Consider the following 89,320-nt stretch of genomic DNA (forward strand, 5'->3'; position numbering starts at 1 on the left):
CCCCGTCGTGCTGCTCAACGATCGTGGCGAGCAGCGCATCGTGGCGTGCCATGGCCTGGCGCATGGCCGCGGGATGTTCCTCCCACGGCCGCGACGAGCCTTCAACATCGGTGAACAGAAACGTGATCGTGCCGGTCGGCAGCTCAGGCATCGCGTCCGCCTCGCTGAACTCCCCTGTCCCCTGTCACCAGTAACCTGTCACCTCACGCGATCGAGTAGCCGCCATCCACCACCAGGTTCTGGCCCGTGACGAAGTTCGAGGCGCGCGAGGCGAGGAAGACGGCGGCGCCTGCTAGTTCTTCGGGTTCGGCGAAACGGCGCGCCGGCGTACGGCCGACGATGCGCTCGTAACTCTCCTTGTCGGCCATCAGCGGCGCGGTCAGGTCGGTGCGCACCCAGCCGGGGATGATGCAGTTGACCCGGATGTTGTCCTTCGCCCAGGCTACGGCCAACGACTTCGTGAGCTGCACCACGCCGCCCTTGCTGGCCGAGTACGACGACACCGTGGGGCTGCCGAACAGCGAGAACTCCGAGCCGATCGTGATCACCCTGCCGCCGCCGTTCGCCAGCAGCGCCGGGTAGGCCGCCTGCGCCGCGTAGAAGACGCCGTTCAGGTTCGTGCCCAGCACGCGCAGCCAGTCGGCTTCCGCCAGCGCCTGCGGCGCCCCGCGCACGGCGATGCCCGCATTGGCCACGACGATGCTCAGCTTGCCGAAGGATTCGAGCGCCGCCCGCACCGCGGCCTGCACGTCCTCACGCCGGCTCACGTCGCAACGCACGCCCAGGCAGCGCCGGCCCAGCGCCTCGATCTCGGCGCGGGCCTCCGCCGTCTTCGCCTCGTTGCGCGCCGCGATCACGATCTCGGCACCGGCCCGCGCCAGCCCTACGGCGATGCCGCGGCCGATGCCGCCGTTGCCGCCCGTCACCAGCGCGACCTCGCCCTTCAGATCGAACTCATCCATCGGTACCGTCCCGGCCAGGGCATCGTGCCGCCGCTCACCACGGCAAACGCCTGCATTCTACGCCCCCCGCCCCTCGCTTGACGTCCTCGATCACGGCTTGACAGCGCTGTGACGCGGGGCGATACTTCGGCGGCCGGTAAACCTTTTCGCGCAAGACGCCTGGCGCGAGGGTGTTCGTGGCTACTATCCGCGACGTCGGCCGCGCGGCGCACGTTTCGATCGCCACGGTCTCGCGCGTGGTCAACGGCGACCGTTCGGTCCACCCCGGCCTGCGCCGGCTGGTCGAGGAAGCGATCGAGCAGCTCGGCTACCGGCCGAACGCCGCCGCGCGCAGCCTGCGCCTCGCCCGCACCGGCACGATCGGCGTCGTCGTGCCCGATCTCACCAATCCCACCTTCACCGACATCCTGCACGGCGTCGAGCAGGTCGCCGCGGCGCGCGGGCGCAACCTCTTCATCTGCGACGCCGCCGGCTCGTTCAGCGCCCAGAGCGCCCACCTCGACCGGCTCTACGGCCAGCGCGTGGACGGCATCCTCATCCACCCACTCGGCCCGTTTCAGGCGCAGATCGCCGCCACGCGGGCGCTGGGCATCCCCGTCGTCGTCATGGGCCAGCGCGCCCCCAGCGGCATGGAGCCCGAGATCGTGGTCGACGAGGCGGACGCTGCGCGTGCCGGCTTCCGCTTGCTCTTCGAGCTGGGCCACCGCCGCATCGGCATGATCATCCGCTCCTACGGCAGCGAGCCCTCGCAGCCGATGGCGAGCATGCCCGTGCGCCTGCGCGACTACCGCGCCGCCCACGACGAAGCGGGCATCCCCGTCGATGAGTCGCTGCTGTTCAGCGCTCAGACGCTGGAAGAGGCGCGGCGGCAGGCGAGCGAGATGCTGGCGCGGCCCGACCGCCCGACCGCCCTGATCGCGGGCATGCACCGCTTCACACCGGGCATGCTGCTCGCCATCCGTGAGGCCGGCCTGCGCATGCCGCGCGACGTCTCGCTGCTGGCGCACGGCGATTCGCTCTGGGCCAACGCCTTCGAGCCGCCGATCAGCGTGATCCGGCTCGACTACAGCGCTTTCGGCCGGCGCGCCGCCGAGCTGTTCTTCGCCGTGGAGGCGGGCGAGGCGCAGGAACAGACCCTGACCCAGCGCTCGGAGCTGGTGGTGCGCCGCACCTGCGTCCCGGCGCGGCTGGTTGCGGCAGCGGCCCATTAGTGCGCAGAATGCCGCACGCGGGGCGCTGCCGCGCCGCCGGCAGCCGCCCACAGTACGCAGGAGCACGATGGTGGAGATCCGCGAATATCTACGCTACTTCATCGACCAACTGCACGGCAACTACGAGAAGGCGCTGGCCGATCTGACGGCGGACGAGTGGCGCCACCGGCCCGGACCGGAGACGAATCACATCGGCTTCACCGCCTGGCACTGGGTGCGCACCGAAGACAACGTGGTCAACTTCGTATTGCAGCGCAAGAACACCGTCTGGCTCGACCAGGGGCTGGACCAGAACTGGCAGTTGCCGAAGGCCGCGCAGGGTACCGGCATGCCGCGCGAGGAAGCGCATGCCATGACCGTGCCACCGCCCGCCGAGTTCTTGCCCTACGCCCGCGCCGTCTGGCAGAGCACCGCGCCCTACTACGCCGCGCTCACGCCGGACGAGCTGGACCGCGTAGTGCGCGTCATGCCCTTCGGCGAAATCCCCGTCTTGCAGGCGCTCGGCCAGATCCTGATCGCGCACGGCAACCAGCACCTGGGCGAGATCTGGCTGACACGCGAGCTGCAGGGCAAGAGCGGCCAGGGCTTCTGACGGACGACCGCCGCGCCCGGGCGTCAATGCGGCAGACCGTCAGCCCGGCCGCACCGCCTTGCCGCCACGGGCCGAGTCGTAGGCCGCCAGCACGACCGCCAGGCTGGCACGCGCTTCGGCGCCGTCCGAGATCGGATGCACGCCCTCGCGCACGGCACGCACGAAGTGGGCGTAGAGGCTGTCCGCCGAATCAGACGGCGGCGCCGCCGCGCTGCGCTGGCCGGCCCCGTCCGAATACAGCAGCAGGAGCGGCTGCGCTGCCGCCGGATCGAGCACCAGCCGGCCGCGCTCGCCCTGCACGGTGACCAGCCTGTCGACGCCGGGCCGCGCCGTCCACGAGGCCTGCATGGTCGCCAGGGCGCCGCCGGCGAAGCACAGCAACACCAGCGCATTGTCGTCGGCGAAGGTGGGTTTCTGCACCCGCGCCGTCATCGCCATGACGTCCACCACCGGCTCGCCCACGAACCAGCGCAGAATATCGACCATGTGAATGCCGAGGTCGAGCAGGGCGCCGCCTCCGGCCGCGTCCTCCCGCCAGAACCAGTCGCTCGTCGCGCCCCGGGCCCCGTCCGGGCCGGCGTGGCCGAAGACGCCGCGGGCGGAGAAGATGCGGCCGATCGCGTCCGCCGCCAACTCCCGCCGTGCCGCCGCGAAGAGCGGCTGAAAGCGCAGATTGTGCGCCACCATCAGCACCGTGCCGGCGGCGCGAGCCGCCTCGATCATCGCGTCGGCCTCGGCCAGCGAGACGGCCATCGGCTTCTCGACCAGCACGTGCTTGCCGGCGCGAGCCGCGGCGATCGCGATCTGGGCGTGCAGCGCGTTCGGCGTGCAGATCGACACGGCGTCGATCTCCGGGTCGGCCACGAGCTCCTGCCAGTGTGCGTAGACGCGCAGCACGGAGAACTGCGCCGCGGCCGCCTGGGCGGTCCCGACATGGCCGCTGGCGACGGCGACAAGCCGCGCGTGCGGATCGGCGGCGAAGGCGGGCAGATGCGCGCGGCGGGCGATCAGGCCGCAGCCGACCAGGCCGATGCCGGTGGCTGCGCACATCGCTACGCCAGGTCCGCCGGGCGCGGCGCGGCGCCCTGCCGGCGCACGACGATGCGCAGGGCGTCCGCCTCGACGTGCAGCGCGATCTGCGCCCCGGCGGCCGCGGCCAGCGGCGCAAACACGTCGAACAGCGCCCGCATCGCCGCGGGCGTCGCGCCGAACGGTGCCAGCACCGAAGCCCAGTCGGCGTCGCTCAGCCCCAGCGGCACCAGGCCCAGCGTCGCCGTGGCCTCGTCGGCGCCCGGCTGCACCTCGCGCACGGCGTAGCCGGTGGAGGCGAGGTTCTCCAGCACCAGGTGCAGCACCGCGTCGGCGCCGTGGCCGTGCAGCCCTGCCCAGGTCGGCGCCAGCCGCTCGGCCACGCGCTCGATCAGGCGCTGCGGCTCGACGCCGGCCTCCGGCAGCAGGCCGAGCGCCGCGGCGAGGAAGACGTGGAAGTTGAAGCCGGCGCGCAGCAGCAGGCTCTCGAGATCGGGCCCAGCGTCGGCATCCGGCGGCGGCGCCTCAGCCACCGGCCGCGTCCGCGCCGGCGATCGGCAGCCGCACCGTGAACAGCGAGCCGTCGCCCGGCGTGCTGGCGACGGCGATCGTGCCGCCGTGCCGCTCCACGATCTCCCGGCAGATGTAGAGACCGAGCCCGAGGCCGCCGGCGTACTGCGCCGCGTTCTCCGCCCGGTAGAAGCGTTCGAACAGGTGCTGCTGCGCCTCGGCCGGGATGCCGATGCCCCGGTCGCGCACGGCGACCGTCGCCCAGCCGTCGTGCCGCAGCAGGGTCACGTCGATGGGGGCGCGGGCATCGCTGTACTTGGCCGCGTTGTCGAGCAGGTTGTTGAACACCTGCTGCAGCCGGGCGCCGTCGCCGTTGGTCTGCAGGCTCTCCGGCAGGTGCAGGCGGATCTCGCCCTCGCGCTGCGGCGCCAGGAGGGCAACCGCGCCGCGCAGCAGGACGCTGAGGTCGCAGGGCTGCATGGTGAGCGAAAGGCGCCCGCTGCGGATGCGCGAGACGTCGAGCAGATCGTCCACCAGCAGCGCCATCTGCGCCGTCTGCTCGGTGATGCCGGCCAGCGCGGCGGCGATGTGCTCCGGCTCGAGCTGCGCGTAACGGCGTTCCAGCAGTTGCGCCAGGCCGCGGATGCTGGTGATCGGCGTGCGCAGCTCATGGCCGGCGATCGAGAGAAACTCGTCGCGCAGGCGATCCATCTCGCGCAGGCTGGTGATGTCCTGGAAGACCATGATCACCGCCGCGAGCTGGCCGCCGGCGTCGCGGATAGGCGCCACGTTGGAGACGATCGGCAGCTCCTTGCCGTCGGCGTGGCGCACGATCTGCTCCTCGCCCAGCACCGGCCGGCCCGTGCTGAAGGTGCGCACGATCGGCTCGTCGCCGGGCTGATAGAGCCGGCCGTCCGCCTGCAGGAAGCCGTAGTGGGCGCCGAAGCTGACCAGCGGCATCTCCGGGTCGACGCTGCGGCCCAGGATCTGCTCGGCGCTGCGGTTGCTCATCTCCAGGCGCGCGGCCGCATCAAACAGCAGCACGCCCTCCGGCAACTGGTCGAGCACGGCCTGCAGACGTGAGCGCTCCGTCTCCGCCTGCTCGCGCTTCTGCACGCCGTCGAGGTCCGCGCCGATCTGGGCGGCCAGCGCCTCCAGCAAGGCAAGCTCGTCGCGGTTGGGCACGTGGCGTTCCTTGCCCGCCAGCGTCAGCAGGCCGAAGCGCCGGGCGCCGGCGGCCAGCGGCAGGTTGACGAAGGTGGCGGCGCCGCTGGCGGCCACCACGCGGCGCGCGGCCTCGTTGCCCGGCCGGTCGCGCTCGGTATCGAAGATCGTGGGGCGATCGCCCAGCAGCGCCTGTGTGGCGCGGAGCGCCGGTCCCAGCGGCGTGGCCGAGAGCAGCGCCGCCGCTCGGCTGGGAAAGCCCGCGTGCGCGAGGAAGACCAGCGCATCGCCCTCCTCGGCGAAGACGGCGGCCATGTTCACCCAGGGCAGGTGAGAAACCACACGGCGGCAGACGGCGCGGGCGGCGTGCCGCAGCTCGCCGGCGTGGCTGACACCGCGCCGCACCTCGTCCATCAGGCGCAGCGCCTGCTCGCGCGCCACCGCGTCCGACGTGTCACGCCAGACCGTCACCGCGCCGACGATGGCGCCGCCGGGGTCACGCAGCGGGTTGCCGGTGATCTCGAAGTGGCGGTCGTGCCCGTCGGCCATGCGGAAGACGCGCTGCGCCTGCGAGCTGCGCCCGGCCAGCGCCCGCGAGAGCACGGAGTCGCCGGGGCGCAGGCGCCGCCCCAGGCGGTCGCGCGGCAGCACGATCTCGGGCGCGGCCACCAGCGGCCCATCGCTGAGCCCGGCGGCCGCCAGCAGGGCATGATAGGCCGCGTTGCCGCTGCGCACGCGGCCGGCGGCATCGTAGAGCGCGACGGGATCGCTCATGCTCTCCAGCAGCGTGTCCACGCTCGCCCGGTCGATCGCCGCGGGCATGAGCATGGTGGCCGGCGGCTCATGGACGCCGTCGCGCAGCAGGTCGGCGCAGGCGGCAAGAAAGGCGCGGTCGATCGCCTCGCCCGCCGCGAACGGCCCCACCAGCAGGAGATAGTCAACGCCGCCGCGGACGAACGACGCCAGCGCCCAGCAGCAGCCGTCGCCGTCGACGAAGTCCGCCACGTCACCGTCAAGCGCGTCGCCGGCATGCTCGTGCGCCGCAGCCGCGACTGCCGCCGGCAGCTCCGAGCCGTCGAGGTCATCCGGCAGCGCGGCACCGTCGCGCCGCAGCACAGCGCCATGTGCGGCTCCGAGCGCGCCGGCCGCCAGCGCCCCGGCCTCGCGCAGCGCCGCCGACGGCTCGCCGGCGACGCGCGGTTGGGCCAGCGCGTAGAGCGCCTGCAACCGCGCCTGCTCGGCAAGGGCGGCGGGCGAGGCAGGTTGGGAGGCGGCGGGATGCGGCGTAGCCCTCTCGCTGGTCGTCATCGCTCCTCGCGGGCCGGCGGCGCCGCTGTCCGTGCCGCCGGCTGCGCCATCCATGATAGCGGATCGGGCCGGGCGGCCCTCACCCCCGGCCCCTCTCCCAACCCTGGGAGAGCGGAGTTCTTGACTACGCCGCCCGCTCTCTGTTCCCTCTTCCCTATTCCCTGCCGCATAGCCCGCATAGCTGTCGGCGGGGGCTTGCAGCGCTAGGCGCTTCGCTGCCAGAATATCGCACAGATGTTCTGATTAGCCGCGGCCGGCAGCGGCGTGGAAGCAGGAGCGGAGCGGTGCCCTTCATCGTGCGGCGAGGAGCGGCGCGCGGCGCCTGGCGGCTGGAGGCCGAAGTGCCTTCCGCGGGCACGGCGTTGCGCATCCTCGAACGCTGGGCGCGCGAGTTCCCGTACGAGTACGCCGAGGTCGAGGGGATCGCCGGCGTCTTCGCCACGCACGACCCGGCCACGCACGCGATCGCCCGGCGGCCCCGTCCGGGGCGCGGAACGAGGGAACGAGGAACGAGGAAATAGGAAAGAGGAGCGGGCCACGGAACCCCTATTTCCTTCATCCTATTTCCTGTCCCCTGCTCCCTGTTCCCTGTAACCTGTCACCTGTCACCTGTCACCTACCCCCGGGAGGGAGTCCGATGCAGTACCAGACGCTGCTCGTGGAGCGCGAGGGCCACATCCTGATCGTCACGCTGAACCGGCCGGAGCGGCTCAACGCCCTCTCCGCCGAGCTGACGGCCGAGCTGGGCAGCCTGCTCGCCGAGCTGGCGCAGGGCGAGGAGGACGTGCGCTGCCTCGTGCTCACCGGCGCGGGCCGCGCCTTTTGCGCCGGCGGCGATACGGGCGGCATGCCCGGCGGCGCCAGCGAACGGCCGCGGCGCAGCGCCGAGGCGGTACGACGCAGCTTCCGCGGCGCCCAGGCCGTCGTGCTCGGCCTGCAGCGGCTGGAGATTCCCACGATCGCCATGGTCAACGGCGACGCGGTGGGCGCCGGCTTCGACCTCGCCTGCGCCTGCGACCTGCGCACGGCGGCGCAGAACGCCCGCTTCATGGTGGCCTACCGGCGCATCGGCCTGATTCCCGGCTGGGGCGGCGCCTGGCTCTACGCACGGCGGCTGGGGCTGAGCAAAGCAGCAGAGCTGATGTTCACCGGCGACTTCATGCCCGCCGAGGAGGGCTACCGCCTGGGCATGATCAGCCGCGTGACGCCGCCCGAAGAGCTGCGCGCGGAGACGCTGGCGCTGGCCGGGCGCATCGCCAGCGGCCCGCCGATCTCGCTGCGGCTGATGAAGCAACTGCTCTACCGCGGCCAGCAGACGGACCTGGAAACGGCGATGCTGATGGCCGCCACCGGCTCCTCGATCACCCTGCTTTCGGAAGACCACGTCGAGGGCATCGGCGCCTTCCGCGAGAAGCGCGCCCCGAACTTCGCCGGCCGCTGATGGCAGGGAATAGGGAACAGGGAATAGAGGGCGTGGGGCGTAGGGACGCACGGCGTGCGCCCTTCGCGGCGCCGGGAACGCGAATCGGGCTGGCCGTACACGGCCCTCCTGTCACCGGCCAGCGGCAACCACCCCGCGCCCTGCGCCCTCGTTATGCTAAGCGGCGCTTGACAGATGAGAACCAAAGTTCTGTACAGAGCGCATGAACGAACCGCCCGACGCCGCCGCGAACCGCTCCGCCGCGGCCCGCGCCCGCGCGATCGAGCAACTCCGCAAATGGACCTGGAACCCGGCCTCTACTGCCCGCGGTTCATCTGCGACGCCTGCGAGCGGCCGATCACGCACCACAAGGATGGTCTCTACCTCTGGTTGCGACGCGCCCGGCTCGAACAGCCTGCGGCCGCGACAGCACCGGTGATCGCCTCCGTCCACAATGACGGCTGCGATCGCGACTTCGAGCGGCGGCAACAGCTCGGCCGCCGGGTCTGGGGGCCGATTGGCGCCCTGCTCGCCTTCCTCGCCAGCGACCCGGAGCTGCAGCCGCGCGATTTCGTGAAGGTCCGACGGCGCTCGGCGCTGCGGAACAAGATCGCCCGCTCGCGCTACGACTGACGCTCCGGCCGGCCGGGCGCCTCGTAGCGCGGCAGCAGCCCGGAAGGCGGTTCCAGCAGCGATTTCACCAGCCACCAGCTCGTGCTGCCGGCGCGCAGCCGGTGCAGCTCCGGCGGCGCCGCCTCAACCTCGTCCACGTCGTCACCGGCCTGCAGGACGCCGCCGGTGGCGCGGGCATGAAAGGCGATCACGATCTGGTCGGGGCGCTGCGCGTAAACGTGTGTGCCCATGTAGCGCACCAGCTCGGCGTCGAGGCCGGTTTCCTCCTTGACCTCGCGCAGGGCCGCGTCCTCGGCCCGCTCGCCGCGGGGAATGAAGCCGGAGACGACGGACCAGCGCCCCGGCTCGAAGCTGTTTTTGCGCGTATAGACGACGCGGCCGTCGTCCAGCGTCACCAACACGAGCGTGACCGGCGTGGGCGGGTCGTACCAGGTCCAGCCGCAGGCCGTGCAGAACTGCCGGTCGTAGCCGCTCTCGTCGGGACCGAAGCCGAGCGCTGTGCCACAATCGCCGCAGTGCTTCACGAGGAAATAGGATACAGGAAATAGGAAATAGCTGGGGATGCTCGTTCCTATTTCCTATTTCCTCGTTCCTATTTCCTGGAGCGAGCGAAGGGAGCGACCAGTGGCACGCATCGCCTATGTCACGGACGAGAGCGGCTCTGAAGAAGTGAAACAGGAGTTTGCGCGGCTGCGCGCGGCGCGGGGCAGCAGCCCCGGCCACCTCTACCAACTGCTGGCGCACAGTCCAAAGCTGATGCAGCGCTGGGGCGCCTTCGCCGAGACGCTGCGCGGCTTCGACCAGGACGGCTCGGTCAGCCTGGACGCGCGCAGCCGCGAGCTGGCGATCATCCAGGTAGCCCGCGTCAGCGGCGCCGACTACGAGTGGGCGGCGCACCTGCCGCTCGCCCGCCGCGAAGGCGTGACGGAGGAGCAGGTGCAGGCGCTGCTGCGCGAAGATCCGGGCCCCTTCTCGCCCGCCGAGCGCGCCCTGCTGGCCTATGCCGCCGAGTCCACGCGCCGCGTGCAGGTCTCGAACGCCACCTTCGCCGGCCTGCGCGCCCACTTCGACGACCGCCACATCCTCGAGCTGGCGATCACCGTCGGCTTCTACAACTGCGTGGCGCGCGTGCTCGAAGGGCTGGCCATCGACCTGGAGCCGGGCATGCAGCGGATCGAGGAAATAGGAGTCAGGAAATAGAAAATAGGAACGAGAAACGAGGAGCGCGGAATTCGTTCCTATTTTCTATTTTCTCGTTCCTATTTCCTCCCGGCGGAGCCGCTCGCATGCCGCCGCTCACTGACTGGCTGCAGGTGCTCGCCTCGGTCGGCTCCTTGCTCAGCGGGCTGGGGCTTGTGGGCACAATGTGCTCGCTGCTGATCTTCGCGCGGCAGGCGCGGGCCAGCGAGCAGGCGAGCATCGCCACCGCCTATCAGGCGATCGTCACCGCCGGCTCCAACAACAATATGCTCTATCTGGACCACCCGGAGTTGCTCGAAGCGCTCAACGACCCGAAGTACGCGGAGGGCGAGTGGGACTTCGCGCGGCTGCGCGGTGAAGATCCGCGGCTGATCCTCGTCTGTGCACAGGTGCTCGACTACTACGAGCTGGTGCTGGTGACCATGGGCGCCTTCCCCCGCCACCTGCGCCAGGAATGGCAGGACTATATCCGTAGTATGTTGCAGCGCCAGTCCGTGGTGCGGCAGGTGCTGCTGACCACCGACTGGTACACCGAGGAGCTGCGATCGTTAGGGCGTCGGGAAGGGGTGTAGGCTGTGGGAGCGCCCCGCGGCCAATCATCCTTACGTCCTACGCCCCACGCCCCACCCCCTATGGAGACGCCCATGAACCCGCATCCGGCCTTCGTCATCACGAGCGCCAACATCTTTGACGCCGAGGCCGGTTCGCTGAGGCCGGGCCTCGACGTACGCGTCGAAGACGGGCGCATCGCCGCCATCGGCCGCGCGCTGCCGCGCGCCGCCGCCGAAGTGGTGGACGCCGCGGGGCTGACGCTGCTGCCCGGCCTGATCGATTGCCACGTGCACCTCGCCTACGACGGCCGCCCCGGCGAGCCGCTCGACCCGGTGGACCCGGTCGCCGTCTACGCCTGGCGCATGGCAAACAACGCCCGGGCCACGCTGCGCGCCGGCTTCACCACCGTGCGCGACCTCGGCGCCCCGCACGCGATCAACTGCGAGCTGATGCGCGCCGTCGAGCAGGGCATGGTCGTGGGGCCGCGCATCGTGTCCGCCGGGCGCATGGTGACGATGACCGGCGGCCACGGCTGGCCGATCGGCCGCGAGGCGGACGGCGCCGATGAGGTGCGCAAGGCCGTGCGCGAGCAGCTCAAGGCCGGCGCCCGCGCGATCAAGCTGATGGCCAGCGGCGGCGTGATGACACCGGGCGTGGACCCGCGCTCGCCGCAGCTCGGCCTGGAGGAGCTGCGCGCCGGTGTGGAGGAGGCGCACAAGGCGGGGGTGAGGACGGCCTCGCACGCGCAGGCGGCAGCGGGCATCCGCAACGCTGTCTTCGCCGGCATCGACTCGATCGAGCACGGCATCTACCTCGAAGACGACGTGATCGCGGAGATGAAGCGGCGCGGCACGGTGCTGGTGGCCACGATCGCGGCGCCGCACAACATCAACCTGCTGGGCGAGGGCGCCGGCATGCCGCCGCACGTGCTGGAGAAGTCGCGCATGGTGGCCGAGGCGCACCTCGACTCGTTCCGCCGCGCCCGCCGCGCCGGCCTGCTGCTTGCCTCCGGCACCGACGCGGGCACACCGGGCAACTATCACGGCCAGAACGCGCAGGAGCTGCGGCTGATGGTCGAGCACGGCCTCTCCGCGCCCGAGGCGATCGCTGCCGCCACGGTCACCGCCGCCGCGCTGCTGGGGCTGGGCGAGCGCACAGGCCGCCTCGCGCCGGGCTTCGCCGCCGACCTGCTGCTTCTGGCCGGCGACCCGCTTCAAGAGATCGGCCTGCTGGAGCGGCCCGAGGCGATCCGCGGCGTCTGGCTGGAGGGCAAGCGGGCCGTGTAGGCGGGGCGGCCCGTTCAATCGCCCGCGGCCGGCTGTGCCAGCGCCGGCGCCGAGGCTTCCCCTGGCCGCGACGGGGACGCGGGGAAGGACAGGCGCCCCATCCTCCGTGCCGCGAGCAGCCCAAGCAGCAGGCCGGCGAGCCCGATGGCGTAGGCCGCGGCGATGCCGTGCGCCTCGCCCCAGCCGGCGCCGCGTGCGAGGGCGATGGCGCCGCCGCCCAGCCCCGCCGCGACCGCGACGGAGAGCGATTCGGCCAGCGTGAGCGCCGCGGAGGCCATGCCCTCTTCGCCCGCGCCGGCGAGACCGAGCACGATCACGCTGAGCGTCGGATAGGCGATGCCCATGCCCAGCCCGCCGACCGCCCAGCCGGCCACCGTCGCCCAGGGCGACAGCGCCGTGTCGAGCACCGGCACGGCCGCCAGCACGCCGCCGACCAGTACCAGCAGCAGACCAAGCGAGGCGCGGGGCGAGCGTCCGGCGCCGTCGTCGCGCTGATCCAGCCGCGCCTGCAGCCAGGAGCCGGCGGTCCAGCTCAGGCCGGCGGCGGTAAGAATCGTGCCGGCCTCGGTCGCCGTGAGGCCGCGCAGCCGGGTCAAGCCCAACGGCAGGAACGCCTCGACGCCGAAGTAGCCGAAAGTAAGCAGCCCGCGCACCGCCAGCGCCGCCGGCAGCCCCGGCCGCGCCGTCAGCGTGCCGGCGGGGAACAGCCGTCGCAGCGCGGGCACGCCGAGCCAGAGCCCGGCCACCGCCAGCGGCCAGACGAGCACGGCGGCGCCTGTATCGAGCGCGGCGAGGAACAGGACCGCCCCCGCCGCCAGCCGCACGGCCAGCCAGCCGCGACCCGCGGCGGAGCGCTCGGCCGCAGGGTCGCTGCCGAGGCCGCGTAGTCCAGGCAGCATCATCGCGGCGGCCAGCGCCAGCAGCGGCAGCAGGGCGACGAAGACCAGCCGCCAGCTGGCGCGGTCGGCGGCTAGCCCGGCAAGCGCCGGCCCGATCAGCGCGGGCAGCACCCAGGCGCTGGAGAGCAGGGCGAGCAGGCGCGGCCGCTGGCTGTCCGGGTAGCCGCGGCTGATGCAGAGGTAGGCGAGCGCTGCGATCGTGCCGGAGCCGCTGCCCTGCACCGCCCGCCCGGCGATGAACACCGGCATGGTCGGCGCCGCGCCGGAGATGACGAGGCCGGCGGCGAACAGCGCGATGCTGGCGAGGAAGGGACGCAGCGGCCCCTCGTGGTCGGCGATGTCGCTGCCGACGACGATGGAGACGAGGCCGGCAAGCAGGAAGGCGCTGAAGGCCCAGCCGTAGAGATTCGGCCAACCCAGCTCGCGCGAGGCGGCCGGCAGCACCGTCGCCACGGCCACCTCCTCGAAGGCGACGGCAGAGACGATCGTGATCAGCCCAATCGTCAGGGTCGTGTTCGCGTGCGGGGCGTCGCGGCTGGCCACCGTGTCCTCCCGTGGCCAGTCGCAGTGAGGCCACGGACACAGGCTAGCGAAGGCGGCGAGCCGCTCCCACGGCTGCGGGACCGCACGTGGCCCCGGCCATTTGGACAGGCCGCGCCCTCGGGCGTGACAGGCGGCACAGAAGGAGCGAGGAAATAGGACAAAGAAGATAGGAAATAGGAACTGAGGGAGGGGTCCTCCTCGTTCCTATTTCCTATTTTCTCGTTTCTATTTCCTGGTCCCTACCGGTAGCCGGCGAGGATCTTCTGGAACTCGCCGTCCGGCACGGTCCAGTCCTGGTTGACGATGCCCTGCTCGCGGAAGCCCGGCAGCATCTGGTCGAACGACTCGGAGACGGTGTCCTCGTAGACCAGGCCGGTCACGGCCTCGTCGTTCTCGGCCAGCAGCTTCATCGCCGTCACGCGGTCGTGCGGGTCATAGCCGTCGAGCGTGGTGACGTCCACCAGCTTCTGCTTCCACCAGGCGTAGGTGTTGATCTTGTTGAAGGTGACGCAGGGGCTCTGCGTGTTGACCAGCGAGAAGCCCTTGTGGCGGATGGCGCCCTTGATGAGATCGACGAGCTGGCGCTGGTTGGAGCTGAAGCCCTGCGCCACGTAGGTCGCGCCGCCCGCGATCGCGAGCTGCAGCGGCCGCACGTTGTGCTCCTTGTTGCCGGAGGGCGTGGACTTCGTCTCGAAGCCCATGGCCGAGGTGGGCGAGGTCTGGCCCTTGGTCAGGCCGTAGATCTGGTTGTCCATCACGATGTAGGTGATGTCGGCGTTGCGGCGCAGGGCGTGCATGAAGTGGCCCATGCCGATCGCGTAGCCGTCGCCGTCGCCGCCGGCGGCGATCACCGTCAGCTCGCGGTTGGCCAGCTTCAGGCCGAGCGCGGCGGGCATGGTGCGGCCGTGGGTGACGTGGATGTTGTAGCTGTTGACGTAGTTGCCGATTTTGCCCGAGCAGCCGATGCCGGCGACCAGCGCGATCTCTTCCGGCTTAATCTGCAGGTCGAGCAGCGCCTTTTGCAGCGCGGCGAGCACGCCGAAGTCGCCGCAGCCGGGGCACCACCAGGACTCTTCCGGCGTCTTGTAGTCTTGCAGGGTCAGCGCTTCTGCCACCATTATGCTCGCACCTCGTGCGCCGCCCGCGCGGCGGCCTGGGGAACGGCGGTCATCTCCTTCACCCGGGCGGTGACTTCGTCGCCGCGGAAGAGGGTGCCGTCATACTTCAACATGGACTGGACGTTGCCGTAGGGCACGCGGTTCGCCCGCATCAGGTAGGCGAGCTGGCCCTCGGAGTTGTTCTCGATCACGATGACGCTGCGGGCGCCGTTCACCAGCGCCGTCAGCTCCTCTGCCGGCAGCGGGTTGAGCAGGCGCACCTGGCAGACGCCGACACTCAAGCCCTCGGCGGCAAGATTGCCGGCCGCCTCGCGCACGGCGCCGATCGTCGAGCCGTAGGAGATCAGCAGCACGTCGGGCTTCTCCGGCCCTTCGACCTCCACGCCGGGGACGGGCTTGCCGCCGATCTCCAGCTTCGCCAGCTTGCGCTTGCGGCGCTCGATCATGCGCACGCGGTTGGTCGGGCTCTCGGTGACCTTGCCCGTGCGGCCGTGCTCGGCGCCCGTGGCCAAATACTGGCCGTTCTTCATGCCGGGGAAGGAGCGGGCGGAGACGCCCGTCTCGCTGTCGGCGTAGCGCTCGAAGCCGTCGCCGCCGATGCTGTCCAAATAGGACTGCTCGACGATCGGGCCGCGGTCGATCACAACCTTTGAAGCATCGAACGGATCGACCGTTTGCTGCCAGAGGGCGAGGCCGAGGTCGGAGGCGATGATCACGGGACAGTGGTAGTTGTCGGCCAGGTTGAAGGCGAGCGCGGCGTCGTAGAAGGCCTGCTCGCCCGTGCCGGGCGCCAGCACGATGCGCGGCGCCTCGCCGTGGCCGCCGTGGATCAGGGCGAAAAGGTCGGACTGCTCGTGCTTGGTGGGCATGCCGGTGCTGGGGCCGCCGCGCTGCGTGTCGATGATCACGCAGGGGACTTCCGTCATGCCGGCGAGGCCCATCAGCTCCTGCATCAGCGAGATGCCGGGGCCGGCGGTGCAGGTGAGCGCCCGGGCGCCGGCGAAGCCCGCGCCGATCACCGCGCCGAGGGCGCCCAGCTCGTCCTCCATTTGCACGGCGACGCCGCCGTAGCGCGGGAAGAGCTTGGCCGCGACCTCCAGCACTTCGGAGGCCGGCGTAATCGGGTAGGCGAAGACGGCGCGGCAGCCGGCGGCCAGCGCGCCGAGCGTCATCGCGTCGTTGCCGGTGACGATCAGGCGGTCGTTCTTGCCGTCGGGCACGCCGAGGCTGAAGACCTCGTGGCCGAGCTGCTCGATCGCGATCTGGGCGCCCATGTCGAGCGCCCGCCAGTTCTCCTGGACGACGGCCTCGCCCTTGCGGCCGAACTTCTCCTGCACGTACTCGCGGAAGGGCTCCAGCGGAATGCCGAGCACCTGCGCGGAGCAGCCGACGGCGATCATGTTGCGGTAGACCGGATTGCCCAGCTCGCGCGCCATCTTGGTGAGGTCGGCGGTGATCAGCTTCACGCCGTCCGGCGCCTGCGGGTGGAAGCCGCTGTCGGCGAGCAGGATACCGTCCTCGGCCAGGTCTTCGACCAGCAGGTCGATCGACTCCTGGTCGATGGCGACGAGCATGTTCAGCTTCGGCGCGGGCGAGAGCTTGCGTTCTTGACTGACGCGCACGGTGAAGTCGGTGTGGCCGCCCTTGATGCGCGACGAGAAGGTCTTGTAGGCGTAGACCCAGTAGCCCATGCGGTTGCAGACGGTGGCGAAGACGTCGCTGGTGGGATCGAGCCCCTGTCCTTGCTCGCCGCCGATCTTCCAGACGATCTCCTGGAGCATGCACTCCTCCTTGCGTGTTTGCCCGCGGGACGGGCTGCCGGGGCTTCGGTCTCGGCACTGCAAGACGGGCCGGGCACACCCCTTGCCAGTCTCATCCCTGGCGATCATACGTGTGTAACATTCATACGTCCAATGCATCGTTGCTATACTCGGAATGCGCGACTTGAATCGTGACGCGCCTAAAGGAGCCGCAACGAGATGATTCTGCAACATTTAGAGACGTTCGTGCGCGTCGTGGACGAGGGCAACTTCACCCGTGCGGGCGAGCTGCTGAATTTGAGCCAGCCCGCGGTCACGCGCCAGGTGGCGGCGCTGGAGCGCGAGCTGGGCGCCACGCTGGTCGAGCGCGGCGGCCGCGGCCTGCACCTCACGGCGATGGGCCAAAGCGTCTACCAGCACGCGCACCACATCCTGGCGCAGGTGGAGAATCTGAAGACGGACGTGACCTCGCTGGCCGACCCGGAGCGGGGCGAGGTCTCGATCGCCTGCGTCACCACGGTCGGGCTGTTCACCCTGCCGCGGCTGCTGGCCGAGTTTCGCGCCGCCTATCCCAACGTGCGGCTCCGCGTCTGGTCGGCCCGCGCCGACGGCGTGCTCGACCGCCTGCTCGAAGGTAACGCCGACCTCGGCCTGACCAGCACGCCCGTGGCCCACCCGCGGCTGGAGTCGACGGCGCTGTTCGAGGACCAGATCATCGCCGTCGCCGCGCCGGCCTACGCGGCCGGGCTGCTGGACCCCATCCCGCTGGCGGAGTTCTCGCAGCTCGACATGATCCTCTTCCAGGCGCCGTCGCGCTTCCGCACGCACGTCGATGCGGAGCTGGAGCAGGCGGGCGTCTATCCGCGCATCACGATGGAGTTCGACAGCCACGAGGCGGTGCGCACGGCGGCGCAGATGGGCTACGGCGTGGGTATGGTGCCACGCCAGGCGGTGGCCGCGGAGCTGGCGGCGGGGGCGCTGGTCGAGCTGCGCGTTGCCGGCCTGCCGCGGATCACGCGGACCACCTGCCTGGTGGTGCCGCGCCGCGGCGCCCCGCCGCCGCCGGCAGTGGCGAACTTCATCCGCTTGCTGCTCGCCCGCTACGGCCACGGGGTGCGAGGGAACAGGGCGGCGCTGCAGCCGGCGGCGACGGTGTAGGCCGCCTCAGCACGGCGGCGGGCTGCGACTTTTGGCGACGTGCTGCGTCCTTTTCTGTGCCGGGGCACGCCTCTCGCGTGCGGCCGCCGCGGATGGCTTCAATGCGCAGTCATAGGACTCGCCTGCTGCTCTGCTTCGCGACGGCTTGTGCCGCGCTGATCGTGGCGCTCGCGCTTGCCGGCGGGAGCGGCCCGCCACGGGCGGCCGGCCAGCCGCAACCGTCGCTCACGCCGGAGAACCAGATCACGATTCCGGGCGGCCGCACGCTGGCGCCGGGCGAAGACGTGACCTTCGTGCCGCCGCCGCCCGCGCCCCTGCCAACGCCGGCGCCGGGTGCTCCGCCGATCCGAGCGCACTTTTCGGCCGTGACCGTGCACGTCATCAATGGATCGCCAGGCCGCGTGTTCGTTTCGCTCGGGGCGCCCGACTTCACCGTGACCGCCTTTGAGGATGCGCTGGTCCAGCTGCAGACTTCGTATCCCTCCGAGTTCGTTCCCGGCGGCGTGCCCGGCCTCGGCTTCTGCGGCGCCGACGACGCGCGCGGCAACGTCGTGCGCTGCCGCGCCCGGCTCGCGACGATGTTCCCGTCAGGCGCCCTTGAGGTAGCCGTCACCACGGTCCCGGAAGACGCCGCGATACAGGAGTCCGCGCTGGCCCCTGGCGACACGGTGCATTGGATCTATCCAGCGGCGGACGGGGCGGCCGAAAGGCTGTCGCCCGCGCTTTCCGTGGCCAACGACGCCAAACAGCCGCTGACTGCCGCCTGGGACGGCGCGAAGCTGACGGCCGCGACCGACGCGGACGTGGCGCTCACCGCCGGCCTGCAGGCGCCTGGCCTGCCCGTCGACCAGTGGCCGCCATCGAGTCTCTGCGCGGAGGCGCCGGAAGCGCCGAATGCGCTGAGTTGCGACCTGAGCGGTTACCTGCAGGTCGACGCAACTATCCGCTCGCTGCCCCGGGCGCCTCGGAGCGTGCCGCAACTCGCCTATCGTGACCGCTTCGGCGATGGCGTGCTCTCGATCACGCCCGTCGGTCCGGACGTGGCGCCGGGCGGCGAGGCCGTCAACGTGACGGTCGACGCCGGCGGCCGCTCCTTCGCCGGGCAGGGCGCGCTGCGTCCGGGTGGGCCGGGCGGGCAGTTTGCGCTGAGCTTCAGCGCAAATGACGATGCCGGCGCCGCCTACCTGTTCACCGGCGAGTTGAAGCCGTTCGGCGACACGTTCGCGGCCCGCGGCTCCTGGCTCGGCCTCGCCACGCCTCACACCGTCGGCAGCTGGCAGGCAGGAGATGCGGACGCGGCGCAGGTGTCCGCCTTCGCCGTGCCGATCAGCTATACGACGCGCACTCCGGACGATCCGAACTTCAGCTTCCCCGGCATGGGACTGCCGTTCCTGAGCGACGAGCTTGTCGGATTCGACCCGCCGGGAAGCGGGGCGCATCCGGTCGCACCGCCAACCATCGCCGTGGCCGGCCAAACTATCGGCCTTCAGGCGATCACCACGGCGCCGCTGGTCGGCAGCCGCTACACCTATGACTTCGACTTCGGCGACGGCAGCGTCGACACGGGCGACACACGCCAAACCGTACCCCACGTCTACCAGGCCGCCGGCGTCTACACGATCGTCGCCGTCCTGACCGACGAGAGCGGTGTCCAGGCCTTCGGCGCGACGCGGATCCGCATCGCGCCGGTGCCGTAGCCGCACGCAGGCGAGGACGACGCTCCCGCGGTCAGTTGCCCTTCCGCAAATGGGATACGCTGGAGGTGAGCCACGCGACCGCGCGTGGCCGCAGCGCCCGGAAAGGCCAGCGACGTGGTTGCCGGAACCAATCCCCTGATGTCGCCCGAGAATTTGGACAATCCCTACCCGCTCTACGCCCTGGCACGGCAGTTTGAGCCGTTCTCCTTTCAGCCGGAGATGCAGGCGTGGAACGCGTTCCTGTACGAAGACTGCCGCGCGATCCTGCGTGACCCGCGGCGGTTCTCCAGCGACTTTCAGCGCAACCTGCCGCCCGCCGAACGCGCCACCACCAGCATCCTCAACCTCGACCCGCCGCGCCACACGCAGCTGCGCGAGCTGGTCAACCGCGCCTTCACGCCGCGCATGGTGCAGCAACTGGCGCCACGCATCCGCGCGATTACGGACGAGCTGCTGGCGGCCGTGGAACCGAGCGGCCGCACCGACCTGATTCACGACCTCGCCTATCCGCTGCCGGTGATCGTGATCGCCGAGATCCTGGGCGTGCCGCCGGAGGACCGCGCGGACTTCAAGCGCTGGTCGGATGTGATCGCGGCGAGCCTCGGCACCGGCCTTGGAGCCGAAGGCGAGGACGAGGCGATGGGCGCGCGCGAAGTGCCCGAACAGACGATCACGGAGATGAGCGCCTACTTCGGCGCCGTGGTCGACGCGCGCGAGCGGGAGCCGCGGCAGGACCTGATCAGCGCCCTGATCGCGGCGGAGATCGAAGGCCAGAAGCTGACGCGCGACGAAATCCTGACCTTTTGCATCCTCTTGCTCGTCGCCGGCAACGAGACGACGACCAACCTGATCGGCAATGCCGTGCGCACGCTGCTGGAGCAGCCCGCGGCCCTTGCGCGGCTGCGCGCCGGCGCGACGCTCTGGCCCTCGGCGGTGGAAGAGGTGCTGCGCTACCGCCCGCCCGTGCAGGCCACCGTGCGCCTGACGACCGAGGATACGGAGCTGCGCCGCCAGGCGATGAAGGCCGGGCAGGTGGTGATCGTCTGGCTGGCCTCCGCCAACCGCGACGCCGACGAGTTCCCCAACCCGGACACGTTTGACATCGCCCGCTCGCCCAACCGGCACCTGAGCTTCGGCCAGGGCATCCACTTCTGCCTCGGTGCGCCGCTGGCGCGGCTCGAGGCCGCGATCGCGCTGGACGAGATCGGCCGGCGTCTGCCCAACCTGCGCCGGGCGGACGCCGCGCCGCTGGAGCAGGTGCCCGGCTTTATCATGCACGGCGTCAAGCACCTGCCGCTGGCGTTCGATCGGCGAAACGGTCGAGACTGAGCGCGCTCGCGCCGGCCCCGCTCCGCGGCCGTCCATCTTTCCGTGCCGACGCCCGCGGGCTTACGATGATCGCAGGGTGTTGGCTCGGTGGAGGAGGGAATCCGTCATGGCCGTCATCATTTACATCGCCTGCCTCGCGGCGCTCGTCTGGGGCGGCTGGCGCGTGGCCCAGTACCGCCGGGGCCAGCTCGACTACCCGCACGGCAACGAACGCCGTCGCCGGCAACTGGTCGTGCAAACGCACTCGTATCTCGCCCTCGCCGGCGGCGCCAGCGCCGTGGTCGCGCTGATCTTCCTCTTCGGCCACAAGCTCTCCGGCGGCGCGGGCGTGCTGCTGCTGGTGCTCGGCGCGCTGGCCCTAATCGGCGCCGGCGCAAGCATCGTCAGCTCGCCCACGGCGTCCGATTGGGAGTAACCGCAAAGCGCGGCCGGCTGGCCTGCACCCGTAGCCGTGTGCCATGCTCAGCGGGGCGGCCTGCCGCCCGAGGTGCAGTGTGACCGCTGATCAGGGCACGGGCGCGAACAGCGCCATCCCGGGTGACGCCGTCGTGCTGGCGCACAGCTCCGATCTGCACCTCGCTTCGGAGACGCGGCACGAGGACGACCTCGCGCGGCTGCAGGGCGTGCTCGAGGCAGCGCTGGCGGCGGGGGCCGACGCGCTGCTGTTGGCGGGCGACATCTTCGACCACAACCGCGTCAAGCTGCCGCTGATCGACGCCGTTGGCCGCCGCCTGCAGGATGCGGCGCTGCCGGTGATTATTCTGCCCGGCAACCACGACTGCCTTGCCGCCGGCTCCGTCTACCGCCGCGGCGGGCTGGGCGAGCTGCCCAACGTCGAGGTGCTCGGCATCACCGTGGACGAGCTGCTGCCGCTGGCCGGCCTTGACCTCGAAGTCTGGGGGAGGCCGCACCCCGATCACGTGGACATGGCGCCGCTGCGCGAGCCTGCGCCGCGTGGCTCGGCGCGCTGGCGCGTGGCGATCGCGCACGGGCACTGGGTCAGCGGCCCGCAGGACCTGCACCGCTCCTGGCTGATTCACCAGGAGGAGCTGGACGCGCTGCAAGCCGACTACCTTGCCCTTGGCCACTGGGACCTGGCGACGAAGATCGGCGCCGGCGCACTGCCCGCCTACTACTCCGGCTCGCCCGACCTCGCGAAGACGATCAACCTGGTGCGGCTGAGCGCGGGCGGCGTCGAGGTGACGCGCATGCCGCTGCCGGCCAGCACGAACGGCGGGGCGGACGATGGGCGACGCGGCGCCTGAGGTTCTGCGTCCGGATCTCTTCGCCGGGCGAGCGGCGATCGTCACCGGCGGCGGCAGCGGCATCGGCCGGGTGATCGCGCGGCGCTTCGCGGCGCTGGGCGCCGGCGTCGCCGTGGCGGGCCGGCACATCGAGACGCTGGGCGAGACGCGAGCGCAGATCGAAGCCGCGGGCGGGCTCTGCCAGGCGCTGGCGACGGACATCCGCGACGTGGCGCAGGTCGAGGCGCTGGTCGCAGGCGCGATCGAGCGCTTTGGCCGCGTCGACTTCCTGATCAACAACGCCGGTGGCCAGTTCCCGGCGCGGCCTTCGCAGATCTCGGACCGCGGCTGGCGCTCGGTGATCGACCTGAACCTCAACGGCACCTGGAACATGTGCAGCCGCGTCGGGCCGCGCCTGGTGGCGCAGGAGTTCGGCGCGATCGTCAACGTCGTGCACGTGTACGCGCTGGAACGCGGCGCCTACTTCTTCGCCCACTCCGGCGCGGCGCGAGCCGGCGTCATCAACCTGACTCGCACGCTGGCGAACTACTGGGGCCGCCACAACGTCACCGTCAACGCGCTGGCGCCGGGCAACGTGGACACGACCGGGATGCGCGAGAAGGAACTGGCGCAGGCGGGCTTCGACGCGGCGTCGGAAGCCGCAAACCTCGCCTCGGTGCCCGCGCACCGCTACGCCTCACCGGAGGAAGTGGCGGAGCTGTGCGCCTTCCTCTGCTCGCCGGCGGCGCGCTTCGTCAACGGCGCCGTGCTGGTCGCGGACGGCGGGCAACTGCTGCACAACTGGCCGGAGCCGGCCGGCTGGGAGATGGAGCGGCCCTGAACGCGGCCCCGGCGATCAGCGCCGGCCCGCGGCCGTGCGATCGCTGATGCGGTGCAGGGAACGCGCCGGTGCCGCGGGCGCAGCCGCCGTCGGTCCCGCCGACTCACCGGCCGAGCCTGCAGACGGAACCACGCCCGCTTCCGGCGCGGTGGCGCGCGGTTGGCTGCCGCTGCGCAGGAAGCCGGCGAAGATGATGGAGATGCCGAGGATCTCGCCGGCGTAGAGAAACTCGCCGTGCCCGAAGGCCTCGAGCGAGCCGGCGCTGGCGATGACGATAGCGCCACCGGCAATGAGGAGGTTGGCGATCACGCGGTTGCCGGCGCGCCGGCGCCGGTCCAGCCGCACGTCGAGATAGAGGATCGCGCTCCAGATCGCGCCGCCCACCAGCAGGAGCGTGCCGTAGATGTTGAGCAACGCGGCGTCGGCGCGCAGATCGGCCGGCAGGCTCGTGGCGCGTGGTGTAACCTTGCCGGCCGGCGGCAGGATCTCGCCCAGGTGCAGCGGCACGGTGAAGATGCGCAGCGTGGCCACGGCCGACACGAGCAACAAGACGGCGAAGATGATCCGGGCGGCGCGGCGCGGCAGCAGCAGGAAGGCCGTGCCCTGGCCGAGGTAGGCCGCGGTGAGCAGGCCGCCGGAGAGATACCAGATGCGGAAGGCCGGCGTGCTCCAGCCCCAGCCCTCAGCCACGAACTGGGCGCTGGTGGCGGCGCCGTAACAGAGCAGAGCGACCGCCCAGACGAGCCGATGCAGCCTTCGCCGCCGCCGGTACTGCCAGAGCACGGCGCCAGCGAAGGCGAAGGTGATCAGGCTTGCCAGGAGCGAGATCGCGACTGACATGGCTCCGGCCTGGCGCGGGCGGGCCAGACTCCCGCCGTGCGCGTTGAGCATGCTCCGTCTTCGCATTTTACCGCGCCCGCGGGAGCCGGCGCGAGGTGGAGGGTCCGACGCGTCGGCGTTCGCTGGCGGCAGCGCGAACGCCGATGCTACGATCGCGGCGCTGGCGAGCGGCGGAACGGGGAAGAGATGAGGCGGCGGGGATTCGGCGGACTGCTCCTCGGCGGAGGGCTGGCGGTGGCGGCCATGGCCGCGGGGTGCGCCGTGAATCCGCAGGCGCCGCGCAACGAGCCCGGCGGCACGCCGGCGCCGGCCGGCAGCCTGCCCTGCCTCGGCGGGCTGCGCGCCTACCGCTTCAGCGGAGAATTGAAGTTCAACGCCGGCCAGGGCCAGGCGCGCAACCAGGTCGGCTCCCTGGCCAACCTCTTGCAGGACGTGCAGTTTGAGGGCGCCCACCGCGCCCCGGCGGCGACGCAACTGCAGGTCAGCTTCCCGCAGGGCGCCAGCCAGGACGTGGAGACGATCCGCATCGGCGGCACGCAGTACCAACGCGTGGGCGGCGGCGCCTGGGAGACGGCGAACGGCAGCGCCGGGCCGTTTGTGGCGGCCCTCGCCGGCCTCGATCCGCAAACGCTCTGCGAGCAGACGCTCGGCACGGTCAGCACCGCCGGCAAGGCGCCCGTGGCCGAGACGCTGAACGGCGTGCCGGCCCAGCACTACAGCTTCGCCCCCGGCGAGCTGGCGCGCACGCCGGGGCTCTTCGGCCAGGGCCGCGAGGGCGTCAACAATCAGCAGTCGTCCACGTCGCTCGACGTCTGGACCGCGGGCGGCAACCGCTATCCGCTGCGCATCGACGTGCAGAACCGCGACCCCGCCGACGGCAGCTCCTTCCAGCTCTCGCTCGACGTGCGCGACCCGAACGGCGGCGACATCGCCATCAAGGCGCCGCGCTGATGGCGGGCGTGATCGTCGTTGCGATCCTGCTGGCGATCGTCGTCGTCGGCGGACTGATCAGCTACCGCCAAACCCTGGGCCGCGGACCGTACGGCGGCTCGATGCACGGGGCGGTGAGCGTCGGTTCGCTGCTGGGCGTCTTCCTGGGCCTGACGGCAGGCCTGGCGACGCTGCTGATCGTGTTGCTGGTCCGCGCGCTGCGCTGAGGTGCATGGCGGTCCCAGCCCGTGGCCGCGGCTAGAGCAGGCGGCGGATCGGCTTGCGGCCGGGGCGCGGGTCGTAGTTGGACTTGAACATCTCGATCTTGTCGCGCTCGATCAGGTATTTGCCGGCGAAGAGCACCGCCGGGACTTTGCCCTGCTTGATCAGGCGCCGCAGGCTCTGCGGGTGGATGGCCAGCACGCGGGCGGCCTCGACCAGGTCGAGGTAGTTCTCGAACGGTGTCGCCATGGGGGGCTTCCTCGTTGCGAATCTGCTCAAGCGCGTGCGCCATAGTAACACCGGTGTCAAGTACAAACAACGCCGTCAGATGCGTTGCCGGCGCCGCTTCTTCAACGCTTCGGCTCGCTTCAGCACCGCATTGCGGTAGATTTGCGCAAGGTTGGCGCCGTGCGTCTGCATCTCGCGGCGCTTGCGGGCGCGCCGCTCCGGGCGCGTCTCATCAGCTCGATCATCGCTCACGGCAGCGTCCCTTCCACCGGTGATGCGCTCATCGTACGCGGCAGCAGTTGCCATGCGGGCCGTCATCCCAGACGCAGTGAGCGGTACGCCGCGGCGCGCCCTGACGATGACTGCCGGCCCGACACGCATGCGGAACGTGCTGCCGATGATCGCCCCTCCCTCCCGATCATTTATATCGCGTGGAAGGCGAAGCTTAATCCCCAGAGGGAGAGGGGCAGGGGGTCGGGGGCACTCGTCGTTACGTCGCCTCGGTCCGGCCGTGCGGCGGATTGCGTGCTATCCTCGTGCCACCATGTATGTCATCGGTACCGCCGGCCACGTCGATCACGGCAAATCGACGCTTGTGCAGGCGCTCACCGGCATCGACCCCGACCGGCTCCGCGAGGAGAAGGAGCGGGGCATGACGATCGACCTCGGCTTCGCCTGGCTGAAGCTGCCGGGCGGCGAAGAGGTCAGCATCGTCGACGTGCCGGGCCACGAGCGCTTCATCAAGAACATGCTGGCCGGCGTCGGCGGCATCGACATCGCCCTGCTCGTCGTGGCGGCGGACGAGGGCGTGATGCCGCAGACACGCGAGCACCTGGCGATCCTCGATCTGCTTCAGGTGAAAACGGGCGTTGTCGCCGTGACCAAGGCCGACCTGGTCGAGGCCGACTGGCTGGAGCTGGTGCAGGCGGACATCGCCGACACGCTGGCGGGCACGAGCCTGGCCGGCGCGCCGCTCGTGGCCTGCTCCGCGGTCACGCGCGAGGGGCTGCCGGAGCTGCTGGCGGCGCTGGAAGCCGCGCTGGCGAGGACGGAGCCGAAGCGCGACATCGGCCGGCCGCGCCTGGCGATCGATCGGGTGTTCAGCGTCGCCGGCTTCGGCACGGTCGTCACCGGCACACTGATCGACGGCATGCTGCGCGCCGGGCAAGAGGTCGTGGTCGAGCCGGGCGGCCTGCGCTCGCGCGTGCGCGGCCTGCAGTCGCACAAGCACAAGGTGGAGCGATCGGAACCCGGCAGCCGCACGGCCGTCAACCTCGGCAACGTCGGCACCGATGAGCTGCACCGCGGCCTGGTGCTGACCACGCCCGGCTGGCTCATGCCCACCACGGCCGTGGACGTGCGCCTGCGCATGACCGCCGACGCCACCCACCCGCTGCGACACAACGCGCAGACGACGTTCCACAGCGGCTCGGCCGAGGCGCCGGCGCGCGTGCGCCTGCTCGACGCCGACGAGCTGCCTCCCGGCGGCGAAGGCTGGGCGCAGGTACGGCTGTTCGAGCCGGTGGCCGTGGCGCGCGGGGACGGCTTCGTGCTGCGCTCTCCCAACGAGACGCTGGGCGGCGGCACGGTCGTGGACGTGCACGCCCGCCGGCATCGCCGCCGGCACGAGGCGACATTGGCCTCGCTCGCCTCTTTAGAACGTGGCTCGCCCGAAGAGAGCCTCTATGAGGTGCTGGCGCGCCACGAGCCGGCGGCGCTGGACCTGTTGGTGCGCGAGACGAGCCTTGGCGCTGCGGGCGTGCGTGCGGCGCTGGCGAAGCTGCTTGAAGCGGGCCGCGCCGTACGCATCGGCGGCGACGGCGATGAAACGCCCGGCCCGAACGCGGCGCTGTACACGCTGGCGGGCTATCAACGGCTGACGGAGCGGGCGCTGGCCGCGGTGGCCGCCTTCCTCAAAGAGCACAGCCTGCGCGCGGGTATGCCGCGCGAGGAACTGAAGAGCCGGCTCGGCCTCAATCCGCGCCTGTTCAACGGCCTGCTGGAGCACTGGCTCGCCCGCGGCGACCTGGCCGAGCGCGGCGCCACGGTCGCCCCGCCCGAGCACGCCGTCGCGCTCAACGCGGCACAGAAGGCGGAGTCCGATCGCTTCCTCGCGGCGCTGCGGGCGCATCCGTACGCGCCGGCGCCGGACCACCTGCCCGAGCGCGAGTTGATCGCCTATCTGGCGGAGAGCGGCGCCGTTGTGCCGGTGGCCGAAGGCATCGTCTTCGACGCCGCGGCCTACCGGCTGATGGTGGATGGCATCGTCGCCCACCTGAAGCGGCATCCGGCGATCACCCTGGCGCAGGTGCGCGACCTGTTCGGCACCAGCCGCCGCTACGCGCAGGCGCTGCTCGAACACCTGGACGACAAGCGTGTCACGCGGCGCCTGGGCGACGAGCGCGTGCTGCGCAGCCCGGAAGGGGCCGTGCATTGACGCTGGACCTGGTCAAAGTCGCCGCCAGCCTGCCGGAACTGGTCGAACGCGCGCGGCTCGAACAGGCGCAGAACGCGGCGCGCATGGAGCGGGCGCTAGCGCTGCTGCGCGCGGCCGCCGAGGCGCCGGCCGCCTTCGCCGAGCGCGTCGAGCGGGCGGAGACCTCGTGGTCGCTGGCGCTGCCGCACACAGAGCGCCTCGACGCGGCGATCGCGCCGCCCGCCGCGCCCGCGGACTACGCCGTGCTGGCTGTGGACGGCTCCAGCATCGACGTCGATCGCAACCTGCCCGTCGAGTGCTACGTGCTCAACTTCGGCTGGATGTCGCTGCAGTACGGCGGCAGCCCCTTCGCCGATTTCAACACCCGCGCCGAGCTGCAGCCGACGGGCGACGAGCTGTTCCTGCGCGACGCCAGCGACCCGAGCCGCGAGGCCGCGATCCGCGGCGCGGTGCTGGACGTGGTGCGCGGCGTGCGCGAGCTGGCGCTGCTGGCCGAACTGGCCGAGACCGTTTGCCCCAGCGACCGGCCGCTGCTGGCGCTGCTCGATGGCAACCTGGCGCTGTGGAACCTGGAGAAGCGCTACGTGCCGCCCCTGATCGCGGAAGACCTGAAGCACGGCGAGCGCGGCACCTTGCAGGCGCTCAGGCGGCTGGAACGGCTGGTGCAGGACGGCCGCGCCGTGTTCAGCGGCTACGTCAGCCGCAGCGGCGCAAGCAACGTGGTCAACAGCCTGCGCCTGCTGGAATGCCCGATGCGCCCGGCGGTGCAGTGCCGCGCCTGTCCCGGCCGCGAGACGGGCGAGCGGCCCTGCGACGCGGCCGGCCTGCCGGACGACGCGGCGCTGATGCTGCGCCTGCTGCAGCCCTGGCAGCGCAGCGCCGTCTTCCTGCCGCATCGCTCGACCGGCGACCAGACGGCGGAGCGCTGGTACGAGCAGGAAGGCCACCGCATCGCCTTCTTTTACCTGCGCGCCGGCGACGAGATCGCGCGTGTCGAACTGCCGTTGTGGATGGCGGAAGAGCATTCGCGGCTGGAGCTGCTGCACGCGCTGCTGGTGCGGCAGGCGCAAAGCGGCGCGAACTACCCGGTGGCCCTACAGGAGGCCCACGAGCAAGCCGTGATCTCGACAACGGACCGCATGGCCTTCTCCGCCCTGATCGCGCGCGAGTGCGAGCTGCACGGCATCCCCTGGCTGACTTCGTCCAAGGCGCTGAGCAAGCGGGTGCGTGGGATATGACGAGGGCAGGCACGGCGCGGCCGCGTCGGACCAGCGGGGCGCCCAACCAGGATTGGGCGCCCCGGCAGCACTGCGATAGGCGGCGAGCGAGATGAAGCGTGACGTGAATCCCGAGCGCGAGCGGCAGTCCGGCTGGGCCGTGCAACCGCACCGGCAGGAGCCGGAGCCGGACGAGCGCGATGACGACTACGACGACGAAGACGGCGGCGAGCCGATCGCCTGGGAGTACGTGCTGCTCACGGGCATCACGGGCGACACGGCGGGCGCCTTCGGCACAGTCTCGCCGCGCTGCGTCTGGCTGACGAAGGACGGACCGGAGCTGATCTCCGACTTCAGCGACCGCGACCGCAACACGGCCGAGACCGACGCGGTGCTCGCAGCCATCGCCGACCTGGGCGAGCAGGGCTGGGAGATGGTCGGAGCGCCGTGGAACGGCCTGCTCTTCTTCAAGCGGCCGAAAGAATAGCGCTCGCAGGGAACGCCGATGACCGCCTTCGCCCCAAGCGCCCGCTACGGCCGCGTGATCCGTGCCTCGATCGACCGCTTCTGGGCCGAGTGCTTCGCGCGCGACGCGGCGCCGCCGCTGGGGCTGCTCGTGGCCGTCGAGGATATCGACGAGCCGGTCTTCGGCATCGTCGCCGGTGTGCTGACTGAAGGCATCGACCCCTCACGCCGCATCACCGCCCGCGGCGAGCCGGAGCACGACCTGCGGCGCGTGCTGGACGAAAATCCGCACGTGCCCGCGCTGCTGGCCACGACGTTCGAGACGGTGGTGGTCGGCCACGCGCGCGACGGCCTGATGCGCCAGTACCTGCCGGCGGCGCCGCCGCCGATCCTCGCCCGCGTGCGCGGCTGCAGCGAAGACGAGTGCAGCGAGTTCATGCGCTCGTTCGACTTCCTGCGCCTGCTGCTGGCCGCCGGTCTCTTCGCCGACGATGTGATCGCCGCCGCGCTGCGCCTGGCGGCCGCAGCGCAGCCCGACCGCCGCGGCTTTCTCGTGCGCGCGGGCAAGGCGCTGACGCCGCTGCTCGCCGACGACGCCACCCGCCTGCAGGCCATTTTGCGGAGGATGCAGCCATGAACGGGCACGGCAGCGACGGCCGCCCCGCACTTTCGCTCGTGGCGCTGGACCGGCCGACGATCTTCTCGCCGCTCGGCTCCGTGGTCGGCGGCTCGCTCACCGCCGGACTCGAGGTGCGGCTCGACGCCGAGGTCGACGTGGAGGAGATGGCTGCCGGCCGGTATGTCACGGTGGAGGCGCAGGACCAGCTCTTCTTCGGCATGATCACGGACGTCGAACTGCGCACCACGCTCTCGGCGCTGACCGAGACGCCGCCCGGCGAGGACGATGACTTCCTGCGCGAGGTTTACCGCGGCACCGCCGCCTTTGCCGTGCTGCACATCACGCCGATGCTGCGCGTCTCCGCCGTCGAGAACAACGCGCCGGAGCCGGTCAAGACCGTGCCGGGCCACTTCTCCCGTGTGCGCGAGGCGACGCAGGGCGAGGTCGAACGCATCTTCGGCGCCGAAGACGCCGAGCACTTCGTGATCGGTACGCCGCTCGACATGGACGTGAAGGTCCGGCTCGACTACGAGCGCTTCGTCGAGCGCAGCAACGGCATCTTCGGCAAGAGCGGCACGGGCAAGACGTTTCTGACGCGGCTGGTGCTGCTCAACGTGATCCAAAAGAGTAATGCGCAGCGCGAGGCGAAGAAGAAGGCGGTGCACCTCGTCTTCGACATGCACAACGAGTACGGCTGGGAGGGCACGTACGAGGGCGCGGGCGGCACGGTGAAGGGGCTGAAGCAGCTCGCAGGCTCCTCCGTGGTGGTGTACACGCTGGACGAGGACAGCTCTCGCCGGCGCCGCGTACCGTACGACTCGGCGATCACAATCGGGCACAACGAGATCGACGCCGAGGACATCGCGCTGCTGGCCGAGACCTTGAACCTGACGCAGAACTCGGTGGACGCCTGCCACGCCCTGCAGGCCCGCTTCCGCGAGGGCTGGTTGAAGCAGGCGCTGGCCCTGAGCATGGACGAGGACAGCGCCGACACCGGGTTGCTCAACCAGCTCGCGATCCACGTCGCCACGGTGCGCAACCTGCAGCGCGGCCTCAACAAGCTGCTGCGCAACAAGCCGTTTCTCGTAGAACGGGCGCCGGCCGCCTCGCTCAACGCCATCCTGGGCTCGCTGCTCTCCGGCAAGAGCGTGGTGATCGAGTTCGGCCGCTTCGGCAACGACCTGGACGGCTACATGCTCGTGGCCAACGTGCTTACCCGGCGCATCCACGAGCGCTACCGCGACCTGGTGGAGAAGGCGCTGGGCGAGAAGGGCGAGAAGCCGATCCGGCTGATGATCACGATCGAGGAGGCGCACAAGTTCCTCGACCCGCGCGTGGCCGGGCAGACGATCTTCGGCCAGATCGCGCGCGAGATGCGCAAGTACAATGTCACGCTGCTGATCATCGACCAGCGGCCAAGCGCGATCGAGGGCGAGGTGATGTCGCAACTCGGCACACGCGTGAGCTGCCTGCTGGACAACGAGCGGGACGTGGACGCGGTGCTGGCGGGCGTCTCCGGCAAGAGCGGCCTGCGCGAGGTGCTGGCGCGGCTCGATTCCAAGCAGCAGGCGCTGATCCTGGGCCACGCCGTGCCGATGCCGATCGTGGTCAAGCCCGAGGACTACACCAGCACCTACGAGCGCTGGCTGGAAGACCTCGGCGCCCGCCCGCGCTCCCGCGCATCAGACCTGTATCCGGAAGAGTAGCGTCCGTAGCGTCAGCAGTAGCGTCAGATGAGGTGGCGCCGCGTGGCGATCGCCACGGCTTCAGTGCGGTTGCCGGCGCCGAGCTTGCGCAGCACCGTCTCCACGTGGAACTTGGCCGTGCGCTGCGCCACGCCCAGCGCCACGGCGATCTCCTTGTTCTGCAAACCCTGCGCCAGCAGGGCAAGCACCTGCTGCTGCCGCGGCGAGAGTGGCTCGAACGGCGCCTCGTCTTCGCCGCGCACGTGGCGCAGCAGCCGCGACGCGACCAGCGGCGGCAGCAGCGAGCCGCCTGCCGCCACCGTGCGCAGCGCCGTGAATACCTCTTCGCGCGGAGCGCCCTTCAGCAGATAGCCGCGCGCCCCCGCCTGCAGGGCTGCGAGGATACGTTCATCGGTGTCGAACACGGTGAAGACGACGATGCCGATCCCCGGGCGTGTCTCGCGCAGGCGGTGGATCACCTCAACGCCGTCCAGCCGCGGCATGCCGAGGTCGAGCAGCAGCACGGCAGGCCGCAGCTCCTCGGCCAGGCGCAGCGCCTCCACGCCGTCAGCGGCAAGGCCCACGACGTCGAAATCCGGCTCGGTTTGCAGGATCAGCGCCAGGCCGTCGCGCACCACCGGATGGTCATCCGCGATCAGCACGCGGATCGGGGCAGGCGCGACCGCCCCCGGTTCATCCCAACTGCCGGCGGTTTGCTCGCTACCATCCGAACCCAGATCGCCCCTTCCCCTGGTATTGGGGGCCAGGGGATATTCCGGGGGATCGGGGCCCGCGCCGGCGGCAGTCATGCTACGCCTCCGCCGGCAGATCGAGCGTGATGCGCGTGCCGCCGCCGGGTGCGCTGGCGATCTCCAGCCGGCCGCCCAGCAGCCGCGCCCGCTCGCGCATGCCGAGCAGGCCGAAGTGACCCTCCGGCGGCTCGGCGGGATTGAAGCCGCGGCCGTCGTCCTCGATCGCCAGCCGCAGCGGCTCGTGCGGCGCCAGCCCTTCGCCGGGGTCGAGCGCAACCGTGACGCGGCGCGCGTGGGCGTGCTTGACGGTGTTGGTCAGCGCCTCCTGGGCGATGCGGAAGACCCCCATCTCCACCCGCGGCGAGAGTGGCCGGTCGGCCCCGCGCAGCTCGAAGCGGGCATCGAGGCGCTGCTCGCGGCCGGTCTGCTCCACCAGCCGGCGCAGCGCCTCGGCCAGCGTCAGCCCCTCCAGCGGCGCGGCGCGCAGGTCGGTGACGGAGCGGCGCACCTCGTCCAGGGCGCCCTTGGTCAGGCCGATCGCGTTGCGCACCGCCTCGCGGCCGCGTGCGGGGTCGCGCTCGGAGAGGGCGTCGGCCACTTCCAGGCGCAGCGCCAGGCCCGCCAGCGTCTGCGCTACGGTATCGTGGATCTCACGGGCCAGGCGGTTGCGCTCCTCCACCTGCGCCAGCCGTGTCTGCGCGTCCAGCAGCCGCGCGTGCTCGACCGCGAGGCCGACCTGGTAGCCGACGGTATAGAGAAACTGCAGCTCCTCGGCGTCCAGCTCGCGCCACTCGGGCATCGCCACGTTCATCACGCCGATGCGCCGGCCGCCCAGGTAGATGGGAATGCTGGCGTGGAAGCGGATGCCGTCCGTGCCGTCCACTACATCGTCCAGGCGGCTGCACTCGAGCACGTTGACGTTGGCGGCGCCGCGCAGGTCGCCGGCGACGAAGGTGCGCAGGCAGAGGCAGTGCCAGCCGGTCATGTGCTGCGGGTCTTGCAGATACGGCGGGAGATGATAGGTCGCGGCGGGCACGAACTCGCCACGCTCGTCGCGCAGCCAGACCCAGCCGGAGCGCATGCCGATCGCCCCGGCGACCACGGCCAGCGTACGTTCCAGCGCCTCGGCGATGCTGCCGGAACGGTTGAGCACCTCGGCCACGGCGTTCAGCGCGGCCAGCTCGCGCGCTCGGCGGCTGCGCCCCGTGGCGCCCTCGCGCGCTGCGCCGGCATGGGCGCCGCGCGCCCTGGGTGGCCGCGCTTGTGCGTCGTTCATGGCTCCAGTATAGGCATGCTCGCGAACGAACCTCGGCCGGCACTTGCCGGCGGTTCTACAATTGAGCCGGGGCCCCGCGGCGCGCCGGCCCGTGAGCCGTGCCGAGCCGGGACGTGGAGACGGGCGCGAGCAACTCGTTCGCTTGCAGTATCGCCTCGGCGTGGTTCGCGCGGGATGATCGTAGGTGGGGGACCGTTCCGCCAGGAGTCGATCCCGCGGTCATCCCGCAGGGAGGCGATCATGTCCGAGCTGAGTACGAGGCAGCGCGAGCGGATGCCGCGTGAGCGCTTTGCCTTCCCGAAGGAGCGCAAGGAACCGCTGAACGACGCGGCGCACGTGCGCAACGCCGTGGCACGCTTCGATCAGGTTGAAGGCGTGAGCAACACGGAGCGCGACGCGGCCTGGCGGCGCATCCGCGAGGCGGCGCGGCGCTTCGGCGTGCAGATCGAAGAGCGCGGCTGGCGGCAGCTCTTCAGGAAGAACGGGCACCGCGTGCCCTCGCACTGAGCGGCGCGGCGATCGGCCGGCCGCACGGCCGGCGGCAGAAAGGCGGTGGGCGATGGACGAGCAGGCGAACGCGGGGGAGAGCCGCCGCCGCGGCGCTCCGGGCATCGGCCCGCTTGTGCTGGCCGGCCTGGGCGGCGCCCTGATCGTGTACCTGTGTGAGCCGGGCGTGGGTCACCGGCGCCGCGCACGGCTGATCTCCAGGGGCGGCGCCCTGCTGCGGCGCGGCCGCCGGCGCGCCCGTCGCCTGGGCCGGCGCGGCACGCGGACACTGACGGGGCAGTGGGGGCGCTTCACCCGGCCGGGTCACAGCGAGGAGCCGGCGGACGCGGTGACGCTGACCCAGCGCGTCGAGAGCGAGCTGTTCCGCGATCCGTCGGTGCCGAAGGGCCGCATCAACGTCAACGCCGAGAACGGCGTGATCGTGTTGCGCGGCCAGCTCGACTCGGCGGAGCAAATCGAGCGCATCGTGGCGAGGGCACGACGCGTGCCCGGCGTCTACAACGTCGCCAACCTCATGCACCTGCCCGGCACGCCGGCGCCAAACAAGGCGGCGGCGCTGCACGCCAGCCACGAGAGCGAGACGATGCCGCACGGGCGGCCGCCCGCCGGGTAGCCGGCCGGCAGCAGCGGCGCGATCGCACCGCAGTTATAATGACCGCACTCCGCGTTCCCTGCTATGGCGCGGAATGAGGTTGGCATGGCCGCGCCGCCCCGGCGCGCGCGCACGCCGCGCGCTGCTGCCCAGCACGATTCCGCACTGCATGCCGCACTGGAAGCCGCGGGAATCGGCATCTGGGAGTGGGATCTGCGCGGCGGGGCCGTGCGCTGGTCGCCGGCCGCGGAGACGCTGCTCGGCCCGTCGCGGGCGTGCTTCGACGATCTCGATTCATACCTCGCGCTGGTGTGTGCAGACGATCGCCAGCGCCTGCGTGAAGCGCTCGCCGGCGCAGCGCAGGGCCATGACTTCGCCCTGGAGGTCCGGTTTCAGCCGCCGGGCGGCGCGGAGCGCTGGATCAGCCATCGCGGCCAGATCGAGCGAGATGGACGCGGCCGGCCGCGGCGTGTGATCTGTTTCGTCCAGGACCTGACCGCAGAGAAACAGGCGGAGGCTGCCCAGCGCTGGCGCGAGCGGCACTACCGAGAGCTGTTCGAGAACTCCAACGACATCCTCTACACGCTTGACCTGGAAGGCAACGTCACCGAGCTCAATCGCGAACACGAGCGTGTGACCGGCTACACTGCGGCGGAGTTGCTCGGCCGGCCGATCAGCGACATTGTGCTGCCCGAGTACCGCCAGCGCATGCAGCAGATGCGGGCGCGCAAGCTCGACGGCGAGCCGGTCACAACGTACGAGCTGGGCGTACGGGCCAGAGACGGCCGCAGCGTGATCCTGGAAGTATCGAGCCGGCTGCTGTACGACGGCGACCGGCTGGTGGGCTTGCAGGGCTCGGCTCGTGACATCACCGCGCGCAAGCAGGCGGCCGAAGCGCTGCGCCGCAGCGAAGAGCGCCTGCAGCGCATCGTCGAGAACGCCGCCGTCGGCATCCACATCTTCGACCGCGGCGGGGGCTCGCTGCTGCTCAACGCCGCCGTGGAGGAGATCTTCGGCGTTTCGCGCGAACAGTGGGAGGGTGGGTCGGCCGTCCCGCCCTTCCGGCTGCTGCGGCCGGACGGTGCGCCGCTGCCGACGCGGGCGCATCCGTTCGCGCTCGTGCGACGAACCGGCGGGCCGCTGCACGGCATGGAATTCGTCGTGGTGCGGCCCACCGGGCAGCGGGTGGTCGTCTCCGCCAGCGGGGCGGCGCTGCACGACGCGGCGGGCCGCTTCGACGGCGTGGTGCTCGTGTACCACGACGTGACGGAGCGCGAGCGCGCCGAGCGGCAGTTGCGCGATGCCGTCGCCGTGCGCGACCAGTTCCTCTCGATCGCCTCGCACGAACTGCGCACGCCGTTGACCTCGCTCAAGGGCCAGATTCAGCTTGGCCAGCGCCGGCTGCAGCGCGGCGCCCAGCCCGAAGAGATCGCCGCCTCGTTGACGATCGCCGAGCAGCAGGTGAACCGGCTGGCGCGGCTGGTGGGCGAGCTGCTGGACGTCTCGCGCCTGGCCAGTGGCCGCTTCGGCATCGTGCCCGTGCCGCTGGCGCTCGATCCGCTGGTGCGGCGCGTGGTGGAGACCGAGCGCGCCGCCGAGCCGCCGCACCCGATCGACTTCGGCGGCGCCGGCGGCGCGCCGGAGGTTCGCGCCGATCCGGACCGGCTGGAGCAGGTGCTGGTCAATCTGTTGCAGAATGCGCGCAAGTACTCGCCGCCGGGCAGCCCGATCCGCGTGCGGGTGTGGAAGGAGCCGGAGGCGGTGGCGATCGCCGTGCAGGACCGCGGCATCGGCGTGCCGCCGGCAGACCAGGAGCGCATCTTCCAGCCGTTTCAGCGTGCCAGCAACGTCGACCGCGGCGTCGCCGGCCTCGGCCTCGGCCTCTACATCGCCGCGGAGATCGCCCGTGCCCACGGCGGCGCCATCGACCTCGACTCCCTCCCCGGCGAAGGCAGCACCTTCACCCTGCGTTTGCCGCTGGGTGAGGGGGGAGAGTCTGGGGATTAGGGTTTCGCAAGAGGGGCCCGGCGGTCCCGTGCCGGGTCGAGCACGCGTGCAGGAGCGCTGGACGCTATCCGCTACACCCGCTCCACGCGGCAGACGATCTCCACTTCGTTGCCATCCGGGTCGTCGACATAGAACGCTTCAACGGGCAGGAAGGGGTGCTGGCCGCCGCGCGGCGCAAAGCCGAGGCCGGCCAGGCGCTCGCGCTCGGCGGCGAAGTCGCTGGCCGCCACTTCGAGGCCGATGTGATGCAACGATTGCCCGGCCTTGCCGGCGGCGGGGCCAGCCCGGGCAGGCCGCGGCACGAGCACGATCTGCTGGGGCACGCCCGCACCCTCTGCTCCTACGCGCAGGAACGTCGCCGGCGCGCCCGCGGGCGAGATTACGCTCAGCCCGAGGATGTCGCGGTAGAAGGCGAGCGACCGCTCCAGATCCTGCACCAGCAGCACGACCTCGGCCAGGGCGCGGATGTTCGACATTGCAGTGTTCTCCGACGGCTATCATGAATCGGCGCAGCGAATCGCCTACCTCGCCACGCCGGCAGTATACGGCGTGATCGCGCGCCGGCAGGCGCCGGGCGTACCCACGCCGCGGAGCGGTCTGAACCATCGCCGATCCGGATGCGCGCCGTGCGGCAGTCCGGCCTACGGCTCGCCGAGGTTGGTGAGCACACAGCCGCGGGCTTCCAGCGTCTGCACGACCTGCGGCACGGCGAACTGGTCCCGCGGGAAGGCCTGCGTGTGCATCAGCACGATCTCGCCCGTGCAGTTCACCGAGAGCGCCGTGTTGGCCACGAGTGCGGGAGCGCGGCCCGACCAGTCCAGCGTGTCGCGATCCCACATCACCATGCGGCAGCCGAAATCGGCGGCGGCCTGGCGCACGGTGGCGTTGATCGCACCGTAGGGCGGGCGGCAGTACGGCCTGGTAGAGACGCCGGCCACGGCCTGCGCCGCGTCCTCCGTGCGCTGCAGGGTGCTGATGATGCCGCCGTAACTCAGGCGAGTCAGGTTTTCGTGCGCGAAGGTGTGGTTGCCGAGCTGGTTGCCCGCGGCCACCAACCGCTGCACGCACGCCGGGTTCGCGAGGATCGCCTGCCCGGTCAAGAAGAAGGTGGCGTGAATGCCGAGGCCGATCACCATGTCCACCGTCTGGCAGAGGTCGATGTAGCCGTCGTCGAAGGTGAGATGCACCGGCCGGCGCGGCGGGGGCGGCGGCGGGGGCGGCGGCGGCGCGAACAGATACTCGCGGCAGGCGCCCTGACCGGCGAGCAACGGCAGCTTCGGCTCGAACAGCGCGACGCGCTCCCCGATCTGCTGCGTGTCGGGCGCCTCGTTCCAGTCCGCGTCGCCGCAGGCCAGGCTGGCGATGCCATTCAGCGTCTCGCTCTGCACCACCAGCGCGTAGAGCCCCTGCGGCGCTTCCAGGTGGGCGCGGCCGTCGGCGCCGGTTTGCCCCTGTGTGACCTGCAGACCCAGCAGGCTCTCCAGCGAGACCGTCGCGCCGGCGAGCGGCGGCGTGCTGCCGTCCGCCTGCTGCTGAAAGACGGCCACGTCGAGCCAGCCGTTGACGCCGGCCTGCGCCTCGGCGCGCCGGGCGCCGGTCGCAAGCGCCACCAGCAGCGCCACCAGCAGCGCCGGCAGCAGCGCTCGCCCTGTGGTCGATGCCTGCTTCATCTCGAGTACCGCTTACCGGTTTCCGCGCTCGACGGCGCACACGCACGCTGCCTCGCGGCCAGGGCGGACGCCGGCATGCAATAAGAGTGTCGAATGCGTTGCGCAACAGCGTAGTGCATTCGGCTCGTGTTCCGATAGATGGTCGTGGCGGCGCTTGAGCCCGTTGCTGTGGTTTGCCACGATCGGTGCATGGACGGCGTGCTGCTGCTGCTTGGCCTCGCGATGGCCAGCGCCCTGCTGGTCCAATACGTGCGCGTGCCCTACACGGTCGTGCTCGTCGTGCTGGGGCTGGCGCTGGGCGTGGCGGACGTGAAGCCCGGCTTCGCGCTGGACCGCGACCTGATCCTGCACGTCTTTCTGCCACTGTTGCTGTTCGAGGCGGCGCTGCTCGTCGATCTGCGCCTGCTGCGCGACGCGCTGACGCCGATCGCCGTGCTCGCCGTGCCGGGCGTGATCGTCTCCACCCTGATCATCGGCCTGCTGCTCTGGCGGCTCACGGGCCTGAACCTCGCCCTGGCAGCGCTGTTCGGCGCCATGGTCTCCGCGACCGACCCGGTGGCGGTGCTCGCCACCTTCAAGCGGCTGAAGATCTCCGAGAAGCTGGCGCTGGTGGTCGAGGGCGAGAGCGTGCTCAACGACGGCACGGCGCTGGTGCTGTTCACGCTGTTGCTGCCGGCGGCGCGGGGCGGCGTCTTCCGGCCGCTCAACGTCGGGCTACAGTTCGTCGGCGTGCTGGCCGGCGGGCTGCTGGTCGGTGCGGTAATGGGTTGGCTTGGGGCGCGCTGCGCCGCGCTGCTGGAGGACCACCTGGCGCAGCTCGCCGTCTCGGCGCTGGTGGCCTACGGCGCCTTTCTGCTGGCCGAGCGTCTGCAGGTTTCCGGCGTGATCGCCACCGTGACGGCGGGGCTCGTCTTCGCCGCCGACGGCGCCGAACGGCTGCAGCCCGCCGCGCGGGAGTTGCTGCACGAGGTCTGGGAGTTCGCGGCCTTCCTGGCCAACTCGCTGCTGTTCCTGCTAATCGGCCTCAAAGTCGGTCCGACCAATCTGCGCGGCGTGACCGGCGACCTCGCCTGGGCGGTAGCGGCGACGCTGCTGGCCCGGCTGCTCGTGGTCTACGGCAGCGGCGTGCTGTTGCGCTGGTGCGGGCGTCCGTTCCTCTGGCGGCACGGGGCGCTGGTCTTCTGGAGCGGCCTGCGCGGGGCACTGGCGATCGCCCTGGCGCTGAGCCTGCCGCTGGACCTGCCGCAGCACGACCTGCTGCTGCGCCTCACCGCCGGTGTAGTGCTGTTTACGCTGCTGGCGCAGGGACTGACGATCGCACCACTGCTGCGCCGCCTCGAAGCGTCGTCCGGCGCAGCATGAGGTTGCCTTCGCCCGCCGTTTGCTCCGCGCTTCGCCGCTGCCGTATTATCGCCGGGCAAGCGGGCAGTGACGTGGGCCGGCACACCGGCCATGCAACAGCGCTAACGCCGCGGCCGCACCCGGTGTCGTTACGGCCTGAAAGGGGCTCGCCCCTGAGACCAACGGAGTTGCCGCTGAAGCGCGGGAAGCCCCGCGGTGAAATCACCGTCCGCGCAGCGGACCTCACTGCTGGGGTGCTTAGCATGGGCGGGCAAGCGCCCACCGTAGATCAACGCTTGCCCCCATCGCGTTCGGAGATGTCCATCAACGTGCGGGAAGCCCCGCGGTGAAATCACCACGGCCGCAGGCCGTCTCACTGCTGGGGGTGAAAGGGGGCGTGCCCCCTATGACCATCGGAGATGTGCAATGAAAGCCGCCGTTCTGCACGAGGCGAAGGAGCCACTGACCGTCGAGACGCTGGACGTGCGCGACCCCGCACACGGCGAAGTGCTGGTGCGCACGGCCACCACCGGCGTCTGCCATTCCGACCTGCACTTCGTGGACGGCCTCTGGCCGATCCGCTTCCCCGTCGTGCTCGGCCATGAAGCTTCCGGCGTGGTCGAGAAGATCGGCGACGGCGTGACCTACGTGAAGCCGGGCGACAAGGTGATCCTCTCCTTCAGCCCCTTCTGCGGCCGCTGCCAGATGTGCACCACCGGCAATCCCCACCTCTGCCAGGAGCCGTCGGGCCGTGACCCGTCGCCAGAGGCCGGGCCACGCATCACCTGGGACGGCCGGCCGGTGACGCAGTTTGCCAGTATGGGCTCGTTCGGGGAGATGATGGTCGTGCCCGAGGGCGGCCTCGTGCGCATCGACGACCCGGACACCTCGCTGGACACGGCCGCGCTGGTCGGCTGCGGCGTGATGACCGGGGTGGGCGCGGTGCTGAACACGGCTAAGGTCAAAGAGGGCGAGACCGTCGTCGTCGTGGGCTGCGGCGGCGTCGGGCTGAACGTGATCCAGGGCGCCGTGCTGGCCAACGCCGGCCGCATCATCGCCGTGGACTTGCTGGACAACAAGCTGCAGATGGCGAAACAGTTCGGCGCCACGGACACGGTCAACGGCAAGGAGACGGACGCCGTTGCCGCCGTCAAAGAGCTGACGAAGGACAACGTGGACTTCGCCTTCGAGGCGATCGGCAACACCACGGCGGCGCGGCAGTGCTTCGACATGGTGCGCCGCGGCGGCACCGCCGTGATCGTCGGCATGATGCCCTGGGGCTCGGAGATCAGCGTGCCCGGCCCGGCGCTGCTCTCCGAGAAGAAGTTGATCGGCTGCTTCTACGGCAGCACGCGCCAGCGCGTAGACATGCCGCGCCTGCTCAACTTCCACAAGCAGGGCAAGCTCAAGCTGGACGAGCTGGTGACCAAGCGCTGGGAGCTGGGCCAGGTGAACGAGGCCTTCGCCGCGCTGAAGAACGGCGAAGTCGCCCGCTCGATCATCCCGATGACGAAGTAGGGAACAGGAAACAGGGGATAGGTCATAGAGGCGCGGCCCCGCATCCACGGATGCGGGGCCGCGGCGCGCATTCGACCTAACGGCACGGGGCTTGCCACGTCTCCCGACATATCATCGATGCAACATCGTGCCGACGATGGGAGAGAGGCGCGCCCCACTTCGCCGCGCGCCGCGAACAAGCGTTGAGGCTAAGGCAACGAAGGGAGTGCGGAATGAGCCTGCGCAGAGCGCAACAGACGGCCATGCACCCGGCGCTGGTGCAACACGCGGAGGAGCGCGCCAACAGCATCCAGAACCGCATCGCCGACGTGATCACCGCCTTCGCCGGCTCGATGATCTTCGTCTACCTGCACGCGGTCTGGTTCATCATCTGGGTCGTCACCAAGCCCTTCGGCGACAAGTTCCCCTTCGGCCTGCTGACGATGATCGTCTCGCTGGAAGCGATCTTCCTCAGCACCTTCGTGATGATCAGTCAGAACCGCGCCGACGAGCGGCGACAGATCCTGGCGGACAACGAGTGGAAGCTGGTGCAGGACGAGGGCAAGCAGAACCAGGAGCTGATCGACATCTCCAACCAGTTGCTCGGCCTCACCCAGCAGGTGCACATGATCACGACGCAGGTGCACGGCCTCACCACCCAGCTCTGCCAGCAGGTATTGCCCGCGCCGCCGGCCGGCGGCGATAGCTGACGCGGCCGGCGAACCCGCACGACGGTGCCTGACCAAGCCCGCGCGGCCCAGGGTGTTGACATCCGAACGAGCGTTCTGATATATCAAGAACGAACGTTCTGATGCCGCCCGCGCAGGAGGCCGCGCCATGATGCGCACGTCCAGCTACCGCCAGGCGAGGGGCGCCGCGGCGCCGTTTGCGGTCCGGCGCGAACCCGCTGCGGGCTACGCGGGCTACCAGTTCTCCCTGTTTGCGCCGCCGCCGCTGCGCGATGACCGGCGGCCGGCGCTCGAGTCGCTGCCCTACACGGTGCGGGCGGTGGCGCCCTCGTTGCGCCGGTTGATGGCCAGCACGGGCAACCGCTGCCCGGACTGCGGCGGCCCGCTGGTGAACGGCGAAGGCTGCGTGGCCTGCCCGGTGTGCGGCTTCCGCCGCCAGGGCTGGTAGCGGTGGCCGCCACTGTGCCGCTCACCTGGGCCGAGTTCGCGGCGCAGGCGCCCGAGCTGGCCGAGCACGGACGCCGGCTGCTCTACCAGCACGGTCCCGGCCTCGCCTTTCTGGCGACCGTGCGCCGCGACGGCGCCCCGCGCCTGCATCCCATCTGCCCCACGATCGTTGACGGCGGCCTTTACGCCCTGATCGGCGCCTCACCCAAGCGGGGCGATCTTGTGCGCGACGGCCGCTACGCGCTGCACGCCCACCAGGGCGATCAGAGCGACGACGAGTTCTTCCTGGCCGGCCGCGCCCGCCGTCTTGACGACGCGGCGCTGCGCGAAGCCGTGTTCGCCGCGCTCACCAGCACCGGAGTGCAGCCCGGCGCCGAGGACTCGCTCTTCGAGTTCCGCATCGAGCGCGCCCTGCACGCCGCCTACGCCTCCCGCGGTCAGTGGCCACCCGCCCGTACGATCTGGCCGCCTCCGTCTCGCTGAGCCGGCGTGCTGTGCGCGTGCAGCTCGTCGGCTTTGCAGCTGGAGGGAAGGCGCCGCGCCGAAGATTCGCGGCGGTGCCGTGCGGGGCAACCGGTGCGCGAACCCTCGTTCGCGAACGTGCCGGGGCGCCGGCGTCGCGCTGCTAAGCATGCAGCCATGAGCTCGGCACAGCGTCCCACGCGTGAACGGGACTCAGAACCATGCCCTTCGAATGGTTATGTGCTTAGAACGGTCGTCCGGCGCCCAGCGGGCAGTCCGCGCCGTCCCAGCCGCCGGGCAGCCGCAGGAGATCGCCGGCCTTCGGGTTGAGCGGATCGAAGCCGCGCGGGTTGAGCGGGTCAAAGCCGGGCGGGTTGAGCGCGGCGACGATCGTCGTGAACGTGTCGAAGCTGCTGATCTCGTGCGTGTAACAGCTCTGCCAGAGGCCGTCCAGCGTGTCGCCGGTGCGGATTTGGAACACGACCGGAGGCATGGCGCTCGGCACCCCGCCCGCCGTGCCCGCTCCGGCGCGGCCGCCGCTGAGACCACCACCCGTCGCCCCGCTGCTCGCGCCACCCCCGCTCGGTGCGGCCGGGCGCAATGCCGGCGCCGCCACCGGGCTGCCGCGGCCACCAGCGTTGCCGGCCACCGCGACACTGGCGGGGGTGGGGCTGCGGCTGGGCGCGGCGGGAAGCGGCGCATCGCCCGGGCTGGCGGGCCCGGCAGCCGGCGGCGCCGTGGCCGACGGCGCCGGCGAGACGGTCTGTGCGGCCACGGCAAGCAACGGCGCCGCGGTCGGGGCTGGCGTCGGCGCGCTCGTCGCGGCGGGCGAGCTCGTCGACGCGGGCGTGGGGCTCGCGGGCGCAGCGGTCGCTGGTGGCGGCGATGCGGCGCCGCGCGCGGTTGCCAAGACGGCGGCGGTCTTGCGGCTGCTGCTGCCCCGCCCGGCAACGGCAACAGCACCGGCCGTCAGTACGGCGACGGCGACAACGGCGGCCACCGCCCCGAGCACGAGCTGCGGCCACCGGCGGCGCGACCCGGCGGCGAGGGGTCGCGGAACCGCCTGCACTGCCGCCGGCTCTGGCTCCCACGACGGCGGATGTAGCGCCGCCAGCGTGCCCGCGGGCGGGCGCACGCGCTTCGCGGACGGAGCCACTACGATCAGGCCGATATTGTCCGGCCCGCCGGCCTCGTTCGCCGCGGCGACCAGCGCTATCGCCGCCTGCTCCGCGCTGCCTGCGCCAAGCAAGCCGGCCATCTGCTCCTCGGCCACGGGGCCGCTGAGACCGTCGCTGCAGAGCAGGAGGCGGTCGCCGGCTTGCAGCGGGACTTCGGCCACGCTCGGCTCGGTCTGCGGCGTGAAGCCAAGGTTGCGCGTAAGCACGTTCCGGCCCGGATGGGCGGCCGCCTCTTCGGGCGTGAGCAGGCCAACCGCAACCCGCTCGGCGATCCAGCTATGGTCCATGCTGACCTGCCGCAACTGGCCGTCGTGCAGCAGATAGGCGCGGCTGTCACCAACGTTGGCGACGATCGCGCGGCCGGGCAGGAGCGCCGCCGCGACGACCGTGCTGCCCATGCCCTGGTGCTCGCCGGGCGTGGAACCCTCGGCGTGGATGGCGGCGTTCGCCGCGGCGATCGCCGTGCACAGCGTCGGCTCCGGACCCTGCCAGGGGAGCGTGAAATAGTCGCGCAGGATCGAGGCGACCGCGTAATTGGAGGCGACCTCGCCCGCGGCATGCCCTCCCATGCCGTCCGCGACGACGTAGAGGCAGCCGCGCTCGGCGCGCAGGGCGCGATCGGCCGGCTCGAACCCGCCCACCGCGTCCTCGTTGTTCGTGCGGACGCGGCCGGGATCGCTGCGCAGGGCGCTGTCCGGCGCCGGCGGGTCGCTCACATCCCCTCCCCGCGGCGCTTGCAGCAACCGCTAATTGCCCGATTCTCGCCAGACTTTAACAGTACGAATGGTACTTCGGCCGATCAAGGAACGGCTTCACAGAGAGCACTTGCCGGCAGCGCATTGCTTGTGCGAACACAACCGGCTCCCGGCGGCGCGGCCACGCCGGCGAGCATCTCGCCGTCGTCTGCATCTGGATTGCAACTGCAACTCGTCGCAGTTAGAGTAGCCGTGTCGAGCTTCGATCGCCACTGCGCCTGCGCGGGCAGCGCCGACAGCGGCCGTGCGGCTGCATACTGGACGCACAGCGCAAGCGGGGAATGCCGTCATGTACTTTGACCGTCGCCTGTTCGCGATGAGCGCCGGCATGCGCGGGCGCATCGCGCTCGCCGCGCTGATCGGCATCGTCGCGGTGCCCGTCGCGATCTGGCGGCTGGCCCTCACCGGCGACACGATCGCCCAGGTGTTCAAGGGCCGCTCGCTCGCCGGTCTGGCCGGCGCCTTCATGCTGATCGCCGCGCTGATCGTGCTACGTGCGGCCATGCAGCTCTGGCGCGAAGAGATCGCGAATCGGACGGCGGGTGTGCTCAAGGTGCGGCTGCGCCGGCAGCTCTACGAGAAGGTGCTGGCGCTCGGTCCCGGCTATTTCGATCAGCAGCGCACCGGCAACGTGCTGCTGGCGCTGGTCGAGGGCGTCGAGAGCCTGGATACGTTCTTCGGCCAATATCTGCCGCAACTGATCGTCGCCGCGCTCACGCCGGTGATCCTGTTTGCCGTGCTCGCCTTCCTCGACCTGAAGACGGCCGCGGTTTTCCTGTTCTTCGCCCTGTTCACGCTGATTGCGCCCGCGGCCTTTCACCGCTGGAACGCGGCGAGCGCCCTCGCCCGCCGCGACGCCTATGCCGGCTTCGCCTCCGACCTGCTGGACACGATTCAGGGCCTGCCCACGCTCAAGGCCTTCGGCCAGAGCGGGCGGCGCGGGGTGCAGATCGCCGAGCGGGCGCACCGGCTCTTCCGCAGCACGATGTACGTGCTGGCCGTGAACATTCTCACCGGCGGCATCACCATGCTCGGCGTCTCGGCGGGCGCGGCGGTGGCGCTGGCCTGGGGCGCCGTGCGTGTGCACGAGGGCGACCTGCAACTGCGCACACTGCTGATCGTGCTGATGCTCGGTGTCGAGGTCTTCCGCCCGCTGCGCGACCTGACCGTGCTTTATCATCGCGGCATGCTGGCGACGGCGGCCGCGCGCGGCATCTTTGCCCTGCTCGACACGCCGATCGAGGTGGGCGAGCCGGCGCAGCCGGCCCCGCCTTCGGCGCCGCTGGCGCCGACGCTGCGCTTCGAGGGCGTGACCTTCGGCTACGAGGGCGGGCGGCGGGCGGCGCTGGAGGATCTCTCGTTTGAGCTGCGCGCCGGTGAGACGCTGGGCGTGGTCGGCCCGAGCGGAGCCGGCAAGTCCACGATCGTCAATCTGTTGCTGCGCTTCGTCGATCCACAGCAGGGGCGCGTGCTGCTCGGCGGGCGCGCCGTGCGCGAGCTGCCGTTCGCGGCGATCCGCCGGCAGGTCGCGCTGGTGGCGCAGGATACGTATCTCTTTCACGGCACGGTAGCGGAGAACCTGCGCCTGGGCAAGCCGGCGGCCGTGCAAATCGAGCTCGAAGCAGCCGCCCGCGCCGCCAATGCCCACGAGTTCATCGCCGCGCTGCCGCGGGGCTACGACACCGTCGTGGGTGAGCGCGGCACGCGGCTCTCCGGCGGGCAGCGGCAGCGGATCGCCATCGCGCGGGCGCTGCTGAAGGATGCGCCGATCCTGGTGCTGGACGAGGCGCTCTCCAGCGTGGACGCCGAGAACGAGGCGCTGATCCAGCAGGCGCTGGAGCGGCTGCAGCGAGGCCGCACCACGCTCACGATCGCGCACCGGCTCTCCAGCGTGGTCAACGCCGACCGCATCCTGGTGCTGGAGCGGGGGCGGCTGGTGGAGACCGGCCGGCACACGGACCTGATCGCGGCGGGCGGCACCTACGCCCGGCTGATGGCGGCGCAGCACGAGGTCGAGGAGGAGCGGCAGGCCGGCATCACTTCGGCGACGGCCGCGGAAGCAGCCGGAAATGCCGGCGACCGCACACGCACCGCCGGCGAGGAGCTGCCGAAGCTGGCGATCGAAGACACCCGCCGGCCGCTGCCCCTGCGGCGGGTGTACACGCGCCTGCTGGGTCTGGTGCGGCCATGGGCGGGCGAGATGGCGCTCACCTTCACGCTGGGGCTGCTGCGCGCCGCGGCGGTCGTGGCGCTGGGCGTGGTCGGCGCCGTGCTCGTCGGGCGGGTGACGCTCGGGCGTGCGCTCAATCCGTGGCTTACGCTGCTGCTGGCGCTGGTGCCGATCACGGCGATCCTGACCTGGGCCGAATCGTGGATCGCGCACGACCTCGCCTTCCGCCTGCTCTCGGAGATGCGCATTGCCCTCTACAACATGCTCGACCCGCTGGCCCCGGCCTATCTGCAGCGCCGCCGCTCCGGCGACGTGGTCAGCGCGGCGACCGGCGACGTGGAAACGATCGAGCTGTTCTTCGCGCACACGATCTCGCCGCTGTTCGTGGCGATCCTCGTGCCGGGCGGCGTGCTGATCGCGCTGCTGATCTACCACTGGGCGCTGGCGCTGGCGCTGCTGCCGTTCCTGGTGGGCGTGGCGCTGACGCCGTGGCTGGCGAGCGGCGCGATGGAGCGGCTGGGCGGCGAGCTGCGCGAGGGCACGGGCGCGCTGAACGCGGGCATGGTGGACGGCGTGCAGGGGTTGCGCACGATCGCCGCCTTCGACGCCGGGCCGGCGCGGACCGCGGAGATCAGCGCCGGCGGCCGGCGCTTCGCCTCGCTGCAGGTGCGCTTCTTCCGCGACCAGGCGGTGCAGACGGCGATCATCGAGGCGCTGACCGGCCTCGGCGCCCTCGCGGTGCTGGCGGTCGGCGCCGGGCTGGTAACGAATCGGCAGCTCTCACGCGTCGATCTGCTCGTCGCCACGGTGCTGGCGGCGTCGGCCTTCGGCCCGGTGACAGAGCTGGTGAAGACGCTGAAGGAGCTGATGCAAACGCTCGCCTCGGCGCGGCGCTACTTCGCGATCGAGGACGAGCCGGTGCCCGTGCAGGACGGCCCCGGCGTACCCGAGGCGGCGAGCGAGCAGCGAGCCAGCGGTCTGCCCGTGGTCTGTGAGGGCGTGACCTTCCGCTACGCGCCGCACGATCCGCCCGCGCTGCACGACGTTAGCTTCGCCGCTGCGGCGGGCAAGACGGTGGCCCTTGTGGGCCGATCGGGCGCGGGCAAGACGACGCTGGCGCACCTGCTGCTGCGCTTCTGGGATCCTCAGCAGGGCCGCATCCTGATCGACGGCCACGATCTGCGCGACTACGCGCTGGACGACCTGCGCCGGCTGGTGGCCTTGGTCGCGCAGGATACGTATCTCTTCAACACGACGCTCTGGGAGAACCTGCGGCTCGGCCGGCCCGAGGCGAGCGACGCGGAGGTGCTGGAGGCGGCGCGGCGCGCCAACGTGGACGAGTTCGCCGCCGCGCTGCCGGACGGCTACCAGACGCGCGTGGGCGAACGCGGCATGCAGCTCTCCGGAGGCCAGCGGCAGCGCGTGGCGATCGCGCGGGCGCTGCTCAAGGACGCGCCGCTCTTGATCCTGGACGAAGCGACCTCACACCTCGACGCGGTAAACGAGGCGGAGGTGCGCCAGGCGCTCGATCGGCTGATGGCCGGCCGCACGACCTTCGTGATCGCGCACCGCCTCTCCACGATCCGCAACGCCGACGAGATTCTTGTCCTGGACGACGGGCGCCTGGTGGAGCGCGGCAGGCACGCGCAACTGTTGGCCCGGGACGGCCTCTACTCGCACCTGATCGCCGCGCAGCTCATGGCGCACACCGACGCCGCGGCAGCAACGCGCACCGTCGGCGTGGAGGGCGGGGGCTAGCCGCCTACAACTCAGCGTGCTCCTGGGACGCAAGCAGCGCAAGAAAGCCGGCAGGGGAGAGGATGCGGATACCCCGGTATTCGCGCAGGCTCAGCAGGTGACGGTCACCGCTTACGATGAAGTCGGCCTCTCCCGCGACGGCGGCTGCAAGTACCTGATCGTCGTCCGGGTCGTCGACAATGACCGCTGGCACCTCGGCTGGTTCGACAAGGATGGCGAAACGTGCCAGTCTGGTCAGTTCGGAAGCGACTTGTTCAGGGGTCAGGCCATGCCGGCGCTGAATGCGCGGCCGGTTCAAGACGTCTTCGTACTCGGACATGAGCGCAGGGGAGATGATCAGGTCATACCGCTGAGCTCGCCAGGCGGCCATCACCTGAGCGGGAATGCCGACGGGAACGAGGTAGCGGCTGACGACGATATTCGCATCATGGACGACACGCATGTTCAGGCGTGGGTCCGGCGCGCCGAGCGCACCTCATGGAGAGCATCGGCGACGAGTTGATCCGCCTCCTGCTCTGGCACGTTGGCCCGCTTCGCAATTGCCTCCATGCGGTCGAAGAACGCCGCGCGTTCCCGCTTCCACTGCTGGTAGACAGCGATCGGCACCACGGCTGCAATCGCCGCGCCGTGGCGCTCCACGACGTAGGCATCACCCTTCGCGGTGACCTCATTGAGCACCTTACCGAATTGGCGTCTGGCGTCAAAGGCGCCGATGGTACGTTCCATACTCGTAATCGCTTTCCCGCGGTGTCCCGATAGCGCTAGTATCGCAGACAGCGCAGAATGAATCGACATTTCAGGTGGGCGGAATCGGCGCCGGCCGGCCGCTGCGTGCCTGGACCGCGAGCCTGATCAAGCTTGTGGCTCTGCGGTCCGCCTGCAGGCGGCGCGGCAGACGCAGCATGCGCCGCTGCTGGCCCGGGACGGCCTCTACTCACACCTGATCGCCGCGCAGCTGATGGCACACACCGACGCCGCGGCAGCAACGCGCACCGTCGGCGTGGAGGGGGACGGGTAGACCCTGCCGGGTGTCTGGCGCCTGCAAACCGACCCAGCCCCGCGTATTACGGCGAGAAGCTGATGCTCTCTTCGTGATCAATGACCACGCGGAACTGCGTGACGCTGCCGAGCCCCACGATCACTTCGTCGCCGCGGATGAAGATCGTGCCAGGACTGACGCTGCGATGGCCGATGCGGACTACTCCGAGATAGGTGGGCGCCGTTACGCGTGAGCCATCGGCCAATTCGAGCGTAAGTCGCTCGAGGACCGATGCACGCGCGGTGATTGAATCGGCGGGCAGCACAATCTCGCTCGTGAAACCGGTGTCAACGAGCGCTTCGAATGCAAGCACGATGCTGAGCTCAGGGATTTCAACCGTGATGGGAATGTAAGGGACACGCCGGCTTGTGATCCTGCCGCCGTTCACCTCCACTTGCCCGCGACGAGATCTCCAACCTTGAAGACATAGTTGCCCGGCCCAAAGCGTGCCGCGCCATCGACCATCGTCGCATGCAGCGTCGGCGCAAGCGCCACTCTGCCGTCCGGCGCGATCGAGACATACTCCCCGCTGTGTTCGGCCTCGAGCGGCTTGCCGAAGCGCTCATAGAGGTCGAGCGCCTGCGCCGTAAGCTGCCGCTGCTCATTCGTCGACATGGACCCATGATAGCAGGCGCCACGGCCCTGTACCGGCCCGCCGGCGTGGGCTGTGGGCCGGCCGCGAACGCTTGTAAATCTGTAACCACGGTTGCATTTTCTATTCAGAGCGCGTACCGTCTTCCCATGGACCGTTCCGCTCGCTGGGTCTTGCTCGCCTACCGGCTGCCACGGGAACCCTCGACGCCGCGCATCACGCTCTGGCGCAAACTGCGGCGGCTGGGCGCCGTGCAGATCCTCGACGGGCTGGTTGGCCTGCCGCTCGACGCGCGCACGCGCGAGCAGTTCGAGTGGCTGGCGGACGAGGTGCTGGAGGCCGGCGGCGAGGCGTCGCTCTGGCTGGGCTCACCGGCCGGCGCCGCCCAGGAGCGGACGCTGATCGGCAGCATGAACGCCGAGCTCGACGCCGAGTACCGGGCGCTGATCGCCGCGGCCCGGGCGGCGGCAACGGAGCCGGTCTCGTCGCGGCGCCGCACACTGGGCCGCCTGCGGCGTGAGTTTCGGCGGATCGCCGCGCGCGACTACTTCCCGGCGCCGGGTCAGGCGGCGGCGAGGGACGCGGTCGAGGCGCTGGCGGTGGAGATCGAGGTGCGGAGATGAAATGGGCGACACGCGCTTGCTGTCACATCGACCGCGCGGCCTGCGCCTGGCTGATTCGCCGCTTCCTTGACCAGGAGGCGCGGTTCATCTTCATCCAGGATCCCGACGAGCTGCCCGCGGACGCGACGCCGTTCGACATGCGCGGCGCCGTGCTCTCCCACCACGACGGCGACTGCTCGTTCGAGACGATTCTGCGCCACTACCAATTGCAGGATCCCGGGCTGACGGCCATCGCTCGCATCGTGCACGAGGCTGACCTGGGCGACGAGCGCTACGACGCGCCGGAGGCGGCCGGCCTGGACATGCTGATGCGCGGTTTGCAACTGGTACGGAGCGACGAGGAGGTGTTGGCGCTCAGCGCGGTGCTCTTCGATGGGCTGTACGCCTACTGCAGCGCGACGGCGGGCCGACCGTAGGTGCTCCCATGGCCAGGCCGGCGCCGTGACGTGAAGGGAAACGCCGGTGTTCGCGGTCTCGGACATCATTCTCTGGGCGACGATCGCCGGCGTGCTCGGCGTCCTGGTGTCGAGCCTCTGGCCCTGGGCGCGGGCGCGCTGGCGCTACCTTCTCGTGGGCGCGTCGACCCTGTGCGGTTTTCTCGGCTGGAACCTGGTGCTGCATGTCACGAACGGCCGCGGCTTCAACGTCGACGCGCCCTTGATCGGCCTGAGCTGGGCTGATGCCGGCAGCGGCGTGGTCGCCTTCCTGCTGACGGCGTTGCTGTTCGGCGGTGTTTGGGACCGGAGCGAGCCGGCCGCCCGTGTAGTGGGACTCGCCGTGATCGCTGGCGCGGTGGCGACAGGACTGGATCTGTTTGTCCTCTGACCTATGTAGCCGGCCCGTGCAGCCGGCCAATTTCGCCGAAGGAGAGCGCAATGAAGTGGGTAACCCGTGCGCGGCCAATGGTGGATCGCGTTGCCTGCCCCTGGCTGATCCAGCGGTTCGTCGATCGCGACGCCGAGTTTCTTTATGTCCCGGCCGATCAGGTCCTGGCGGTGGCGGAGCGGGAAGACGCAACTCCGTACGACATCGCCAACGCGGAGCTAGGCCATCACGGCGCCGAATGCAGTTTCGACGCCATCATGCGCAAGTACCAGCTGAACGATCCGGCCCTCCAGCGCCTCGCGCTGATCGTGCGCGGCGCGGATACCGATGCCCGCGACCTCACGCCCGAGTCGCGCGGCCTCGTCGCCATCGCCGCCGGCTTTCGGCTGGCGTATCAGGACGACCACGAGCAGCTCACCGCGGAGCTGCCGGTCTACGACGCATTGTACGCGTGGTGCCAGAGCCAGGTCGCGTCGGGCGCCACGTCACAACGGTGAGAGAGATGCTGCGACAAGGACGGTTCATCGCCATTCCCGGCGGACCCGACAACCGCTTCGACCATGGGGCGTTTGAGCCGGCGAGCGGACGGATTTTCCTGGCGCATACCTCCGCCGGCGGCGTGGCGGTGCTCGATCACGCCGCCGGGCGCCATGAACGGACCCTCGCCGGCTTCCCTGAGGCAGCGGGCGTGGCAGCCGCCGGCGGCGCCGTGTTGGTAAGCAACCGCGGCGGCGCCAGCGTCACGGCGATCGACGCGCGCACGCTGGCGATCGGCGGCAGCTACCCCACGGCCGCGCGCCCGAACGGCATCGCGCTTGCGCCGCGGCGGAGGTTGGCGATCGCTGCCTGCCTGGGCGACGAAAGCCAGGCGCCGGCGCTGCAGGCCATCGATCTCGAGCGCGGCGCTATGGAGACGCTCGCGTTGCCGGGCAGCCCCCGCTGGTGCGTCGTCGATCGGGCGGAGGCACGGGTGTACTGCGCGATTCAGAGACCATCCCAGGTGCTTGCGGTGCGGCTCGACGGCTTCGCCACGGAGAGCTGCTGGGAGCTGCCGGTGGACGGGGCTCACGGCCTCGACCTCGACGAGCGGGGAGAGCGGCTGTTCGTGGCCTGCGACGCCGGGGAGCTGGTGGACCTGAGCGTCGTTGATGGCAGCGTACACGGCCGCTGGCCGCTGCCGGGACCACCCGATGTCACGTTCTTCAATCCGAGCAGCGGCCTCGTGCATGTGGCCGTCAAGGCGCCGGGAGTCGTGGTAACGATCGATCCGGCCACTGGTGTGCGCTGGAGCACGGAGACAGAGGCCCGGGCGGGAACAACGGCGATCGTGCCGCCCGACCGGCTCTACGTCTTTATGCCCCAGCGAGGCGGCGCTCTCGAACTGATCGAAGGTCGGAGCGCGGCCTGAGAAGCGGGTATGCCGATGCCACGCCTGCGCCCCGCCATGTCGCGTGCGCTGCGATGGCACAGTGCCGGCCGGTCTCGTTGCTTGCACCTCACTCCCGTCTTGACAGCCGATGTAGAATGCAACGTCTGCCCTTCGTCGGGATGCCTGTGCTCAGGAGGCGTGGCGATGGCGCTCATATACGACGACGTGATCGTGGGGGCCGGCTCCTCCGGCTCGGTGCTCGCTTCGCGGCTCTCCGAAGACCCCGGCCGCAGCGTCCTGCTGCTCGAAGCCGGGCCGGATTTCGCCAGCGTCGAAGAGACGCCGCAGGACCTGATCGACGGCCGCAACATGTCCGTGCAGGCGCACGACTGGGGCTTCATGGCCGACGCCGTGCCCGGCCGGCCGATCACCTACCCGCGCGGCAAGGTCACGGGCGGCTCCTCGGCCGTCAACGCCACGGTCGCGCTGCGCGGCGTGCCCGCCGACTACGACGAGTGGGCCGCCTGGGGCAACGACGGCTGGAGCTGGCAGGACGTGCTGCCCTACTTCCGCAAGCTCGAAGACGACGAGGACGAGCACGGCGACCTGCACGGCACGGGCGGCCCAATCCCCATCCGCCGCTGGAAGCCGGGAGAGCTGCGCCCGCCGCAGCAGGCCTACTTCAACGTCCTCCGCCGGCTCGGCTTTCCCGAGGTGACGGACCACAACCACCCCGACTCGACCGGCGCCGGCATCATTCCGCAGAACCAGCGCAACTTCGTGCGCATGTCGGCGGCGATCGGCTATCTGGCGCCGGCGCGGCACCGCATCAACCTGACGATCAAGCCGAACTGCCTCGTCGACCGCGTGCTGTTCGAGGGCAAGCGCGCGATCGGCGTCGAGCTGGAGTGCGGCGGCGTGCGGCAGCAGGTCTTCGGCCGGCGCATCACGCTCTCGGCGGGCGCCGTCGCCTCGCCGGCGATTCTCCTGCGCTCGGGCATCGGGCCGGCGGCGGATCTGCGGGCGCTGGGCATCGAGCCGCTGGTCGATGCGCCCGTGGGCACGCGGCTCAACGACCACCCGCTGGCCTTCGTCTTCGGCCTGCCGCGGCCGGGCGTGTGCGACCGGTCCAATCCCTTCATCCAGGTGATGCTGCGCTACACCGCGCCCGGCTCCGACGTGTTCAACGACATGCAGCTCTACTTCGGCAGCCAGTTCGACGTACTGGAGCTTGCCGGCGCCGAAGCGATGGCGATGGTCGGGGCCCAGATCGTGGTCGGCGCCGGCGCCTCGCTGCAGCGACCGCTCTCGCGTGGGCGGCTGACGCTGGCGAGCCGCGACCCGCACGAGCAACCGAAGGTCGACCTCAACTTCTGCAGCGACGCGCAGGGCGAGGATATGCGCCGCATGGTGGAAGGCGTGCGGCTCGGCTACCAGGTCGTCACGTCGCCCGAGCTGGCGCCGTTCGTGGAGCGCGTCGCCCTGCTCAGCGACGAGGCCGTCGCCTCGAACGAGGCGCTGTCGGAATACGTGCGTATGACGGTGGGCACGACCTTCCACCCGGTGAGCACGGCGCCGATGGGCCCGGAGAGCGATGCCAACGCCGTGGTCGATCCACGTTGCCGCGTGCGCGGGGTTGAAAACCTGCGCGTGGTGGACGCCTCCGTCATGCCCAACATCGTGCGCTGCAACACGAATCTCACCTGCATGATGATCGGCGAGCGCGTGGCGGATTGGATGAAGGCGGAGCAGCCGCAGGCCGTGGGCGGGCTGGCCGCGGCGCCGGCCTAGACCCGCGTGATGCCGGATTGAACCGGAGCCGCGCTGCCGCTCAGTGTCGGCGCTTCGCCGCGACGGCGCCGAGGGCAAGCGCCGCGACACCGCCGGCGGCCGCCGTGAGCAGGCCGCGGTGCGTGGTGGCCCACAGCTCCGGGCTGCGGCCGAGGGCGCGGTCGTCGAAGGCGCCGTGGGCGCCGTGGTCTGCGCCCCGCGGGCCATCCAGAGGCGCATAGAGATTGTTGGAGCGGCCGGGGTCGGCCGGCTCCGGCGTCTGCTGCGACTCGAATCCCGTGCGGGCGAGATAGTGGTCAAGCAGCCGGGGCGCAATCTTGTTCCCCTGGATCGCCTGCACGGTTGAACGCCCGACCCAAAGCTCGGGACGGTCGTGGTGAGCCGCCCAGTAGATGGCTTCGGCCGCGACCTCCGGTTGATAGATCGGCGGCACCGGCTGCGCCCTGCGCGGCATGCGGCTCTTCGACGGGCCAAACTGCGGGGTGTTGAGCGCAGGCATCTGCACCATGGTCAGCCTGACGTTGCTCTTGTCGTGCAGCAACTCGCAGCGCAGTGATTCGGTGAAGCCCTGAATCGCGTGCTTGCTGGCGCAGTAGGCCGCCTGCAAAGGAATGCCTCGGTAGGCCAGCGCCGAACCCACCTGCACGATGTGCCCGCGGTCGCGCGGCAGCATGCGCTGCAGTGCCGCCAGCGTGCCGTAGACGAAGCCCAGGTACGTCACTTCCGTGACGCGCTTGAAATCGTCCGGCGTCATCTCCTTCACCGGGGAGAAGACGGAAGTCATTGCGTCGTTCACCCAGATGTCGACGGGCCCGAACGCGGCTTCCAGATTCACCGCCGCGGCCTCGACTGCCAGGGCGTCCGAGACATCGGTTTCGAGCGGCAGCGCTCGACCACCCGCGTCTTTAACATCGCGGCATGCACCGTCGAGCCCGGTGCTGCCGCGCGCGATCAGGCCGATCGACGCACCTTCACGCGCGAAGCGCCGGGCCGTCGCCCGGCCGACGCCGGCCGAAGCGCCCGTGATCATCACCACCTCGTGTCGGTTGCCGCGGTGCATCATCGTCGAGTCCACCAGTGTTCTGCGGAGCGTGCGGGGCGGCGTCGCGCAGCGCGGGGGCATTCTCACCATCGCGCACGCCGGGTCGATGCGCCATTGGCCCGGCGAGTGAGCCCGCTGTCGCGCCGGGGCCGCAACGGCCGCCGACTTCGCCCGCCACGTGAGAATGCACATAATTCGAAGAGAACATACGTGCTGAGATGGTGTAACATCGATCACATTGGCGAGTAGAGCAGCGTGACAGGGAGACAGCAATGAATCAGTCCGTTCAACTGCTGGTCGGCACACGCAAAGGCGCCTTCATCTACCGTTCGGATGCGGCCAGGCAGTGCTGGTCGATCTCCGAGCCGCAGATGCCCGGCTGGCAGATCAATCACCTGGCCGCCGACACACGGGAGGGCCGGCAGCGGCTCTACGCGGCGGCCAACCACTGGGCCTGGGGGCCGTCCGTTGCCCGCAGCGACGACGGCGGCATGACGTGGGAGCAGCGCTGCCCCGGCCTCGCCTTCCCGCAGGATATGGGCCTCTCCATCGCCAACGTCTGGCACGTCGAGCCGGGGCACCCAAGCCAGCCGGGCGTGGTTTACGCCGGCACGCAGCCCGGCGCCCTCTTCCGCAGCGAAGACTGGGGTGAGTCCTGGGCACCGGTCGACGGGCTGACGCGCCACAGGTTCCGCGCCTTCTGGGGGCCAACCGGCAACGTAGGAGACTCGTCACTGCACTCGATCCAGGTCGATCCGCGCGACGCCAACCGAATCTACGCGTCGATCAGCTCCGGCGGCACGTACATCAGCGAAGACGGCGGCGAGAGCTGGGAGCTGTGCTCCCACGGCATCGTCGTCACCACGCCGGCGGCGAAGCAGTTTCTCGCCGAGGTCGCCGAGTCGTTCCCGCAGCCGGAGCTGCCGCCGGACGTGGACCCGGCGGCGATGGACGAGTTCCACAAGTTCAAGATCGATCCGAAGGACCCGGACCGCCTCTGGGGACAGTCGCACGTCGGCGTCTTTCGCTCCGACTGCCGGGGCAAGGGCTGGGAAGATGTGACGCACGGCCTGCCCTCGTTCCACGGCTTCCCCATCGCCATCAGCCGGCGCGCGCCCGATGCCGTGTACGTCGTCCCCATCGAGTACGGCGCGGACAACTTCCGCGTGGTGCGGGGGCAGTTCGCGGTCTGGCGCACCGGCGACGGCGGCAAGAGCTGGGAGCCGCTGACGCGCGGCCTGCCCGGCCCGCACGATTACCAGAGCGCCTACCGCGAGGGGCTCGACACCGACGGCCTCGAGCCCGAGGGCGTCTACGTCGGCACGACCAACGGTGAAGTCTACGCCAGCGCGGACGGCGGCGACTGCTGGCAGCGGCTGCCGGGAACGCTGCCGCCGATCCTGTCGGTTACCTGCGCGGTGCTGTGAGCGCGAAACGGGGCGGCCGCATGGCCGCCCCGTTGGCCTCCTACGCCACTACGCCGCCGCCACGGCGTCCGGGCGGGCCGGGCGGGCCGGGCGCACGTTGGGGTTGCGCTGGAAGAGGTTCTCCGGGTCGTAGCGGCGCTTGATCTCCGCAAGCCGCTCGTAGTTCGGGCCGTAGGAGGCGCGGATGCGCTCCTCGCTCTCGCCCGCGCCGAGAAAGTTGACGTAGATCCCTTCTTCGGCGAACCGCTGCGTCGCCGCGATGCCGGCGCGCACCCAGCCGATGCTGGGTTCGCCGTCCTCTTCATCCGTCCAGCCGGCGATGTGCATCACGTCGAAGTGCGCATGGCGCTGCGAGAAGGCCGTGGCCGTGACCGGCATGCGGGCGGCCGCGCCGTGGAAGTGCTGGATCACCACCGCCGAGCGCGGTGAGGGCCGCGCGGCGCCGCATTCGACGATCGCGTCGATCGAGGCGCCGCTCAGCCACGGCAGCGCGTTCGCCTTGACGTAGTAGTTGAAGCCGGGGGGCGAGGCCGGGTCCAGCAGCCCCACCATCTGCTCGTAGCTGAGCGGCTGGATCAGGTCCATCAGCGGCGAGCCGAAGCGGCGCACCGCCTCGACCATGCGCTGCGCCCGTTCCGTCGGGCCCGTGGCGCAGACGGCGATGGCAACGGCGGGCTGGCCGTCCGGCGTGCTCAGAAGGCCGGCGTAGGCGGTCACGTCGTCGGTCGTGTGCAGCGTGTAGTGGTGGTAGAAGCGCAGCACCTCGCGCGCCTGGGCGAAGGGGTAGACGACCATGCCGCCCAGCACCGTGCCGACTTCGCTCAGGCGGTGGTGGAAGCCGGTGACCACCCCGAAGTTGCCGCTGCCGCCGCGCAGCGCCCAGAAGAGATCCGGGTGTGCGGTTTCGCCGGCACGCACGACCTCGCCATTGGCCAGCACGACTTCGAAGCCGAGCACATTGTCCACGGTCAGGCCGAGCTTGGCCGTGAGCCAGCCCATGCCGCCGCCCAGCGTGAGCCCGGCGATGCCCGTGTTCGGACGCGGTGCCCACGGGCACGACGAGCCCTTGCGCCTCGGTCGCATGAATCAGTTCGCCCAGGTTGAGGCCGGGCTGCGCCCAGGCGCTGCGGCCGGCCGCGTCGACGGCGATGCCCTTCATCTGCGTGAGATCGATCACGAGGCCGCCGTCGATCGCGGAGGAACCGGCAGTGCTGTGGCCGCCGCCGCGCACGGCGATGGGCAGGGCGTTAGCGCGGGCGAAGCGGATCGCCTGCCCAACGTTCCACATTTGGGAATCTGTTAACGGCTGCTTCAGCCTGATTTCAGGTTCGCCGCGTACGCTGAACCCATCCGGGCACGCCGCGCGTGATCGAGGTGTTCGCGCGGCCAAGAAAGCGGAGCGGATGGATCGACGGCTGTTTCGCAACCCGCGCCTGAAGGTCTCGATCGCCGGTGCTGCGCTGCTGGCAACGCTGGGCTGCTTCGGCCTGCTGCGCGCCCAGACACCGACACGCGCCAGCAGCACGCCGGCCGCTGCGCCCGCGGCCGGTCCACCGTCCCCGGCTGCTGTCGCCGGCCCGGCCGGCGTGCTGCCGCAACCGGGTGATTTCAGCCCGTCCATCCGCCTGCCGGCAGGGTCATCGGCGCCGCAACTGCCGGTCGCGCCGGCGCCGCGCCCGCGGCCGATCACACGCACGCGGGCGTCGTGAGCGGGCGCATGCCGGCGATGCGACGGCGAGCTCAGGTGCTCCCTCTTGCCCTGGCAGCAGGCGGGCTCGCGTTGCTGCCGGTGCCGGCGCTGGCGGCCGGCGCGGGCGGCGACGCCGCGGGCGTGAACGTGCCCTGGTATCTCTCGCGCGCCACGGGCCTCGTCGCCTACCTGTTGCTCTTCGTCACCGTGGCGCTCGGTCTGGCGATTCGCACGAAAGCCTTCGACCGCCTGGTGGCCCGCTGGCGTGTGACGGATCTGCACGGCTTTCTCTCCCTGCTGGCTATGCTGTTCGTCGTCGTGCACGTGGCGGCGCTGCTGGGCGACACCTTCATCGGCTTCTCCGCGGTGCAGTTGCTGGTGCCGTTTGCTTCGCCCTATGCGGCGGCCTGGACGGCCGCCGGTCAGATCGCGGCCTACCTGCTGCTGCTGTTGCTGCTCAGCTTCCCGGCGCGGCGGCTGATCGGCTACCGCGCCTGGCGGGCGCTGCATTACCTCACGTTCCTGACGTACCTGGGCGCGCTGGCGCACGGCGTCTTCACCGGCACGGACAGCCGGCAGCTCTGGACGCAGGCCCTATATCTCGCGACGGCCGCCGTCGTTGCCCTGCTGTTGCTGCACCGCATCATCGTCTGGAACCGAAGGGCGCTCGGCGTGCTCACGGCGCGGCTGAGGGGAGTCGCGCCGGCCGAGGCCGAGGCGGCGCGCGCGGCGCTGCACCTGCGGGCCGTGCTGTTCGGCGTCAGCACGCTGGGCGCCGTCTTCCTGCTCTTCCTCGGCGCGGCCGTGGGGCCGTTCCGCTGGCTGGGCGGCGAGCACACGGCAGCCGGTCAGGCCACGGCGCCCACGTTCGCGGCAAAGGCGCCGGCCGGCTTCCACGACACGTTCAGCGGCAGCGTCTCCACCGGCCGCCGCGCGACGCTGCTGGTGCGCCTGGATGGCACCGGCGAGCGTGGTGTAACGCTGGCGATGCAGGTGCAACCGGCCGCCGGTGGCGACGGTTCGACGGGGTACGCCGGCCCGGCCAGCCTCAGCGACGGCAATGGCGCGCCGCTGTGCAATGGCCAGGTGATGCAGCTCGATCCGAACGGCTTCAGCATCGACTGCCAGGGCACGGGCGACTACGCCGGCAAGCTGCTGCGTCTGCGCGGCGTCTTCACCCGCAGCGAGGGTTCGCAGCTCTGGGGCACGCTCGATGCAGTCGTCGGCCCCGCCGGCGAATAGCGCGCTTACGCGCCGCCGCCGCCGATGGCCGGAAAACCGGGCGAGAGCTCGATCGCCCCGTCGCGCCCCACGAGCAGACAGAGCGCCCCTTCGCGCTCGACGAAGGCCCGACCGGCGGTGCGGCCCAGCAGCAGTGCCGTTTTCGCCAGCACGTCGGCCTCGGCCGCGGTTCGCGCCAGCACGGTCGCGGCGGCGAGGTCGGTGGCAGCGCTGGCGCCGGTGCGCGGGTCGATCAGGTGATGCCGTTCCACGCCGTCGCGCCGCCAGCGCCGCCGCATGATCGACGATGTCGCGAGCGCGGCGTCGCGCACGGCGACCGTGGCGATATCCCGCCCCGGCTCAAACGGGTGCTGCACACCCGCGAGCCAGTCGCCATCGGCCAGGCGTCCGGACGCACGCAGGTCGCCGCCGGCATTCGCCAGCGCGTTGCCGAGCGGCCGCAGCAGGCTCAGCGCCGCGGCCACGGCCAGCCCCTTGCCGATGCCGCCGAGATCCAGGTGCATGCCGGCGGGGCGCGTGATCGTGCGGCCGCGCGGCGCAAGTTCCACGTGGCGGAAGGCGCCAAGGATCGGCCCGGGCGCGGCGGGCGGCGTGCGCGGGGCGCTGTACGGCAGCACGGCGAAGCTGCGATCGTAGCCGGCGGCGCGCAGCGCATCGAGCACGGCGGGCTCGAATAGACCACCCGTCCGTGCGGCGGCGTGCAGGGCGGCCCCGACCGTCGTAAACAGCAGCGGCGAGGCGGCAAAGGACTGCCCCGCGGCGCGATTCAACGCCGCCAGCTCACTGTGCTCAGAGAAGCCGGTGAGCGTCGCCTCATGGCGGTGTAACAGCGCCTCGGCTTCTGCAAAGAGGCCGGCAGCCCGGCCGCCGTCGCGCGTGTCGGCCAGCAGCTCGATCTCGGTGTTCATCGCGAAGAACGCGTGCCGCTGCATCGAGGAACCGCTTCTCACACCGGCGGGCGAGGCCGAGGGATCCCGGCGCGGGAGCGTCTGGGCTTCAGCCGGAACCGCCGGACGCTCGCGCCGGCGGCTCATGCTCCAGGGGCGCAAGCGGGCGCGGCTCGCCCGTCTCGGGCAGCAGCAGCGCCGGCTGATCGCCCAGGCGGTGATAGATGTACACATACGAGTCGCGCAGCACCGCCGCCACCGGTACCACCAGCAGCAAGCCCCAGAACCCGGCCAGACGCCCGCCAATCACGATCAGCACGAGGATGACCGCCGGGTGCAGGCGCACCGCGCGGCCCTGGATGCGCGGCACGACGATGAAGTCCTTCAGCTCCTGTGTGCCAAAGAGGAAGAGGAAGACCCAGAGCACGCGCAGGCCGGGGTGAGTGGCGAGGACGACGATCAGGGCCGGCGCCCCGCCCAGCATCGGTCCGATCACCGGGATCAAGTTGGCGACGCCGGCGACGATGCCCAGCGCCAGCGAGAAGCGCACGCCGAACCAGCGCAGACCGATCGCCGTGACAACGGCGGTGAGCACGCTGAGCAGCAGTTGCGCCCGCACGTATGAGCCGAAGACGGCGCGCGCGTTCGCCACCAGGTACTGCACGTCGGGCCGCACGCGTTCCGGAAAGAGGGCGACAAAGGCGTTGGAGGCCCGCTCGCGGTCTTTGAGCACGTAGAACGCCCAGAACGGCACGACGATGTAGCTGATCATCGTCGTCAGGCCAGCGGTCGCGAAGTTGATCGTGCGGCCGGCCACCTGCTGCGCGTAATCGCCGGCCTTGCCGGCAAGCTTGTCGATGTTCTTCTCAAGCTGATCACGAATCTCGGGCGGAACGTTCTGCTGGTACCAGCCGTTGTTGTCTTGCAGCTCGTGTTGCGCGCGGGTGGCGAGCGTGGGCAGGTCGTTGGCGAAACTCTTGCCCTCGTCGAAGATCTGCGGACCCCAGACCGCCCCCGCCGCCAGCACCACGGCGATGAATGCCAGGTAGAGCAGGCCGACGCTGCACGAGAGCGCCAGGTCGGGATGGCCCTCGCGGAAGGGGAAACCGGCGGCCATCCGATCCACGGCGGGCGCAAAGGCGATCACGAAGATCGCGCCGAGAATGAACGGAGGCAGGGCGCCGCGCGCGAGGTACAGCAACCAGCCGGCGAGCAGCAGAGCGCCGGCCACCATGGCGATGCGAATGCTGCGCCGCGTACGCTGCTCGGCCACCGGTCCACCTCCGGCGCCGCAATTCTGCCGCGCTCTTCCTGGTTTCGCAAGCAATCTTCTGCGTCGGGAGAGGCGCGACAGGGCGGAGCGGCGTGGCGGCGCGTGGCATCCCGGTTGGGCACGAGCGCGGCTGGAACAGAGCACGCCGCGGCCACGGCTCCGGGCTAGCCCTGAGTCGCGCGCCTGTGTCAAGCTATTCGGAGCGCGCCGACACCTCGTCGGGCTACATGGGAGATCTACGCGGCGCGGACCCCGGCGACGCCGGGCCTGCGCCGCTGCGCGCCAGCCCTGTTTTGCCGCCCATGCAGCGGTGACGGTACGGGTGCACGGCGGTCGCGGCGGGAGGAACAGGAGGCGGCGGATGCGGCTTCAGGCGGGTAGACGCGGGGCACTGGCCCTGCTGTTGGTGCTCATCGCCCTGCTGGCAGGCAGCTTCGGAACGGCGCCGCTGACGCGTGCACTGGGAACGCGGGCGGCCCTGGCAGCGCCGGCGGCGCCGGCCGGGCCGGCCGTGGTCGACCAGACGGCCAGCGACAAGCTCGACGTGGTACGTGAAGCCTTCGACGCGCTCTATGGTGGCTTCGACCAGCCGCTGCGCTCCGACGTGGTGCTCGGGGACGCCTGGGATGGCATAAACATGGCCCTCACCAGCGCGGGCCTCAACCCACTCGGCAGCCCCGCTCTGACCGGGGTCGTGGACAGCGACTGGCAGGCGTTCGCCGACGCCTACCGGGGCGCCGTCGGCACCGCCGTCTCGTCGGGTAAGGCGAAACCAAGCGATCTCGCCTACGGCGCGATCAACCAGATGGCGAACGCGCGCAACAGTTGCCACACCGCCTTCCTGCCGCCGGACAACAACGCCAGCGCGGACGGTGTCGAGCGCCATCAGCTCACCACGGACGTCGGCTTCATCGCCGGCCGCATCAACAACCTCGTCTACCGCGTCTATCCCGACGGCGCCGCGGCGAAGGCTGGGCTGCTGCCCGGCGATACGCTGCTCAGCAGCAACGGCCAGGGCGATCCCGGCATCCGCCGCCGCATCTTCCGCGCCAACGCCGGCCAGGCGGTGGACATCACCGTACAGCGCCCCGGCGTAGAGCAGCCGATCGCGCTGACCATCGTGCCCGAAGAAACCGTGCTGCCCTTCGTCCGCACACGGGTGCTGCCCGGCGGCATCGGCGTGATCCAGTGGGACGATTTCACCCAGGGCGCCGGGATGATCGACGCCATCCGCCAGGCGATCACCGGCTTCCAGCAACAAGGCGTCGTGGGCTGGGTGCTCGACCTGCGCACCAGCCCCGGCGGCGACGCGCACACGATGGCCGCGATCGCCAGCCTGTTTATGCCCCAGGGGCTGATCGCCACCTCGATCGACCGCGGCGGCGCCCGCGTGCCGGTGATGGCCGACGCGAACGCCACCCTGCCAGAGCAGTTGCCGATGGTAGTGCTGATCGAGAACTACAGCGCGTCAGCCGCCGACATCCTGCCTGGCGCTCTGCAGGACAACCGCCGCGCCTACCTGATCGGCGAGCGCTCGGCCGGCTGCATCGGCAGCGCCATTCTGCATACGCTCTCGGACGGCTCCGGTCTGCAGGTCGAAGTCGAGCATATCCTGATCGGCAACGATCAGCTCGATCTGAACGGCGTCGGCATCACCCCGGACGAGACGGTCGTGTGGTCGCCGGAAGAGTTGGCCGCCGGCCAGGATCCGCAGATGGACCGCGCCGCGCAAGTGTTGTTGGCGCAGGCCGGCCAGTGAGCCGCAATCAGGCTGTCCATCGCGCCCGCCGCGACGCGGCGCTGCAGCTGAGCCGGCACGTCTGCCGCCCGCGTTTGGACGCCGGCACGAAGGCGTAGAGGAGAAGAGCATGCCCCGTGTTGCCCGCCTGACCGCCGGCATCGTCGTGCTGACGTTGCTGCTCGGCGGCGCGCGGCAGCCGCGCGCCGCCGCCGCACCGCTGCAGGCCATCCCCTCCGGCGCGCCGGGTGCGGATGAAGCGCTGCTCAGCCTGCTGCCGTATCAGTTGCAGCAGGCCGACCTGCTGCCGGGATTTCAGATCCTCGATCAGTCCGCGGCGACTCCGGCCTCACGCGCCTTTGACCTGGGCGAAACGCTGTCGGATTCGCTCGACGCGCTGAAGGCGATCCAGCGAGGCGGCTTTCTCGCCGCGGTCGAGCAGGTGATCGGCCCGGACGAGGCGACCCCGGTTCGCCTCTTCGACTTCAACGTCGAACTCTATGCCGGCGACCGGCAGGCATCCGCCGCCTTCCACGACAACCTCGATGTGCCGCAATCCGGCCGCATCCATTCCGACAACCCGCCGCTGCCGCTACGGCTTGGCGATGAGTCCGGCGCCGTGCACGTGGTCAGCACCTCGACGAGCTCCGGTCTCGACACGGGCTTTGAGGCGATCTTCTGGCGGCGCGGCCGGCTGGTCTTCGGCATGATCATGGTGATTTATGACAAGACCGAGACGGTCGACCAGGCCGTGCCCTTCGCGCAGGCCGCCGATCGCCACGCCGCCGGGGTGCAGGCGGTCGCGCTCGGCGGGCAGGCGACGTTGCCCGTGGTCGGCTCCGACGCATATCAAGAGGAGGCGATGTACGCCCTCTACTTCCGCCTGCCCAGCGTCGATCAGAGTCCATTCGGCTTCATGGCGCAGGCGCGCAGCATCGTCACCAACGCCGATCTGCTGCTCGAGGCCGGCGACCCGCACGCGGCCTACAACCGCATCGTCGGCGCCTGGAAGCGGGTCACGGAAGCCGAACGGGTCTACTTCACCCTCCAGGGCGACAGCGGCGATGTCTGGCACGTGCGCCTGGCGCTCAGCGCCGATGCGGCCGGCGCCCAGGCGAACGTGCTGGATCCGGATCATCAGCCGCACAGCACCGTGGACACCTACGGCCTGCCGCAGCCGCTCGGCGAGATGAACCGGATCTACCACGAGAGCTACACGCTGACCGACGGCCTGCCGCGCGAGTCGTGGCGGGCGATGTGGACGCACGGCCGCGTGGTGCTGACGGTCTACACCACGGGGCCGGCGGGCGATTTCACGGCGCAGCAGGTCAACGATTTCGCGCAGATCGTCGACGCGGCGTATCAGAAGGGCGCCGTGCCCGACGTGCTGACGACAAGGACGCCCGACTCCCCCAACCCGCCTGCGCCGGCCGCGAGCGCGGGGCGCAAGGACTGAGGCCCTGCCCCCATCCCCTGGTTCATCTCCGCGCCCCAACACGACGGGGAGAGCTGGGCGCAGTGTCCAGGCTGAAGCGGAGGCGAAGTGGCTCCCCGGCCTTCTTCTGAAGCACCGCCTTGAAGCCCCCCTCTCCATTGCATGGAGTGCATGGAGAGGGGTCGGGGGTGAGGCCACCCGCCGCTGCCCCCGGAAGGACGAAGGACGAAGGACGATGACGATGAGCGAGCCGGCCTCGGTTGGCGCCGGATTGCAGGTGCGGCCGGTGGCGTCGGAAGAGTTCGAGGAGTTCCTCGACTGGTTTGCGCGCTACTGGCAGGAGCTGGAGACCTTCAACGACTTCCCCGACCCGTTCTCGCGCGAACAGTATCGCCGTCTGCTGCATGAGCCGGGCGGGCGTCACTTCTGGTGGGCGGAGCGCGCTGGCCGGCGCATCGGCTTCTGCGTGTTCATCGTCGGCCCGCACTGGTACCGCCAGGACATCACCGACGGCTACGTGGACGAGTTCTATATCGTGCCGGAGGCGCGGCGCGACGGCGCCGGCCGTGCTCTGGCAGAGGCGATGCTGGCCGAGTTCCGCCGCCACGGCGTGCGTGAAATCCGCCTCTCCGTGCTCCGCCGCAACAGCCGCGCCGCCGCCTTCTGGTCGAGCCTGGGCTTCGCCGTCGAAATGACGCGCATGGCTCTTGTAGGGAATAGGGAATAGCAGGAGGCTTGCGGAGCATGGGCGAGCGCAGTCACGCTGGCGTGGTGCGCTCGCATCAGGGTCTGGTGGTGTAGCAGCGGGCCATGAATTTGATCGAACAGATCTACGGCCTGGTGCACCACTTTCCGCGGAGCGAGCAATACGGTCTGACAGCGCAAACGACGCGGGCTGCCGTCTCTGTGGCTACAAACATTGCCGAAGGCAATTCGCGGGCATCGCGTAGAGAGTATACGCACTTCCTCTCACTCGCGCATGGCTCCCTCAACGAAACTGGACCTGTCTCTTGTTCGCTGTTCGTATTGGATATTTCAGTGAGCAAGAAGCCGAAAGAGCCTTCGCATCAGCGGCCGAAGTCGGACAAATGGTCACATCAATGCGCTCGCGGGTGATTGCCAACACAATCGATAACCACCCTTGAGCCCAGACTCCTTCATTTCCCAGTTCCCTGTTCCCTATTCCCTGTTCCCTATTCCATATCAAGCACGAACCACCAGGAGCTTTGCACCCGTTCCAGCCACACGGCGCGGCTGACGAATTCGCACCCGTCTTCTTCGATGGCGATGTGGTAGCTGATGTTGAGCCGGGGACGGAAGCCGAGCGCATCGTCGGGCACGCCGAGCTGCAGCGCCGCCTCTCCCGCAAGTGGATGCGGCCGGGTGCGTAACACCGCGGCGCCGTGGTAGCGGTCCGCCGGCAGCGGCCCGGCGATGCGAGCGGTCACGCCGCGCGGCTCCATCACCTCCGCGGCATCGGATCCGGCAGACATGGACGGCAGCCCTCAGCGAACGCCGGCGAGCGCCGGCACGAGGGCGGGTGCGGGGACACCGGCCGCGCTGGCCCGCTGCAGATAGGCGACGGCAGCGTCGAGGGCGGGATCGCGGCCGGCAGCAAGATCGTCGGCGCTGCGCGGCGCGGGAATGTCGGGATCAACGCCGACGCCTTCCAGATCCCGTTCGCCGCCGCCGATCAGCACGTGCACCGCGGTCACCCAGATCGAGGAGCCGTCGGAGAGCAGCGTCTCCGTGGTGCCGGCCATGCAGCCCTGCGTGTGTCCGCCCACCAGCACGGCCGTGCCCGCCTCGCGCAACGCCTCCGGGACGATCTCCGAGGCCGAGCCGCTGCCCGGCCCGATCAGGAAGGCGATCGGCCGCAGTGGAGCAAGAGCGTTGCCGCCGGCGGAGAGGGCATAGCTGGTGCCGCCGCGTGTCACCTCGCGAAAGAGCACGCCCGATGGCGCGAACAGCTCGGCGATCGGGCCGGCGTAGCCGCCGCCGTTGGCGCGCACGTCGATCACCCAGCCGACCACGCCCTGCGCCTCGAACTCCGCGATCGCCGCGCGGATCGCCTCCGCCTGCGCCTGGCCGCGTTCCCAGGTGAAGAAGCGCAGATAGCCGATCTTGCCGGCGCTGCCGTCGATCACGCGCGACTCAAGCCGCGGGAAGCGGTAACGGCCGACTACCACGGGCAGCACACGCGGCCCATCCTCGCCGGGGCGCAGGATGGTCAGCATCACTGACTCGCCCTCGGCGCGGGCGGAGCGCGCCGTCGGCGCGTTCGTGCTGCTGTCGCCGTCGTAGGCAAGGATCGTATCGCCGGCGCGCAGGCCCGCCGCCTCGGCCGGACCGCCGGGGACGATGTAGGTGACGGTCCACGGCGCTGGCGTGTAGGCGCGGCGGAAGCCCATGCCGATCAGCTCGTCGCCAGTCTCCGCGGCACGCTGCGCCGCGGCCTGGATCGGCGGCAGGAAGTAGGTGTGGCAGTTGCCGATGAACTCCGTCATGCCGCGGATGGCAGCGTAGGCCAGCTCGGTGGCATCGATCGGCGTGGCGGCCTCCAGCTCGGTGTAGGCGGCGGCGAAGCGGGTGTACGCCTCGACGGCGGCGCCGGAGAGATCGGGCCCTGGCGGCGGCGCTCCGTTGCCCGCCGACGCGGCCGCGTTCGTGGCGCCCCGCCAGGCGGCGTCGAGCAGATCCGCCGCGCCCACCGGGTCGAAGTAATGGTTGTAGATCGCGCTGAACGCCTCGCGTACCAGGCCGACCTTGCCCTCGGTACGGGCGGCAACGGCCGCGCCCGACGCAGCGGCCGCGGCGGGCGGTGCGGCAAACGATGCCGCGTTGCCCAGGAGCAACGCGGTGAGCAGCAGCGGCGCCCCGGCGATCGCCAGCCATCGTCGGTCACGCAAGTGCAGGGACATCGCTCCGGCTCCAGGACGGGATCTCGCGCAGCCCAGCGTGGCCGGGATTGCAGGGGCGTGTCAACCGGGGCGGCGGAGGTGGTCCCATCGGCGTCACGGCTCCGTCTCCATACGTCATCCGTCGAAGGTCGCCGCATGATGGCGCCGCCGGGTATCGTGTCGCTGTACAGACTATTCAGGAGAGGGCCATGCAGCGTGCCACGATTGTGAGTGCCATCCTCCTGCTCGTCGCGGGCGGTGTCATCACCCGATCGGCCGGCACGTCTGGCCGGCTGCTGGCGCAGCAGACGCCCGCCCCCGAGGATCCCGCCCTGCTGCGCGAGCTGGCCGAGCGCGAGCTCTCTCCGCCGCCGCTCCCGGGCGCGCCGGCCGGCCAGGCGCAACTGCTCCCCGGCAGCCTGCCGGACGATCTGCCGCTGCACTTGCCGCTGCCGGAGGGCAGCCGGCTGATCGGCAGCGTGGTGCGCCCGGCGCCGGCGGGCGGCAAGACCTTCGACGTGGTGCTGGATGCTGCCGACGCTCCGGCCGGCGTGCTGGACTTTTATCGCCAGGCGCTCGGCGAGCTCGGCTGGACGCCGGCGCCGGTTCAGGGGCCGCCGATGGGCGGCTTCGTGCCCTTCGTATCGCGCAGCCAGACGTACTGCCAGGGCGCCAGTGGACCGGCGCTCAACCTCAACGCCTTCGCGCGGGAGGGCCAGCCGACGGACGTGCGCATCAACATCTTCACCAGCGCGCCCGGTCCGTGCGGGTTCAGCGTTGTCGCCCCACCGTTGCCGCCGGGCGCGGCCCTGCTGCCGTCGCTCACACCTCCGTCCAACGTCGCCGTGCAACTCTACGGCGGCCGCGGCGGGCCGGGCTTCTGGAGTTCGGATGCCGCCGTCGCCGACACGCAAGTGAGCGTGACGGATCTTCATGCGGCCTACGCCGGGCAGCTCAGCGCCGCCGGCTGGTCGATGATCGACTGCGGCAGCGAAGGACCGCTGGCCTGGAGCCGCTGGAGCGTGCCCACCGAAGGCGGCTGGCAAGGCTTTCTCTACGTGCGCGAGGGAGCGAGCACGGGGCAGCGGTTGCTGCACGTCGAGGTCGTCTCAACCGATCTCGCGGCGCCGCCGAAATAGGCGCGGCGGCGTGCCGCGCCTACAGCCCGCGCATCGCGTCCAGCATGTGCTCCTGGAAGCGCAGGCGGCGGTGCGCGTCGCGGATTTCGCCGCTGATGCGCTCGACCAGGTGAGCCACCTGGTCGCGAGGGAAGGCGTCGCGGTTGCCGCCCAGCACGCCGATCTCGTCGTCCACGATGATCGGGCCGATCGGGCCGAGCGCCTCGGTGACCTCGCGGACCAGCTGATCGAAGAAGTCGGCGCGCACCGTCGCGCGGATCGGCACCGGCCGGTTCTGGCGCACCGTCTCCAGCAGCCCGTCGGAGGCGAGGCGGTAGAGCAGGCGCAGCGTGGCAAACTCGTCCTGCCGCAGGATCGCGGCGATATCGGCCACGCTGCGCTCGCCATTGACCTGCGCCAGCGCCTGCCACTCCTGCGGCTGCAACGTGACCGGGCCGGCGGGCGCAACCGGCGACACGGCCAGCACCACGTCCACCGAGGGGATCACCTGGCGGATAGCGTCGCGCTCGGACGTCTCGCGGGCGCACTCCTGCAGCAGCACCTCCGTGGGGCGCGTGACCGAGTCTTCGCGGGCGGCCACGCGCGGCTCGAAACGGAAGGCGGCCTGCACCCAGTCGAGCATGGTGTAGATCGCGGGCTCGCCAGTGCGCGGCCCGGCGACGGCGTGCACCACGGCGCCGTCGCGCAGGTAGATGCCGCCCACGTCGATGCCCTCGGCCAGCTCCAGGCGGCCCGTCTGGCGCCCGGCGGTGAGCATCTTGAGGATATCCAGCAGCGGCAGTTGAGCGACGCTGCCCGTCAGAACATCGGCCACGGTTCACCTCGGTGATTCCGGCAGCCGGGCGCAGGGCGCGCCTCGCGCGGCGTGCACACAGCATACGGTACGTAGCGCGGCCCCGGCGCTACGGGTGATGTCACGTTCCCTGGTTCAGCAGACGCCACGAGACCTCATCCATGTGCTCACGCTTCAGCAAGTCGCGCGGCGCCCGCGGCGCCAGCTTCTTCATCACGCCCTTGTCCGCCTTCCAGCCGGCGATCACGATGTCGGCCGTGAGCCGCACGATGGCGATGTCGGCGCGCGGGTCGCAGAGAATGAAGAGCTGGCCGCTGCCCAGATCGCGGGTCAGCAGACGCCAGGAAGCGAAGACGAACTCCATGCGGGAGAGGGGATAGCCGGCGGATTCGAAGGCAAGCTGACTCTGAACCACCTGGCGGCCGATGGTGTTCATCGTGCCGGTGGCCAGCGGCGCAGGATTGGAGCTTTCGACCACTTCGCCCGCGCTGTCGCAGACGAAGCAGCCGTCGACCCCGATCACCGCTCCGATCCGCGCGAGCCCCTTCTGCACCACCTCGCTCCGCCAGCATGGAGAATCGTACGAACCAACCGCCTACGACAAGTACTCGGCCAGCGTTGCCCGCAAATCGTAGCGCTCGATCGCCGCGGTGCTGCGGGCCACCGTCTCCACCAACGCCGCGCGGAGCTGCGTTTCCAGATCGGTCCGCTTCAACTGGCGCACCAGGCCCGCGATTGTCTCGCGCAGGCACGTGCCCAGGCCGAGGCTCAGATCGGGCTCTGGCCGGCCGTGCAGCTCCACCGTGCCGCTGCTATATTCGAACTCCGCGGCGAATGGGTCGAGGAAGGGAAACCGCGACGCCTGCGCCACGAGCGCCCGCCGGAAGGCGGTGGCGAAGGCGCCCCTGCCGCCGACCTGATCGACCACCAGCTCCACGCGGCTCAGCAGCTCCTGCCAGAGCTCGATCAACTCCTGCCGCTCGCCGGCTTCCTCGGCCAGCGGCGCGGCCCACCCGTTGCCCGCGACGGGCGCCGCGGACCCCACCGGCTCGCCGGGTGCATCGGTCTCGTCCATGCCGGGCACGGCTGCAAGGTCGGTGTCGGCCTGGTCGGTGGCCGGCGGCGCCACCGCGCGGTAGACATGGAAGGTTGCTTCCATATCGGCGATGGCCGCCACGAGGCTCGGCACGACCGCGGCGCCCGTCTGCGAGTGCCCGTTGGCGCTGAGCACGCCTTCAACCGGCTCGCCTTCGCTGAGGAAGATGAAGCCGAACTCGCCGCCGTCCGGCCCGGCGATCTCGATGTAACCCGTGTGCCCTTCCGTGCGCAGCTTGGCGATCAAGCGGTCGAGGCTGGTGAAGCTCGACGAGAGATCCCGGTAAAGCACTTCGCTGTCGACGATCGCCGCGAGCATCGTGGCGACTCCCGGCGCGAGGGTGTAGACGTTGATGCCGCCGCCGCGTTCGGCCGCGCGCTCCTCGATGTCACGCAAGGCATCGACGCCGGTGACCACGCGCGTGCCGGGCCGCCCGACCGCGTTCAGCACCACGCCGCGGTCTAAAAAGACGGTGCCCTCGTACGCGGGGTAGCGCAGTTGCACGTAGCCGGTCAGGCGCTGCGTCAGCAGATCCGCGATCAGCTCCGGAAAGATTGTAAACGACGTGTTCAGGTTCTCGTAGACCGCCGCCTCTTTCGGAAAGATCATCTGGTCTGCTCCTTGGGCCGGCGCGCCGTGGTGACTCGCGCCGCCGGCCAACGCGCTCAGCGGAAGCGCAGCAACGACTGGTGAATGGTGGGGCTTAGCGCGTCCGCGGACGTGCCCGGCGCCAGCGACAGCCAAACGTAGTTTTGCTCGTAGCGGACGATCACGGCCTCGCGGCGATCTCCGGCGAGCACGATCCGCTCCAGTTGGTCGTTGGCGAGCCGGCCACCGAAGCCGCGTAAGTCGCCGTCGCCGAAGCTCTCTGCCTGCCGCGCGACGAAGGCGGCGAGGAACGCCTCGCGTCCGGGCTCGACCCGCGACGCGCCCAACAACACGCCTTCTCGTGAACAGATCTGTACCGCCTCCACCCCTGGAATCCGGCTGAGGCTGCCGGCCAGGCGCTCGGCGGTGTCATCGCGATCCGCGTCCACGCTCGCCCTTTCCCCGGCGTCGCCTGCAGCGGCGCCCCCATCATCTGTCGCTCTCACTGATCAGAATCGCATCATTTTCGGCCGGAGCACAGGGGCGACGGTCCGGCATTGCCTTCCGTCTGCCTCTCGCCAGCCGGCGGCATGCTCCCGATGCTCCAGCGGGCGAGGCGCCGCGCGTCCGCACGGCCCTCGCCCACGGGGGCGAACTCCATAACCCTCGTCGCCCTACCGCCGGCTACGATGCGCGCCGCGTGCGCAGCCGGTCGATCGCGGCCTGCAGGCTCGATTGCATGCGTTCGAAGGACTGCGCCAGCTCTCCGAGCTCATCGTTCCCCTCGATGTTCACCTCCGCGTTGAGGTCGCCCAGGCTGATGCGGTCGGCGGCGGAGACCAATCGCGCGACGCGCTGCGTGATGCTGAGCACCACGAACAGGATCAAGACCGTGACGAGGCTGATGCCGCCGGCGGCGACGCCAAAGGAGAAGAGCCGCGCGGTGTTGGTCTGGCTGACCCGGCTGTTCAGCAAGTCGTGCAGGATACCCGACGAGGTGTCCGAGAGGTCGAAGGTCGAGTTGATGGCATCGGTCGCCTGTCGGAAGAAGGACTCGGTGTCCGCGCTCAGGTTGGTGCCGTCGAGCAGCAAGCTCTTGGAGATGGCGACGAACTGCTCGTTGTCGCCGTCGGCCGCCTGGATCTTCACGCCGAGCGCGGCGCGCTGCGCCGGGTCGGCCTTCACGGCGGCGTCCAGCTCGCGCGTGGTGAGCGTGGTAGTGGACTGCACCTGGCCGGTCTCGCCCACCAGGAAGTCGCGCTCGGCGCTGGCCAGCGCCAACGTGCGCTTGTGAGCGCTCGCGCCGGCGAGGATGGCGGCGCCGTAGGCGCGGCTCTCGCTGAGCGCTTCCGTGGTCTGCGGCACGTTGTTCACGAGGGCAGCGGCGATGTGGTTGCTGGCGGCCCTGGGATCGCGCAGCAGGCCGGAGGAATCGCCGACTTCGTAGATCAGCGGGATGATCTGGCCGTTGATCAGCGCCGTGTGCTGATCGAAGCTGGCCTGTTGCGTCAGGTTCGGCGTATTGCCGCCGAGACTCTGCCAGCTCTGCTTGATCGTATTGACGCGATCGTGCGCGTGGAAGCGGCCGCCGTAGCGCTTGTCGACGGCATCAACCGCCTTCATGTCCTTGTCCACGTCGGCAGCGCTGTCCTGCAAGCGCTGGGCATAGGACTGGTCGCCGGCAAGCAAGGTGGCGGCGAGATCGCGGTGCAGTTGCACGTCCTGCAACAAGCGCTGCACGGGCGCGGTGAACTCGACTCCCCGCCGTTCCTGCTGCGCCTGGTTGAGGTCGGCGCTCTGACCCGTGAGCACGATGAAGAGGAGGACGGCCGTGGGCACGGCGGCAACCACCGCGATCAGAAACAATTTACGGCGAATCGTGAGATTGCCGAAGAACCGTGCCAGGGTGTGAGAACCCATCGCCGACCTCCCTCGCTCGCGACCTGCGCGCGCCGCCGCCGCGCGGCACAGCACGCGGCCGGCGGCCCGGAGCTGCTGGCACAGCCCCTGCGCAGATCATCGGCAGGTCGCGACCCCGCGCCGTACGCCGTGCGACGGGATCGGCGGTAAAAGTCGGTAAAGATCGGGAGAATCCCCTACGCCGCGGGCGGCCGCCCGCGGCGTCCAATGCCGCCCGACGCTCGCCCGGTGCGGCGTCGGGCCGTTTTCACTCGATCCCCGCGCGGCGGCGCAGATCGTCCGGCCGGGTGACGGTGAACGATCCCTTGCCCAGCCGCAGCAGGCCCGCGTCCTGATAGCTGCCCAGGATGGCGTTCACGCTCGCCCGCGTGGCGCCCAGCATACCTGCCAGCTCGCTCTGCGAAAGCGGGAAGCTCACCTGCACACCGTCAGCGCCGTGCTCGCCCCGGGTGGCCGCCAGCTCGTGCAGGCGGCGCGCCAGGCGCGTATCGAGGTCGTTGAAATAGGCGTCTTCCAGCCAGGTGTTGATGCGGCGCAGGCTGGTGACCAGCGACAGAATCACGCGCTCCGCAAACTCCGGCTGCTGGCGCACGAACGCCCAGAGGTCGTCGCGGTGCAGCGCCAGCGTCTCGGTCTGCTCGACGGCCGTCACCGTGGCAGAGCGCACGCCGCCGTCGAGCGCGGCCACCTCGCCGAAGCAGGCGCCCGCGCCCAGCAGCGCCAGCAGCGGCTCCGTGCCGCGCGCCGTGGGCGCGGTGACCTTGACGCTGCCGCGCTGAATCACGTGCAGCGAGCCGGCCGGATCGCCCTGGTGAAAGATCACTTCGCCGCGCCGGTAGCCGTGGCCGCGCAGTCGCTCGGCCAGCAGTGCAAGCTGCCGCGGCGCCAGGCCGCGAAAGAGCGGCACCGCGGCCAGCAAGGCGGCGTTGTCCTGTTCGTTGGTCGGCGGCGGCATCGCTCGCTCCGTTCACGCTTCTCATCAGAGTGAACGAGATTCCGCCGCAGTATGGCATATGCAACAAGCGGCCGGCGGCCGGCGCGACTGTCGGCCTGCCGACAGTATGGTTGTACGCCACCGGACAACCCGGTTCCGCGCGGCGGCGCAGACTCGTGCCATCGGCGGGACGGCCGGCAGCGGCCGGGAGCGGGAAGGCCGGAGCGATGTATCACCAGGACCTGTACCTGCAGGCGAACGAGGCGCAGAGGGAGCGCGACATCGCCGGTCTGCACCGCGAGCTGGCCGCATTGCGGGCCGTCCGCGCCGACAGGCCGCGACGCCGCGAGGCCGGGGCCGGCGTGGGGCGCTTCGGCGGCGTGATGCAGTGGCTGCGCTCGCTGGTTGGCGCGAGCGTCAGCCGCGCTTAGCGAACGAGCAACAGCGCGGCGTTCTCGCCGGCGATCAGCATGCGCTCGCGCTCGCTGACGGGTGCGGCGGTAAGGGCGCGGAGCTGGCGGCGCGGACCGAGCAGCGGGAAGTCGCTGCCGAAGAGGATCCGCTCCGCGCCGACCAGCTCGATCGCGTGGCGGTAGATCGCCGGCTCGTAGAGCAGGGTTGTGGCCGCGGTGTCGAACCAGACGTTCGCCAGCGCGGTCCGCACCTCCGGCATCAGCGCGTAGAACGGCAGGCCGCCGCCCCAGTGCGCCAGGATCACGCGCACGCGCGGGTGGCGCCCGACGAAGCGCGCCAGCGTGCCCAGCTCGCCGCCGGCCTTGCCGGGATACGCGTGGCCGGCCGGCTCGCTGGCGTGAAAGTGCAGCACGAGATTGAACTCAGTCGCGAGAGCCGCCAGCAGATCCCCCGCCGGACCGTCCAGCTCCGCGCCCTGAGAGCCGGGGCGCAGCTCGCCGAGGCCGCGTGCCCCGGCGGCGGCGCACCGTGCGATCTCGGCGCGGAGCACGTCCGGTTCCGCCAGGCTCACCGTGCAGAAGGGAATGATGCGGCCGCCGCTCTCGGCCGCCGCGCCGAGCAGCGCATCGTTGTGGCGGCGGCACAGCCCCGGATCGCGCCAGGCAAAGCCGAGCGCGACCGCGTGGTCGAAGCCGTTGCGATCGACCGCGGCCATCAGCTCGTCGGCGCGGGCGAGCTTTGCCGCCGGGTCGGCGTACAGCTCGCGGAAGGTCGCGTCGCGGGCGCAGAGCGCTTCGCGTTCCTCGATGAACTCGCTGGGGAAGATGTGCGCGTGGGCGTCGATCAGCACGGGCGCATGATAGCAGCGTCGGCCTTTGCCCGCTCCCAGGCGGCGTAGGCGGCGCGTCGAGAAACGCCGAAGCGGGCCATCGCCGCCGCCACGGCGTCGCGGGCGCTGCTGCCCACGGCCACGCGCTCGGCGAGGAAGCCTTGCAGCGCCGCTGCATCCTCGCCTTCACCGGCCGCGTTGCGTTCGATCCCGGCGATCACGAGCGTGATCTCGCCGCGCGGCGCGACGAAATGGGCCAGCGCCGCGGCCGCGGTGCCGCGGAAGACCTCCTCGTGCAGCTTGGTCAGCTCGCGGCAAACGGCGATCGGCCGCTCGCCCAGCACGGCAGCGATGTCCGCGAGGGCGGCACGCAGCCGGTGCGGCGTCTCGAAGGCGATCAGCAGGTTGCCGTCCGCCGCCTGGTCGCGCAGCAGGGCGCGGCGCTCGCCGGCGGCGTGCGGCAGGAAGCCAAGAAAGCTGAAGGCCCGCCAGGCGAAGCCGCTGACCGCCACGGCCAGCGGCACGGCCGAGGCGCCCGGCAGGCCAACCACGCGCCCGCCCGCCTGCCAGACCACCGCGGCCAACGCCTGACCCGGATCGTTGATCGCCGGCATGCCGGCTTCGGAGACGAGCGCCACGTCACCATCCACCAGCGTCCGCAGCACCAGCGGCAACCGGGCCCGATGGTTGTGCTCGGTGTAGCTGAGCAGGCGCGTGCCGACGTCGTAGTGTGCGAGCAGCCGCCGTGCGGTGCGCGTGTCCTCGGCCAGCACGAGCGCCGCTTCGCGCAGCACGCGCACGCCGCGGAAGGTCATGTCCTCCAGGTTGCCGAGCGGCGTGGGGACGAGATAGAGCGTACCGGCAAGCTCGCTCATGGGGCTGGCCGGCCGGCGAGCAGCCCCGGCTTCACCACGCCAGCCAGCCGCCGTCCACGAACAGCGTTTGGCCGGTGATGTAGCCCGCCGCGTCGGAGGCAAGGAAGATCAGTGCCCCGTCCAGCTCATGCGGCTGGCCCCAGCGGCCCATCGGCGTGCGCTCGGTGATGAAGGCGCGGCGGGCGGGGTCCTCGTAGAGTGGGCGCGTCAGCTCCGTTTCGAAGTAGGTGGGGCCGATGGCGTTGACGGTGACGCCGAACGGCGCCCACTCGATCGCCAGCACCCGGGTGAGGCCGCCGATGCCGCCCTTGCTGCTGGCGTACGCGGTCTGATTGGGCAGGCCGATGCTGGAGAGGATCGACGACATATTGATCACGCGGCCGTAGCCCTGTGCAACCATGCGCCGGCCGGCGGCGCGGGCGCACAAGAAATATGAGCGCAGGTTGAGGCCGAGCACCTGGTCGAACTCCGCGACATCCATCTCCAGCGCCGGCTTGCGCACGTTCATGCCGGCGTTGTTCACGAGGATGTCGAGGCGGCCGAAGCGGGCGATCGTCTCGTCGACCATGCGCTCGACCGTGGCCTCGTCGGTCACGTCGGCGACGATCGCATGCGTCTGGCCACCTTCGCTGCCGATCGCGTCGCAGACCGCGGTCAGATCGGCCTCCGTGCGCGCCGCCAGCGCGACGTTCGCCCCGGCCGAAGCCAGCGCCCGCGCCGCGCCCGCGCCGAGGCCGCGGCTGGCGCCGGTGATCAGCGCCGTGCGCCCGCTCAGGTCGAAGATGCCCAATCCCGCCGGCAGTTCGGCCATGCGCCGCCTTCCGCTCCCCGCGCCGATCGCGCCGCAGCCTATCGTAGCGCCCGCATCCGGCAGGCGCGACGGCGGCCGGCGCCGCCCCGCAATCTGTGCTATCCTTCCTCATCATTCGCCGGTCGCTCGCCCGCGCGACGCTGACCGGCGCTGGCCAGCGGAGCATTGCACCATGGTCGAATCGACGCTGCCGATGGCGCCGTCCCGGCCGCCGCCCGCGATCGAGCTGCCGCGGCCGCCCGCGAGCATCGTGCCGCTCTGGGGGCTGCCGATCGTCGGCGCCGTGCTCGTACTTGAGGTCGTGGCGATCGCGGGCAACTGGCTCTGGGCGCTCGACTTCTTCCACGTCGTCGGCGGCGGGCTGTGGACGGGCATCGATCTGTTTGTCGGCCTGGTGATCGGCCCGATCATCGGCCGGCTGTCCATGCAGGCGCGCGTCGAGTTCTCGGCGCGCTTCATGCCGAAGATGCTGCTGATCATGCCGACGCTGGTGACGATGACGCTCGCCTCCGGCTGGCAGCTCGCCCGTCACCTGCAGTATTTGGATGCGGCATACCCGCGCCACGACTGGATCGTCGCCTCGTTCATCGTCGTCGGCGTGATGGCGGTGATCGCTCTGGGCGTCCTGGAGCCGGCGAACCTGGCGGTGCTGTTTGAGCTGCGCAAGCCGAAGCCGGACGGGGCGCTGATCGGCAAGCTGATGCGCCGCTTCACCTACACCGCCGGCGTCACCGGTGTCATGCAACTGGCGACGCTGGTGATCATGACGAGGCTGGCGACGTGATGCGGCACGAGGTTGCGCCCGAAGGCGCGGGCGCGCTGTCCGAGCGCCGCCTGCCGCCGATCGCCGAGCTGGCGGTGGCGGCGATGATCCTCGTCGTGATCGGCGGCATCTACCTGGCGGCGCAGATCCCCGGCGACGTGCCGCTGGCGCCCGCGGTGGCGCTGCTGATCGCCGCGGGCGTACTGGTGCTGGTCAACCTCGCCGCACTGGGCCGCATTGGGGATTTCGCCTGGCGCACGTTCCGCACCGTTTTCGGCTGGGCGCTGCTCGCCTATCTTGTAATCGCCGGCATGATCGAGTACGCGTTCATCAGCGACGGCACGCGCGGCGGGCCGCTGGTCGTGCTCAGCCTGATGCTCGCGGTCTTTGCCGTGGACATCCCGCTGATCCTCGCCTTCTCCGTCGCCCGCTACCAGCCCGTCGATGCGCCCGAGACCTGAGCCACGATCCCGCTCTCTTCCCTATTCCCTGTTCCCTGTTCCCTATGCAGATGAACGCCCGCGCCTTCCGCGACCTGCTGCGTGCCTGCCTGCCCGAACTCCCTCTGCGTTCGGTACGGCGGCTGGGCGCCGGCTGGGACAGCGACGCCTTCGTGGTGAACGGCGGCACGAGCGGGCCGCTCGTCTTTCGCTTCCCCAGGCGCGCCGACGTTGCCGAACGGATCGACCGCGAGCTGCGCCTCCTGCCCGCGCTCGGCCCGACGCTGCCCGCGCCGATTCCTCGCTTCAGCCACGTCGTCCGAGATTGCCCGGCGGCCCCGTTTCCCTTCGCCGGCTATCCGCTGCTGCGAGGCCGCCAGCTTTCGCACCTGCGGCTGCCGGCCGGCAAGCGCAGGGAGCTTGCCGCCGAGATCGGCCGCTTTCTCGCGGCGCTGCACGCCTTCCCGGCCGCGCGGGCAGCCGGGCTGGGCGCCCTGCCCGCGGACGTGGCCGGCGGACGCGAACAGTTCGCGGGCTTTCTGCAGCTGGCGCGGAGGCGGATCCGCCCGCTTCTGGCGGCCGACGAGCTGCCGCGATTCCGGCGCTGGCTCGCCTCGCTGGACGCCGACGAGCAGTTCGCCTTCACGCCGGTGGTGATTCACGGTGACCTGGGAGCCGACCACATCCTCGTGGCTGCGGCGACCGGGCGGCTCGGCGGCGTGATCGACTTCGGCGACGCCGGCCTCGGCGATCCGGCGCTGGACTTCGCCGGCCTGCTGACCTCTCCAGGCGAGGCGTTCGCGCGGCAGGTGCTGGCAGCGTATGGCGCCGGCGCGGGCGAAGCCGAGGCGATGCTGCGCCGCGCCGCGGTCTTCGCCGGCCTCTCGCCCCTGCACGAGCTCTTGTTCGGTCTGTACTCGGGCGACCAGGACCACACTTCGGCCGGGCTGGCGGCGCTGCGCAGAACCCTTGCTGCCTGCAATTCGTGACGTATTCCGCCGTGCGGCTTGCGATACGCTGAGAATCTCGCGGCTTCGTTGACAGCTTCGCAAGCGGCACGGTATAACCCGCGTGGGCGCCGCGGGGCGGCAGGACTTGCCGCCAACGCCGGACGCCCGCAGGCACGGCACAGGGCAGCTCGGGTTCAACACGCAACAGGAGCGAACAGCGATGGCGACCGATGTCTCGCAGGGCCTGAACCTCGAAGCGATCGACACCGCGGACGTGGATCGCTGGATCGGCCGGCCCGTCGGCGGCACCCAGCTCAAGGATCCGATCGCGCCGAACGACATCCGCCGCTGGGCGCAGGGGATGCAGAACGCCAACCCGCTCTACTACGACGAACGGCTTGCGGAGGAGAGCGCCTTCGGCCGCTTGACGGCGCCGCAGTCGTTCGCCGTCTGCTGCGACACCAGCCACGGCGCCTCGCCCGCGATCCAGGGCACGATCCCCGGCTCGCATATGCTCTTCGGCGGCGACGAGTGGTGGTTCTTCGGCCCGCGCATCTACCCGGGCGACACGATCCACACCGAACGGCTGGCCTACGACTACCGTCTCGCCAACACCAGCTTCGCCGGCCAGACCATGTTCCAGCGCGGCGACACCAGCTACATCAACCAGCGCGGGGAGGTCGTCGCCCGTCAACGCTCGACCTCGATCCGCTACCTCGTCGCCAACGCGCGCCAGCTCGACTCGCTCAAAGACCTCGAGCAGGAGCCGGAGTGGACGGACGAGGACATGGAGCGGATCGAACGCGAGATCCTCGCCTACTTCGCTCCGCTGCAGGGTCACGTGATCCGCGCCTTCGACGAGGTCAAGGAGGGCGAGACGCTGCCGCAGCGGCCGATCGGCCCGCACACGCTGCAGAGCTTCACCACGGAGTGGCGCTCCTACACGATGACCGTGTGGGGCTCGTCGCGCGCCGACGGCTTTCCCACTTCGACGGCGAAGGCCGGCTGGACGCGCGAGATGACGCGCAACGAGGAGAATGCCCGCATCGATCCTTCGCGCGGCGACGGGCTGTATTACGGCGCCTCGCGCGGGCACGTGCAGGAGCGCTGGGCAAAGCACATCGGCGTGCCGCGCGCCTACGGTTACGGCGCCAGCATGGGCGCCTGGATCCTGGATTACCTCGCCAACTGGGCGGGCGAGACGGGCTTCATCGAGCACTGCCGCTCGCAGTATCGCCATCCGCCGCTCACCGGCGACCTGACGCTGCTGAACGGCAAAGTCCTGAGCACGGAGGCCAACCCGCGCGGCGGCGGCATCGCCACGGTGCAGGTGGAGATGACGACGCAGTATGGGGCCACCATGGCCCGCGGCACGGCCGAGGTCCGGTTGGCGTAGGGAATAGAGGGGTGGGCGCGGGCCTGTCACTCCGTGCCCACCCCTCTATTCCTCCCTACCTCACCTTCCCCCTCTCCATTTCATGGAGAGGGGGCCAGGGGGTGAGGTCACACCGGCTCGTAGGTGAGGTGCAGCACGCCGTTGCCGTGGGTGGCGGATGCGGTGAGCTTGAGCGGCAACTGCTCGCCCTCGCCCTCGATCAGCCGCTTGCCGCTGCCCACGACCACCGGCACGACGAGCAGGTGCAACTCGTCCAGCAGCCCCCGCCGCAGCAGCCAGCGGAGCAGCGTGTTGCTGCCGCTCATGCCGATGCTCTGACCCGGCTGCTGTTTGAGCCGGGCGATCCCCTCGGCCACGTCGCCGTTAAGCAGGGTCGAGTTCTGCCAGTCGGCCTGCTTCAGGGTGGTGGAGACGACGACTTTGGCGATGCCGTTCATCTGCGCCGCGTCCGGGTTGCCGCTCGTGTCGCCGGCGAAGGCCGCGGCGAACTCTTCATAGGTGACCCGGCCGAGCAGCAGTGTATCGCTCGCGGCGATCAGCCCGCCGACGGCCTGGCCCATCTCCTCGTCGAAGTAGGGGAAGCTCCACTTGTCGGGCGACCCGATCACACCATCGAGCGACATGAACAGCCCCGCTACGATTTTGCGCATGACGTGATCTCCTCTTCGGCGTTGGGGCGCGGCCCCGGTGCACGGCACGCCGTTGTGCCGTCCACGCCATTAGACTGAGCGGCCTTGCGAAACTCATCGCTCATACGGCCCTCGAAGCGATCGAGGCTGCGCCAGGCGCGCGCCAGCGTCTCCTGCACGGCGTCCTCGGCCTCGAACGCCGAGCCCAGCATCCGGTAACAGCGGGCCGTCAGCTCGCGACGGTGCTGATCCAGAAGAGTCGCGGAGGCCTCCGTCCCCAGCGGCGTCGGGCGAGCGATCCCTGCGTCGGTCGCCGCGTGATCGGTCATCCTGCCGGCGTCCCCTTCGTCGTCTCGTCGTCACAGGCGATCGTACGCGAGCGACGCGGGACCGTCACCGGCGGCGGGGCTGCTCCCGCGGACTCCGCGGCGAAAGCAGCTACTGCACGAGGCGCCCGACGATCTGCACCAGGTCGTCGATGTCGAACGGTTTGGCCAGATAGTCGTCGGCCGAGACCTGGGCGGCGCGCTCGGCGACTTCGTGCGCGGCGGTGATCACCACGATCGGCACGTGCGGGCCGGGCCGCTCCCGGTAGACGCGGGCGAACTCCCAGCCGTCCATCACCGGCATGCGCATGTCGAGCAGGATCAGGCCGGGGCTTTCATGGCCGAGCAGGCTCAGCGCCGCGCTGCCGTGCTGCGCTGTGAGCACATCGTAGCCCTCGTCGCGCAGCGCCATCTGCACCAGTTCGCGGATGCTGTCGTCGTCGTCGATCACCAGCACGGGACGAGAAGCGGCCACCGGCTGCCTCGCTCTGTGACGGTCTACGCCGCACCCACCGTCACGCGGCCGCGCGGCAACGTCACGGTGAAGCGCGTGCCGCCCTGCTCGGGGAACTCGGCCCGGATCGTGCCGCCGTGCCGCTCCACGATCTGGGCGCTGATGTACAGGCCCAGGCCCATGCCGGCGCTGGCGCTGCCCTCGTGCGCCTGATAAAAGCGATCGAAGATCTTGCCGCGGTGCTCAGGCGGGATGCCGATGCCGTGATCGGACACCGTCAGCAGCAGCTCGCCTCCCAGTTCGCTGAGTTCCACCTCGATCGCGCCGTTCTCGGGGCTGAACTTGACGGCATTGTCCAGCAGGTTGGTGAGCACCTGCTCGATGCGCAGCGGATCCACGCGGGCCGGCAGGGGCCTGTTCGGCGTGCGCACCTCGATCGTGCGGCGGCCGGCGCTCTGGCGCACGCCTGCGGCCACGCCCTGCACCAGCGAGCAGAGATCGGTGTCGGCCGGCTGCACGGTGAGCCGGCCGCTTTCGGCGCGGGAGACGTCGAGCAGTTGCGTGACGAGGCGCGAGAGCTTTTGCGACTGCTGCTCGATGTTGAACAGGGCGCGGCGCACCTGGAAGGGGTCCAACTCGCCGGTGGTGTCGAAGCGCTTGACCACGAGCTGCGAGAAGCCGCGCAGGCTGGTGACCGGTGTCTTCAGCTCATGCGCGGCGACGGAGAGGAACTCGCTCTTCATGCGTTCGGCACGGCGCAGACTCTCGATCAGCCGCGCGTTGCCGATCGCGATCGCGGCCATGTTGGCGAGGGCGGCGGCGGCCGAGAGGTCGCCGCGCGTGATGCGTCGCGGCGCACGGTAGGCCACCATCAACGAGCCGAAGACCTCGTCGGCGCGGAAGAGCGGCACCGCCAGCGCCGCACGGCCGCCCTCAATGCGGTGCAGCGCCAGCTCGCGGCTGGCGTAGCCCGGCTCGGCGGTCAGGTCCTCGCTGACGAACGGCTGGCGCCGGGCGATCGCCGCGGCGGCGGGGCTGGTGCCCGGCGCGAAGGCGGCGGCGCTCCATTCGGAGGCGTCGGGCACGTCATAGCGATTGCCGACAACTCGGAGGTGCGAATCGCCCTCATCGTCGCGGGCGGTGACGACGGCGTAGTCGGCGCCGAGCAGCATCAATGCATGGTCCACCACGTGCCGCAGCACGGCCTCCAGGTCTGTCTGCGCGGCGATGTCCTGGCCAATGTCGCGCATCGCCTCGGCCATCTCCAGGCGGCGCTGGAAGTCGAGCAGCGCGTGCTGGCCACGGATGACCAGGCCGTAGCGGCGGCGCAGGGCGAGGTAGATGGTGGCGGGCAGCACGGTGAGCGAGTCGACGAGCGCCACGTGCCAGAGGCCGGGGTCTCTGCGGTAGAACTCGGGAGCGAGCAGGAAGTTTTCCACGTGGATCCAGTGGCTGAGGCCGCTGGTAAGGAAGATGAAGCCGGTGGCCGTGCCGAGCGGGTTGAACCCCAGGCGCCGCTGCTTGACCAGGCCGGTAAAGATCAGCGCCGCGATCACGAAATAGCACGCGGCGATGATCGCGTTGGCGCAGAGCGCGATTTCGAGCATTCCGGGTGTCCCGAACGCGCGACGTGCCCCAGCGGCGCCCGCCCGCGCTGCGCTTTTGTGTCAAGAGTACGCTTACACTCTAACGATGACAACGGTCTGGACAATCAGTGTTTTCCCTATATCGGGCTTCACCGGATCGCATCGCTTCGCACGGGCGCCCTGCCAGGCGGCGCTAGGTCAGCGCGGCTTCAAGGCAGACGGTCGTGCCGGCGCCGGGCGCGCTGCGCACGTCGAGTGCAAACCCGGCCGCCGCGGTGGCAGAACTCCTCCATGAACGCCAGCAGGCGCGCCTTGTTCTCATCCGGAGACGTCGGCTTGCTCCTCGCCCCGCCGCGCATACGGCCCGTCCGGCAACATTGTCGCACGTCGGCATGGCGCCATTGAACCGCGGCGGCCAATCGCGGTACCGTCGCCCTGAACGATTCGCCCGCCGCAAAGGAGCGCGTATGCCAGCCCTCGACGGAATGCGCGTGGCTACGACGCCGCGACCGTCACACTGCCGGTATCGTCGCCCTGGGCATCGATCACGATCGTGTAGCTGCCGTCCACAGGCAGGCTGCCGATACTTATCGAGCCGCCGCTCGTGCCGACGAAGCGCGGACTGATAAGCTTTGAGCCGTCGGGCGTGAGCACCGAGACTTTGGTGCTGCAGCAGCTCGCCGGGCCACTGCTGCCGCTCACCGTCACGCCGGTGAAGCTCAGGTTGAGGCTCTGCCCCGCTGTGCCGCTCAGCGCCAGGCGCGCGTTTTGTCCCGGCACGGTCACGGTCAGCGTCACGCCGCCTCCGCCGACGGTCAGGGTACCGTTCGCGTCGGCCGGCACGTCGTAAAGCTGCAACGTCATACTGCCGGCATCCGCGCCTTGCGGGTCAACCACGACGGTATAGGTGCCCGCCACCGGCAGGGTCACGCTATCGATGAAGCCGCCGCTGGTGCCAACGAAGGTCGGGGCCACCAGCGTTGAACCGTCCGGCTTCAGGAGCGAGACCTTGCTGCTGCAGCACGTTGCCGGGCCACTGGGACCGGCCACGGTGACCGCGCTGAGCGCGAGGCTGACGCGCTGGTTCTGGGCGCCGCTGAAGCCCACCTGGCCGTTCTGGCCGGGGGTCGCCAGGCTGAGCGTGACCGCGGCCCCACCCGGCGTGGCCGTGGTACTGGCGTCTGCCGGCACATCGTAGAGCGTGAGGGTGGCGCTGCCGCTGGCCGTTCCCTGCGGATCGAGGGCGATCGTGTACGTCCCGGCCACGGGCGCCGTCACCACGTCGAGGAAGCCGCCGCTGGTGCCGACGAAGGTCCGCGCCGCCAAGGTCGACCCGTCGGGATTGGCGATCGAGACGAACGTGCTGCAGCAGGCCGAGGTGCCAATGGTGACGTTGGTAACCTGGAGACTCACCCGCTGGCCCGCGGTCGCGCCGAACGTGACCTGCGCGTTCTGGCCCGGCACAGTCGTGGTGACGCTCGCGGCGGCGCCGCCCGGGCTGATGCTCGCCGCGGCGTCGGCGGGCACGTCGAAGAGCGTGAGGGTCGCGCTCCCGGTCGCACTGCTCTGCGGGTCGAGGAAGACGGTGTAGCTACCCGTCACCGGCAGCGTCGCCGTGTCGACAAAGCCACCGCTGGTGCCCACGAACATCGGGGAGACGAGCGTTGAGCCGTCCGGCTTGCGGATCGAGACGAACGTGCTACAGCAGGTCGAGCTGCCAATAGTGACGTTCGTGAGCTGGACGCTCACCCGCTGGCCGGTGTTGCCCGCAAAGCCGAGCTGGGCGTTCTGGCCAGCGGTACTGGTACTGATGGTGACCGCGGCCCCGCCGGGCGTGATGCTGGCGGCGGCATCGGCAGGCACGTCATTGAGCTGCAGCGTCAGGCTGCCCGTGGCTCCGTTCTGCGGCAGGATCGCGATCGTCCCTGTCCCGCTCATAGGGAGCTGCACGGCATCCAGGAAGCCGCCGCCGGTGCCCACCAGCGTGCGGGCCGCTAGGGTCGAGCCGTCCGGATTACTGATCGAGACGTAGGCGCTGCAACAGGACGAGGTGCCGATCGTGACGCCGGAGACCTGCACGCTGAGGCGGTGACTGGCCGTGCCGTCGAAGACCACCAGCCCGATGCCGTTCGCCGTGCCGATCGTCTCCGTCTGCGTGCTCCCCACACTCATGCGGTTGGTCGCAACGACGTTCGCCGCGCTGTAGCCCGCCGGGGGCACGAAGAAGTCGCCCGCCGTGACCGCGCCACCCGGCGTCGTAATGCTGAGCGGGCCGGAGGTCGCGCCGGTGGGGACGGTGACCGTGAGCTGCGTCGCCGTCGCCGCCGTGACCGTGGCCGGCTTGCCGTTGAAGGTGACCTGGTCCTGGCTGGGCGTAGTGCTGAAGTTCGTGCCGGTGATCGTGAGCGTAGTGCCGGGAGCGCCCACCGTCGCCGAGGTGCCGCCGACCGTGGGGGGGACCGGCGGCGCTGCGTCGTAGCTGAACGACGCGTTCGCCTGACTGCTAACGCCATCGACCGTCACGACGACGGGCGCGGCGCCACCAGAGCCGCTCGTCGCCGGGGTGGCGGCGGTGCAGCTCGTGCCATCGCTCGCGCACTGCACCCCGGTTGCCGCTACCCCGCCAATGCTGACCTGCGTGCCGCCGGTGACGGCGTTCAGGTTGCTGCCCGTAATCGTGATCGCCGTGCCGCCGGCCGCCGGCCCGGAGGTCGGCGAGACGCCGGACACGCTGGGCGGGTCGTAGGTGAAGAGGGTCTGGCTGCCGGTTTGGCTGCTCATCCCGCTCACCGCCACGACGACGTTCACCTGGCCGGTGCCAGGCGGGCTGGTGACCGTACAGTTGGTGGCGGTGCAGGAGACATTCGTTGCGGCGGCGCTGCCAAAGGCGACGGTGGCGCCGCTCGCGCTGAAGTTGGTGCCGCTGATCGTGACCGCGGTCCCACCGCCGACCCCGCCGTGGGTGGTCGAGAGCGCGCCCACCGTCGGCGGGTCGTAACTGAACAGCGTCTGGCTGCCGGTCGCGCTCGATGCACCGCCGACAGTGACGACGACGTTGACCTGGCCCGACCCCGGCGGACTGGTCACGGCGCACTGCGTAAGCGTGCAACTCTGCACGGTCGCCGCCGTGCCGCCGAAGCTGACCGTGGTGCCGCTGGCGCTGAAGTTGGTGCCCTGAATGGTGATGGGGTCGCCGCCGGCGGCGCTGCCGTGACCGGGGCTGAGGCTGGTGACCGTCGGCCCGCTGCCACTGCTGCTGCCGCTGAGGTTGATCTGGCTGAGCACGGTGATACCGGATTGCTCCCCCACCGTCAGCACCGACCACATGCCCCCGGGAATCGTGCCCTGGAACCAATCGGCGGGGGTGAAGAAGAAGCAGCCGTAGCCGTTGCCGTCGCCCTCATCGTTGCTCGCGGCATTGAAATAGGTGTCGCCCCACTGATCGACCGGCGTCAGCACACCGGTAGGGCCAAGAAACTCGATGTCGATCACCTCGCCATCGATGCTGGGACCGTCGTAGTGGTTCCAGCAGAAGAGGAGCCGGTCGGTCGGACTGCCGCTGGTCTGCGGCACGAGCGTTTGACTGCTCTGGACAAAGCTCGCGGTGGGCTGCGGCGCGGCCTGGTCGTAGGCGAGCGCCGACGGCCGAGGGGTGGACGGCGTGCGGCCCCTCCCCCTGGGGTTAGGGCGCGGTCCTTTGCCGGCGTGCACCTCAGTCGTGGGTACCGAAGGCGCCCGCGTGGCGGTAGCCGCCCCTGCGGTGGTGCCGCTCCCCTGCGGAGCCATCATCGCGTTCGAGTGCATGCCGCCGGAGAGGATGTAGGGCAGGTCCGCACTCGGGGTGGTGGGATCAGCCGCCCCCGACTGCTTCAGGTAGAGGGCGAAGTCATAGGTGGCGGCGCTATCCGCGTCAGTCTGCCAGAAGACCGTCTGATTGGTGGCGTTGTAGCCATAGTCCTGCAGCACCGCGGGGGCGGCGAAGCCAGGCGCGGTGAAGGTGGTGCGGGCCTGGGGCTGGAGGCAATTGGTCACTTGCTCGGCGACCGTGGCGTAGGTCGCGACGGGCTCCGGTGAGGCCGGGCTGCCGATCACGGATGCTGAGCAGACGTAGTAGGTGTACTGGTCTCGGCCTGAAGGGTCGATGTCGCTCGTCTGGCCGCCGACGGTGACGCGCACGTCCACCTCATGGATGGCGATCCCGGAACTGTCGGCTGGCGCCTGCACCGTGCACTGCGTAGTCGTGCACGGCTGAACGAGCGTCGCCGCCACCGATCCGAACGCCACGCTCGTGTCGCCTTCACCGGGTGCGAACCCTGTGCCGGTGATCACCACGGTGTTCTGACCCCCCGAGAGGCCGCCCGGTGGATCCACACGCGTCACCGTCGGTTTAGCCGCATAGATGTACACCGGCGGCGAGGGGTCCGCGCTCCGAACGCCGTTTGCGCCGCCCACTGTCGCCGTCACCGGGACTGCGCCTGTGCCTGGAGGCGTCGTCGCAGTGCAGAGATCCAGGTTGCCGTCCACCGGGTCTGGTTGGCACTGCGCACCCGTCGCCGGGTTGGCACCGAACAGGAAGCTGGTGTCTCCAGCGACACTCGGAAAGCCTTGACCGTGGATGGTCACCGCTTGGTTACCAGCTTCGGGACCAGAGTTCGGGGTGACCGAGGCGACGGTAGGGAACCCGACGATGACCTGATAGCCCGTGTCCGTCTTGGCGTGCACGGTGATGGAAACCCCGTTGGCGCTGTCATAGAAGCCATCACCGACCGCCAGCGTGATCGTCCCGCCAACCCCCTTTTGAGGAAAGCCGGAATAGGGAACGATGCCTATGGTAATTCCAGGGATCTTTACCTCGTGTACAACCACTCCTTCTGAATCATCGGTTAGCCCGTGATCGTAACCGAAGCGACGACGTGCCTCGATCGTATAGTAGTGCAAGGTCTGATTTTCCGTTAAAGGCAGATCGATCCTGACCATCAGACTGTTCTGTGACGCAGAACTGTCGATATCCAATCGATCGAGGGTGAGCAATTGAGCAGGGTTGGCCCTTTGAACCGATAGTGCTTTGCCCTGCGGCAGGATATCTGCACCATCACTTGCCTTGTTATAGGCAGCCGGATCGACTGCTATACAGGAAATACCAGAGAGAGTGCTGGGGACGGGGGTGAACCGCCCCGGGTTTCATAGAGACTCGGGTTATTGGGAAGCAGCCAGTGGAAGCGGCTGCTGCTCATCGTAGTACAGGGCCTCGAACTCCGCTGGCGGCGCCATGCCTAACTCTCCATGGAGCCGGCGGCGGTTGAA

88 protein-coding genes and 1 pseudogene are annotated in these 89,320 nt (G+C 70.5%); 49 read left to right on the top strand and 40 right to left on the bottom strand.

The genetic code is table 11. The features are described 5' to 3' along the window. Window positions 1-203 precede the first annotated feature (203 nt). Window positions 204-962, bottom strand: coding sequence for a glucose 1-dehydrogenase (locus VKV26_10190; GenBank protein HLZ70262.1), 759 nt, complete (start codon window positions 960-962; stop codon window positions 204-206). 176 nt (window positions 963-1,138) lie between these two features. Here VKV26_10190 and VKV26_10195 point away from each other — a divergent pair, with 176 nt between their 5' ends. Together VKV26_10195 and VKV26_10200 are read left to right on the top strand one after the other, a co-directional pair. Then, entirely contained in the window at window positions 1,139-2,173 is a 1,035-nt protein-coding gene (locus VKV26_10195) for a LacI family DNA-binding transcriptional regulator (GenBank protein ID HLZ70263.1), read from the top strand. A 67-nt stretch (window positions 2,174-2,240) separates the two neighbouring features. Further along, complete coding sequence (locus tag VKV26_10200; GenBank protein HLZ70264.1) at window positions 2,241-2,765, top strand: DinB family protein; 525 nt, start codon at window positions 2,241-2,243, stop codon at window positions 2,763-2,765. A gap of 39 nt (window positions 2,766-2,804) precedes the next feature. On the opposite strand, the gene VKV26_10205 is transcribed toward VKV26_10200, so the two are convergent. Genes VKV26_10205 through VKV26_10215 form a run of 3 tightly spaced genes read right to left on the bottom strand, consistent with a single transcriptional unit; the run spans window position 2,805 to window position 6,776 of the window. Beyond that, on the bottom strand, window positions 2,805-3,815 hold the full coding sequence (locus VKV26_10205) for a Gfo/Idh/MocA family oxidoreductase (protein ID HLZ70265.1): 1,011 nt from the start codon (window positions 3,813-3,815) through the stop codon (window positions 2,805-2,807). Window positions 3,816-3,817: 2 nt separating this feature from the next. Then, window positions 3,818-4,327 carry a hypothetical protein gene (locus VKV26_10210; GenBank protein ID HLZ70266.1) on the bottom strand — a complete coding sequence of 170 codons (510 nt, stop codon included), beginning with the start codon at window positions 4,325-4,327 and terminating at the stop codon, window positions 3,818-3,820. Then, window positions 4,320-6,776 (bottom strand): ATP-binding protein, encoded by a 2,457-nt coding sequence (locus VKV26_10215; protein HLZ70267.1) that lies wholly within the window; start codon window positions 6,774-6,776, stop codon window positions 4,320-4,322. Before VKV26_10215 ends, VKV26_10210 begins: the two co-directional genes overlap by 8 nt. Window positions 6,777-7,060: 284 nt before the next feature. On the opposite strand from VKV26_10215, the gene VKV26_10220 reads away from it, so the two are divergent. The 3 genes from VKV26_10220 (at window position 7,061) to VKV26_10230 (ending at window position 8,829) form a co-directional block, all read left to right on the top strand. Next, window positions 7,061-7,297: a hypothetical protein gene (locus VKV26_10220; protein HLZ70268.1), complete on the top strand. Its 237-nt coding sequence runs from the start codon at window positions 7,061-7,063 to the stop codon at window positions 7,295-7,297. A gap of 116 nt (window positions 7,298-7,413) precedes the next feature. After that, on the top strand, window positions 7,414-8,217 hold the full coding sequence (locus VKV26_10225; GenBank protein ID HLZ70269.1) for an enoyl-CoA hydratase-related protein: 804 nt from the start codon (window positions 7,414-7,416) through the stop codon (window positions 8,215-8,217). Between the two features lie 276 nt (window positions 8,218-8,493). Continuing rightward, window positions 8,494-8,829 (top strand): hypothetical protein, encoded by a 336-nt coding sequence (locus VKV26_10230; protein ID HLZ70270.1) that lies wholly within the window; start codon window positions 8,494-8,496, stop codon window positions 8,827-8,829. Here VKV26_10230 and VKV26_10235 read toward each other — a convergent pair. After that, window positions 8,820-9,353: an NUDIX domain-containing protein gene (locus VKV26_10235; GenBank protein HLZ70271.1), complete on the bottom strand. Its 534-nt coding sequence runs from the start codon at window positions 9,351-9,353 to the stop codon at window positions 8,820-8,822. The genes VKV26_10230 and VKV26_10235 overlap by 10 nt on opposite strands. A gap of 100 nt (window positions 9,354-9,453) precedes the next feature. Here VKV26_10235 and VKV26_10240 point away from each other — a divergent pair, with 100 nt between their 5' ends. From VKV26_10240 to VKV26_10250, 3 genes are all read left to right on the top strand, one after another. Further along, on the top strand, window positions 9,454-10,029 hold the full coding sequence (locus VKV26_10240) for a carboxymuconolactone decarboxylase family protein (GenBank protein HLZ70272.1): 576 nt from the start codon (window positions 9,454-9,456) through the stop codon (window positions 10,027-10,029). Between the two features lie 86 nt (window positions 10,030-10,115). After that, window positions 10,116-10,601 (top strand): hypothetical protein, encoded by a 486-nt coding sequence (locus tag VKV26_10245; protein HLZ70273.1) that lies wholly within the window; start codon window positions 10,116-10,118, stop codon window positions 10,599-10,601. Between the two features lie 72 nt (window positions 10,602-10,673). Then, window positions 10,674-11,867 (top strand): amidohydrolase family protein, encoded by a 1,194-nt coding sequence (locus VKV26_10250; protein ID HLZ70274.1) that lies wholly within the window; start codon window positions 10,674-10,676, stop codon window positions 11,865-11,867. Between the two features lie 14 nt (window positions 11,868-11,881). Here VKV26_10250 and VKV26_10255 read toward each other — a convergent pair whose 3' ends face one another. The 3 genes from VKV26_10255 to VKV26_10265 form a co-directional block, all read right to left on the bottom strand. Beyond that, window positions 11,882-13,309 (bottom strand): MFS transporter, encoded by a 1,428-nt coding sequence (locus VKV26_10255; GenBank protein ID HLZ70275.1) that lies wholly within the window; start codon window positions 13,307-13,309, stop codon window positions 11,882-11,884. 239 nt (window positions 13,310-13,548) lie between these two features. Next, on the bottom strand, window positions 13,549-14,427 hold the full coding sequence (locus tag VKV26_10260) for a 2-oxoacid:ferredoxin oxidoreductase subunit beta (protein ID HLZ70276.1): 879 nt from the start codon (window positions 14,425-14,427) through the stop codon (window positions 13,549-13,551). Beyond that, a complete protein-coding gene (locus VKV26_10265) occupies window positions 14,427-16,208 on the bottom strand; it encodes a 2-oxoacid:acceptor oxidoreductase subunit alpha (GenBank protein HLZ70277.1) in 1,782 nt (593 codons plus the stop codon). Before VKV26_10265 ends, VKV26_10260 begins: the two co-directional genes overlap by 1 nt. A gap of 198 nt (window positions 16,209-16,406) precedes the next feature. Here VKV26_10265 and VKV26_10270 point away from each other — a divergent pair, with 198 nt between their 5' ends. From VKV26_10270 to VKV26_10295, 6 genes are all read left to right on the top strand, one after another. Continuing rightward, entirely contained in the window at window positions 16,407-17,345 is a 939-nt protein-coding gene (locus VKV26_10270; protein HLZ70278.1) for a LysR family transcriptional regulator, read from the top strand. A gap of 101 nt (window positions 17,346-17,446) precedes the next feature. Then, entirely contained in the window at window positions 17,447-19,042 is a 1,596-nt protein-coding gene (locus tag VKV26_10275; protein ID HLZ70279.1) for a PKD domain-containing protein, read from the top strand. 114 nt (window positions 19,043-19,156) lie between these two features. Further along, window positions 19,157-20,371, top strand: a complete 1,215-nt coding sequence (locus tag VKV26_10280) for a cytochrome P450 (protein HLZ70280.1) — start codon at window positions 19,157-19,159, stop codon at window positions 20,369-20,371. 106 nt (window positions 20,372-20,477) lie between these two features. Beyond that, entirely contained in the window at window positions 20,478-20,786 is a 309-nt protein-coding gene (locus VKV26_10285) for a hypothetical protein (protein HLZ70281.1), read from the top strand. Window positions 20,787-20,865: 79 nt separating this feature from the next. Then, window positions 20,866-21,636: a metallophosphoesterase gene (locus VKV26_10290; protein HLZ70282.1), complete on the top strand. Its 771-nt coding sequence runs from the start codon at window positions 20,866-20,868 to the stop codon at window positions 21,634-21,636. After that, window positions 21,617-22,456 carry an SDR family oxidoreductase gene (locus VKV26_10295; GenBank protein HLZ70283.1) on the top strand — a complete coding sequence of 280 codons (840 nt, stop codon included), beginning with the start codon at window positions 21,617-21,619 and terminating at the stop codon, window positions 22,454-22,456. The genes VKV26_10290 and VKV26_10295 overlap by 20 nt, the downstream gene beginning before the upstream one ends. Window positions 22,457-22,471: 15 nt before the next feature. On the opposite strand, the gene VKV26_10300 is transcribed toward VKV26_10295, so the two are convergent. Continuing rightward, entirely contained in the window at window positions 22,472-23,296 is an 825-nt protein-coding gene (locus VKV26_10300) for a hypothetical protein (protein ID HLZ70284.1), read from the bottom strand. Between the two features lie 234 nt (window positions 23,297-23,530). Here VKV26_10300 and VKV26_10305 point away from each other — a divergent pair, with 234 nt between their 5' ends. Then, a complete protein-coding gene (locus VKV26_10305; GenBank protein ID HLZ70285.1) occupies window positions 23,531-24,247 on the top strand; it encodes a hypothetical protein in 717 nt (238 codons plus the stop codon). Further along, the gene (locus tag VKV26_10310; GenBank protein HLZ70286.1) at window positions 24,247-24,453 is read left to right on the top strand and encodes a hypothetical protein; all 207 of its coding nucleotides are present in this window, start codon (window positions 24,247-24,249) and stop codon (window positions 24,451-24,453) included. Before VKV26_10305 ends, VKV26_10310 begins: the two co-directional genes overlap by 1 nt. Window positions 24,454-24,484: 31 nt before the next feature. Here VKV26_10310 and VKV26_10315 read toward each other — a convergent pair whose 3' ends face one another. Together VKV26_10315 and VKV26_10320 are read right to left on the bottom strand one after the other, a co-directional pair. Next, a complete protein-coding gene (locus VKV26_10315; GenBank protein HLZ70287.1) occupies window positions 24,485-24,697 on the bottom strand; it encodes a helix-turn-helix domain-containing protein in 213 nt (70 codons plus the stop codon). 75 nt (window positions 24,698-24,772) lie between these two features. Continuing rightward, entirely contained in the window at window positions 24,773-24,928 is a 156-nt protein-coding gene (locus VKV26_10320; protein ID HLZ70288.1) for a hypothetical protein, read from the bottom strand. A 292-nt stretch (window positions 24,929-25,220) separates the two neighbouring features. Here VKV26_10320 and selB point away from each other — a divergent pair, with 292 nt between their 5' ends. The 5 genes from selB (at window position 25,221) to VKV26_10345 (ending at window position 31,120) form a co-directional block, all read left to right on the top strand. Continuing rightward, the gene (selB, locus tag VKV26_10325; protein ID HLZ70289.1) at window positions 25,221-27,113 is read left to right on the top strand and encodes a selenocysteine-specific translation elongation factor; all 1,893 of its coding nucleotides are present in this window, start codon (window positions 25,221-25,223) and stop codon (window positions 27,111-27,113) included. Further along, complete coding sequence (locus tag VKV26_10330) at window positions 27,110-28,351, top strand: DNA double-strand break repair nuclease NurA (protein HLZ70290.1); 1,242 nt, start codon at window positions 27,110-27,112, stop codon at window positions 28,349-28,351. The genes selB and VKV26_10330 overlap by 4 nt, the downstream gene beginning before the upstream one ends. A 91-nt stretch (window positions 28,352-28,442) precedes the next feature. Then, entirely contained in the window at window positions 28,443-28,817 is a 375-nt protein-coding gene (locus tag VKV26_10335) for a hypothetical protein (GenBank protein ID HLZ70291.1), read from the top strand. Window positions 28,818-28,835: 18 nt separating this feature from the next. Beyond that, window positions 28,836-29,432, top strand: coding sequence for a hypothetical protein (locus VKV26_10340; protein HLZ70292.1), 597 nt, complete (start codon window positions 28,836-28,838; stop codon window positions 29,430-29,432). After that, the gene (locus VKV26_10345; protein HLZ70293.1) at window positions 29,429-31,120 is read left to right on the top strand and encodes a DUF87 domain-containing protein; all 1,692 of its coding nucleotides are present in this window, start codon (window positions 29,429-29,431) and stop codon (window positions 31,118-31,120) included. Before VKV26_10340 ends, VKV26_10345 begins: the two co-directional genes overlap by 4 nt. Before the next feature lie 23 nt (window positions 31,121-31,143). Here the strand turns inward: VKV26_10345 and VKV26_10350 are convergent, their stop codons facing one another. Further along, entirely contained in the window at window positions 31,144-31,908 is a 765-nt protein-coding gene (locus tag VKV26_10350; GenBank protein ID HLZ70294.1) for a response regulator transcription factor, read from the bottom strand. Between the two features lies 1 nt (window position 31,909). After that, entirely contained in the window at window positions 31,910-33,127 is a 1,218-nt protein-coding gene (locus VKV26_10355; protein HLZ70295.1) for a GAF domain-containing sensor histidine kinase, read from the bottom strand. A 240-nt stretch (window positions 33,128-33,367) separates the two neighbouring features. Between VKV26_10355 and VKV26_10360 the strand changes: the two genes are divergently transcribed. The 3 genes from VKV26_10360 (at window position 33,368) to VKV26_10370 (ending at window position 36,233) form a co-directional block, all read left to right on the top strand. Next, window positions 33,368-33,634 (top strand): DUF6582 domain-containing protein, encoded by a 267-nt coding sequence (locus VKV26_10360; GenBank protein ID HLZ70296.1) that lies wholly within the window; start codon window positions 33,368-33,370, stop codon window positions 33,632-33,634. 52 nt (window positions 33,635-33,686) lie between these two features. Continuing rightward, window positions 33,687-34,247 (top strand): BON domain-containing protein, encoded by a 561-nt coding sequence (locus VKV26_10365; GenBank protein ID HLZ70297.1) that lies wholly within the window; start codon window positions 33,687-33,689, stop codon window positions 34,245-34,247. A gap of 84 nt (window positions 34,248-34,331) precedes the next feature. Beyond that, window positions 34,332-36,233: a PAS domain S-box protein gene (locus VKV26_10370; protein HLZ70298.1), complete on the top strand. Its 1,902-nt coding sequence runs from the start codon at window positions 34,332-34,334 to the stop codon at window positions 36,231-36,233. Between the two features lie 71 nt (window positions 36,234-36,304). On the opposite strand, the gene VKV26_10375 is transcribed toward VKV26_10370, so the two are convergent. Then, window positions 36,305-36,709 (bottom strand): VOC family protein, encoded by a 405-nt coding sequence (locus VKV26_10375; GenBank protein ID HLZ70299.1) that lies wholly within the window; start codon window positions 36,707-36,709, stop codon window positions 36,305-36,307. A gap of 165 nt (window positions 36,710-36,874) precedes the next feature. After that, window positions 36,875-37,903, bottom strand: a complete 1,029-nt coding sequence (locus VKV26_10380) for a polysaccharide deacetylase family protein (protein HLZ70300.1) — start codon at window positions 37,901-37,903, stop codon at window positions 36,875-36,877. 189 nt (window positions 37,904-38,092) lie between these two features. On the opposite strand from VKV26_10380, the gene VKV26_10385 reads away from it, so the two are divergent. From VKV26_10385 to VKV26_10405, 5 genes are all read left to right on the top strand, one after another. Next, the gene (locus tag VKV26_10385; protein HLZ70301.1) at window positions 38,093-39,265 is read left to right on the top strand and encodes a cation:proton antiporter; all 1,173 of its coding nucleotides are present in this window, start codon (window positions 38,093-38,095) and stop codon (window positions 39,263-39,265) included. Window positions 39,266-39,670: 405 nt separating this feature from the next. Then, a complete protein-coding gene (locus tag VKV26_10390; GenBank protein ID HLZ70302.1) occupies window positions 39,671-40,762 on the top strand; it encodes a Zn-dependent alcohol dehydrogenase in 1,092 nt (363 codons plus the stop codon). Window positions 40,763-41,004: 242 nt separating this feature from the next. After that, a complete protein-coding gene (locus VKV26_10395; protein HLZ70303.1) occupies window positions 41,005-41,451 on the top strand; it encodes a DUF1003 domain-containing protein in 447 nt (148 codons plus the stop codon). Window positions 41,452-41,578: 127 nt separating this feature from the next. Continuing rightward, window positions 41,579-41,878 carry a hypothetical protein gene (locus tag VKV26_10400; GenBank protein ID HLZ70304.1) on the top strand — a complete coding sequence of 100 codons (300 nt, stop codon included), beginning with the start codon at window positions 41,579-41,581 and terminating at the stop codon, window positions 41,876-41,878. A gap of 2 nt (window positions 41,879-41,880) precedes the next feature. Then, window positions 41,881-42,360 carry a hypothetical protein gene (locus tag VKV26_10405; GenBank protein HLZ70305.1) on the top strand — a complete coding sequence of 160 codons (480 nt, stop codon included), beginning with the start codon at window positions 41,881-41,883 and terminating at the stop codon, window positions 42,358-42,360. 223 nt (window positions 42,361-42,583) lie between these two features. Here VKV26_10405 and VKV26_10410 read toward each other — a convergent pair whose 3' ends face one another. After that, the gene (locus VKV26_10410) at window positions 42,584-44,233 is read right to left on the bottom strand and encodes a protein phosphatase 2C domain-containing protein (GenBank protein ID HLZ70306.1); all 1,650 of its coding nucleotides are present in this window, start codon (window positions 44,231-44,233) and stop codon (window positions 42,584-42,586) included. Window positions 44,234-44,561: 328 nt separating this feature from the next. Here VKV26_10410 and cydC point away from each other — a divergent pair, with 328 nt between their 5' ends. Next, entirely contained in the window at window positions 44,562-48,200 is a 3,639-nt protein-coding gene (gene cydC / locus VKV26_10415; protein ID HLZ70307.1) for a thiol reductant ABC exporter subunit CydC, read from the top strand. 4 nt (window positions 48,201-48,204) lie between these two features. Here cydC and VKV26_10420 read toward each other — a convergent pair whose 3' ends face one another. From VKV26_10420 to VKV26_10435, 4 genes are all read right to left on the bottom strand, one after another. Further along, complete coding sequence (locus VKV26_10420; protein ID HLZ70308.1) at window positions 48,205-48,642, bottom strand: putative toxin-antitoxin system toxin component, PIN family; 438 nt, start codon at window positions 48,640-48,642, stop codon at window positions 48,205-48,207. A 2-nt stretch (window positions 48,643-48,644) separates the two neighbouring features. After that, complete coding sequence (locus VKV26_10425) at window positions 48,645-48,926, bottom strand: type II toxin-antitoxin system prevent-host-death family antitoxin (protein HLZ70309.1); 282 nt, start codon at window positions 48,924-48,926, stop codon at window positions 48,645-48,647. Between the two features lie 338 nt (window positions 48,927-49,264). Beyond that, a complete protein-coding gene (locus VKV26_10430; protein HLZ70310.1) occupies window positions 49,265-49,627 on the bottom strand; it encodes a hypothetical protein in 363 nt (120 codons plus the stop codon). Continuing rightward, window positions 49,624-49,854, bottom strand: coding sequence for a hypothetical protein (locus tag VKV26_10435; protein HLZ70311.1), 231 nt, complete (start codon window positions 49,852-49,854; stop codon window positions 49,624-49,626). Before VKV26_10435 ends, VKV26_10430 begins: the two co-directional genes overlap by 4 nt. Window positions 49,855-49,980: 126 nt before the next feature. On the opposite strand from VKV26_10435, the gene VKV26_10440 reads away from it, so the two are divergent. The 6 genes from VKV26_10440 (at window position 49,981) to VKV26_10465 (ending at window position 54,439) form a co-directional block, all read left to right on the top strand. Next, window positions 49,981-50,454, top strand: a complete 474-nt coding sequence (locus VKV26_10440; protein ID HLZ70312.1) for a Chromate resistance protein ChrB — start codon at window positions 49,981-49,983, stop codon at window positions 50,452-50,454. Then, window positions 50,451-50,870: a chromate resistance protein ChrB domain-containing protein gene (locus VKV26_10445; GenBank protein ID HLZ70313.1), complete on the top strand. Its 420-nt coding sequence runs from the start codon at window positions 50,451-50,453 to the stop codon at window positions 50,868-50,870. The genes VKV26_10440 and VKV26_10445 overlap by 4 nt, the downstream gene beginning before the upstream one ends. 46 nt (window positions 50,871-50,916) lie before the next feature. After that, window positions 50,917-51,279 (top strand): hypothetical protein, encoded by a 363-nt coding sequence (locus tag VKV26_10450; GenBank protein ID HLZ70314.1) that lies wholly within the window; start codon window positions 50,917-50,919, stop codon window positions 51,277-51,279. A gap of 50 nt (window positions 51,280-51,329) precedes the next feature. Next, window positions 51,330-51,776, top strand: a complete 447-nt coding sequence (locus VKV26_10455; protein HLZ70315.1) for a chromate resistance protein ChrB domain-containing protein — start codon at window positions 51,330-51,332, stop codon at window positions 51,774-51,776. Between the two features lie 5 nt (window positions 51,777-51,781). Further along, window positions 51,782-52,687, top strand: coding sequence for a hypothetical protein (locus VKV26_10460; protein ID HLZ70316.1), 906 nt, complete (start codon window positions 51,782-51,784; stop codon window positions 52,685-52,687). 165 nt (window positions 52,688-52,852) lie between these two features. Next, window positions 52,853-54,439, top strand: a complete 1,587-nt coding sequence (locus tag VKV26_10465; GenBank protein ID HLZ70317.1) for a GMC family oxidoreductase N-terminal domain-containing protein — start codon at window positions 52,853-52,855, stop codon at window positions 54,437-54,439. A 40-nt stretch (window positions 54,440-54,479) separates the two neighbouring features. Here the strand turns inward: VKV26_10465 and VKV26_10470 are convergent, their stop codons facing one another. Beyond that, entirely contained in the window at window positions 54,480-55,499 is a 1,020-nt protein-coding gene (locus VKV26_10470) for an SDR family oxidoreductase (protein ID HLZ70318.1), read from the bottom strand. Between the two features lie 254 nt (window positions 55,500-55,753). Here VKV26_10470 and VKV26_10475 point away from each other — a divergent pair, with 254 nt between their 5' ends. Further along, on the top strand, window positions 55,754-56,908 hold the full coding sequence (locus tag VKV26_10475; protein HLZ70319.1) for an exo-alpha-sialidase: 1,155 nt from the start codon (window positions 55,754-55,756) through the stop codon (window positions 56,906-56,908). A 48-nt stretch (window positions 56,909-56,956) separates the two neighbouring features. Here VKV26_10475 and VKV26_10480 read toward each other — a convergent pair whose 3' ends face one another. Then, on the bottom strand, window positions 56,957-57,991 hold the full coding sequence (locus VKV26_10480) for a BBE domain-containing protein (protein ID HLZ70320.1): 1,035 nt from the start codon (window positions 57,989-57,991) through the stop codon (window positions 56,957-56,959). Here VKV26_10480 and VKV26_10485 point away from each other — a divergent pair. The 3 genes from VKV26_10485 (at window position 57,990) to VKV26_10495 (ending at window position 59,840) form a co-directional block, all read left to right on the top strand. Continuing rightward, window positions 57,990-58,211 (top strand): hypothetical protein, encoded by a 222-nt coding sequence (locus VKV26_10485; protein HLZ70321.1) that lies wholly within the window; start codon window positions 57,990-57,992, stop codon window positions 58,209-58,211. The genes VKV26_10480 and VKV26_10485 overlap by 2 nt on opposite strands. A 100-nt stretch (window positions 58,212-58,311) precedes the next feature. Further along, on the top strand, window positions 58,312-58,617 hold the full coding sequence (locus VKV26_10490; GenBank protein HLZ70322.1) for a hypothetical protein: 306 nt from the start codon (window positions 58,312-58,314) through the stop codon (window positions 58,615-58,617). A 35-nt stretch (window positions 58,618-58,652) separates the two neighbouring features. Next, window positions 58,653-59,840: a ferric reductase-like transmembrane domain-containing protein gene (locus VKV26_10495; protein HLZ70323.1), complete on the top strand. Its 1,188-nt coding sequence runs from the start codon at window positions 58,653-58,655 to the stop codon at window positions 59,838-59,840. 5 nt (window positions 59,841-59,845) lie between these two features. On the opposite strand, the gene VKV26_10500 is transcribed toward VKV26_10495, so the two are convergent. Beyond that, entirely contained in the window at window positions 59,846-60,772 is a 927-nt protein-coding gene (locus tag VKV26_10500) for an FAD:protein FMN transferase (GenBank protein HLZ70324.1), read from the bottom strand. Window positions 60,773-60,836: 64 nt separating this feature from the next. Beyond that, window positions 60,837-62,000 (bottom strand): AI-2E family transporter, encoded by a 1,164-nt coding sequence (locus VKV26_10505; protein HLZ70325.1) that lies wholly within the window; start codon window positions 61,998-62,000, stop codon window positions 60,837-60,839. A gap of 361 nt (window positions 62,001-62,361) precedes the next feature. On the opposite strand from VKV26_10505, the gene VKV26_10510 reads away from it, so the two are divergent. The 3 genes from VKV26_10510 to VKV26_10520 all read left to right on the top strand — a co-directional run bounded on the left by VKV26_10510 (window position 62,362) and on the right by VKV26_10520 (window position 65,900). After that, entirely contained in the window at window positions 62,362-63,759 is a 1,398-nt protein-coding gene (locus VKV26_10510; protein HLZ70326.1) for a S41 family peptidase, read from the top strand. Window positions 63,760-63,868: 109 nt separating this feature from the next. Then, on the top strand, window positions 63,869-65,194 hold the full coding sequence (locus VKV26_10515; GenBank protein ID HLZ70327.1) for a hypothetical protein: 1,326 nt from the start codon (window positions 63,869-63,871) through the stop codon (window positions 65,192-65,194). A gap of 214 nt (window positions 65,195-65,408) precedes the next feature. After that, window positions 65,409-65,900: a GNAT family N-acetyltransferase gene (locus VKV26_10520; protein ID HLZ70328.1), complete on the top strand. Its 492-nt coding sequence runs from the start codon at window positions 65,409-65,411 to the stop codon at window positions 65,898-65,900. Between the two features lie 466 nt (window positions 65,901-66,366). On the opposite strand, the gene VKV26_10525 is transcribed toward VKV26_10520, so the two are convergent. Further along, the gene (locus VKV26_10525; protein HLZ70329.1) at window positions 66,367-66,621 is read right to left on the bottom strand and encodes a hypothetical protein; all 255 of its coding nucleotides are present in this window, start codon (window positions 66,619-66,621) and stop codon (window positions 66,367-66,369) included. A 57-nt stretch (window positions 66,622-66,678) separates the two neighbouring features. After that, window positions 66,679-68,094 (bottom strand): S41 family peptidase, encoded by a 1,416-nt coding sequence (locus VKV26_10530; GenBank protein HLZ70330.1) that lies wholly within the window; start codon window positions 68,092-68,094, stop codon window positions 66,679-66,681. A gap of 188 nt (window positions 68,095-68,282) precedes the next feature. Here VKV26_10530 and VKV26_10535 point away from each other — a divergent pair, with 188 nt between their 5' ends. Beyond that, complete coding sequence (locus VKV26_10535) at window positions 68,283-69,212, top strand: hypothetical protein (protein ID HLZ70331.1); 930 nt, start codon at window positions 68,283-68,285, stop codon at window positions 69,210-69,212. A 19-nt stretch (window positions 69,213-69,231) separates the two neighbouring features. Here VKV26_10535 and VKV26_10540 read toward each other — a convergent pair whose 3' ends face one another. The 6 genes from VKV26_10540 to VKV26_10565 form a co-directional block, all read right to left on the bottom strand. After that, window positions 69,232-70,026 (bottom strand): DUF4388 domain-containing protein, encoded by a 795-nt coding sequence (locus VKV26_10540; GenBank protein HLZ70332.1) that lies wholly within the window; start codon window positions 70,024-70,026, stop codon window positions 69,232-69,234. 100 nt (window positions 70,027-70,126) lie between these two features. After that, entirely contained in the window at window positions 70,127-70,528 is a 402-nt protein-coding gene (locus VKV26_10545) for a hypothetical protein (protein HLZ70333.1), read from the bottom strand. A 72-nt stretch (window positions 70,529-70,600) separates the two neighbouring features. Further along, window positions 70,601-71,710 (bottom strand): hypothetical protein, encoded by a 1,110-nt coding sequence (locus tag VKV26_10550; GenBank protein HLZ70334.1) that lies wholly within the window; start codon window positions 71,708-71,710, stop codon window positions 70,601-70,603. 56 nt (window positions 71,711-71,766) lie between these two features. Then, window positions 71,767-72,138 (bottom strand): hypothetical protein, encoded by a 372-nt coding sequence (locus VKV26_10555; protein HLZ70335.1) that lies wholly within the window; start codon window positions 72,136-72,138, stop codon window positions 71,767-71,769. Window positions 72,139-72,373: 235 nt separating this feature from the next. After that, a complete protein-coding gene (locus VKV26_10560; protein ID HLZ70336.1) occupies window positions 72,374-73,609 on the bottom strand; it encodes a HAMP domain-containing protein in 1,236 nt (411 codons plus the stop codon). 247 nt (window positions 73,610-73,856) lie between these two features. Beyond that, window positions 73,857-74,564, bottom strand: coding sequence for a Crp/Fnr family transcriptional regulator (locus VKV26_10565; GenBank protein HLZ70337.1), 708 nt, complete (start codon window positions 74,562-74,564; stop codon window positions 73,857-73,859). Between the two features lie 206 nt (window positions 74,565-74,770). Here VKV26_10565 and VKV26_10570 point away from each other — a divergent pair, with 206 nt between their 5' ends. Continuing rightward, entirely contained in the window at window positions 74,771-74,974 is a 204-nt protein-coding gene (locus VKV26_10570) for a hypothetical protein (GenBank protein ID HLZ70338.1), read from the top strand. On the opposite strand, the gene VKV26_10575 is transcribed toward VKV26_10570, so the two are convergent. Genes VKV26_10575 through VKV26_10585 form a run of 3 tightly spaced genes read right to left on the bottom strand, consistent with a single transcriptional unit; the run spans window position 74,971 to window position 77,472 of the window. Next, complete coding sequence (locus VKV26_10575) at window positions 74,971-75,807, bottom strand: amidohydrolase family protein (protein ID HLZ70339.1); 837 nt, start codon at window positions 75,805-75,807, stop codon at window positions 74,971-74,973. The genes VKV26_10570 and VKV26_10575 overlap by 4 nt on opposite strands. Beyond that, window positions 75,801-76,661 carry a 16S rRNA (cytidine(1402)-2'-O)-methyltransferase gene (gene rsmI, locus VKV26_10580; GenBank protein HLZ70340.1) on the bottom strand — a complete coding sequence of 287 codons (861 nt, stop codon included), beginning with the start codon at window positions 76,659-76,661 and terminating at the stop codon, window positions 75,801-75,803. Before rsmI ends, VKV26_10575 begins: the two co-directional genes overlap by 7 nt. A 31-nt stretch (window positions 76,662-76,692) precedes the next feature. Then, window positions 76,693-77,472 (bottom strand): glucose 1-dehydrogenase, encoded by a 780-nt coding sequence (locus VKV26_10585; protein ID HLZ70341.1) that lies wholly within the window; start codon window positions 77,470-77,472, stop codon window positions 76,693-76,695. Window positions 77,473-77,644: 172 nt separating this feature from the next. On the opposite strand from VKV26_10585, the gene VKV26_10590 reads away from it, so the two are divergent. The 4 genes from VKV26_10590 to VKV26_10605 all read left to right on the top strand — a co-directional run bounded on the left by VKV26_10590 (window position 77,645) and on the right by VKV26_10605 (window position 81,021). Further along, complete coding sequence (locus tag VKV26_10590; protein HLZ70342.1) at window positions 77,645-78,256, top strand: hypothetical protein; 612 nt, start codon at window positions 77,645-77,647, stop codon at window positions 78,254-78,256. Next, on the top strand, window positions 78,253-78,696 hold the full coding sequence (locus VKV26_10595; protein HLZ70343.1) for a hypothetical protein: 444 nt from the start codon (window positions 78,253-78,255) through the stop codon (window positions 78,694-78,696). Before VKV26_10590 ends, VKV26_10595 begins: the two co-directional genes overlap by 4 nt. 50 nt (window positions 78,697-78,746) lie before the next feature. Continuing rightward, window positions 78,747-79,664, top strand: coding sequence for a phosphotransferase (locus tag VKV26_10600; protein ID HLZ70344.1), 918 nt, complete (start codon window positions 78,747-78,749; stop codon window positions 79,662-79,664). A gap of 181 nt (window positions 79,665-79,845) precedes the next feature. Continuing rightward, the gene (locus VKV26_10605) at window positions 79,846-81,021 is read left to right on the top strand and encodes a MaoC family dehydratase N-terminal domain-containing protein (GenBank protein ID HLZ70345.1); all 1,176 of its coding nucleotides are present in this window, start codon (window positions 79,846-79,848) and stop codon (window positions 81,019-81,021) included. Window positions 81,022-81,128: 107 nt separating this feature from the next. Here the strand turns inward: VKV26_10605 and VKV26_10610 are convergent, their stop codons facing one another. From VKV26_10610 to VKV26_10630, 5 genes and pseudogenes are all read right to left on the bottom strand, one after another. Then, window positions 81,129-81,671 (bottom strand): dihydrofolate reductase family protein, encoded by a 543-nt coding sequence (locus VKV26_10610; GenBank protein ID HLZ70346.1) that lies wholly within the window; start codon window positions 81,669-81,671, stop codon window positions 81,129-81,131. 98 nt (window positions 81,672-81,769) lie between these two features. After that, window positions 81,770-81,979 (bottom strand): annotated as a pseudogene (locus VKV26_10615) (sigma factor). A gap of 109 nt (window positions 81,980-82,088) precedes the next feature. Beyond that, the gene (locus VKV26_10620; protein ID HLZ70347.1) at window positions 82,089-82,451 is read right to left on the bottom strand and encodes a response regulator; all 363 of its coding nucleotides are present in this window, start codon (window positions 82,449-82,451) and stop codon (window positions 82,089-82,091) included. A 23-nt stretch (window positions 82,452-82,474) separates the two neighbouring features. Then, window positions 82,475-84,037: a GAF domain-containing sensor histidine kinase gene (locus VKV26_10625; GenBank protein ID HLZ70348.1), complete on the bottom strand. Its 1,563-nt coding sequence runs from the start codon at window positions 84,035-84,037 to the stop codon at window positions 82,475-82,477. A 474-nt stretch (window positions 84,038-84,511) separates the two neighbouring features. Next, the gene (locus VKV26_10630; GenBank protein HLZ70349.1) at window positions 84,512-89,047 is read right to left on the bottom strand and encodes an IPT/TIG domain-containing protein; all 4,536 of its coding nucleotides are present in this window, start codon (window positions 89,045-89,047) and stop codon (window positions 84,512-84,514) included. Window positions 89,048-89,320: the final 273 nt, after the last annotated feature.

This window comes from Dehalococcoidia bacterium, from assembly GCA_035310145.1.
Lineage (GTDB): Bacteria > Chloroflexota > Dehalococcoidia > CAUJGQ01 > CAUJGQ01 > CALFMN01.

Excerpts from the sequence above, each read along its gene's own strand:
- VKV26_10510 (HLZ70326.1), top strand. The coding sequence starts at position 62,362 with ATGCGGCTTCAGGCGGGTAGACGCGGGGCACTGGCCCTGCTGTTGGTG.
- VKV26_10340 (HLZ70292.1), top strand. The coding sequence starts at position 28,836 with ATGACCGCCTTCGCCCCAAGCGCCCGCTACGGCCGCGTGATCCGTGCC.
- VKV26_10230 (HLZ70270.1), top strand. The coding sequence starts at position 8,494 with ATGGACCTGGAACCCGGCCTCTACTGCCCGCGGTTCATCTGCGACGCC.
- VKV26_10275 (HLZ70279.1), top strand. The coding sequence starts at position 17,447 with ATGCGCAGTCATAGGACTCGCCTGCTGCTCTGCTTCGCGACGGCTTGT.
- VKV26_10425 (HLZ70309.1), bottom strand. The coding sequence starts at position 48,926 with ATGGAACGTACCATCGGCGCCTTTGACGCCAGACGCCAATTCGGTAAG.
- VKV26_10310 (HLZ70286.1), top strand. The coding sequence starts at position 24,247 with ATGGCGGGCGTGATCGTCGTTGCGATCCTGCTGGCGATCGTCGTCGTC.
- VKV26_10360 (HLZ70296.1), top strand. The coding sequence starts at position 33,368 with ATGTCCGAGCTGAGTACGAGGCAGCGCGAGCGGATGCCGCGTGAGCGC.
- VKV26_10560 (HLZ70336.1), bottom strand. The coding sequence starts at position 73,609 with ATGGGTTCTCACACCCTGGCACGGTTCTTCGGCAATCTCACGATTCGC.
- VKV26_10355 (HLZ70295.1), bottom strand. The coding sequence starts at position 33,127 with ATGAACGACGCACAAGCGCGGCCACCCAGGGCGCGCGGCGCCCATGCC.
- VKV26_10500 (HLZ70324.1), bottom strand. The coding sequence starts at position 60,772 with ATGCAGCGGCACGCGTTCTTCGCGATGAACACCGAGATCGAGCTGCTG.
- VKV26_10395 (HLZ70303.1), top strand. The coding sequence starts at position 41,005 with ATGCACCCGGCGCTGGTGCAACACGCGGAGGAGCGCGCCAACAGCATC.
- VKV26_10420 (HLZ70308.1), bottom strand. The coding sequence starts at position 48,642 with ATGCGTGTCGTCCATGATGCGAATATCGTCGTCAGCCGCTACCTCGTT.
- VKV26_10285 (HLZ70281.1), top strand. The coding sequence starts at position 20,478 with ATGGCCGTCATCATTTACATCGCCTGCCTCGCGGCGCTCGTCTGGGGC.
- VKV26_10270 (HLZ70278.1), top strand. The coding sequence starts at position 16,407 with ATGATTCTGCAACATTTAGAGACGTTCGTGCGCGTCGTGGACGAGGGC.
- VKV26_10300 (HLZ70284.1), bottom strand. The coding sequence starts at position 23,296 with ATGTCAGTCGCGATCTCGCTCCTGGCAAGCCTGATCACCTTCGCCTTC.
- VKV26_10460 (HLZ70316.1), top strand. The coding sequence starts at position 51,782 with ATGCTGCGACAAGGACGGTTCATCGCCATTCCCGGCGGACCCGACAAC.
- VKV26_10380 (HLZ70300.1), bottom strand. The coding sequence starts at position 37,903 with ATGAAGCAGGCATCGACCACAGGGCGAGCGCTGCTGCCGGCGCTGCTG.
- VKV26_10250 (HLZ70274.1), top strand. The coding sequence starts at position 10,674 with ATGAACCCGCATCCGGCCTTCGTCATCACGAGCGCCAACATCTTTGAC.
- VKV26_10520 (HLZ70328.1), top strand. The coding sequence starts at position 65,409 with ATGACGATGAGCGAGCCGGCCTCGGTTGGCGCCGGATTGCAGGTGCGG.
- VKV26_10625 (HLZ70348.1), bottom strand. The coding sequence starts at position 84,037 with ATGCTCGAAATCGCGCTCTGCGCCAACGCGATCATCGCCGCGTGCTAT.
- VKV26_10190 (HLZ70262.1), bottom strand. The coding sequence starts at position 962 with ATGGATGAGTTCGATCTGAAGGGCGAGGTCGCGCTGGTGACGGGCGGC.
- selB (HLZ70289.1), top strand. The coding sequence starts at position 25,221 with ATGTATGTCATCGGTACCGCCGGCCACGTCGATCACGGCAAATCGACG.
- cydC (HLZ70307.1), top strand. The coding sequence starts at position 44,562 with ATGTACTTTGACCGTCGCCTGTTCGCGATGAGCGCCGGCATGCGCGGG.
- VKV26_10295 (HLZ70283.1), top strand. The coding sequence starts at position 21,617 with ATGGGCGACGCGGCGCCTGAGGTTCTGCGTCCGGATCTCTTCGCCGGG.
- VKV26_10370 (HLZ70298.1), top strand. The coding sequence starts at position 34,332 with ATGGCCGCGCCGCCCCGGCGCGCGCGCACGCCGCGCGCTGCTGCCCAG.
- VKV26_10315 (HLZ70287.1), bottom strand. The coding sequence starts at position 24,697 with ATGGCGACACCGTTCGAGAACTACCTCGACCTGGTCGAGGCCGCCCGC.
- VKV26_10385 (HLZ70301.1), top strand. The coding sequence starts at position 38,093 with ATGGACGGCGTGCTGCTGCTGCTTGGCCTCGCGATGGCCAGCGCCCTG.
- VKV26_10445 (HLZ70313.1), top strand. The coding sequence starts at position 50,451 with ATGAAATGGGCGACACGCGCTTGCTGTCACATCGACCGCGCGGCCTGC.
- VKV26_10365 (HLZ70297.1), top strand. The coding sequence starts at position 33,687 with ATGGACGAGCAGGCGAACGCGGGGGAGAGCCGCCGCCGCGGCGCTCCG.
- VKV26_10455 (HLZ70315.1), top strand. The coding sequence starts at position 51,330 with ATGAAGTGGGTAACCCGTGCGCGGCCAATGGTGGATCGCGTTGCCTGC.
- VKV26_10600 (HLZ70344.1), top strand. The coding sequence starts at position 78,747 with ATGAACGCCCGCGCCTTCCGCGACCTGCTGCGTGCCTGCCTGCCCGAA.
- VKV26_10485 (HLZ70321.1), top strand. The coding sequence starts at position 57,990 with ATGAATCAGTTCGCCCAGGTTGAGGCCGGGCTGCGCCCAGGCGCTGCG.
- VKV26_10610 (HLZ70346.1), bottom strand. The coding sequence starts at position 81,671 with ATGCGCAAAATCGTAGCGGGGCTGTTCATGTCGCTCGATGGTGTGATC.
- VKV26_10215 (HLZ70267.1), bottom strand. The coding sequence starts at position 6,776 with ATGACGACCAGCGAGAGGGCTACGCCGCATCCCGCCGCCTCCCAACCT.
- VKV26_10225 (HLZ70269.1), top strand. The coding sequence starts at position 7,414 with ATGCAGTACCAGACGCTGCTCGTGGAGCGCGAGGGCCACATCCTGATC.
- VKV26_10390 (HLZ70302.1), top strand. The coding sequence starts at position 39,671 with ATGAAAGCCGCCGTTCTGCACGAGGCGAAGGAGCCACTGACCGTCGAG.
- VKV26_10535 (HLZ70331.1), top strand. The coding sequence starts at position 68,283 with ATGCAGCGTGCCACGATTGTGAGTGCCATCCTCCTGCTCGTCGCGGGC.
- VKV26_10550 (HLZ70334.1), bottom strand. The coding sequence starts at position 71,710 with ATGATCTTTCCGAAAGAGGCGGCGGTCTACGAGAACCTGAACACGTCG.
- VKV26_10205 (HLZ70265.1), bottom strand. The coding sequence starts at position 3,815 with ATGTGCGCAGCCACCGGCATCGGCCTGGTCGGCTGCGGCCTGATCGCC.
- VKV26_10465 (HLZ70317.1), top strand. The coding sequence starts at position 52,853 with ATGGCGCTCATATACGACGACGTGATCGTGGGGGCCGGCTCCTCCGGC.
- VKV26_10530 (HLZ70330.1), bottom strand. The coding sequence starts at position 68,094 with ATGTCCCTGCACTTGCGTGACCGACGATGGCTGGCGATCGCCGGGGCG.
- VKV26_10585 (HLZ70341.1), bottom strand. The coding sequence starts at position 77,472 with ATGGCCGAACTGCCGGCGGGATTGGGCATCTTCGACCTGAGCGGGCGC.
- VKV26_10590 (HLZ70342.1), top strand. The coding sequence starts at position 77,645 with ATGGTCGAATCGACGCTGCCGATGGCGCCGTCCCGGCCGCCGCCCGCG.
- VKV26_10470 (HLZ70318.1), bottom strand. The coding sequence starts at position 55,499 with ATGCACCGCGGCAACCGACACGAGGTGGTGATGATCACGGGCGCTTCG.
- rsmI (HLZ70340.1), bottom strand. The coding sequence starts at position 76,661 with ATGAGCGAGCTTGCCGGTACGCTCTATCTCGTCCCCACGCCGCTCGGC.
- VKV26_10475 (HLZ70319.1), top strand. The coding sequence starts at position 55,754 with ATGAATCAGTCCGTTCAACTGCTGGTCGGCACACGCAAAGGCGCCTTC.
- VKV26_10345 (HLZ70293.1), top strand. The coding sequence starts at position 29,429 with ATGAACGGGCACGGCAGCGACGGCCGCCCCGCACTTTCGCTCGTGGCG.
- VKV26_10200 (HLZ70264.1), top strand. The coding sequence starts at position 2,241 with ATGGTGGAGATCCGCGAATATCTACGCTACTTCATCGACCAACTGCAC.
- VKV26_10605 (HLZ70345.1), top strand. The coding sequence starts at position 79,846 with ATGGCGACCGATGTCTCGCAGGGCCTGAACCTCGAAGCGATCGACACC.
- VKV26_10440 (HLZ70312.1), top strand. The coding sequence starts at position 49,981 with ATGGACCGTTCCGCTCGCTGGGTCTTGCTCGCCTACCGGCTGCCACGG.
- VKV26_10335 (HLZ70291.1), top strand. The coding sequence starts at position 28,443 with ATGAAGCGTGACGTGAATCCCGAGCGCGAGCGGCAGTCCGGCTGGGCC.
- VKV26_10400 (HLZ70304.1), top strand. The coding sequence starts at position 41,579 with ATGATGCGCACGTCCAGCTACCGCCAGGCGAGGGGCGCCGCGGCGCCG.
- VKV26_10565 (HLZ70337.1), bottom strand. The coding sequence starts at position 74,564 with ATGCCGCCGCCGACCAACGAACAGGACAACGCCGCCTTGCTGGCCGCG.
- VKV26_10435 (HLZ70311.1), bottom strand. The coding sequence starts at position 49,854 with ATGTCGACGAATGAGCAGCGGCAGCTTACGGCGCAGGCGCTCGACCTC.
- VKV26_10375 (HLZ70299.1), bottom strand. The coding sequence starts at position 36,709 with ATGTCGAACATCCGCGCCCTGGCCGAGGTCGTGCTGCTGGTGCAGGAT.
- VKV26_10260 (HLZ70276.1), bottom strand. The coding sequence starts at position 14,427 with ATGGTGGCAGAAGCGCTGACCCTGCAAGACTACAAGACGCCGGAAGAG.
- VKV26_10570 (HLZ70338.1), top strand. The coding sequence starts at position 74,771 with ATGTATCACCAGGACCTGTACCTGCAGGCGAACGAGGCGCAGAGGGAG.
- VKV26_10245 (HLZ70273.1), top strand. The coding sequence starts at position 10,116 with ATGCCGCCGCTCACTGACTGGCTGCAGGTGCTCGCCTCGGTCGGCTCC.
- VKV26_10480 (HLZ70320.1), bottom strand. The coding sequence starts at position 57,991 with ATGCGACCGAGGCGCAAGGGCTCGTCGTGCCCGTGGGCACCGCGTCCG.
- VKV26_10490 (HLZ70322.1), top strand. The coding sequence starts at position 58,312 with ATGGATCGACGGCTGTTTCGCAACCCGCGCCTGAAGGTCTCGATCGCC.
- VKV26_10515 (HLZ70327.1), top strand. The coding sequence starts at position 63,869 with ATGCCCCGTGTTGCCCGCCTGACCGCCGGCATCGTCGTGCTGACGTTG.
- VKV26_10350 (HLZ70294.1), bottom strand. The coding sequence starts at position 31,908 with ATGACTGCCGCCGGCGCGGGCCCCGATCCCCCGGAATATCCCCTGGCC.
- VKV26_10265 (HLZ70277.1), bottom strand. The coding sequence starts at position 16,208 with ATGCTCCAGGAGATCGTCTGGAAGATCGGCGGCGAGCAAGGACAGGGG.